Source organism: Variovorax sp. OV084, from assembly GCF_900111625.1.
Lineage (GTDB): Bacteria > Pseudomonadota > Gammaproteobacteria > Burkholderiales > Burkholderiaceae_C > Variovorax.
Genome location: NZ_FOII01000003.1, coordinates 166,398 through 276,588, shown reverse-complemented (window position 1 = coordinate 276,588; position 110,191 = coordinate 166,398). Strand labels below are relative to the sequence as shown.

The 110,191-nt window shown below is 66.5% G+C and carries 108 protein-coding genes (2 of these 108 only partly in view); 57 read left to right on the top strand and 51 right to left on the bottom strand.

Annotated elements, in window-relative coordinates; genetic code table 11:
- The 13 genes from BMW87_RS11390 to BMW87_RS11330 form a co-directional block, all read left to right on the top strand.
- Positions 1 to 346 carry the 3' portion of a M20 aminoacylase family protein gene (locus BMW87_RS11390; protein WP_093076344.1) on the top strand. 860 nt of this gene lie to the left of the window's left edge, so 346 of the gene's 1,206 nt are visible here — the last part of the coding sequence; its start codon lies off the left edge, out of view; its stop codon occupies positions 344 to 346.
- 17 nt (positions 347 to 363) lie between these two features.
- Positions 364 to 1,365, top strand: coding sequence for a tripartite tricarboxylate transporter substrate-binding protein (locus BMW87_RS11385; protein WP_093076647.1), 1,002 nt, complete (start codon positions 364 to 366; stop codon positions 1,363 to 1,365).
- A 124-nt stretch (positions 1,366 to 1,489) separates the two neighbouring features.
- Entirely contained in the window at positions 1,490 to 1,963 is a 474-nt protein-coding gene (locus BMW87_RS11380; RefSeq protein ID WP_093076343.1) for a helix-turn-helix domain-containing protein, read from the top strand.
- The gene (locus BMW87_RS11375; protein ID WP_371258808.1) at positions 1,957 to 3,285 is read left to right on the top strand and encodes a type II toxin-antitoxin system HipA family toxin; all 1,329 of its coding nucleotides are present in this window, start codon (positions 1,957 to 1,959) and stop codon (positions 3,283 to 3,285) included. Before BMW87_RS11380 ends, BMW87_RS11375 begins: the two co-directional genes overlap by 7 nt.
- 90 nt (positions 3,286 to 3,375) lie before the next feature.
- Entirely contained in the window at positions 3,376 to 4,101 is a 726-nt protein-coding gene (locus BMW87_RS11370) for a glycine zipper 2TM domain-containing protein (protein WP_093076342.1), read from the top strand.
- Positions 4,102 to 4,241: 140 nt separating this feature from the next.
- Positions 4,242 to 5,156 carry a dihydrodipicolinate synthase family protein gene (locus BMW87_RS11365; RefSeq protein ID WP_093076340.1) on the top strand — a complete coding sequence of 305 codons (915 nt, stop codon included), beginning with the start codon at positions 4,242 to 4,244 and terminating at the stop codon, positions 5,154 to 5,156.
- A 48-nt stretch (positions 5,157 to 5,204) separates the two neighbouring features.
- Entirely contained in the window at positions 5,205 to 6,338 is a 1,134-nt protein-coding gene (locus BMW87_RS11360; protein WP_093055138.1) for a branched-chain amino acid ABC transporter substrate-binding protein, read from the top strand.
- A gap of 18 nt (positions 6,339 to 6,356) precedes the next feature.
- Positions 6,357 to 7,292: a 4-hydroxyproline epimerase gene (locus BMW87_RS11355; RefSeq protein ID WP_093076339.1), complete on the top strand. Its 936-nt coding sequence runs from the start codon at positions 6,357 to 6,359 to the stop codon at positions 7,290 to 7,292.
- 11 nt (positions 7,293 to 7,303) lie between these two features.
- Complete coding sequence (locus tag BMW87_RS11350; RefSeq protein WP_093076337.1) at positions 7,304 to 8,407, top strand: NAD(P)/FAD-dependent oxidoreductase; 1,104 nt, start codon at positions 7,304 to 7,306, stop codon at positions 8,405 to 8,407.
- Entirely contained in the window at positions 8,404 to 8,652 is a 249-nt protein-coding gene (locus BMW87_RS11345) for a (2Fe-2S)-binding protein (protein WP_093076336.1), read from the top strand. Before BMW87_RS11350 ends, BMW87_RS11345 begins: the two co-directional genes overlap by 4 nt.
- Positions 8,649 to 9,950, top strand: a complete 1,302-nt coding sequence (locus tag BMW87_RS11340; protein WP_093076334.1) for an NAD(P)/FAD-dependent oxidoreductase — start codon at positions 8,649 to 8,651, stop codon at positions 9,948 to 9,950. The genes BMW87_RS11345 and BMW87_RS11340 overlap by 4 nt, the downstream gene beginning before the upstream one ends.
- A gap of 29 nt (positions 9,951 to 9,979) precedes the next feature.
- The gene (locus BMW87_RS11335; protein ID WP_093076333.1) at positions 9,980 to 10,666 is read left to right on the top strand and encodes a GntR family transcriptional regulator; all 687 of its coding nucleotides are present in this window, start codon (positions 9,980 to 9,982) and stop codon (positions 10,664 to 10,666) included.
- Between the two features lie 82 nt (positions 10,667 to 10,748).
- Positions 10,749 to 11,675 carry a fatty acid desaturase family protein gene (locus BMW87_RS11330; protein ID WP_093076644.1) on the top strand — a complete coding sequence of 309 codons (927 nt, stop codon included), beginning with the start codon at positions 10,749 to 10,751 and terminating at the stop codon, positions 11,673 to 11,675.
- Here BMW87_RS11330 and BMW87_RS11325 read toward each other — a convergent pair.
- Positions 11,672 to 12,559, bottom strand: a complete 888-nt coding sequence (locus BMW87_RS11325; RefSeq protein WP_093076331.1) for an EamA family transporter — start codon at positions 12,557 to 12,559, stop codon at positions 11,672 to 11,674. The genes BMW87_RS11330 and BMW87_RS11325 overlap by 4 nt on opposite strands.
- An 81-nt stretch (positions 12,560 to 12,640) precedes the next feature.
- Here BMW87_RS11325 and BMW87_RS11320 point away from each other — a divergent pair, with 81 nt between their 5' ends.
- The gene (locus tag BMW87_RS11320; RefSeq protein WP_093076330.1) at positions 12,641 to 13,528 is read left to right on the top strand and encodes a LysR family transcriptional regulator; all 888 of its coding nucleotides are present in this window, start codon (positions 12,641 to 12,643) and stop codon (positions 13,526 to 13,528) included.
- On the opposite strand, the gene BMW87_RS11315 is transcribed toward BMW87_RS11320, so the two are convergent.
- The 4 genes from BMW87_RS11315 to BMW87_RS35080 form a co-directional block, all read right to left on the bottom strand.
- Positions 13,465 to 14,679, bottom strand: a complete 1,215-nt coding sequence (locus BMW87_RS11315) for an acyltransferase family protein (protein ID WP_093076328.1) — start codon at positions 14,677 to 14,679, stop codon at positions 13,465 to 13,467. The genes BMW87_RS11320 and BMW87_RS11315 overlap by 64 nt on opposite strands.
- A gap of 33 nt (positions 14,680 to 14,712) precedes the next feature.
- Complete coding sequence (locus BMW87_RS11310) at positions 14,713 to 15,747, bottom strand: MerR family transcriptional regulator (protein ID WP_093076327.1); 1,035 nt, start codon at positions 15,745 to 15,747, stop codon at positions 14,713 to 14,715.
- Between the two features lie 19 nt (positions 15,748 to 15,766).
- Positions 15,767 to 16,087 carry a hypothetical protein gene (locus tag BMW87_RS11305; RefSeq protein WP_093055160.1) on the bottom strand — a complete coding sequence of 107 codons (321 nt, stop codon included), beginning with the start codon at positions 16,085 to 16,087 and terminating at the stop codon, positions 15,767 to 15,769.
- Positions 16,088 to 16,173: 86 nt separating this feature from the next.
- Entirely contained in the window at positions 16,174 to 16,344 is a 171-nt protein-coding gene (locus BMW87_RS35080; RefSeq protein ID WP_176928792.1) for a hypothetical protein, read from the bottom strand.
- A 58-nt stretch (positions 16,345 to 16,402) separates the two neighbouring features.
- Between BMW87_RS35080 and BMW87_RS11300 the strand changes: the two genes are divergently transcribed.
- Positions 16,403 to 17,872 carry an MATE family efflux transporter gene (locus BMW87_RS11300; RefSeq protein ID WP_093076325.1) on the top strand — a complete coding sequence of 490 codons (1,470 nt, stop codon included), beginning with the start codon at positions 16,403 to 16,405 and terminating at the stop codon, positions 17,870 to 17,872.
- Here BMW87_RS11300 and dbpA read toward each other — a convergent pair.
- From dbpA to BMW87_RS11280, 4 genes are all read right to left on the bottom strand, one after another.
- Positions 17,838 to 19,289 carry an ATP-dependent RNA helicase DbpA gene (gene dbpA / locus BMW87_RS11295; protein WP_093076324.1) on the bottom strand — a complete coding sequence of 484 codons (1,452 nt, stop codon included), beginning with the start codon at positions 19,287 to 19,289 and terminating at the stop codon, positions 17,838 to 17,840. The two genes, BMW87_RS11300 and dbpA, sit on opposite strands and share 35 nt — an antisense overlap.
- Before the next feature lie 87 nt (positions 19,290 to 19,376).
- Entirely contained in the window at positions 19,377 to 19,649 is a 273-nt protein-coding gene (gene infA, locus BMW87_RS11290; RefSeq protein WP_015867950.1) for a translation initiation factor IF-1, read from the bottom strand.
- A gap of 58 nt (positions 19,650 to 19,707) precedes the next feature.
- Positions 19,708 to 19,968: a hypothetical protein gene (locus BMW87_RS11285; RefSeq protein ID WP_093055166.1), complete on the bottom strand. Its 261-nt coding sequence runs from the start codon at positions 19,966 to 19,968 to the stop codon at positions 19,708 to 19,710.
- Between the two features lie 390 nt (positions 19,969 to 20,358).
- Entirely contained in the window at positions 20,359 to 21,618 is a 1,260-nt protein-coding gene (locus BMW87_RS11280; protein WP_093076322.1) for an MFS transporter, read from the bottom strand.
- A gap of 84 nt (positions 21,619 to 21,702) precedes the next feature.
- Here BMW87_RS11280 and BMW87_RS11275 point away from each other — a divergent pair, with 84 nt between their 5' ends.
- Positions 21,703 to 23,160 carry a MocR-like pyridoxine biosynthesis transcription factor PdxR gene (locus BMW87_RS11275; protein WP_093076321.1) on the top strand — a complete coding sequence of 486 codons (1,458 nt, stop codon included), beginning with the start codon at positions 21,703 to 21,705 and terminating at the stop codon, positions 23,158 to 23,160.
- A gap of 7 nt (positions 23,161 to 23,167) precedes the next feature.
- Here BMW87_RS11275 and BMW87_RS11270 read toward each other — a convergent pair whose 3' ends face one another.
- Positions 23,168 to 24,223 carry a sugar phosphate isomerase/epimerase family protein gene (locus tag BMW87_RS11270; protein ID WP_093076319.1) on the bottom strand — a complete coding sequence of 352 codons (1,056 nt, stop codon included), beginning with the start codon at positions 24,221 to 24,223 and terminating at the stop codon, positions 23,168 to 23,170.
- Positions 24,224 to 24,363: 140 nt separating this feature from the next.
- Between BMW87_RS11270 and BMW87_RS11265 the strand changes: the two genes are divergently transcribed.
- Positions 24,364 to 25,245 carry a gamma-glutamyl-gamma-aminobutyrate hydrolase family protein gene (locus BMW87_RS11265; RefSeq protein WP_093055178.1) on the top strand — a complete coding sequence of 294 codons (882 nt, stop codon included), beginning with the start codon at positions 24,364 to 24,366 and terminating at the stop codon, positions 25,243 to 25,245.
- A 14-nt stretch (positions 25,246 to 25,259) separates the two neighbouring features.
- Here the strand turns inward: BMW87_RS11265 and BMW87_RS11260 are convergent, their stop codons facing one another.
- Positions 25,260 to 25,448: a hypothetical protein gene (locus BMW87_RS11260; RefSeq protein WP_093076642.1), complete on the bottom strand. Its 189-nt coding sequence runs from the start codon at positions 25,446 to 25,448 to the stop codon at positions 25,260 to 25,262.
- 45 nt (positions 25,449 to 25,493) lie between these two features.
- Complete coding sequence (locus BMW87_RS11255; protein WP_093055500.1) at positions 25,494 to 26,435, bottom strand: LysR family transcriptional regulator; 942 nt, start codon at positions 26,433 to 26,435, stop codon at positions 25,494 to 25,496.
- Positions 26,436 to 26,563: 128 nt separating this feature from the next.
- Here BMW87_RS11255 and BMW87_RS11250 point away from each other — a divergent pair, with 128 nt between their 5' ends.
- Entirely contained in the window at positions 26,564 to 27,421 is an 858-nt protein-coding gene (locus BMW87_RS11250) for an oxidoreductase (RefSeq protein ID WP_093076318.1), read from the top strand.
- A 15-nt stretch (positions 27,422 to 27,436) separates the two neighbouring features.
- Here the strand turns inward: BMW87_RS11250 and BMW87_RS11245 are convergent, their stop codons facing one another.
- Both BMW87_RS11245 and BMW87_RS11240 read right to left on the bottom strand, forming a co-directional pair.
- Positions 27,437 to 28,309, bottom strand: coding sequence for an N-formylglutamate amidohydrolase (locus BMW87_RS11245; protein WP_093076317.1), 873 nt, complete (start codon positions 28,307 to 28,309; stop codon positions 27,437 to 27,439).
- 13 nt (positions 28,310 to 28,322) lie between these two features.
- Entirely contained in the window at positions 28,323 to 29,285 is a 963-nt protein-coding gene (locus tag BMW87_RS11240; RefSeq protein WP_093076315.1) for a tripartite tricarboxylate transporter substrate binding protein BugE, read from the bottom strand.
- Between the two features lie 124 nt (positions 29,286 to 29,409).
- Here BMW87_RS11240 and BMW87_RS11235 point away from each other — a divergent pair, with 124 nt between their 5' ends.
- Positions 29,410 to 30,330, top strand: coding sequence for a LysR substrate-binding domain-containing protein (locus tag BMW87_RS11235; RefSeq protein ID WP_093076314.1), 921 nt, complete (start codon positions 29,410 to 29,412; stop codon positions 30,328 to 30,330).
- A 40-nt stretch (positions 30,331 to 30,370) separates the two neighbouring features.
- Here BMW87_RS11235 and BMW87_RS11230 read toward each other — a convergent pair whose 3' ends face one another.
- Both BMW87_RS11230 and BMW87_RS11225 read right to left on the bottom strand, forming a co-directional pair.
- Complete coding sequence (locus tag BMW87_RS11230) at positions 30,371 to 31,357, bottom strand: Bug family tripartite tricarboxylate transporter substrate binding protein (RefSeq protein WP_093076312.1); 987 nt, start codon at positions 31,355 to 31,357, stop codon at positions 30,371 to 30,373.
- Between the two features lie 3 nt (positions 31,358 to 31,360).
- Positions 31,361 to 34,324, bottom strand: coding sequence for a DNA topoisomerase III (locus BMW87_RS11225; protein ID WP_093076311.1), 2,964 nt, complete (start codon positions 34,322 to 34,324; stop codon positions 31,361 to 31,363).
- Positions 34,325 to 34,409: 85 nt separating this feature from the next.
- Here BMW87_RS11225 and BMW87_RS11220 point away from each other — a divergent pair, with 85 nt between their 5' ends.
- Genes BMW87_RS11220 through BMW87_RS11210 form a run of 3 tightly spaced genes read left to right on the top strand, consistent with a single transcriptional unit; the run spans position 34,410 to position 36,069 of the window.
- On the top strand, positions 34,410 to 35,048 hold the full coding sequence (locus BMW87_RS11220; RefSeq protein ID WP_093055192.1) for an SET domain-containing protein: 639 nt from the start codon (positions 34,410 to 34,412) through the stop codon (positions 35,046 to 35,048).
- 2 nt (positions 35,049 to 35,050) lie between these two features.
- Positions 35,051 to 35,866, top strand: a complete 816-nt coding sequence (locus BMW87_RS11215) for a biotin--[acetyl-CoA-carboxylase] ligase (RefSeq protein ID WP_093076309.1) — start codon at positions 35,051 to 35,053, stop codon at positions 35,864 to 35,866.
- A 5-nt stretch (positions 35,867 to 35,871) separates the two neighbouring features.
- A complete protein-coding gene (locus BMW87_RS11210) occupies positions 35,872 to 36,069 on the top strand; it encodes a sporulation protein (RefSeq protein ID WP_093055196.1) in 198 nt (65 codons plus the stop codon).
- A gap of 13 nt (positions 36,070 to 36,082) precedes the next feature.
- On the opposite strand, the gene BMW87_RS11205 is transcribed toward BMW87_RS11210, so the two are convergent.
- The 3 genes from BMW87_RS11205 to BMW87_RS11195 form a co-directional block, all read right to left on the bottom strand.
- Entirely contained in the window at positions 36,083 to 37,525 is a 1,443-nt protein-coding gene (locus BMW87_RS11205; RefSeq protein ID WP_093076307.1) for a sensor histidine kinase, read from the bottom strand.
- A gap of 55 nt (positions 37,526 to 37,580) precedes the next feature.
- Positions 37,581 to 38,252 (bottom strand): response regulator transcription factor, encoded by a 672-nt coding sequence (locus BMW87_RS11200; protein WP_093055200.1) that lies wholly within the window; start codon positions 38,250 to 38,252, stop codon positions 37,581 to 37,583.
- 63 nt (positions 38,253 to 38,315) lie between these two features.
- On the bottom strand, positions 38,316 to 38,801 hold the full coding sequence (locus BMW87_RS11195; RefSeq protein WP_093055202.1) for a MarR family winged helix-turn-helix transcriptional regulator: 486 nt from the start codon (positions 38,799 to 38,801) through the stop codon (positions 38,316 to 38,318).
- Positions 38,802 to 38,947: 146 nt separating this feature from the next.
- Between BMW87_RS11195 and recA the strand changes: the two genes are divergently transcribed.
- The 3 genes from recA to BMW87_RS11180 are packed head-to-tail and all read left to right on the top strand — an operon-like array spanning position 38,948 to position 40,967.
- The gene (gene recA / locus BMW87_RS11190; RefSeq protein WP_093055204.1) at positions 38,948 to 40,054 is read left to right on the top strand and encodes a recombinase RecA; all 1,107 of its coding nucleotides are present in this window, start codon (positions 38,948 to 38,950) and stop codon (positions 40,052 to 40,054) included.
- A 42-nt stretch (positions 40,055 to 40,096) separates the two neighbouring features.
- A complete protein-coding gene (gene recX / locus BMW87_RS11185; RefSeq protein ID WP_093055206.1) occupies positions 40,097 to 40,555 on the top strand; it encodes a recombination regulator RecX in 459 nt (152 codons plus the stop codon).
- Positions 40,539 to 40,967, top strand: a complete 429-nt coding sequence (locus BMW87_RS11180; RefSeq protein WP_093076305.1) for a polyketide cyclase — start codon at positions 40,539 to 40,541, stop codon at positions 40,965 to 40,967. The genes recX and BMW87_RS11180 overlap by 17 nt, the downstream gene beginning before the upstream one ends.
- Before the next feature lie 13 nt (positions 40,968 to 40,980).
- On the opposite strand, the gene BMW87_RS11175 is transcribed toward BMW87_RS11180, so the two are convergent.
- From BMW87_RS11175 to BMW87_RS11140, 8 genes are read right to left on the bottom strand one after another with little or no spacing between them, the layout of a single operon-like run.
- Positions 40,981 to 42,090, bottom strand: a complete 1,110-nt coding sequence (locus BMW87_RS11175) for a mandelate racemase/muconate lactonizing enzyme family protein (RefSeq protein WP_093076303.1) — start codon at positions 42,088 to 42,090, stop codon at positions 40,981 to 40,983.
- A 5-nt stretch (positions 42,091 to 42,095) separates the two neighbouring features.
- Positions 42,096 to 42,908, bottom strand: a complete 813-nt coding sequence (locus BMW87_RS11170) for a transporter substrate-binding domain-containing protein (protein ID WP_093076302.1) — start codon at positions 42,906 to 42,908, stop codon at positions 42,096 to 42,098.
- A 32-nt stretch (positions 42,909 to 42,940) separates the two neighbouring features.
- Positions 42,941 to 43,669 carry an amino acid ABC transporter ATP-binding protein gene (locus BMW87_RS11165; RefSeq protein ID WP_093076300.1) on the bottom strand — a complete coding sequence of 243 codons (729 nt, stop codon included), beginning with the start codon at positions 43,667 to 43,669 and terminating at the stop codon, positions 42,941 to 42,943.
- A complete protein-coding gene (locus tag BMW87_RS11160) occupies positions 43,653 to 44,309 on the bottom strand; it encodes an amino acid ABC transporter permease (RefSeq protein ID WP_371127368.1) in 657 nt (218 codons plus the stop codon). The genes BMW87_RS11165 and BMW87_RS11160 overlap by 17 nt, the downstream gene beginning before the upstream one ends.
- A 22-nt stretch (positions 44,310 to 44,331) precedes the next feature.
- Positions 44,332 to 45,015, bottom strand: a complete 684-nt coding sequence (locus tag BMW87_RS11155) for an amino acid ABC transporter permease (protein WP_093076299.1) — start codon at positions 45,013 to 45,015, stop codon at positions 44,332 to 44,334.
- A gap of 49 nt (positions 45,016 to 45,064) precedes the next feature.
- Positions 45,065 to 46,306 carry a UxaA family hydrolase gene (locus BMW87_RS11150; protein WP_093076297.1) on the bottom strand — a complete coding sequence of 414 codons (1,242 nt, stop codon included), beginning with the start codon at positions 46,304 to 46,306 and terminating at the stop codon, positions 45,065 to 45,067.
- Between the two features lie 14 nt (positions 46,307 to 46,320).
- Complete coding sequence (locus BMW87_RS11145; RefSeq protein ID WP_093076296.1) at positions 46,321 to 46,647, bottom strand: UxaA family hydrolase; 327 nt, start codon at positions 46,645 to 46,647, stop codon at positions 46,321 to 46,323.
- Between the two features lie 7 nt (positions 46,648 to 46,654).
- Positions 46,655 to 47,314: an RraA family protein gene (locus tag BMW87_RS11140; RefSeq protein WP_093076294.1), complete on the bottom strand. Its 660-nt coding sequence runs from the start codon at positions 47,312 to 47,314 to the stop codon at positions 46,655 to 46,657.
- 229 nt (positions 47,315 to 47,543) lie between these two features.
- Between BMW87_RS11140 and BMW87_RS11135 the strand changes: the two genes are divergently transcribed.
- On the top strand, positions 47,544 to 48,314 hold the full coding sequence (locus BMW87_RS11135; RefSeq protein WP_093055224.1) for an SDR family oxidoreductase: 771 nt from the start codon (positions 47,544 to 47,546) through the stop codon (positions 48,312 to 48,314).
- A gap of 10 nt (positions 48,315 to 48,324) precedes the next feature.
- On the top strand, positions 48,325 to 49,167 hold the full coding sequence (locus tag BMW87_RS11130; RefSeq protein WP_093055225.1) for an IclR family transcriptional regulator: 843 nt from the start codon (positions 48,325 to 48,327) through the stop codon (positions 49,165 to 49,167).
- A gap of 15 nt (positions 49,168 to 49,182) precedes the next feature.
- On the opposite strand, the gene yiaA is transcribed toward BMW87_RS11130, so the two are convergent.
- Positions 49,183 to 49,620, bottom strand: coding sequence for an inner membrane protein YiaA (gene yiaA, locus BMW87_RS11125; RefSeq protein ID WP_093076293.1), 438 nt, complete (start codon positions 49,618 to 49,620; stop codon positions 49,183 to 49,185).
- Positions 49,621 to 49,749: 129 nt separating this feature from the next.
- Between yiaA and BMW87_RS11120 the strand changes: the two genes are divergently transcribed.
- Positions 49,750 to 50,478: a hypothetical protein gene (locus BMW87_RS11120; RefSeq protein WP_093076291.1), complete on the top strand. Its 729-nt coding sequence runs from the start codon at positions 49,750 to 49,752 to the stop codon at positions 50,476 to 50,478.
- A 17-nt stretch (positions 50,479 to 50,495) separates the two neighbouring features.
- Here BMW87_RS11120 and argC read toward each other — a convergent pair whose 3' ends face one another.
- Positions 50,496 to 51,419: an N-acetyl-gamma-glutamyl-phosphate reductase gene (argC, locus tag BMW87_RS11115; protein ID WP_093055231.1), complete on the bottom strand. Its 924-nt coding sequence runs from the start codon at positions 51,417 to 51,419 to the stop codon at positions 50,496 to 50,498.
- Positions 51,420 to 51,622: 203 nt separating this feature from the next.
- Between argC and sucC the strand changes: the two genes are divergently transcribed.
- The 9 genes from sucC to BMW87_RS11070 all read left to right on the top strand — a co-directional run bounded on the left by sucC (position 51,623) and on the right by BMW87_RS11070 (position 61,784).
- Positions 51,623 to 52,789 (top strand): ADP-forming succinate--CoA ligase subunit beta, encoded by a 1,167-nt coding sequence (gene sucC, locus BMW87_RS11110; protein ID WP_042577345.1) that lies wholly within the window; start codon positions 51,623 to 51,625, stop codon positions 52,787 to 52,789.
- Positions 52,790 to 52,799: 10 nt separating this feature from the next.
- Positions 52,800 to 53,693, top strand: coding sequence for a succinate--CoA ligase subunit alpha (gene sucD / locus BMW87_RS11105; protein WP_007828710.1), 894 nt, complete (start codon positions 52,800 to 52,802; stop codon positions 53,691 to 53,693).
- 104 nt (positions 53,694 to 53,797) lie between these two features.
- The gene (locus tag BMW87_RS11100) at positions 53,798 to 54,481 is read left to right on the top strand and encodes a TerC family protein (RefSeq protein ID WP_093055233.1); all 684 of its coding nucleotides are present in this window, start codon (positions 53,798 to 53,800) and stop codon (positions 54,479 to 54,481) included.
- Between the two features lie 28 nt (positions 54,482 to 54,509).
- Positions 54,510 to 55,319, top strand: coding sequence for a Stp1/IreP family PP2C-type Ser/Thr phosphatase (locus BMW87_RS11095; RefSeq protein WP_093055235.1), 810 nt, complete (start codon positions 54,510 to 54,512; stop codon positions 55,317 to 55,319).
- A gap of 66 nt (positions 55,320 to 55,385) precedes the next feature.
- Positions 55,386 to 56,039 (top strand): FHA domain-containing protein, encoded by a 654-nt coding sequence (locus tag BMW87_RS11090; protein ID WP_093076290.1) that lies wholly within the window; start codon positions 55,386 to 55,388, stop codon positions 56,037 to 56,039.
- 51 nt (positions 56,040 to 56,090) lie between these two features.
- Positions 56,091 to 58,346: a CHASE2 domain-containing protein gene (locus tag BMW87_RS11085; RefSeq protein ID WP_093076288.1), complete on the top strand. Its 2,256-nt coding sequence runs from the start codon at positions 56,091 to 56,093 to the stop codon at positions 58,344 to 58,346.
- Between the two features lie 29 nt (positions 58,347 to 58,375).
- Positions 58,376 to 59,179, top strand: coding sequence for a 3',5'-cyclic-nucleotide phosphodiesterase (locus BMW87_RS11080; RefSeq protein ID WP_093076287.1), 804 nt, complete (start codon positions 58,376 to 58,378; stop codon positions 59,177 to 59,179).
- Between the two features lie 208 nt (positions 59,180 to 59,387).
- Positions 59,388 to 59,918, top strand: coding sequence for a pilin (locus BMW87_RS11075; RefSeq protein ID WP_093076285.1), 531 nt, complete (start codon positions 59,388 to 59,390; stop codon positions 59,916 to 59,918).
- A gap of 144 nt (positions 59,919 to 60,062) precedes the next feature.
- Complete coding sequence (locus BMW87_RS11070) at positions 60,063 to 61,784, top strand: PglL family O-oligosaccharyltransferase (protein ID WP_093076283.1); 1,722 nt, start codon at positions 60,063 to 60,065, stop codon at positions 61,782 to 61,784.
- 151 nt (positions 61,785 to 61,935) lie between these two features.
- Here BMW87_RS11070 and BMW87_RS11065 read toward each other — a convergent pair whose 3' ends face one another.
- The 7 genes from BMW87_RS11065 to moaC all read right to left on the bottom strand — a co-directional run bounded on the left by BMW87_RS11065 (position 61,936) and on the right by moaC (position 70,085).
- On the bottom strand, positions 61,936 to 62,493 hold the full coding sequence (locus BMW87_RS11065) for a GspH/FimT family pseudopilin (RefSeq protein WP_093076641.1): 558 nt from the start codon (positions 62,491 to 62,493) through the stop codon (positions 61,936 to 61,938).
- A complete protein-coding gene (locus BMW87_RS11060; RefSeq protein ID WP_305727924.1) occupies positions 62,490 to 62,909 on the bottom strand; it encodes a type IV pilin protein in 420 nt (139 codons plus the stop codon). Before BMW87_RS11060 ends, BMW87_RS11065 begins: the two co-directional genes overlap by 4 nt.
- Before the next feature lie 23 nt (positions 62,910 to 62,932).
- Complete coding sequence (locus tag BMW87_RS11055) at positions 62,933 to 66,931, bottom strand: pilus assembly protein (RefSeq protein ID WP_093076280.1); 3,999 nt, start codon at positions 66,929 to 66,931, stop codon at positions 62,933 to 62,935.
- Positions 66,932 to 66,948: 17 nt separating this feature from the next.
- Positions 66,949 to 67,632, bottom strand: a complete 684-nt coding sequence (locus tag BMW87_RS11050) for a pilus assembly PilX family protein (RefSeq protein WP_143062574.1) — start codon at positions 67,630 to 67,632, stop codon at positions 66,949 to 66,951.
- Positions 67,629 to 68,681 carry a PilW family protein gene (locus BMW87_RS11045; RefSeq protein WP_093076277.1) on the bottom strand — a complete coding sequence of 351 codons (1,053 nt, stop codon included), beginning with the start codon at positions 68,679 to 68,681 and terminating at the stop codon, positions 67,629 to 67,631. Before BMW87_RS11045 ends, BMW87_RS11050 begins: the two co-directional genes overlap by 4 nt.
- Positions 68,682 to 68,689: 8 nt before the next feature.
- Positions 68,690 to 69,304 (bottom strand): type IV pilus modification protein PilV, encoded by a 615-nt coding sequence (pilV, locus tag BMW87_RS11040; protein ID WP_177192757.1) that lies wholly within the window; start codon positions 69,302 to 69,304, stop codon positions 68,690 to 68,692.
- A 298-nt stretch (positions 69,305 to 69,602) separates the two neighbouring features.
- Complete coding sequence (moaC, locus tag BMW87_RS11035; protein ID WP_093076274.1) at positions 69,603 to 70,085, bottom strand: cyclic pyranopterin monophosphate synthase MoaC; 483 nt, start codon at positions 70,083 to 70,085, stop codon at positions 69,603 to 69,605.
- 53 nt (positions 70,086 to 70,138) lie between these two features.
- Between moaC and BMW87_RS11030 the strand changes: the two genes are divergently transcribed.
- Positions 70,139 to 71,704 carry a M48 family metalloprotease gene (locus BMW87_RS11030; protein WP_093076273.1) on the top strand — a complete coding sequence of 522 codons (1,566 nt, stop codon included), beginning with the start codon at positions 70,139 to 70,141 and terminating at the stop codon, positions 71,702 to 71,704.
- A gap of 24 nt (positions 71,705 to 71,728) precedes the next feature.
- On the opposite strand, the gene BMW87_RS11025 is transcribed toward BMW87_RS11030, so the two are convergent.
- From BMW87_RS11025 to BMW87_RS11015, 3 genes are all read right to left on the bottom strand, one after another.
- Complete coding sequence (locus tag BMW87_RS11025; protein ID WP_093076271.1) at positions 71,729 to 72,082, bottom strand: phage holin family protein; 354 nt, start codon at positions 72,080 to 72,082, stop codon at positions 71,729 to 71,731.
- Between the two features lie 87 nt (positions 72,083 to 72,169).
- The gene (locus BMW87_RS11020) at positions 72,170 to 72,634 is read right to left on the bottom strand and encodes a hypothetical protein (RefSeq protein ID WP_093055263.1); all 465 of its coding nucleotides are present in this window, start codon (positions 72,632 to 72,634) and stop codon (positions 72,170 to 72,172) included.
- Between the two features lie 77 nt (positions 72,635 to 72,711).
- On the bottom strand, positions 72,712 to 73,461 hold the full coding sequence (locus BMW87_RS11015; RefSeq protein ID WP_093076270.1) for a TerC family protein: 750 nt from the start codon (positions 73,459 to 73,461) through the stop codon (positions 72,712 to 72,714).
- Between the two features lie 490 nt (positions 73,462 to 73,951).
- Here BMW87_RS11015 and BMW87_RS11010 point away from each other — a divergent pair, with 490 nt between their 5' ends.
- On the top strand, positions 73,952 to 74,416 hold the full coding sequence (locus tag BMW87_RS11010) for a DUF3717 domain-containing protein (RefSeq protein ID WP_093076268.1): 465 nt from the start codon (positions 73,952 to 73,954) through the stop codon (positions 74,414 to 74,416).
- 2 nt (positions 74,417 to 74,418) lie between these two features.
- Positions 74,419 to 74,724 carry a putative signal transducing protein gene (locus BMW87_RS11005; protein WP_093076267.1) on the top strand — a complete coding sequence of 102 codons (306 nt, stop codon included), beginning with the start codon at positions 74,419 to 74,421 and terminating at the stop codon, positions 74,722 to 74,724.
- 10 nt (positions 74,725 to 74,734) lie between these two features.
- On the opposite strand, the gene BMW87_RS11000 is transcribed toward BMW87_RS11005, so the two are convergent.
- A complete protein-coding gene (locus BMW87_RS11000; RefSeq protein ID WP_093076265.1) occupies positions 74,735 to 75,295 on the bottom strand; it encodes a YaeQ family protein in 561 nt (186 codons plus the stop codon).
- On the bottom strand, positions 75,295 to 76,674 hold the full coding sequence (gene purB / locus BMW87_RS10995) for an adenylosuccinate lyase (RefSeq protein WP_093076264.1): 1,380 nt from the start codon (positions 76,672 to 76,674) through the stop codon (positions 75,295 to 75,297). The genes BMW87_RS11000 and purB overlap by 1 nt, the downstream gene beginning before the upstream one ends.
- A 130-nt stretch (positions 76,675 to 76,804) precedes the next feature.
- Between purB and BMW87_RS10990 the strand changes: the two genes are divergently transcribed.
- Positions 76,805 to 77,416, top strand: coding sequence for a glutathione S-transferase N-terminal domain-containing protein (locus BMW87_RS10990; RefSeq protein ID WP_093076262.1), 612 nt, complete (start codon positions 76,805 to 76,807; stop codon positions 77,414 to 77,416).
- Between the two features lie 44 nt (positions 77,417 to 77,460).
- On the opposite strand, the gene BMW87_RS10985 is transcribed toward BMW87_RS10990, so the two are convergent.
- From BMW87_RS10985 to BMW87_RS10970, 4 genes are all read right to left on the bottom strand, one after another.
- A complete protein-coding gene (locus BMW87_RS10985) occupies positions 77,461 to 78,672 on the bottom strand; it encodes an SAM-dependent methyltransferase (protein WP_093076260.1) in 1,212 nt (403 codons plus the stop codon).
- Positions 78,669 to 79,469 carry a DUF1365 domain-containing protein gene (locus tag BMW87_RS10980; RefSeq protein WP_093076258.1) on the bottom strand — a complete coding sequence of 267 codons (801 nt, stop codon included), beginning with the start codon at positions 79,467 to 79,469 and terminating at the stop codon, positions 78,669 to 78,671. The genes BMW87_RS10985 and BMW87_RS10980 overlap by 4 nt, the downstream gene beginning before the upstream one ends.
- A complete protein-coding gene (locus tag BMW87_RS10975; protein WP_093076256.1) occupies positions 79,466 to 80,812 on the bottom strand; it encodes an NAD(P)/FAD-dependent oxidoreductase in 1,347 nt (448 codons plus the stop codon). The genes BMW87_RS10980 and BMW87_RS10975 overlap by 4 nt, the downstream gene beginning before the upstream one ends.
- Positions 80,813 to 81,105: 293 nt before the next feature.
- Complete coding sequence (locus BMW87_RS10970; RefSeq protein ID WP_093076255.1) at positions 81,106 to 81,720, bottom strand: glutathione peroxidase; 615 nt, start codon at positions 81,718 to 81,720, stop codon at positions 81,106 to 81,108.
- Positions 81,721 to 81,849: 129 nt separating this feature from the next.
- Here BMW87_RS10970 and BMW87_RS10965 point away from each other — a divergent pair, with 129 nt between their 5' ends.
- The 3 genes from BMW87_RS10965 to BMW87_RS10955 all read left to right on the top strand — a co-directional run bounded on the left by BMW87_RS10965 (position 81,850) and on the right by BMW87_RS10955 (position 84,217).
- Complete coding sequence (locus BMW87_RS10965; protein ID WP_093055286.1) at positions 81,850 to 82,707, top strand: ferritin family protein; 858 nt, start codon at positions 81,850 to 81,852, stop codon at positions 82,705 to 82,707.
- 80 nt (positions 82,708 to 82,787) lie between these two features.
- Entirely contained in the window at positions 82,788 to 83,669 is an 882-nt protein-coding gene (locus BMW87_RS10960; RefSeq protein ID WP_093076253.1) for an RNA polymerase sigma-70 factor, read from the top strand.
- An 86-nt stretch (positions 83,670 to 83,755) separates the two neighbouring features.
- On the top strand, positions 83,756 to 84,217 hold the full coding sequence (locus BMW87_RS10955; RefSeq protein ID WP_093055290.1) for a carboxymuconolactone decarboxylase family protein: 462 nt from the start codon (positions 83,756 to 83,758) through the stop codon (positions 84,215 to 84,217).
- Positions 84,218 to 84,223: 6 nt separating this feature from the next.
- Here the strand turns inward: BMW87_RS10955 and BMW87_RS10950 are convergent, their stop codons facing one another.
- On the bottom strand, positions 84,224 to 85,381 hold the full coding sequence (locus BMW87_RS10950; RefSeq protein ID WP_093076252.1) for a septal ring lytic transglycosylase RlpA family protein: 1,158 nt from the start codon (positions 85,379 to 85,381) through the stop codon (positions 84,224 to 84,226).
- Complete coding sequence (glnE, locus tag BMW87_RS10945; protein WP_093076250.1) at positions 85,374 to 88,169, bottom strand: bifunctional [glutamate--ammonia ligase]-adenylyl-L-tyrosine phosphorylase/[glutamate--ammonia-ligase] adenylyltransferase; 2,796 nt, start codon at positions 88,167 to 88,169, stop codon at positions 85,374 to 85,376. The genes BMW87_RS10950 and glnE overlap by 8 nt, the downstream gene beginning before the upstream one ends.
- A gap of 25 nt (positions 88,170 to 88,194) precedes the next feature.
- On the opposite strand from glnE, the gene BMW87_RS10940 reads away from it, so the two are divergent.
- From BMW87_RS10940 to BMW87_RS10925, 4 genes are read left to right on the top strand one after another with little or no spacing between them, the layout of a single operon-like run.
- Positions 88,195 to 92,370 carry a YhdP family protein gene (locus BMW87_RS10940; protein ID WP_093076249.1) on the top strand — a complete coding sequence of 1,392 codons (4,176 nt, stop codon included), beginning with the start codon at positions 88,195 to 88,197 and terminating at the stop codon, positions 92,368 to 92,370.
- Positions 92,367 to 93,182, top strand: a complete 816-nt coding sequence (locus tag BMW87_RS10935; RefSeq protein WP_093076247.1) for a carbon-nitrogen hydrolase family protein — start codon at positions 92,367 to 92,369, stop codon at positions 93,180 to 93,182. The genes BMW87_RS10940 and BMW87_RS10935 overlap by 4 nt, the downstream gene beginning before the upstream one ends.
- A gap of 2 nt (positions 93,183 to 93,184) precedes the next feature.
- A complete protein-coding gene (locus BMW87_RS10930) occupies positions 93,185 to 95,230 on the top strand; it encodes an ATP-binding protein (RefSeq protein ID WP_093055300.1) in 2,046 nt (681 codons plus the stop codon).
- 44 nt (positions 95,231 to 95,274) lie between these two features.
- On the top strand, positions 95,275 to 95,901 hold the full coding sequence (locus BMW87_RS10925; RefSeq protein ID WP_093076246.1) for a response regulator transcription factor: 627 nt from the start codon (positions 95,275 to 95,277) through the stop codon (positions 95,899 to 95,901).
- Positions 95,902 to 95,905: 4 nt separating this feature from the next.
- Here the strand turns inward: BMW87_RS10925 and BMW87_RS10920 are convergent, their stop codons facing one another.
- The 3 genes from BMW87_RS10920 to BMW87_RS35075 all read right to left on the bottom strand — a co-directional run bounded on the left by BMW87_RS10920 (position 95,906) and on the right by BMW87_RS35075 (position 97,571).
- Complete coding sequence (locus BMW87_RS10920; protein ID WP_093076244.1) at positions 95,906 to 96,469, bottom strand: OmpA family protein; 564 nt, start codon at positions 96,467 to 96,469, stop codon at positions 95,906 to 95,908.
- 84 nt (positions 96,470 to 96,553) lie between these two features.
- Positions 96,554 to 97,213 carry a YiaD family glycine zipper/OmpA-like lipoprotein gene (locus tag BMW87_RS10915; protein ID WP_093055306.1) on the bottom strand — a complete coding sequence of 220 codons (660 nt, stop codon included), beginning with the start codon at positions 97,211 to 97,213 and terminating at the stop codon, positions 96,554 to 96,556.
- A gap of 196 nt (positions 97,214 to 97,409) precedes the next feature.
- The gene (locus BMW87_RS35075) at positions 97,410 to 97,571 is read right to left on the bottom strand and encodes a hypothetical protein (protein ID WP_176928796.1); all 162 of its coding nucleotides are present in this window, start codon (positions 97,569 to 97,571) and stop codon (positions 97,410 to 97,412) included.
- Between BMW87_RS35075 and BMW87_RS10910 the strand changes: the two genes are divergently transcribed.
- Positions 97,570 to 98,718, top strand: a complete 1,149-nt coding sequence (locus tag BMW87_RS10910) for a murein transglycosylase A (RefSeq protein WP_093076243.1) — start codon at positions 97,570 to 97,572, stop codon at positions 98,716 to 98,718. The two genes, BMW87_RS35075 and BMW87_RS10910, sit on opposite strands and share 2 nt — an antisense overlap.
- A 149-nt stretch (positions 98,719 to 98,867) precedes the next feature.
- On the top strand, positions 98,868 to 101,108 hold the full coding sequence (locus tag BMW87_RS10905; protein WP_093076241.1) for a PhoX family protein: 2,241 nt from the start codon (positions 98,868 to 98,870) through the stop codon (positions 101,106 to 101,108).
- Positions 101,109 to 101,229: 121 nt separating this feature from the next.
- On the opposite strand, the gene BMW87_RS10900 is transcribed toward BMW87_RS10905, so the two are convergent.
- Positions 101,230 to 101,697 carry an Lrp/AsnC family transcriptional regulator gene (locus BMW87_RS10900; RefSeq protein ID WP_093076240.1) on the bottom strand — a complete coding sequence of 156 codons (468 nt, stop codon included), beginning with the start codon at positions 101,695 to 101,697 and terminating at the stop codon, positions 101,230 to 101,232.
- A gap of 105 nt (positions 101,698 to 101,802) precedes the next feature.
- On the opposite strand from BMW87_RS10900, the gene mdeB reads away from it, so the two are divergent.
- The 7 genes from mdeB to BMW87_RS10865 form a co-directional block, all read left to right on the top strand.
- The gene (mdeB, locus tag BMW87_RS10895; RefSeq protein WP_093076238.1) at positions 101,803 to 104,457 is read left to right on the top strand and encodes an alpha-ketoglutarate dehydrogenase; all 2,655 of its coding nucleotides are present in this window, start codon (positions 101,803 to 101,805) and stop codon (positions 104,455 to 104,457) included.
- Positions 104,458 to 104,516: 59 nt separating this feature from the next.
- Positions 104,517 to 105,293, top strand: coding sequence for a FadR/GntR family transcriptional regulator (locus BMW87_RS10890; RefSeq protein ID WP_093076237.1), 777 nt, complete (start codon positions 104,517 to 104,519; stop codon positions 105,291 to 105,293).
- 144 nt (positions 105,294 to 105,437) lie between these two features.
- Positions 105,438 to 106,766, top strand: coding sequence for an MFS transporter (locus BMW87_RS10885; RefSeq protein ID WP_093076235.1), 1,329 nt, complete (start codon positions 105,438 to 105,440; stop codon positions 106,764 to 106,766).
- A 22-nt stretch (positions 106,767 to 106,788) separates the two neighbouring features.
- Positions 106,789 to 107,712 carry an L-threonate dehydrogenase gene (gene ltnD, locus BMW87_RS10880; RefSeq protein ID WP_093076234.1) on the top strand — a complete coding sequence of 308 codons (924 nt, stop codon included), beginning with the start codon at positions 106,789 to 106,791 and terminating at the stop codon, positions 107,710 to 107,712.
- Between the two features lie 26 nt (positions 107,713 to 107,738).
- Positions 107,739 to 108,755 (top strand): D-erythronate dehydrogenase, encoded by a 1,017-nt coding sequence (gene denD / locus BMW87_RS10875; RefSeq protein ID WP_093076232.1) that lies wholly within the window; start codon positions 107,739 to 107,741, stop codon positions 108,753 to 108,755.
- 3 nt (positions 108,756 to 108,758) lie between these two features.
- Positions 108,759 to 110,030 carry a 3-oxo-tetronate kinase gene (gene otnK / locus BMW87_RS10870; RefSeq protein ID WP_093076231.1) on the top strand — a complete coding sequence of 424 codons (1,272 nt, stop codon included), beginning with the start codon at positions 108,759 to 108,761 and terminating at the stop codon, positions 110,028 to 110,030.
- Positions 110,027 to 110,191, top strand: the 5' portion of a protein-coding gene (locus BMW87_RS10865; RefSeq protein WP_093076229.1) for a class II aldolase/adducin family protein. The gene runs 501 nt beyond the window's last position; the window shows 165 of its 666 coding nt (coding positions 1-165); it begins with the start codon at positions 110,027 to 110,029; its stop codon lies off the right edge, out of view. The genes otnK and BMW87_RS10865 overlap by 4 nt, the downstream gene beginning before the upstream one ends.

The window sequence follows — 110,191 nt, the reverse complement described above, 5'->3', positions numbered from 1 at the left end:
CTGCACGGCCGAGGTGTATTTCAACCGCTCGTCGCCGCCGACCGTGAACCACCCAGCCGAGGCGCGTTTTGCCGCCGGCGTGATGCGCGAGGTGGTGGGCGACGACATGGTGACCGACAACTTCCCCGCCGTGATGGGCGCTGAAGACTTCGCGCACATGCTGCTCGCACGGCCCGGCTGCTATGCCTTCCTGGGCAATGGCGATGGCGACCACCGGCTGGACGGCCACGGGCCCGGCCCTTGCATCATCCACAACACCTCGTTCGACTTCAACGACGAGATCATCCCGATCGGTGCCAGCTACTTCGTGAAGCTGGTGCAGCGCTGGCTGCCGTCGGGCGTTTGAATTTTTCACTGTCGACGATGACGAAGAAAGAAGTGGCCACCCAGATGACCTCCACCCCGCTCACCCGACGTTCATTGACCGCGCTTGCAGCCGCGGCGGTGCTCTGTGCCGTTGCACCGGCGCATGCGCAGCAGCGCGTGATCCACATCGTCGTGCCCTTCGCCACCGGCGCGGTGCAGGACACGGTGGCGCGCGCCTTCAACAACGAACTGGGCGCGGCGCTGAATGCCAGCGCCATCGTCGAGAACCGCGCGGGCGCGGGTGGCACCGTGGGCGCGGCCCTGGTGGCGCGCGCGCCGGCCGACGGCAACACGCTGATCCTGGCGGCCGCGAGCCACAACATCGCGGGCTTTCTCTACAACAAGCTGAGCTACGACCCGCTGAAGGATTTCGTCGGCGTGGCCAACGTCGGCAATGCGGGCTATGTGCTGGCGGTGGCCAGCGGCATGAATGTGTCGAGCACGGCCGACTTCATCAAGGAGGTCAAGGCCAACCCCGGCAAGTACAACTACGCCTCGGCCGGCAACGGCAGCGCCACGCATCTCGCGATGGCGTCGTTTCTCGCGAAGGCGGGGCTGCAGATGACGCACATCCCGACCAAGTCGACCGGCGAGGCCGTCAACGAGGTGCTCGCGGGCCGCGTGCAGGCGGTGATCTCGTCGAGCATCGGCGTGATCGGGTTCCAGGACGACGCGCGAATGAAGCTGCTGGCTTCCACAGGCCAGTCGCGCAGCCCCTTCCTGCCGAAGCTGCCGACCGTGGCTGAAAGCGGGCTGCCGGGTTACGCCTTCGATTCGTGGATCGGTCTGCTTGCGCCGGCCGCGACGCCCAAGGCGGAGGTCGAGCGCCTGAACGCCGCGGCCAACAAGGTGCTGGCCGACCCGGCGATCCAGGAACGCTTCAAGCGCTTGGGTGTGGAGCCGCGCAGCCAGGGTGCGGAGGAGTTCCAGAAGCTGCTGCGTTCGGATTGGGATGCGATGGGGGTTGTGGTGAAGGCTTCCGGGGCGAAGATCGACTGAGGCGGTGATCGAATAACGGCCAGGCCTTGTTTCGGAGAAAAACAAGACAGGGCTTGTAACTTATAAAAATATCCCAAAGCTGATATTTTGACAAAATAAGCTACAGCCGATATTCTGGTCGGCGATGGACTATCCCCTTCGTTTCGTCGACCAGCTGCGGCCGCATCTCAAGGCACTGCGGAAGAAGCGCGGCCTGACGCAGGCGCAGGCAGGTGCGTTGGTCGGTGTCAGCCAGGCCCGGATCGCGGAGATCGAAGCGAATCCCGGGGCGGTCAGCTTCGAGCAACTGATGAAGTTGATGGCGGCGTTGGGGGCATCCTTTTCCCTGCAGGACGGGACGTCCCCAAGTCCCATCGCGGACGCCGCGCAGCAGCATCCCGGGAAGCGCGACTCGCTGCCGGACGATGCCGTGAACCTTCCGGAGGGATGGATCGCCAAGAGGATGAGCGATCAATCGGTGCTGGTCCGCCTGCCTTCCGGGCAATCGAGCGCTCCAGGCACATCGCTTCGTGCGCTTCAGGCGCTGAATCCCGGCAAGGACATCAAGCCGACGTCTCGCCGGAGCTTCGTCGTCCGGCCGAAGAAGGAGTCCTGGTGACGCAAGCGCTCGGCGCGTGGATGAACGGGGAGCCCGTTGGCATCTGGTCCGTCGACCACGGCGTCCACACCTTCCGGTACGACCCACGATGGCTCGAATCGCCCCGGCGGCGCTCGCTGTCGTTGTCGATTCCGCTCACCGGCACGCTCGAAGTCCGCGGCGAGGTGGTCCGCAACTACTTCGACAATCTGCTGCCCGACAACGACAGGGTTCGCGCGCGTCTGCGCAATCGCTTCAAGCTCAAGGACGCCAAGACTTTCGACCTGCTCGAAGCCATCGGCCGCGACTGTGTCGGGGCCGTGCAATTGCTGCCCGAAGGCGCCGCGCCGGAACGCTGGAATGCCGTGAACTGCGAGCCCCTGGACGAAGAGCAGATCGCCGCGCTGCTGCAAGCCGTTCCGTCCGAAGACACCCCGGAAGGCATGCGCGACGAAGACCTGTTTCGCATTTCCCTTGCCGGTGCGCAGGAGAAGACCGCCCTGACTTTCTGGAACGGCGAATGGTGCCGGCCGCATGGCGCCACGCCCACCACGCACATCATCAAGCTGCCGCTGGGATTGATCGGCGGCTCCAAGCGCGTGGACGCCTCGGACTCGGTGCAAAACGAATGGCTGTGCGCACAGATCGTCGAGGCACTCGGCCTGCAAGTGGCACCGACTTCCATGGCCACTTTCGGCGGGCAGACGGTCCTGGTCGTGGAGCGGTTCGACCGCGAGTGGATGGACGGTGGCGCCTGGATCGCGCGCCTGCCGCAGGAAGACTTTTGCCAGGCCATGGGCCTGCCGTCCGACAGGAAGTACGAGCAGCACGGCGGCCCCGGCATGAGCAAGTGCCTGCAGCTTCTGCAAGGCAGCGGGAGCGTGGATGACGGCGCCCGGTTCCTGCTCGCGCAATTGGCCTTCTTTCTGCTCGCCGCCACCGACGGCCATGCCAAGAACTTCTCGATTCACCTCCTGCGCGGCGACGCCTACGAGATGACGCCGCTCTACGACATCATTTCGATGTGGCCGTACTTCGGCAACGGGCCCAATCAGTTCCAGCCGCGCAAAGCGGGCCTCGCCATGGCCATCCGATCCAAGAATGCGCACTATGTCTTTCACACCATCCAGGCTCGCCACTGGCATGGGCTGGCCATGAAGAACGGTGGCATCGACGTCTGGAACGCCATGCTGGACATGGTGGCGTCGGTGGAGGACGCACTGAGCGAGGTCGAGGCCCTGTTGCCGTCGGATTTCCCTGCATGGACCTGGGAGTCCATCTCACGGGGCATGCGAAGCGAGGCCGAGCGGTTCCTCTCAGGTGTGGCCGACATCGCTGTGTAGGACGCCGGTCAATTGACAACGCGCCGCCCGCGTTCATGCTTCCTGATGGGTTTCGGGGCATTCCGCTTCGGACCGTAAAAGGGGCTTTTCATGGATCCGACGTCGCCATTCAACCCGCCTCCGGGCCAGCCGGCGGGCAAGTCGCCCAAGGCGCTGTGGGCCGTGATCGGCGCATTGAGCGTGGCCGTGGTGGCGCTTGGCGGCGTGTTGCTTCACCGGCAGGAGCCGGTCGCGAGTGCGAGTGTTCCGCCGCCAGTCGTTGCCGCAGCATCACCCGCCGCACCGGACGATTTCAAGCCTGAAGCCATGCCACCGGCGCCCGCAGTGCCGCCCACGGCGGCAGGCCCGGCGCCGCAAGCAATGGCGGCTGCGCCGATGCCCGCTCCCATGCCAGCCCCGGCTGTCGAGCCCGGACCGGCGCCAGGCGTGATGAATGCACCACAGGTCGCTGCCGCGCCTCCCGCCCCGCCACCTTGCGCGGTCTGCGGCCATGTCGAATCGGTTCGCCCGGTTCAGAAGCGCATCCAGAACACCTCGGGCGTGGGGGCCGTGGCCGGCGGCGTGGTGGGTGGCCTCGTGGGCAACCAGTTCGGCCATGGCAATGGGCGCGTCGCAACCACCGTGCTGGGTGCGGTGGGCGGCGGCTTCGCGGGCAACGAGATCGAGAAGCACGTGCGCACGGTCACGGTCTACGAGGTGGGCGTGCGCATGGACAACGGCACGCTGCGCACCGTCGAGACGAAGACCGCGCCGCCCATCGGCAAGCCGGTGACGCTCAAGCGGGGCCTGCTGCGCCCCGCGGACGGCCGCAAGTAGCGCGACCTACCCGCTCCCGGATATCACAGAAAAACCGGGCGCGGAAGAGCGCATGCCCGAAAGATATCTTGACCATATATCCTTAATATATTTAAAGTGCGACGCTTCCACACCACCGCACATCCACAAGGAGCGATCAAGTGAGCAATCCCCGCTGGCAAGGCATCTTCCCCGCCGTCACCACCAAGTTCCACGCCGACGAGAGCATCGATGCCGAGGGCACGGCCCGGCACATCGACTTCCAGATCCGCAACGGCATCCACGGCCTCGTCACCTGCGGCTCGCTTGGCGAAGCCAGCACGCTGACGCTGGAAGAAAAGCTGCAGGTCGCGAAGATCGCGCTCGAAGCTGCCGACGGCCGCATTCCCGTGCTGGCCAATGTGTCCGAGACCAGCACGCGCGAAGCGCTGCGCTACGTGGACGGCGCCAACAAGCTCGGCGTGGCCGGCTTCATGGTGATGCCCTCGGTGATCTACGTGGCCGACGCGCGCGAGGCGATGCTCAACGTGCGCACCATCGCCAATGCAGCGCAGAAGCCCATCATGGTCTACAACAACCCGGTGGCCTACCGCGTCGACCTCAAGCCCGAGCACATGGTCGAGCTGGCCGACTGCGAATGGATCGCGGCCATCAAGGAAAGCACCGACGACATCCGCCGCATCACCGACCTGCGCAACACCGTGGGCGACCGCTACCAGCTGTTCCTGGGCGTGGACGACCTCGCCTATGAGGGCCTGGCGCTCGGCTGCGACGGCCTGCTGGCCGGCGTGGGTTGTGCCTTCCCGCGCGAGACCGTGGCGCTGTACGACCTGATGAAGGCCGGCAAGTTTGCCGAAGCGCTCAAGCTCTACCAGTGGATGACGCCGATGCTGCATCTCGACGTGTCGACCAAGCTGGTGCAGAACCTCAAGCTCATCGACGTGCTGGTGGGCGTGGGCAGCGAGCACATGCGCCGTCCGCGCCTGCCGCTCATCGGCGAGGAGCGCGCCTTCATCGAAGCGATCGTCAAGAAGGCGCTCGCGACGCGGCCCACTCAGTACCAGTCGGTCATGTAATCGCACACAACGAACGTCCTTTTCAACGTCCCCAACCTAGGAAGAAGCATGAAGACAAAAGCAGGCATGGTTCCGTTTCTAAGCCTCGTGGCCCTCGCCCTTGCAGGCCAGGCGTACGCGCAGGAGCAGGTGGTCAAGATCGGTCACAGCGGTCCGCTGTCGGGCCCCAATGCCTTCGCGGGCAAGGACAATGAAAACGGCGTGCGCCTTGCCGTCGAGGAGCTCAACGCGAAGAAGCTCGTCGTCGGCGGCAAGACGCTGAAGTTCGAGATGGTGTCGGAAGACGACCAGTGCGACGCCAAGACCGGCGTGAGCGTCGCGCAGAAGTTCGTGGATGACGGCGTCAAGTACGTCATGGGCCCGTACTGCTCCGGCGTGGCCATCCCGGCTTCGCGCATCTACAGCGAAGGCGGCACCATGGTCTCGACCGTGGGCACCAACCCGAAGGTGACGCAGGGCGGCTACAAGAACCTCTACCGCATCATCGCGAGCGACAACCAGATCGGCTCCAGCATGGCCGTGTATGCGGCCAAGGTGCTGAAGGTGACGAAGGTCGGCGTGATCGACGACCGCACCGCCTTCGGCCAGGGCCTGGCCGAGGAGTTCACCAAGGAAGCGAAGAAGCAGGGCCTGACCGTGGTCGGCCAGGAGTTCACCACCGACAAGGCCGTGGACTTCACCGCCATCCTGACCAACATGAAGGCCAAGGCGCCAGAGGCCATCTTCTTCGGCGGCTATGCACCGCAGGCCGCGCCCATGGCGCGCCAGATGAAGCAGCTGGCCGTGCCCGGCAAGCTGCTGGGCGGCGACACCGTGTGCAGCCCCGCCACCGGCAAGCTCGGCGGCGATGCGGTCAACGACCTGGTGTTCTGCGCGCAAGGCGGCTCCATCCTCGAGAAGGCGCAGAGCGGCCCGGCGTTCAAGGAAAAATTCAAGAAGCGCTTCAACGCCGACCCTGATGCCTACGCAGCTTCGTACTACGACCAGGTGCTGTTCATCGGCGAGTCGATGAAGAAGGCCAACTCCATCGACCCAGACAAGGTGGGCGCGGAGCTCTACAAGGCAACGTACAAGGGCGTGGCCGCAACCTATGCCTACGACGACAAGGGCAACATGAAGCAGGCGCCCATCACCGTGTTCACGTTCAAGAACGCGGCCCCGGTACCCATCGCCAGCTACTGAACGAACGGACGACGCCACATGCAACGCATCCAGGTCATCGACTCGCACACGGGCGGCGAGCCCACGCGCCTTGTGATCGGCGGCTTCCCTGATCTGGGCGGCGGCAGCATGGCCGAGCGCCGTGCGCTGCTGGCCGACCAGCACGACAAATGGCGCGCGGCCGCCGTGCTGGAGCCGCGCGGCAGCGACGTGGTGGTGGGCGCGCTGCTGTGCGAGCCGGTGTCGCCGGATGCGGCTGCCGGCGTGGTCTTCTTCAACAACGCCGGCTACCTCGGCATGTGCGGCCACGGCACCATCGGGCTGGTCGCAAGCCTCGCGCACATGGGGCGCATCGGCGTGGGCGAGCACCGCATCGAAACGCCCGTGGGCACCGTCACGACCACGCTGCACGAAGACGGCTCGGTGAGCGTGCGCAACGTGCCCGCGTACCGGCATCTGCACCAGGTGGCGGTCGAGCTGCCGGGCCATGGCACCGTGCGCGGGGATGTGGCTTGGGGCGGCAACTGGTTCTTCCTGGTGAGCGAACACGGCCAGCGCGTGGCGAGCGACAACCTCGCGGCGCTGACCGACTACACCGCGGCATTGCGCAAGGCGCTCTCGGCCCAGGGCATCACGGGCGCGGACGGCGCGGAGATCGACCACATCGAACTCTTCGCTGCAGATGATGAAGGCGCCGACAGCCGCAACTTCGTGCTGTGCCCCGGCAACGCCTACGACCGCTCACCCTGCGGCACCGGCACCAGCGCCAAGATCGCCTGCCTCGCGGCCGACGGCAAGCTTGCGCCCGGCGAGGTGTGGAAGCAGGCCAGCGTGATCGGCAGCGTCTTCGAGGCCAGCTACGCGATGGACGGCGACAAGGTCATTCCAACGCTGCGTGGCCGCGCGCACATCAGCGCCGAGGCCACGCTGCTGATAGACGACGAAGACCCGTTCGGCTGGGGCATCCGGCTCTGACGCCGCGCGGCATGGACGCGGATGTCATCGTCATCGGCGCCGGCATCGTCGGTGCGGCTTGCGCGCAAGCGCTTGCACACGCGGGCCGCCGCGTGCTGGTGCTCGATGCGCGCATCGGCGGCGCCACCGGCGCGGGCATGGGCCACCTCGTGGTGATGGACGACAACGCGGCCGAACTCGAATTGAGCCGCCATTCGGTCGCGCGATGGCGCGAGCTTGCGCCGCGCATCAGCGAAGACTGCGCGTACAGCGCCTGCGGCACGCTGTGGATTGCCGCCAACGACGAAGAGATGGCCGAGGCCGAACGCAAGCAGCAGCGGCTGCGCGCGCACGGCATCGACAGCCGGCTGCTCGATGCGCGCGAACTGGCGAGCGCCGAGCCCGCCTTGCGCAAGGGCCTGTCGGGCGCGCTCGAAGTGTCGGGCGACGGCATCCTCTATGCGCCGAATGCGGCGCGCTGGCTGCTTGCGCAGGCCGCTGATTCGGTCCGTGTGGAGCACGCGAAGGTCGATGCCGTCGAAGACAACGGCGCACTGCGTCTCGCGGACGGCAGCCGCCGCACCGCGCCGCAGATCGTGCTCGCCAACGGCATCCAGGCGACGACGCTGTGCCCCGAACTTCCGATACGCCCGAAGAAGGGCCACCTGCTCATTACCGACCGCTATCCGGGCACGGTGCATCACCAGCTGGTCGAGCTCGGCTACGTGACCAGCGCACACCACAGCGACGGCGACTCGGTCGCCTTCAACGTGCAGCCGCGTCCCACGGGGCAGCTGCTGGTCGGCTCGTCGCGCCAGTTCGACACGACCGATCCGACGGTCGAGGCGCCGATGCTGGCGCGCATGCTCCAGCGCACGCTGGACTACCTGCCGGGGCTCGCGAATCTCAACGCCGTGCGTTCGTGGACCGGTATGCGCGCGGCGTCGCCCGATGGGTTGCCTTTGCTGGGCAAGCACCCTTGGCGCGAGAAGCTCTGGCTTGCTGTTGGGCACGAAGGCCTGGGCGTGACCACGGCGCCGGGCAGCGCGCATCTGCTTGCTGCGCTGATGACCGGCGCGACTCCTGATTTCGATGCGGCGCCATACGCACCGCGCGGACTGCGGGAGATCGCATGAGCGCCCACACCCTGTTGAACATCGACGGCCACCTGGTCCGCGTGAAGGCGGGCAGCTCGGTCGCCGCCGCGTTGCGTGTGGCTGGTGGCATGGGCGTGGCGCGCACGTCGGTCACGGGCCAGCAGCGCGCGCCGTTCTGCGGCATGGGCGTGTGCCAGGAGTGCCGCGTGCTGGTCGATGGCCGGCGCAGGCTCGCATGCCAGACGGTCTGCGCCGAGGGCATGCGCGTGGAGACCGCGGAATGAACATGGAACATTGCGATGTGCTGGTCGTCGGTGCGGGCCCGGCCGGCATGGCTGCTGCAGTGGCTGCTGCGCCGAGCGGTGCATCGATCGTCGTCATCGACGACAACCCCGCGCCCGGCGGACAGATCTGGCGCGATGGCCCCGGCGCAGCCTTGCCACCAGCGGCGCGCAAGTGGCGCGATGCGCTCGAGCGTCACGCCAACATCCGCGTGCGCAGCGGCACCCGCGTCGCTGCCGCACCTTCGCCCAACGAGCTGTTGCTCGAAGACGTAGAGCGCGCCACGCGCATGCAATGGCGCAAGCTCATCCTCTGCACCGGCGCGCGCGAGCTGCTGCTGCCCTTCCCCGGCTGGACGCTGCCCGGAGTGACCGGTGCGGGCGGCCTGCAGGCGCTCATCAAGGCCGGCATGCCCGTCGAGGGCGAGCGCATCGTCATCGCGGGCAGCGGCCCCTTGCTGCTTGCCGCCGCCGCGACGGCACGTGCTGCGGGCGCGAAGGTGCTGCGCATCGCCGAACAGGCTTCGTTCGCCTCGGTCGCGCGCTTCGGTGCCAGCCTCGCGCGCTGGCCGGGCAAGGCCGCGCAGGCAGTGACGCTCGCCGACCCGAAGTACCGCACCTCGTCGCGCATCGTCTCGGCGCAGGGTGCGACGCAGGTCGAGTCGGTTCGCCTTCGACAAGGCAGCGGCAGAGAAGTCGAGATCGCCTGCGAGCGCATCGCCTGCGGCTTCGGCCTTACGCCCAACACGCAGCTGGGGCAACTGCTCGGCTGTGCCCTCACGCCCACGGGCCCAGGTGCGCAGGCGCTGGTGGTCGATGCCTTGCAGGCCACCAGCGTCGCCGGCGTCTATGCAGCGGGCGAGTGCACCGGCTTTGGTGGCAGCGAACGCGCGCTGGCACAGGGCACCATCGCCGGCCATGCCGCCGTCGGCAACGAGCGCGCTGCAAAGACGCACGAGGGCGAACGCGCCCGCTGGAACGCCTTCGCCGCCCAGCTGCACCGCAGCTTCGCGCTGGCCGCCGACATCAAGGCCATGCCGCAACCCGACACGCTCGTGTGCCGCTGCGAAGACGTGCCCTTCTCCGCGCTGGCAGCCTGCAGCGGCTGGACAGACGCCAAGCTGCACCGCCGCTGCGGCATGGGCGCCTGCCAGGGCCGCGTCTGTGGCGATGCCGCGCAATTTCTCTTCGGATGGGCGCCACCCGTGCCGCGCCCGCCGCTGTCGCCGGTCCGCATAGCGACACTCGCGGGTCTCGTGGGTCTCGTGGGTCTCGCGAACGACGGCGACGCCCGACAATGACGCCGCCGCATCCGCGGAAAAAGAAAACCATGGCCGCCCCGAAGAAGACTGCTCCAAAGAAGACAAGCTTGCGCCCACCGCCCAAGCGCCGCGCCGCCGACATGGCCTACGACGCCATCGAGACGCTGCTGTCGACCATGCTGCTGAAGCCCGGCAGCCAGATCGTCGAGGCCGAACTCGCCGAGCGCACGGGGCTGGGCCGCACGCCGGTGCGCGAGGCGCTGATGCGCATGGTGTCCATCGGCCTCATCGTGCAGCAGCCGCGCCGCGGACTGCTGGTGTCGGCCATCGACCTGGCCGACCATCTCGACGTGATCCAGACCCGCCGCGTGCTCGAACTGCTGATTGCCGCCTGCTCCGCGCGCCGGGCCACCGCGCAGCAGCGCAAGGAAATCGTTCATTGCGCCGAGATGATGGTCGAGGCCGCAGGCCGCGGCGACCTGAACGACTACATGCAGGCCGACCGCGCGCTGGATCTCGTCAACCACCAGGCGAGCCACAACGATTCCGCAGTGAAGGCGGTGGTGCCGCTGATCGTGCAGTGCAGGCGCTTCTGGTACGCGTACCAGCATGAAGGCGAGATCGTCGAGGGCGCGAATGCGCACCTCGAACTGGCGCAGGGCATCGCGACAGGCGATGAGGCCGCGGCCATCGCGGGCGCCAACCGGTTGATGGACTATCTCGAAGTTTTCGCCCGCAAGATCATCGACAAGTAGCGGCGAGTAGGCCGAAGGGCCTCGCCCGGCACCCGGGGAATTCCGTGTGTTCTACAGCGGCTTGCAGCGCCATACTGGCCTCATGGCCGCCGCTCCCCGTGCCCAACCCGAAGACTTCTTCACCACCGACGAGTGGCAGTCGCTCACCGCGCGTTCGTCGTGGAAGGGCCTGTGGCTGGTGCTGCATTGCTGGGGCGTGATCGGCGCCGCCATGCTGGCGGGCATCGTGTGGCCGTGGACCATTCCGCTGGTGGTGCCCATCGTCGGCGCGCGGCAGCTGGGGCTCTTCATCCTCATGCACGACGCGGCGCATGCTGGGCTGCACCGCAACCGCAAGATCAACGACTGGGTGGGCTACTGGCTGTGCTCGTCGACGCTGCGCGACTACCGGCCGTACCACCTGCAGCACCATCGCTTCGTGCAGCAGACCGAAGACCCCGACCTCGTGCTGTCGGCGCCTTTTCCGATCACTCGGGCCTCGATGTGGCGCAAGGTGGTGCGGGACCTGAGCGGGCAGACTTTCTACAAGCAGCGCTTCGGGCACATCGCCGAGGGCATTCGCAAGCGTGCGCCGGGCGAGTCGGCCTTGAAGGTGCTGGGCCGGGAGCTTGCGAAAGACCGCCGCTTTCTCGTCGCCAACGGCCTAGGCTTCCTGGCCTTTGCCGTGGCCGGCTACTGGTGGGCATGGCTGCTGATGTGGCTGCTGCCGATGGCGACATGGCTGCCGCTCGTGAGCCGCGTGCGCAACATCGCCGAACACGCGCTCGTCGCGCAGAACGAGGCCGATCCGCTGCGGCAGGCCCGCACCACGCACGCCGGCTGGCTCGAACGCATCCTGGTGGCGCCCTACTGGGTCAACTACCACTGCGAACATCACATGTTCACCAACCTGCCCTGCTGGGCCCTGCCGAACGCGCATCGCCTGCTGCAGCGGCAGGGCGCGATCGTGCGCATGGAAGTGCAGCCCGGCTACCTGAGCCTGCTGAAGCGCGCCACGGCGCTTGCCTAACGGGTGGCCGCGGCAGGCCGCACCAGCGGCTGCGCGCCGCGCTGCGCATGCTGGCTGAGCCAGATGCTCGCGATCACGATGCCGATGCCTGCCACCTGCCACGCCGAAAGGCTCTGCCCCAGCAGCGCCCAGCCGAGGATCACGGCCGTCACCGGGCTGAGAAAGGCCAGCGGCGCGATCGCTGATGGCTCAAGCTTGGCCACACCACGGAACCACACGATGTAGGTCAGCGCGGCGCCCACGAGGCCGAGCCAGCCGAAGCCGATCCAGTTCTGCACCGTGAGCGCGGGCAGCGGCGGCTCCAGCAGCAGCGCCACCGGCAACAGCAGCAGGCCGCCCGCGGTGAGCTGCCAGGCGGTGAAGGTCAGCGCCGACACCGGCGGCTGCCAGCGACGGCTCAGCACTGTGCCGAAGGCCATCGACACGGCCGCGGCGACGGCTGCGGCAATGCCGATGGCATCGAGCGCTGCATTCGGCGTGAGCACCAGCAGCGCGACCCCGCCGATGCCGACCACCGCCGCCGCCACCGACAACGCACGCACCGGCGAGCCCAGGAAGACGCTCGCGAGAAACACCACGAGCAGCGGCTGCACCGAGGTGATCGTCGCCGCCACACCGCCCGGCAGTCGATACGCCGCGAGGAACAGCATGGCCCAGAGGATCGAGAAATTCAGCGCCCCGAGCACGAAGATGCGGCCCCACCAGGCGCGTTCGGGCAGCTTGCGCACGATCAGCAGCAACAGCAGGCCCGCGGGCAACGCGCGCAGCAAGGCAACCGTGAGCGGGTAGTTCGCCGGCAGCAGCTCGGTGGTGACGATGTAGGTGCTGCCCCAGATGGCGGGCGCGGTCGCGGTGAGGAGGATGTCGGTGGTGCGGCTGGTCATGCCTCGAATCTAGTGAGTTGACCCTTGGTTGTGAATGCTCGAATAATGAATTGATTCTTTACTGTCGGTCGTCAATCCAGCATGGACCATCTCACGGCTCTCAAGGTCTTCCGCACCGCCGCCGCCGCGGGCAGCTTCGCCGGCGCCGCGCGGCAGATGGGGCTCTCGGCCGCGGCCATCAGCAAGAACATCGCGGAGCTGGAGGCGCATTTGAAGGTGCGGCTCATCAACCGCACCACGCGGCAGATGAGCCTGACCGAAGCGGGCGCGGCCTACTTCGAGCGCCTGTCGCGCATCCTCGACGAACTCACCGAGGCCGATGCCGCGCTCGCGCCCATGGGCAGCAGCCCCGGCGGCGTGCTGCGCGTGAGCGCGCCGCTGACCTTTGCGCTCACCTCGCTGTCGCCAGCCATTCCCGAGTTCATGAAGCGCTACCCGAACCTGCGGCTCGAACTCAACCTGCAGGACAGCCGCTCGGACATCATCGGCGAGGGCTACGACCTCGCCATCCGCGGCAGCGACCGGCTGGAAGATTCGAGTCTCGTCGCGCGCAAGCTGATGACCATGACCCACGTGCTGTGCGGCGCGCCCGGCTACTTCGCCTCCGCCGGCCGGCCTGCGCAGCCCGAAGACCTGAAGGCCCACGAGTGCGTGCAGTTCACGCTTTCGGGCCACGCGAACAAGTGGACCTTCAGCCGCGCCGGCCGCAGCGTGGCGGTGCCCATCGACGGGCGCTACAAGGTCAGCTCCAGCATCGCCGTGCGCGACGCGCTGCTTGCGGGCTTCGGCCTGAGCCTGATCCCGCGCATCTATGTCGAGAGCGAGCTGGCTTCAGGCCGGCTGCAGGCTGTGCTCGAAGACTGGGAGGCCGACCGGACGCCGATCTACGCCGTCTATCCCTCGCGTCACTTGGCGGCCAAGACCCGCGCCTTCGTCGACTTCCTGGTCGAGCGCTTTTCCGCGCGCTGACCGTTCAGCAGCGAGCCGAGGCGGGTGTGGCGCACCAGCAGCTGGTAGCTGGCGAGCGCTACCAGCGACGTGGCCGCGATGTTCAGGCCCATCTTCGCGACCGCGCCGAAGGGCGCGTTGAACAGCAGGATGCCGAAGCCGATGGTGCCGAGCATGTGCACCAGGTACACCCAGTACGAGCTTTGCGACAGGTAGGCCAGCACGGCGTTCTGGCGCGGCAGGTAGCGCACGAAGCCGCCGATCAGGGCCAGGCTCCAGAGCCATGCGGTCGCGTTGTAGACGAAGGCGATCCAGAACTCGGGATGCGGCAGCGACTGGAGACGGTTGCCGCGGAATGCACCCAGCAACACCACCGTTGCCACCAGGAATGCGAGGCCGGCCACCGCGTGGCCCTTGCAGCGCGACGCGAACAGCGCCAGCAGCCGCTCCTGCTGGCCGTGCACGTACCAGCCGACCACGAAGAAGAGTCCGCTCTGCACCCATTCGGCCAGCGGCGGCAGGAACGAGCCGCTTTCCGTGACCATGCCGGACGGATAGAAAGTGCCGACGAGCGCCAGGGGCAACGCCAGCACAGCGAAGCCCCAGCGCCGTTCGGCCAGCGTCACGAAGCTTCGGGCCAGCGCCGCGCGCAGCCGTATCGGCACGAAGCGCTGCAGCCGCACGCCGGCCCAGGCCATCACGCTGAACCAGAACAGCTGGTACAGGAACCACAGGTGCATGGTGTTGAAAGGCGAGCCGCCAGGCTGCCGCGCGGGCGTCAGCGCGGAGTCGATGCCCGGCATGCCGCGCGCCGTCAGGTGGATGTAGACCATCGCCAGCACGGTGGTCGCCACGAACAGCGGCGGCCAGAAAATCGCGAAGGGCAGCGCCAGCCGCAGCGCGCGGTTTCGCAGCATGCCGCCGGCGCCGCGCCGTGCAACCAGCAGCGCGACGAAGAAGCCGGCCAGCACGAAGAACACCGGCATGCGGAAGCTGTGGATGAAAAGCAGCAGCAGGTCGGCGACCGGCGATGTCTTCGGGTCGCGCCATGGCAGCGGCGAATTGATCGTGAGGTGGTTGATCGCCACGTGCAGCACGATGCCGAGCCACATCATCAGGGCGCGGAGGTTGTCGAGCGCGTGGAGCCGTTGGGGCGTGGTTGGGTTGTTCATGCGGCCACTGTCGGGCCTCACGCAACGTCAGGGTCAAGCGCTGCCGGCGGATGGCGGCGGATTTTTCTGCTGCAGCACGGCCATGGCGCGCATCAGGTACTCGCGCACTTCGGGCGTGGTCACGGCGGCGGCCTGCAGCACCGGCTCCGCGTTCATCGCCCGCATCAGGCGTGCCGCCAGGCCGGGGTCGTGGTTGGTGAAGGTGGCGAACAGGCGCGCCCATTCGCGCGCGATGGCCTGCACCGACTCGTCTTCAGGAGGGACGGCGCGCGCCCGTAGCGCGGCGAGTTCGCCCGCCAGGCGCCGCCATTCGTCCTCGGGCGGGCGACTCAGGTGCGCGAGATCGTCGGTGCTCAGGTGGCGCAGCAGCGCGGCCATGCGCATGCCGATGGCTTCGCCGATGTACTCCACCAGTTCGGCGGGAGGCCCGTCGTCGCTGCGAGCCACGGGCTCGCGCCGGTACATCTCGCCCCAGCGCGTGATGAGGTCGAAGCTGCCGTCCATCCACTGGCCCATCAGCGTCATCCAGCGGGCGGCCAGCGGCTGCACCTCGGGGGCGCTGGCCGGCACGCCGCGCGACATCAGCGCGGCCACCTCGGCCACCAGCGGCGGCCACCGGTCGGCCACGTCCTTCCAGTTGGCCATGAACGACCTGATCTCGGCGGGGCTGAAGTAGCGCCCGTAGGTGGTCATCTTCTCGAGCGTGTCCAGCCAGTCCTTCATGTCGGGCTGGGCGCCTTCGTCCAGGCGCTGCTGCAGCAGGCCGAGCCGTTCGCGCAAGGCAGTGGCCTGTGCGATCTGCTGGTCGAGCGATTCGATCTGCCGCGTGATGATGGTGGGCAGCGAGCTGCTCTCCGCGCCCAGCAAGGCGCCGATCTCCGCCAGCGGCAGGCCCAGCAGCCGCAGTGCCTGGATCGCGTGCAGGCGGGCGATGTCGGCCGCGTTGTAGAGCCGGTAGCCGGCCTCGGAGCGTGCCGAGGGCGCGAGCAGGCCGATGGCGTCGTAGTGGTGCAGCGTGCGCACCGTGAGGCCCGTGTGCCGGGCGAGTTCTCCGACCTTGAGCAGCATGGGTCGCTCCGGCAGGCGCTCAGTCCGCTTCGGGCGCCGGCTCGGGCCCTTGCCAGCCCAGCAGCTCGGCCAGCCGCTGCACGATCCAGCCCGCCTCGGCCGCCGATACGCCCGATTCAGGCGTGGCCAGCCCGGCGTGGATGCGCCGCAGGATCTCGCTTTCGACCGGCACCTCGGTGTGGTGCTGGATCTGCGCATGGCCAACGAGGTGGCTGGCGAGGTCTTCGCAGATCTCGTAGCGCTCGCGCACCACGCCGATCGGCTCGCTCAGGCGCTGGCGCGCGTCGGTGTACACCGCGAAGAACGAGGGCGGGATGAGGATCTGGTTGTCGTCGGACATTGCGATTTATAGCTGCCCCAATGACAAAACGCGCCCTGGGGCGCGTCTGTCGTGGCTCAGGTGGGAGCCAGGCGGGGGCTGATGGATCAGCCGCCCTTCTTGGCGCGCTTGCCAGGGTTCTTCTTGCTGCGCGTTGCGGTGCCGCGTTCCAGGCTGACCTTCTGGCCGCCACCGGAGCGAGGCGCCGTGTAGCCGGGCAGGGGCGTCGGCTTCGGGGTGGCAACGCGGTCGGCTTCGGTACGAATTTTCTTGGGCATGAAAAGCTCGGGTAAAAGTAATGTTCGAGCCGCAATTAGGCCACATCGAGAATTTCACATGCCAATAGCCGAAACAACCGGCGGTGTCGAGCGCGCGCGCTTCGTTTCGGGGTCGCTGCTGCGGCATGTCTGCGTGATGGCGGGCACGGGGGCCATCGGACTGATCGCGGTGTTCGCGGTCGACCTGATCAACCTGTTCTACATCTCGCTGCTCGGGGAGAAAGCGACGGCCGCGGCGGTCGGCTTCGCGGGCGTGGTGGGGTTCTTTCATGCGTCGCTGTGCATCGGGTTGACCATCGGCATCGCGGCGGTGGTGTCACGCACGGTGGGGGCGGGACGCACCGAAGACGCGCGGCGCATCGGCACCTCGAGCCTCGTGCTGATGACGGCGGTGTCGGTAGTGGTGGGCACGGGCACGGCCTTCTTCCTGCACCCAGCGCTGCAGGCGCTCGGCGCCGAGGGCGAGACGGCGCGGCTCGCGCAGCGATACCTCTCGGTGACGGTGCACACGCTGCCCCTGCTGGGCATCGGCATGGCGACTTCCGCGCTGCTGCGTTCGATCGGCGACGCACGCCGCGCGATGACGGTGACGCTCGCGGCCGCCTTCGTGACGGCGGTGCTCGACCCGATATTGATCTTCGGCTTCGGGCTGGGGCTCGACGGCGCGGCCATCAGCGCGGTGGTCTCGCGCATGGTGCTGGCGGCCATCGGGCTGCATGGCGTGATGGTGAAGCACCGCATGCTCGGGCGCTTCGATGCGCAGCGGCTGGCCGGCGACGCGCGCGCGCTCGGCACGGTGGCCGGGCCGGCGGTGCTGACCAATCTTGCGACTCCAGTGGGCGCAGCCTTCGTGACGCATGCGGTCGCGCAGTTCGGGCCGTCGGCGGTGGCGGGCGCGGCCACCATCGACCGGCTGACGCCGGTGGCCTTCGGGCTGGTCTACGCGCTCAGCGGCGCGGTCGGGCCGATCCTTGCGCAGAACCTGGGCGCGGGGCAGTACCGCCGCGTGCAGGAGGGGCTGCGCGACAGCCTGCTGTTCATGGTGGCGTCGGTGGCCGTGGCGTGGCTGGTGCTGGCACTGGGACAGGGCGTGCTGATTCGCGCGTTCTCGGCCGACGGGCTGGCGGCGGAGCTGATCTCGCTGTTCTGCAGCTGGCTGGCCGCGAGCTTCTTCTTCGCGGGCGGGCTGTTCGTGGCGAATGCGTCGTTCAACAACCTCGGGCATCCGCTGTTGTCTACGGTGTTCAACTGGGGGCGCGCCACGCTGGGCACGATTCCATTTGCCTGGTGGGGCTCGCACTACGGCGCGGCCGGCGTGCTGGTCGGGCAGGCCGTGGGCTCGTCGATCTTCGGCTTGCTGGCGGTGGTGGTGGCGTTCCGGCTGGCCGCGAAGCTGGCGCGGCAGGAGGCGCCCGATGCGGCTCCGGCACCGGTGCTCGATGCACCGGTGGCGCCTACGTCGGCGCTCGCCACGCCGCAGCCTGCTGCGGCTGCTACAGGTCCTGCAGCGTCAGCAGCCGCACCTTGACCGACTTGCCCTTCACGCGGCCGCTGGACAGCTTGCGCGCCGCCTCTTCGGCGATGGCGCGGTCCACCGCCACGTAGGTCGAGAACTCGTTGACGTTGATCTTGCCGACCTGGTCCTTCGCGTAGCCGCAATCGCCCGTGAGTGCGCCCAGCACGTCGCCGGCGCGGATCTTTTCCTTGCGCCCGCCGACGATCTGCAGCGTGGCCATCGGCGGCTGCAGCGGTGCGCCCTTGCCCGGCGTGAGCTCGGCCAGTTCGTGCCATTCGGACTCGCGGCCTTGCAGCTGCTCGATCTTTCCGACGCTGCCCATCTCGTTCATGCTGGCGAGGTTCAGCGCCAGGCCTTCGGCATCACCCGACTGGCCCACGCGGCCGGTGCGGCCGATGCGGTGAATGTGGATCTCCGAATCGGGCGTCACGTCGACGTTGATTACCGCTTCGAGCTGCGCAATGTCGAGCCCGCGCGCCGCCACGTCGGTTGCCACCAGCACCGAGCAGCTGCGGTTGGAGAACTGCACCAGCACCTGGTCGCGCTCGCGCTGCTCCAGTTCGCCGAACAGCGCCAGCGCGCTGAAGCCCTGGGCCTGCAGCACCTCGACGAGGTCGCGGCACTGCTGCTTGGTGTTGCAGAAGGCCAGCGTGCTCACGGGGCGGAAATGATCGAGCAGCAGGCTCACGGTGTGCAGCCGCTCGCTGTCCTTCACCTGGTACCAGCGCTGGCGGATCTTGCTGCCTTCATGCTGGGCCTGCACCGTGATCTGCTCGGGGTTCTTCATGAACTGCTGCGCGAGCTTGGCGATGCCTTCGGGATACGTGGCCGAGAACAGCAGCGTCTGGCGTTCCTTCGGGCACTGGCGCGCCACCTTCACGATGTCGTCGAAGAAGCCCATGTCCAGCATGCGGTCGGCTTCGTCGAGCACCAGCGTGTTGAGCGCCGAGAGGTCGAGATTGCCGCGCTCCAGGTGGTCCATCAGGCGGCCTGGAGTGCCGACCACGATGTGGGCGCCGTGCTCCAGGCTGGCGATCTGCCCGCGCAGTGCGACGCCGCCGCAGAGCGTGACGACCTTGATGTTTTCCTCTGCGCGCGCGAGGCGGCGGATTTCGGTCGTGACCTGGTCGGCCAGCTCGCGCGTCGGGCACAGCACCATCGACTGCACCGCGAAACGGCGGGGGTTCAGGTTGGAGAGCAGCGCCAGGGCGAAGGCGGCGGTCTTGCCGCTGCCGGTCTTGGCCTGGGCGATCAGGTCCTTGCCGAGCAGCGCCGGCGGCAGGCTGGCCGCCTGGATCGGCGTCATCTGCGTGTAGCCGAGCTGCGTGAGGTTGGCCAGCATCTGTGGCGAGAGCGCCAGCGCGGCGAAGCCGTTGTCGGCAGGGGCCTGGGCTTGCGGGCCGCCGGCTGTGGGATTGGGTGTGGTCATCGTTCAGCAGCCGGACAGACGCACGAATGACAAAGGCCTTGCCGGCGCCCGTCGCGGGGCGCCGCAAGGCCTTTCGTCAGTCGCGGATCAGCGGCGGGGTGCGTTGTTGTTGCCGGAGTTGGTCGGCGGCGGGCCGCGACGTTCCAGGTGACGGAAGGTGATACGGCCCTTGGTCAGGTCGTAGGGCGAGAGTTCGAGCGACACCTTGTCACCCGCCAGGATGCGGATGTGGTGCTTGCGCATCTTGCCGCCGCTGTAGGCGATCAGCTGATGGCCGTTGTCCAGCGTGACGCGGTAGCGCGAGTCGGGCAGGACTTCGGTCACTGCGCCGTTCATTTCGATCAGTTCTTCCTTGGGCATGTGTGGTTACCTCTGAATCGTTCGATGTGTGTTGGAGATGGAATTGGGCGTAATTGTTTCAGCCCGCGCACGGAAGCGCGAGAGGGGCATTGCGGGGAGCGCGTTCGCGCACCCAGCCGAGGCCTTGGTCGATGGCGTAGCCGACGGCGGCTGCGTGGCTGGCAAAGCGCGGCGTGAAGCGCATCACGCGGTCGTGCATGCCGCTGCCGTGGCCGGAGCGGATCGAGACGGAAGCGGCGTAGTTGCCGTCGTCCTGGTGTCGAATGAGCGGGGAAACAAGGTACTTGCCCACCGCGATACTGTGTTGAATGATGTCCATGAAGCCTTGGCACGCCACGCGGATACAAAGCGCGAAGTGCCTGAAAAATAATTGAAAACGGGCGTGGGCCGGCCGGAATGGCGCGGCGGACGCGCTATTCGCTTCAACAGGAACGAAGGCAGTGGTGGCAATCATGGGCGCCCGGTCTGGCGCTCCAACACACTGTGAAAGCCGGCTTGGGAGTGAGAGGCCTGAATAATCCAAGGACAGTGCAGGTCAGCCGGCGGTATTGACGAAATTCTTCGTCGTGGTATCGAAACGAACCCGACATTATAGCTTGCGAGGCATGACAATTGCCGGTCTTAAAAACAACGATCCCATGAAAAAGGCCCCGAAGGGCCGTGACTGGAGAGTTGTTTGCTATCAAAAGTATAGTTATTCAGCGGCCGATCAAGCCGTAGCAGCCGCTGCCAGCGCCGAACCGGCCGTCCGCGCCTTGTGCGCCGCGCGTAACAGCAGCATCAATCCCGCGAACTGGAAGGCCGCCCCCACCCAGCCCACTGCGCTGACGCCGACCAGCTCGATCGCCGCGCCGCCGGACACCGAGCCCGCCGCAATGCCGAGGTAGATCGCCGAAGCGTTGAGCGACAGCGTCATCGGTGCGCGCTCCGGTGCCAGCCGGATCAGCCGCACCGCCTGCGCCGGCCCGAAGCCCCAGCCCGCGAAGGCCCACAGCGCCGACAGCCCCACGATCAGCGGCAGCGCCAAGCCGCGCGGCAGCATCTGCGCCGAGAAAGACAGCCCGCCAAGGATCACCACCAGCATCAGCGCGAAGCCCTGCGCCGTGCGGTCGGCGCCGAGGCGGTCGGTGGCCCAGCCGCCGGCCGCGGTGCCGATGGCCGCCGCCACGCCGATGGCGAAGAACATCGTGCCCACGCCCTCGGTGCCGAAGCCCAGCGTGGCCGAGAGGAACGGCGCGATGTAGGTATAGAAGCTGAAGCCGCCAGTGGTCCACAGCATGGTAGTCAGCAGCGCAGGCAGCACGCCTGGCACGCGGGCCACGGCAAAGGCCGGTGTGCCCTTCGTGGCGGCGGCTGCGACGACCGGCGCCAGCCCCAGTTGGCGCGGCAACCCAAGTGCGAGGCCCCAGGTGGCGAGCGCCGCCACCGCCGCGATCAGCAGGTAGGCCGTGCGCCAGCCGCCCCAGCCCGCGATCCACGCACCCAGCGGCACGCCGAGCGCGACTGCCACCGTACCTCCGCCGGTCACGATGGCCAGCGCCCGGCCGCGCAGCGCGGGCGACACCATCGCGGCCGCCACTGCGCTCGCGGTCGGCAGGAACACGCCGGCCACCAGCCCCAGCGCGACCCGCGCCAGCGCCAGCTGCGCAAAGCCGTGCGCCATCGACGCCGCCAGCGTCAGCGCCGAGAAGGCCGCGAGGCTGGCAATCAGCAGCGGCCGGCGCCCGAAGCGCGCCAGCAGCGCCGCCATCACCGGCGAGCCGATGGCGTAGCTCAGCGCGAACAGCAGCACCAGTTGCCCGGCCCGCGCGGCGCTGATCTGCAGGTCGGCCGCCAGCACCGGCAGCAGCCCCACGACCATGAAGCTTTCGGTGCCGAGGGCGAAGGCGCCCAGTGCGAGCCAGCCCAGGCTCAGCGGCAGGCGTTCGGTTGCCGGTTGCTGTTGCGATGTCGAGAGATCCGTGTTCATGAAGGACTCCGTGGCAAGTGTGTTCAAGGCCTCCAGAATAGGTTTGCAATTGGCTCTTCAAAAGAACCACAATCGGCGAAGTTAATGGAGCCAATTTTCGAACTCGCCATCCGCCTGCCGGGCGCCGGCTCGCGTGATCTGCTGCGCGAGGTGCACCGCCAGCTGCGCAGCGCCATCCTCGACGGCCGGCTGCAGCCCGGCGCGCGCCTGCCCGCCACGCGCGCGCTGGCGCTGCGGCTGGGCGTGTCGCGCAACACCATGCTCGCGGCCTACGACCTGCTGCTGAGCGAGGGCTACCTGCTGGCGCGCCCCGGCGCCGGCACCTACGTGGCGGACACGCTGCCGGCATCCCGGCGCGGCCGCAGCACGAAGGCCTCGACGGCCCGGCGTGACCCCCGGCTGGTGCCGCTGAACGTTCCTGGCGCCGACCTCGCCCCCACGCTGCAGCCGCAGCCCGCGCGCGACGACTTCCGCGTCGGCCTGCCCGACGTGAGCGTCTTTCCCTTCGACATCTGGCGCCGCCTGAGCGACCGCGCGCTGCGCCGCGTCGCGCGGCAGACGGCCGACTACGCCGACCCGCAAGGCCAGGGCGCGCTGCGCGAGGCCATCGCGAAGCACGTGTCCTTCACCCGCGCGGTCGGCTGCACCGCCGACGACATCGTGGTCACGGCCGGCGCACAACAGGCCTTCGGGCTGCTCGCGCGCATCCTCGTCGTGCCGGGGCGCACGGTGGTTGCGGTCGAGCAGCTGTTCTATCCCTCGCTGCGCGAAGCCATGCTGGCCGCGGGCGCGAGAGTGATGACGGTGCCGACCGATGGCGAGGGCCTGTGCGTGGACCGCATCCCGCCCGAGGCGCGCGTGGTCTGCGTGACGCCCTCGCACCAGTTCCCCACCGGCGTCGCGATGTCGCCGCAGCGCCGCGCCGCCCTGCTGGCCTTCGCGCGGGCGCGCAACGCTGTCGTCGTCGAGGACGACTACGACAGCGAATTCCGCTTCGCCGGCCGCCCGCTCGATGCACTGCAGACGCTGGACCGCGCCGAGTCGGTCTTCTACATCGGCACCTTTTCCAAGAGCCTGTTTCCCGCCTTGCGCCTGGGCTTCGTGGTGACGCCGCCGTGGGCGCGCGCGGCGCTGGTGCGGGCGCGCGAGCTGGCCGACTGGCACGGCCCGGTGCTCGGGCAGGAGGCGCTCGCCGCCTTCATCGCCGAAGGGCACCTGGCGCGCCACATCCGCAAGATGCGCAAGATCTACGGCGCGCGGCGCACCGTGTTGCTCGATGCGCTGGCACGCCACTGCGCGGGCAGGCTCGAAGTGATTCCTTCAGATGCGGGCCTGCACCTGTCGGCCTGGCTGCACGGCGACACGCGCGACCACACTGTGGTCGAACGCGCGGCCGCAGCCGGCATCACGCTGCCGCCGCTGTCGCGCTACGCGCTCGATCCGAACGCGCCTGGCACGCCCAACGGCCTTGCCTTCGGCTACGGCCTCATAGCCGCGCCGCAGATCGACGGCGCCATCCGGCGGCTGGTGGCGTTGCTCTGAGGATCGGTCAGCCGATCCCGAGCATCCGCTTGTTGGCCGCCACGTCGACCCCGCCCGCGGCGAAGTCGTCGAAGGCCCGGTCGGCCACGCGGATGATGTGGTCGGCGATGAACTTCGCGCCTTCGCGCGCGCCGTCTTCGGGGTGCTTGATGCAGCACTCCCACTCCAGCACCGCCCAGCCCGGGAAGTCGTACTGCGCCATCTTCGAGAAGATGGCCTTGAAGTTCACCTGCCCGTCGCCCAGTGAACGGAAGCGCCCTGCCCGGTTGATCCAGCTCTGGAAGCCGCCGTACACGCCCTGCTTGCCGGTCGGGTTGAACTCGGCGTCCTTCACGTGGAAGATCTTGATGCGCTCGTGGTAGTGGTCGATGTAGGCCAGGTAGTCGAGCTGCTGCAGCATGAAGTGGCTCGGGTCGTACAGCAGGCAGGCGCGCGGGTGGTTGTTCACGCGCTCCAAAAACATCTCGTAGCTCACGCCGTCGTGCAGGTCTTCGCCGGGGTGGATCTCGTAGCCCACGTCCACGCCCACGGCGTCAAAGGCGTCGAGGATCGGCCGCCAGCGGCGCGCAAGTTCGTCGAAGGCTTCCTCGACGAGGCCCGGCGGACGCGGCGGCCACGAATAGAGGTACGGCCAGGCCAGCGCGCCCGAGAAGGTCGCGTGCGCCGTGAGCCCGAGGTTGGCCGAGGCCTTTGCCGCAAAGTGCAGTTGCTCGACGGCCCACTGCTGGCGCCGCACCGGATCGCCGCGCACCTCGGGCGCCGCGAAACCGTCGAAGCCCGCGTCGTAGGCCGGGTGCACCGCCACCAGCTGGCCCTGCAGGTGCGTCGAGAGTTCGGTGATCTCCAGGCCGTGCTTTGCCAGCGTGCCCTTCACCTCGTCGCAATAAGTTTTGCTTTCGGCGGCGCGCTGAAGGTCGAACAGGCGGGCATCCCAGCTCGGGATCTGCACGCCCTTGTAGCCCAGCCCGGCGGCCCAGCCGGCGATGCCGTCGAGCGTGTTGAACGGCGCGGTGTCTCCCGCGAACTGGGCCAGAAAGATGGCGGGGCCCTTGATCGTTTTCATCGGCTTGTCTTCCTTATTCGTTGGGGCAGCGTTGAAAGCATACTTGGCGTGTCGTCCGACCCCGTGCGAGAGGCCAACGAGCCAAAATGGACTTTCCTTTTCGCATCAATCGCCCGGTTCCCACCGACGACAGTCCCGCGATGACACAACCTGTTTCCGCTCGGCTCAAGATCGGCCTGTCCGCCTGCTTCTCGCACGCCGACCCGGCCCGCTCGCTCTTCACCAACAAGACGCTGCAGTACGTCGAGCAATCGATCGCGCACTGGCTCATGTCCGCCGGCGCCATGGTCGTGATGGTGCCCTGCCCCACCGGCGAAACCGCGCGCGGCGACACCAAGCTGTCGCACTACGCCGAATGGCTCGACGGCGTGGTCATGCACGGCGGCGCCGACGTCTGGCCCGGCAGCTACGGCGAGGTGCCGCTGAAGGACGCGTGGATCGGCGACCAGATCCGCGATCTCTACGACCTCGCGCTGGTCGAAGCCTTCGAGCAGGCCGGCAAGCCCATCTTCGGCGTGTGCCGCGGGCTGCAGCTCATCAACGTCGCCTTTGGCGGCACGCTCTACCAGGACATCGAGGCCCAGCACGAGGGCGGCCTGCGCCACCGCGACCCGGTGACCTACGACCAGAACTTCCACGAGATCGAACTGGTTCAAGGTACGCGGCTGTCGAAGCTCTACCCGCAGGTGGAGAAGGCGCGCGTCAACAGCATCCACCACCAGGGCATCAAGGGCCTTGCGCCCGGTTTCGAGATCGAGGCCTGGAGCCTGCCCGACCGCGTGCCCGAGGCCATCCGCCGCCGCCCCGACAAGGGCCGCAGCTACATCGCCGCGACCCAGTGGCACCCCGAATTCCACAAGTACGGCAGCACCGAGACGGTCGACGACACGCCGATCCTGCATGACTTCCTGTGGGCCTGCGCCACCGCGAAGGTCGCGCCGAAGGTGCCGCCGCGCTCCAGCTCCGGCAAGATCCGCGACCGCGCTGCGCGCGTGCTGCGCCAGGCGCTGCTGCGACGCTAGGCGGCGCGCACTGATCAGCGCGACGACTTGTTCGTCGTGCCGCTGACGCTGGCGTCGATGGTGCCGAACACCGTGACGCCGCTGCCGCCGGTCGCGCCCGATGTATTGGCGCCGTTGCTGGCCGGGGCCGAACCCGTGCCTGCGCAGCCCGACACCAGCACGCCCATTGCGATCGCGAATACAGCAGCAATGATTGGCTTCACTGGAAACTCCAAGAGATGGTTTGGTTGACGGTTGTTGCCGGCTCACTATAGGCCGCCGGCCCGCTCGCCCTGTAACAACACACCCGGCGCCGACAAGGTTGTTTCGCGCAGCCAGTCGATCAGCGCGCGCAGCTTGGGCGGCACGCGCCTGCGGTCGGGGTAGTACAGCGTCAGGTCGGGCAGCGGCGTGGTCCAGTCGGCCAGCAGCTGCACCAGCCGGCCGTCGGCGACGTGGCGCTCGGTGTAGCTGCTGATCAGGTTGGCGATGCCGATGCCGTCGACCGCCGCGTCGAGCATCACGGCCACGTCGTTCATCACGAGGCGGCCGCTCACCGCGAGCGTCATGGCCTCCCCGTCTTTCTCGAACTCCCACCGCTCCAGCAGGCCCGAGCTCTCGAAGCGAAAGCCGATGCAGTCGTGCGCCAGCAGTTCGCGCGGGTGCACCGGCGTGCCGCGTTCGGCCAGGTAGCGCGGCGCGGCGACGATGCTGTTGGCCAGCGGCCCTCCGACCTTCACCGCCACCATGTCGCGCTCGACCATGCCGCCGAAGCGGATGCCGGCGTCGAAGCCCCGACCCACGATGTCGACCAGCGCGCTGTCGATCGACACCTCCACGTCGATCTGCGGATAGGCGCGCAGGAAGCCCCCGAGCGCCGGCTGCAGCACGAACAGGTAGGCCGCGCGAGGCACCGTGAGCCGCAGCAGGCCCGCGGGCCGCTCGGCGCTGTCGCTCAGCTCGTCGGAGGCCGAGGCCAGCTCCTGCACCGCCGGGCGGATGCGTTCCAGAAAGCGGGCGCCGGCTTCGGTGAGATTCACGCTGCGCGTGGTGCGGTTGAACAGCGGCACGCCCACGCGCTTTTCGAGCAGCCGCACCGCCTGGCTCACGGCCGAGGGCGAGACGCCCAGCCGCACCGCCGCGGCCGAGAAGCCGCGTGTTTCGGCCACGGCCACGAAGGTGACGAGTCCGTCTAGCTGGTCCTGGCGCATGGATGGAATCCGGTTGATCTTGAAGAAAACCTTCAAGGTGCTTCGTCGATTGGACGGATTATCAAAGCGATGCGGCGCGCGCACAGTCAGGCCATCGGTTCTTCCATCCACCCTTCTAGGACATCGCCATGACGGTTTCTTCTTCTCCCAGGACCTGGTTCATCACCGGCGTCAGCAGCGGCTTCGGTCGCGCGTTGGCGCAGGAGGCGCTGGCCGCCGGCCACCGCGTGGTCGGCACGCTGCGCAACGAGGCCGCGCGCGCCGAATTCGACGCGCTGCAGCCCGGCCGCTCCTTCGGCCGCCTGCTCGACGTGACGCACGACGCCGAAGTGGCCCGCGTGGTGGCCGAGGTCGAAGCCTCGGTCGGCCCGATCGACGTGCTGGTCAACAACGCCGGCTACGGCCACGAAGGCACGGTCGAGGAATCGTCGCTCGACGAGCTGCGCCAGCAGTTCGAGGTGAACGTGTTCGGCGCCGTGGCCGTCGCCAAGGCGGTGCTGCCCTTCATGCGGGCGCGCCGGCGCGGCCACATCCTCAACATCACGTCGATGGGCGGCATCGTGACCTTTCCGGGGCTGGGCTACTACCACGGCAGCAAGTTCGCGCTCGAGGGCATCTCGGAGACGCTGGGCAAGGAGGTGGCGAGCTTCGGCATCCACGTGACTGCCGTGGAGCCCGGCGGCTTCCGCACCGACTGGGCGGGCCGCTCGATGGTGCGCGCACCGCAGACCATTGCCGACTACGCGCCGGTGATGGGCCCGGTGCGCGAGCGGCGGCTGGCGCGCAGCGGCAAGCAGGACGGCGATCCGGTGAAGGCGGCGCGCGCCATGATCCAGATCACCGAGGCCGCGAACCCGCCGGCCCACCTGCTGCTTGGCCCCGATGCGGTGAAAGTGGTGCGCGAGAAGCTCGGCGCGTTGCAGGAGGAGATCAAGGCGTGGGAGGCGCTGTCGGTGTCGACCGACTTCACGCCCGCCGGCGCCTGATCGAGCTGCAAAGGATCAGCGCGGGTCCGTGGCCAGCAGCATTTCGACCATCGAGCGCAGATGGCCCTGCAGCCGCGCCGCGCCGGCCTCGTCGAGCGCCAGCGTGGCCTCGTCCATGTACAGCTTGCGGTTGATCTCGACCTGGATGCTGTGCCGGTGTTCGGCAGGCTTGCCGTGCCGGCGCACCAGTTCCACGCCCTTGTACGGGTGGTTGTAGTCCACGCTGTAGCCGAAGGCGCGCAGGTGCTCGCAGATCTTCTGCGACAGCGCCGGATCGGCCGTGCTGCCGTCGCGGTCGCCGATCACGAAGTCGGCATGCGCCAGGCCCGGAAAGTCCGTCGCGTGGCTGGCCGCGATGGCCGGCATCGAGTGGCAGTTGATGTGGATGCTGTAGCCGTGACGCGCATGCGCCTCGGCTACAGCCTGCGCCACCGCCGCGTGGTACGGCCGCCAGCAGGTGTCGATGCGCTGGCGCACCTCGTCCACCGGGAGCTGGCGGTCGTAGATAGGCAGGCCTTCGTCGGTGAGCTTCCAGATCAGGCCCTTGCCCAGGCGCACCTTCGACAGCACGCGCGGGTCGGTGGAAACCGGATCGGTCCAGGAGCCGTCGAGCATCGTGGTGTCGATCTCGGTCGTGTCGCGGTTGGCGTCGAGATAGCTGCGCGGAAAGTGCGCCTCGATCCAGGCCGCGCCCATGGCGGGCGCGAAGGCGTAGAGCTTCTCGACGTGCGTGTCCTCGGCGCGGCGCAGGGTGGCCAGGTCGCGCACCGTGCGGAAGTCTTCTGGGTAGACGGTGCCGCTGTGCGGGGAGTCGAGCACCAGCGGGGTATGCCCGGCGACGCTCGTCACCTGGGCGCGGGTTTGGATCAGTTTCAGAACAGGATGCATAGGCAGGTGTCGGTCAGTCCAATCGGATGCGGGCGAATTCGGCCACCTTCTTCATCTTCTCGATCTCACCCGCGATCTGCTTCGTGAACTCGGCAGGCGTGGTGCCCGAGGCATACAGCCCCTGCAACGCAAGGCGCTCGCGCACCGCGTGGTCCTTCAGCGCAGTGGCCACGGCCTGCTGCATGCGCAGCGCGATCTCGGCCGGCGTGCCGGCGGGTGCGACCATGCCGAACCACGAAGGATCGTTGTTGACCGGATAGCCCAGCTCGCCATACGTCGGCACCTCGGGCAGCACGTCGAGCCGGCCGCTCCAGGACACGGCCAGCGCCTTCAGCTTGCCCGACTTCACGTGCGGCAGCGACGAGGCCACCTGGTCGAAGTACACCGGCACCTGGCCCGCGAGCACATCGTTGATGGCCGGGCCCGCACCGCGGTAGGGGATGTGCACCATCGAGGTTCCGGTGCTGCTCTTGAACAGCTCGCCCCACATGTGGCCGATGGTGCCGTTGCCCGGCGTTGCGTACGACACCTTGCCGGGGTTGGCCTTCAGGTACTTCACCAGCTCCGCGAAGCTGCCGACCGGCAGCACGGACGGGTTGATGACGATCACGCCCGGCGCCTTCACCAGCTCGGTCACGGCGACGAAACCCCTGATCGGGTCGTAGGGCAGCTTCTGGTACACGGCCGGGTTCACGCCGTGGGTGGACAGCGTGGCCACGCCGAAGGTCAGGCCGTCGGGCGTGGCGCGTGCCAGCTCGGCCATGCCGATGGAGCCGCCCGCGCCGGCGCGGTTGTCGATCACCACGGGCTGCTGGAGGATCTTGCCGAGGGGCTCGCCGAGCACGCGCGCCGTGATGTCGGTGGCGCCGCCGGGCGGGAACGGCACGACGAGGCGAATCGGCTTGCCCTGGGCGAAGGATATTCCTGGCACGACGGAAGCAGCGGCCAGGGTGGAAATGAAGTGACGACGTAGCATGGGTTTCTTCCAATGAAACAGAGAGTGATGGAGCGATTCGCTGCATTACCTGAAGCAAAGGATAGACCAGCTAACATTCCGGTCTGGAATGTTTTAATGGGCATCCCGCCATGTCACTCCGCCCATGTCACTGCGCCGTCTCAACCCGCCCCTGAACCTGCTGCGCGCCTTCTCGACCGTCGTTCGCTTCGGCGGCGTCTCGCGCGCGGCCGAGGCGCTGCACCTCACGCAGGGCGCGGTCAGCAAGCAGGTGCAGGAGCTCGAACGCTGGATCGGCGCGCCGCTGTTCGAGCGCAGCCGCAAGCGCCTGGCGCTCACGCCGGCCGGCGAGCGCTACGAGAAGGCGGTGCGCGCCACGCTCGCGCAACTGGAGGCGGCCACGCTGGAGCTCATCACCAGCGGCGACGGCGGCGGCGCGCTGCACCTGTCCGCCCTGCCCACCTTCGGCGCCAAGTGGCTGATTCCGCGGCTGCCCGACTTTCAGCGCGCGCATCCGCAGATCACGCTGCATTTCGTGCCCTTCGTGCATGGCTATGACTTCGAGCGGCCCGAGCTCGACTGCGCCATTCTTTTCGGCGACGGCCACTGGCCCGGCGCCCGCTCGCACTACCTCGCCGGGCAGGACGTGGCGCTGATCGCCCCGCGCGCCGCGCAGGCCGAGGTGGCCATCCGCACGGCGCAGGACGTGGCGCGCTGCACGCTGCTTCGCCACGTGAGCGTGCCGCAGTCGTGGCTGCAGTGGAGCGAGGCGCATGGCGTGCGGGGGCTCGACCCGCTGGCGGGGCCGCAGTTCGACCAGTTCCAGACCATGATCCGCGCAGTGATGGTCGGCATGGGCGTGGCGCTGGTGCCGCGCTGCCTGGTGCAGGACGAAATCGCTTCCGGGCTTGTGGACGAGCCCTTGCCCGGCGGTGGCTACCGCGGCAACGAGGGTTACTGGTTCTGCTACCCGGAAGGGCGCGGCCAGTTGGCCACGCTCGATCATTTCCGCAGCTGGCTGCTCGCGGAGGTGGATCGCGGCAAAGAGGCGCAGGCGCCTGCTTGATGCCTGCTTAATGCCTGCTTAATGCCTGCTTAATGCCTGCTTATTCGGGCTTCGCGCCCGAGGCCTTCACCGCCGCGCCCCACACCCCGATCTCGCTCGCCACGAAGCGGTCGAACTCGGCCGGCGTCGTGGGTGCGGGCTCGGAGCCGCGCTCGCGGATGAAGCGCGCCATCTGCTCGCTCTTCAGGATGTCCGTCACTTCACGATTGAGCCGCTCGACGATGTCGGCCGGCGTGCCGCGTGGCGCCATCAGGCCGAGCCAGCCCACGGCCTCGAAGTTCTTGGTGCCTGCCACGCCGCTTTCGCGCACGGTGGGCACATCGGGCAGCTGCGACGAGCGCGTGGCCGAGGTGACGGCCAGCGCCACCGCCCTGCCCGACTTGATGTGCGGCAGCGCGGCCGTCACCGAGTCGACCATCAGCGGAATCTGGTTGCCCAGGAAGTCCGACTGCGCCGGCCCGCTGCCCCGGTACGGAATGTGCGTGATGAACACATGCGCCGCAGACTTGTACATCTCGCCCGACAGATGCTGCGTGCCGCCGATGCCGGCGCTCGCGTAGCTCAGCCGGCCGGGCTCTGCCTTGGCGCGCGCCGTGAGTTCGGCCAGCGTGCGGATGCCGCTCTCTGGCGTTGCAAGAAACACCAGCGGCACCTTGGCGATCAGCGAGATGCCCGTCAGGTCCTTGCGCGGGTCGAAGCCCGGCTTGGCATAGAGCGTCTGGTTCACAGCCATCGCGCTGCCGGCCACCACCAGCGTGTAGCCGTCCGGCTGCGAGCGCACCACGAACTCGGTGCCGATGTTGCTGCCGGCACCGGCCTTGTTGTCGATGATCACCGGCTGGCCCAGCCGCTTGCCGAGCTGCTCGGCAAGCGCGCGGGCGAAGATGTCGGTGGCCTGCCCCGGCGGAAAGGGCACGACCAGCTTGACCGGCTTGTCAGGCCACGCGGCGGCGTGGGCCAGGCCCGCGCTGCCCAGCAGCGCGACGGCCATCGCAACAACGCTTGCGCTGAAGTGTCTGCGCCGCATGGCTCAGGGCGCCGAGAGGTGCTTGCCCACGATGCCCGCGAGTTCGAACATCGTCACCTGGTCCTTGCCGAACACCGGCTTGAGCTTGGCGTCGGCATTGATCGCGCGCTTGTTGGCCGCGTCCTGCAGGCCGTTGGCCTTGATGTAGTCCCACAGCTTCTTGATGACCTCGGTGCGCGCCACCGGTTCGGCGCCGATCACCGCGGCCAGCGAATCGCTGGGCTTCAGGCCCGCGCCGGGCTTGCGCGGTGCCGCGGCCTTCTTCGCTGCCGGTGCCTTCTTGGCGGCGGGCGTCTTCTTCGCAGCAACCTTCTTGCCCGCAGCCGTCTTGCCCGCGGGCGCGGCCTTGCCGAAGGTCTTGCGCGGCGGGAACTTGCTGCCGCCTTCGCGCGGCGCGAACTCGAAGGTCACCTTGCCCTCTTCGGCGTTCCACGTCAGGAAGGCCTTGAAGGCGCGGCGCGTGCGCATGCTCACGAACTTGTCGAGCAGGTCGGTCTTGCCGGTGGCGAGCAGCTTTTCCATCTGCGCGCGTTCCACCGGCTGCTGCAGGATGATCTTGCCGGTCTTGAAGGTGCAGCTCGGCGTGGGCTGTGCATTGGTCGGCACCGACTTCTCGCAGACGTAGTTGCTGCCATGCTCGAACACCGGTGCGCCGCACACCGGGCACGGGCCCACGGTGTCCTGCTCGCTGAAGTCGACGATCTCGCCGCTGTCCTCGTTCTTGTCGTCGCCGAAGTCGAACTCCAGCTTCCAGTTCTTTGCTTCCTCGTCGAACTTGATGACGATCTCGGAGGTGAAGGGCCAGCCGGCCTTGGAGCGGAAGCCTTCCAGCGGGCCGATGTGCTTGTCGCGCAGCAGCGCCTCGGCCTCGGCCACCTCGAAGGTGCGCCCGGCCGGAGACTTGCCGAACGAGAAGCCGCAGGCGTCCTCGCCGGTGCCGCTCTTGCCGGTGCAGGCGTAGCGGCGGTAGTTTTCGCGCACGATGCCGCCGCAGTTGGGGCACGGTGTCTGCAGGGTCGCGTAGTCGCCCGGCACGGTGTCGCGGTCGTATTCCTTGGCCTTCTTGACGATGTGCTCGGTCATCGCCGCAATCTCGCGCATGAAGGCGTCGCGGCTGAGCGCGCCCTTCTCCATCTGCGCGAGCTTGTATTCCCACTCGCCGGTCAGCTCGGCCTTGGAGAGTTCTTCCACGCCCAGGCCGCGCAGCAGCGTCATGAGCTGGAAGGCCTTGGCCGTCGGGATCAGCTCGCGGCCTTCGCGCAGCATGTACTTCTCGGTGATCAGGCCTTCGATGGTGGCCGCGCGCGTGGCTGGCGTGCCGAGGCCCTTCTCCTGCATGGCCTCGCGCAGCTCGTCGTCGTCGATGGTCTTGCCCGCGCCTTCCATGGCGCCGAGCAGCGTCGCTTCCGAGTAGCGTGCCGGCGGGCGCGTCTTCAGGCCCTTGGTGTCGACCGACTCGGCCTTCACGATCTCGCCCGGCTTCACCGGCACGAGGCGCTTGCCGTCCTTGTCGTCTTCCTTCTCGTCGTCCTGGGCTTCCTTGCCGTAGATGGCGAGCCAGCCCGGCTTCACCAGCACCTTGCCGTCGGTGCGGAAGGGATACTTCTTGCCGCCCTGCTCGACCGTGCTGATGCGCGTGGTCACCTGGTGCTCGGCGCTCGGGAAGAACACCGACATGAAGCGGCGCACCACGAAGTCATAGAGCTTCTGCTCGGCATCGCTCAGGCCGCTCGGTGCCTGCAGCGTCGGGATGATGGCGAAGTGATCCGACACCTTGGCGTTGTCGAAGATGCGCTTGTTGGGCTTGACGTAGTTGCCATCGACCGCCTGCTGCGCGAACGGCGCCAGGTGCTTCATGCCGCTCGTGGCGAGCATGCCCATGGTCTGCTTGACCACCGGCAGATAGTCTTCCGGCAGCGCGCGCGAATCGGTACGCGGGTAGGTCAGTGCCTTGTGGCGTTCGTAGAGGCTCTGTGCCAGCGCCAGCGTGGTCTTGGCGCTGAAGCCGAAGCGGCCGTTGGCCTCGCGCTGCAGCGAGGTCAGGTCGAACAGCGCGGGCGAGGCCTGCGTGGTGGGCTTGCTCTCTTCCGTCACCGTGGCGGGCTTGCCGCGCGAGGCGTCGGCGATGGCGCGGGCTTCCTGCTCGTTCCACACGCGGTCGGCGCGCTGTTCGGAGTCGGGCTCGCCGTTGGCCAGGAGCGGCGCGTTGGCCTTCTTCCAGTCGGGGTTGAACCACTTGCCCGGGTACTCGCCGGCCTCGGCCGCGAAGCTGCCGTGAATTTCCCAGTAGTCGCGCGAGACGAACTTGCGGATCTGCTCCTCGCGCTCCACAACGACGGAGAGAGTCGGCGTCTGCACGCGGCCCACGGTCGTGAGGAAGAAGCCGCCGTCGCGCGAATTGAACGCGGTCATGGCGCGCGTGCCGTTGATGCCCACCAGCCAGTCGGCCTCGGAGCGCGAGCGCGCAGCGTCGGCCAGGCCCTGCATCTGCTTTTCGGTGCGCAGCGCGTCGAAGCCGTCGCGAATGGCCTGCGGCGTCATCGACTGCAGCCACAGGCGCTTGACCGGCTTGTGAAGGCCCGCCTTGCCGCCGGCGTATTGCTCGATCAGGCGGAAGATCAGCTCGCCCTCGCGCCCCGCGTCGCAGGCATTGATGAGCTGCGTCACGTCCTTGCGCTTGGCCTGCTTGACCACGGCGTTCAGGCGCGTCTTCGTCTTGTCGACCGGCTTGAGGTCGAAGTGAGGCGGGATCACCGGCAGGTTGGCAAAGCTCCATTTGCCTCGCTTGACGTCGAACTCCTCGGGCGCCTGGATTTCGACCAGGTGACCGACAGCGCTGGTCACGACATAGGTGTCGTTCTCGAAATGCTCGTCATGTTTGTCGAATTTCCCTGCAACCGGCGTGAGGGCACGGACGATGTCCTGTGCCACCGACGGCTTTTCTGCGATTACCAAAGTCTTTGTCATCTAAGGGCTCTCTATACTCTGCGGCTTCCCGCGTGCGCACGCGCACACGCGCATGTGTGCATATTCAAACTAACAGACTTCGGCGATGCCTTCCAAATCCCCACTTTCCGCCGGTCGCCGAATCCAGACGCGGCGCTCGAATGTCCATGGCAACGGCGTGTTCGCCGTGCAGGACCTGGCCGAGGGCGAAACGCTGATCGAATACAAGGGCGAAGTCATCAACTGGAAGGAGGCGCTGCGCCGCCATCCGCATGACCCGGCCCAGCCGAATCACACCTTCTACTTTCACATCGACGACGGGCGTGTGATCGACGGCAACGTCAAGGGCAACGCCGCCCGCTGGATCAACCACTCGTGCGAGCCGAACTGCGAAGCCGACGAGGTCGATGGGCGCGTTTATATCAAGGCGCTGCGCAACATCTCCGCCGGCGAAGAGCTCAACTACGACTACGGCCTGATCATCGATGAGCCGTACACGCCGAAGCTTCTGTCCGAATTTCCTTGCTGGTGCGGCTCGGAGCAGTGCCGCGGCACGCTGCTGACGCCCAAGGACGATGAGGACGAAAAGAAGAAAAAGAAGAAAAAGAAGAAGGCTGAAAAGAAAAAGGCCGAGAAGAAAGAAGCCAGGAAGGCGGAAAAGAAGGCCGACAAAAAAGCCGAGAAGAAATCCGAAAAGAAGGCGGAGAAAAAATCCGCCAAGAAGGAAAAGTCCGCCGAGGACTGACCATGAGCAGCAGCACCTCGGCCGCCTGGTTCGAAGACCGGATCGCCGCGTCGGTCGCTCCGCTGCTGCCCGGCTTCGCGGTCGAGGCCGTGGCCGAAATCGATTCCACCAACACCGAGCTGATGCGGCGCGCGCGCGCCGGCCGCATCGAGCCCGTGCTGCTCGTGGCCGAGCGCCAGACCGCGGGGCGCGGCCGTCTCGGGCGGCCCTGGCAGAGCGCGCCACAACAGGAAGAGTCGGCCTCGCTGACCTTCTCGCTCGGCCTGCCTCTGGCGCCTGCCGACTGGTCGGGCCTGTCGCTCGCCGTTGGTGTCAGCGTGGCCGAAAGCCTCGATCCCTCGGGCGCACACAAGGTCGGCCTCAAGTGGCCCAACGACGTGTGGGTGAACGACTGCAAGCTGGTCGGCATCCTCATCGAAACCGCGCTGCCGTCCGCCGGCCGCGCCGATGCGCCGCGCTATCTCGTGATCGGCATCGGGATCAACATCGGCGCGCGTGAAGGCGACGGCATGCGTACGCCACCGGCTTGGCTGCGCCAGTGGCACCCTGAGGCCACTGCGCCCGAAGTGCTGCGCGAACTGGCCGAGCCGCTGGTGCGCAGCGTGCTCGAATTCGAGGCCAGGGGCTTTGCGTCCTTCGCCGAGCGCTTTGCCGCACGCGACGTGCTGCGGGGCCGCGAAGTGGTGCTCAGCGACGGCACCGCCGGCCTGTGCGAAGGCGTGGCCTGGGGCGGCGAGCTGCAGGTGCGCACCGACGCCGGCCTGCAGCTGATTTCCAGCGACGAAGTGAGCGTGCGCCCTCGCGGCATGACCCTCTGACACGTATGAAGCTGCGCCTGCTCCTCATCGTCCTGTTGCTGGCCAACGCCGGCTATTTCTTGTGGGCGCGCGGCGATCTTGCCGGCTTCGGCCTGGCTCCGGCCGCGCTCAACGAGCGAGAGCCGCAGCGCATGTCGCGCCAGATCCACCCCGAGTGGCTGCAGATCCGCAAGGAAGCGAAGCCGGGCGCGCCTGCGCCCTGACTCCCCTGATCAATCAAGGTGCCGCTTCACCCTCGAAGCGCACTGTGAACAGCGCTCCCGGCGGCAGCTTGCCTGGATGCGCATCTTCCAGCTTCACCTGCGCGCGGTGCTGGTTCGCAATCTCCAGCACGATCGGCAGCCCCAGCCCCGAACCGTCGGCCTCGTTGCCGAGCACGCGGTAGAAGGGCTCGAACACCAGCTCGCGGTCGACCTCGGCGATGCCGGGGCCGTTGTCCTCCACCTGCAGCAGCAGCACGTGGCCGAAGGGGTCGGCCAGCACGCGCACGGTGATCAGGCCGGGGCGCTCCGGCGTCGAGGGCGTGTAGTTGATCGCGTTGTCGACCAGGTTGCGCACCAGCTCTTTCAGCAGCGTCGCGTTGCCGTCGAACATCACGCCCGGTGCGCCGGCTTCCGCGCCGTCGTAGCCGAGGTCGATGCGCTTCTCGATCGCGCGCGGCACCGCCTCGCGCACCACCTCGATGGTGAGCTTCGCCAGATCGCAGGGCTGGTGGTGCGCATTGGCGCTGTTGCCTTCGGCGCGCGCCAGCGACAGCAGCTGGTTCACCGTGTGCGTGGCGCGCTTGCTCGCGCGGCCGATCTGCTTGAGCGATTGCTTGAGCTCGTCGGCATTGGCGCCTTCGCGCTGCGCCAGGTCGGCCTGCATGCGCAGGCCCGCGAGCGGCGTCTTCAGCTGGTGCGCCGCGTCGGCCAGAAAGCGCTTCTGCGTGCCTATCGAATCGTTGAGCTTGTCGAGCAGTTCATTCACCGACGACACCAGCGGCACCACTTCCAGCGGCACCGACGATTCGTCGAGCGGGCTCAGGTCGCCCGGGCGCCGCTCGCGGATACGCGCCTCCACCACCGACAGCGGCTTGATGCCGCGCACCAGCGCCAGCCAGATCAGCAGCACTGCCAGCGGCAGGATGGCGAACTGCGGCAGCAGCACGCCCTTGATGATCTCGGCCGCGAGCACCGACTGCTTCTCGCGCGTCTCGGCCAGCTGCAGCAGCGTGGGCGGCACGTCGTCGGTGCCGCTGGCGATCCACATCGAGGCCACGCGCACTTCCTTGCCATGCAGGGCGCTGTTGTGCAGGAACACCTGGCCGGCCGGCAGCGGCTCGTCGAGGCCGGGCATCGGAATGTCGCGCTCGCCGCTCAGCAGCGTGTCGTGGCCGTCGAGCAGCTGGTAGTACACATGGCCGGCGTCGTCGGCCCGCAAGATCTCGCGCGCCGATTGCGACAGCACGAACTGCGTATGCCCTTCCTTCACCGTCACCAGCTCGGCCAGAGCCTTCACGTTGTGTTCGAGCGCGCGGTCGAAGGGCGCGTTGGCAATGCCCTGCGCCACCAGCCATGTGACGCCGATGCTCACCGGCACCAGCAGCAGCAGCGGCGTGAGCATCCAGTCGAGGATCTCGCCGAAAAGCGAGCGCTGCGCGCGCTGAAAGAGCTTCATCGCGCCGAGTCCTCCGGCGTGCCGCCGCTCGCGCGTGGCGGCTGCCGCGTCGTCGTCACTGGATCTTTTCGAGGCAGTAGCCCAGCCCGCGCACCGTCGCGATGCGCACCGGCCCCTTCTCGATCTTCTTGCGCAAGCGGTGGATGTAGACCTCGATGGCGTTGAGGCTCACCTCCTCGCCCCATTCGCACAGGCGGTCGACCAGCTGGTCCTTGCTCACCAGCCGGCCGGCGCGTTGCAGCAGCACTTCGAGCAGCCCTAGTTCGCGCGCCGACAGCTCGATCATCTTGCCGTCGATGGTGGCGACGCGGCCGGCCTGGTCGTACACCAGCGGGCCGTGGCGGATCGCGTTGCTGGTGGTGCCCATGCCGCGCCGCGTGAGAGCGCGCACGCGCGCTTCGAGCTCCTGCAGGCTGAAGGGCTTGGCCATGTAGTCGTCGGCGCCGTGGTCCAGGCCCTTGACGCGTTCCTCGACGCTGTCGGCCGCGGTGAGCACCAGCACCGGCAGCTGCGAGCCGCGCGCGCGCAGGCGCTTGAGGATCTCGATGCCGTGCAGGCTGGGCAGCCCAAGGTCGAGGATCAGCAGGTCGAACTCGTCGTGTGTCATGAGCGCGGTGTCGGCCTGCGAGCCGTTCGCCACGTGGTCGACCGCCGCGCCCGAGGTGCGCAGGCTGCGCAGCAGGGCATCGGCCAGCACCTGGTCGTCTTCGGCAATCAGAATCCGCATGCGTCACCTCCGGCCTGTTCGAGCGCCAAACCGGCGCCGTTCACATTTGTCTCTGGGGCGAGTCTAGCCCGCTGTGTAGGCTTCCAGTCCGATGGTTACCACGGTGGCGATCTCGTCGCCGACGCTGCTTCGGAACTCGCTCTCGGCCTGCGTCACCGCGCTGCGGAAGGCGTCGAGCCAGGCCAGCCCGTCGGCGGTGAAGAGCACGCGCCGCGCCCGCGCATCGAGCGGATCGGGCCCGCGCGTGACCAGCCCCCAGGCTTCGCACTGGTCGACCAGCGCCCCCATTGCCTGCTTGGTCATGCCCGCGCGCTCGGCCAGTTCCGTGAGGCGCGAGCCCTCGCGCGCCAGGTGCCGCGTGATGTGGATGTGCGCCGCGCTCACCTGCGCGCGCGCCGCGAGGTTCGACAGCGCCAGCGGCACGTCGACGTCGTGCGCCATCAACTCCAGCACGCGCTCGTCGAAGCGACGCATGGCGTGGCCGAGCAGGCGGCCCAGGTGGGTCTGGCGCCAGGCATCGGGGTCGGTCGGGAAAGCGGCTTCTGCCATGGCGGCAAATGGTAAAGCAAACTGACCAAAAAATGGGTTTACGCCAACCCATCAGCCCCTACACTACTGTTCAAGCATCCAGCCTGTAGTTAAAAGCAGATCGGATGAAACCCAACACAAACCGTTGATTTTCAAGGAGTTTCCACATGGACGCAGTCGTCAAGGGCGCAAGCATCTCGGTCGCCAACAGTGAAAAAGCCAAGGCGCTGCAAGCCGCGCTGGCCCAGATCGAAAAGCAGTTCGGCAAGGGCACGATCATGCGGCTCGGCGAAGGCGAGGCGCTCGAAGACATCCAGGTGGTTTCCACCGGCTCGCTGGGCCTGGACATCGCGCTGGGCGTCGGCGGCCTGCCGCGCGGCCGCGTGATCGAAATCTACGGCCCGGAATCGTCGGGCAAGACCACGCTCACGCTGCAAGTCATTGCCGCCATGCAGAAGCAGGCCGGCACCTGCGCCTTCGTCGACGCCGAGCACGCCCTCGACGTGCAATACGCCCAGAAGCTCGGCGTGAACCTGTCCGACCTGCTGATCAGCCAGCCCGACACCGGCGAGCAGGCCCTTGAAATCGTCGACTCGCTGGTGCGCTCCGGCGCCGTCGACCTGATCGTCATCGACTCGGTCGCCGCGCTCACGCCCAAGGCTGAAATCGAAGGCGAAATGGGCGACTCGCTGCCCGGCCTGCAGGCCCGCCTGATGAGCCAGGCGCTGCGCAAGCTCACGGCCACGATCAAGAAGACCAACTGCATGGTCATCTTCATCAACCAGATCCGCATGAAGATCGGCGTGATGTTCGGCTCGCCCGAAACCACTACCGGCGGCAACGCGCTGAAGTTCTACGCCTCGGTGCGCCTGGACATCCGCCGCATCGGCACCATCAAGAAGGGCGACGAGGCCATCGGCAACGAAACCAAGGTGAAGGTGGTGAAGAACAAGGTCTCGCCCCCGTTCAAGACGGCGGAGTTCGACATCCTGTTCGGCGAAGGCATCAGCCGCGAAGGCGAGATCATCGACATGGGCGTGACCGCCAAGATCGTCGACAAGTCGGGCGCCTGGTACGCCTACAACGGCGAGAAGATCGGCCAGGGCCGCGACAACGCCCGCGAGTTCCTGCGCGAGAACCCCGAGCTGTCGCGCGAGATCGAGAACAAGGTGCGCGAGTCGCTGGGCATCCCGCTGCTGGCCGCCGATGCCGGCGCTACGCCCGAGAAGCCGCAGAAGGCTGCCAAGGCCGAGAAGGCCGACAAGGGCGAATAAGCCAGAGCGCGGCTCCCCGGGGGCCGCGCGAGCGACCCCCGAATGGCATTCAACGCCCCGTCCCTCAAAGGCCGCGCACTGCGCCTGCTGAGCCAGCGCGAACATTCGCGCGCGGAGCTGGAGCGCAAGCTGGCAAAGCATGAAGAAGAGCCCGGCACGCTGGCAAAGGCGCTCGACGAGCTGGCAGCGAAAGACTTCATCAGCGAGCCGCGCGTGGTGGCCTCTGTACTCAACCAGCGCGCTGCCCGCTCGGGCGCGCTGCGGGTAAAGCAGGAGCTGCAGGCCAAGGGCATCGCGCCCGAGGCCATCGCCGAAGCGATAGCTGGGCTGCAGGAAACAGAAGTCGAACGCGCCACGGCCCTGTGGCGCCACCGCTTCGACGCGCCGCCCGCTGACGCGAAGGAGCGGGCCAAGCAGATGCGATTCCTGATGGCGCGCGGTTTTTCGGGCGCCGTCGTGTCCAAGGTACTCAGGAGCGATTTCGATGAAACCGACGAATGAAGACCACGCCGCGCAGTCCCGCGTCATCACTCAGCGCGTGCAGTGCGAATGGCGCCGCGCCTATGTGCTGGCGGCAGATCCGAAGCGCTTGCCCGACTGGGCCAGCGGCCTCGCCAAGAGCGCGCTGGTGCCGCATGGCGACCACTGGATCGTGCGCACACCCGAGAGCGGCGAGGCCCGCATGCGCTTCGCGCCGCGCAACGATCTCGGCGTGCTCGACCACTGGGTCGCGCCCGAAGGCGTGCCCGAGGTCTACCTGCCGTTTCGCGTGATCGGCGTTGCGCCGGACGCCTGCGAGCTGCAGTTCACGCTGCTGCGCCAGCCGCACATGGACGATTCGGCCTTCGAGCGCGATGCGCAGTGGATCGCCCGCGACCTGCAGGCGCTGCGCAACCTGCTCGAAGCAGACTGACTGACTGACCGACTCAGCCGCGCACCACGATCGGCGCGAACTTGCGCCGCGCCTTCAGCTGGTCGGCATTCCACTCGATGCCCAGCCCCGGCGTCTCCGGCGCCACCGCATGGCCGCCTTCGATGCGCAGCCGGCTCGTCGTGAGGTCGTCGAGCTGCGGGATGTATTCCACCCAGCGCGCATTCGGCACCGCCGCGCACAGGCTCACGTGCAGCTCCATCAGGAAGTGCGGGCACATCGCGATGTTGTGCGCCTCCGCGAGGTGCGCAATCTTCAGCCACGGCGTGATGCCGCCCACGCGCGCCACGTCGGCCTGCACGATGGAGCAGGCGCCCTGCTGGATGTATTCCGCGAACTGCGAGGGGTGGTACATCGATTCGCCCACCGCGATCGGCACGCTGGTGCTCGCCAGCAGCTGCGCGTGCCCGCGCACGTGCTCGGCCGGCATCGGCTCCTCGAACCATGCCAGGTCGAGCGGCGCGTACTGGCGCGCGCGGCGAATGGCCTCTGCCGCGGTGAAGCTCTGGTTGGCATCGACCATCAGCTCGAAGTCCGCCCCCACGGCCTCGCGCACAGCCGAAAGGCGCGCGATGTCCTGCGCCACATGCGGCTTGCCGACCTTGATCTTCGCGCCGAGAAAGCCGTCGGCCTTCGCAGCGAGTGTCTGCTCGACGAGTTGTGCGGGCTCGATGTGCAGCCAGCCGCCCTCGGTCGTGTAGACCGGCACGCGCGCCTGCGCACCACCGGCCAGCCGCCACAGCGGCAGGCCCGCCGCGCGCGCGTTGCGGTCCCACAGCGCGGTGTCGATGGCCGCCAGCGCCAGGCTGGTGATGGCGCCCACGGCGGTCGCGTGCGTGTGGAAGAACAGGTCGCGCCAGATGGCTTCGTACTGCTGCGGGTCGCGCCCGATCAGGCGCGGCACCAGGTGGTCGTTCAGCAGCGCCACGATGGACGAGCCGCCCGTGCCGATGGTGTACGTGTAGCCCGTGCCCGCCGAGCCGTCGTCGCAGCGCACGGTGACCATCACGGTCTCCTGCGTCACGAAGGACTGGATGGCGTCGGTGCGCTTGACCTTGGGCGCGATGTCGATCTGCGCGATTTCTACCTGGTCGATCTTCGCCATCGTGCTCAGGCTCCGTTGCGCATCACGTCCGCGGGCAGGTCGGCGCCGTGGAATTTCTTGTAGATGGTGTTGAGCTCGCCGCTCTTGAGCTGTGCCTTCACGAACTCGTCGAGCTTGGCCTTCAGGCGCGGCTCGTTCTTGCGCATGCCGATGGCCAGCATGTTGACCTTCATCGTGAACTTCGGCTCCATCTGCTTGGCAGGGTTCTTCTCGTTGATGGTCTTCAAGAGCGGCGGCGCGGTCGCGAAGATGTCGGCCTGTCCGCTCACCACGGCGGTGATGGAGGTGGCGTCGTCGTCGAAGCGCACGATCTGCGCGCCGGCCGGCAGGATCTTCGTCACTTCCTGGTCGTTGGTGGTGCCGCGCGTGGCAATCACTTTCTTGCCCGCCAGGTCGGCCGGGCCGGTGATGGTCATGCTCTTGGGCGCGCCCACCACGGCCAGGATGGCGGCATAGGGCACAGAGAAGTCGACGACCTTCTCGCGCTCCGGCGTGACCGACATGCTGGAGATCACGATGTCGGCCTTGTCGGTCTGCAGGAAGGGAATGCGGTTGGCGCCGGTGGTGGGCACGATCTCCAGCTCGAGGCCCAGGCTCCTGGCCAGCAGGCGCGCGGTCTCGACGTCGGAGCCGGTGGCGTTGAGCTTCTCGTCCTTCAGGCCATAGGGCGGCACTGCGAGGTCGATGGCCACGCGGATCTTCTTGGCGGCGGTGATTGTGTCGAGCTGGTCGGCATGCGCCGCACCTGCAAAGCCGAGGGCCAGCACGAACGCGGACAGCAGCGCGCCGCGGCGCTTGAACGAGAGGGAAGAAGTCATCGAAGGTCTCCTGGAGTTGTCTGAAAAGAAAATCAAAGCCCGGTGCCGATGAACTGGCGCAGCTCGGGCGTCTGCGGGTCGCTGAGGATGCCGGCGTCGCCTTCCTCCCACACCAGCCCCTGGTGCATGTAGATGACCTTGTCGGCCACGCCGCGCGCGAACGCCATCTCGTGCGTGACGAGGATCATGGTCATGCCCTCGGCAGCGAGCTTTTCCATCACCTTGAGCACTTCGCCGGTGAGCTGCGGGTCGAGCGCGGAGGTCACTTCGTCGAACAGCATCAGCTGCGGCTTCATCGCGAGCGAGCGCGCGATGGCCACGCGCTGCTGCTGGCCGCCCGAGAGCTGTTCGGGGTAGGCGTCGGCCTTCTCGGCCAGGCCCACGCGTTCGAGCACTTCCATGGCGATGGCGCCGGCTTCCGATGCGCTCATCTTCTTCACCGATTGCGGCGCAAGCGTGATGTTCTGCTTCACCGTGAGGTGCGGGAACAGGTTGTAGCTCTGGAACACGATGCCCACGTCCTTGCGCAGGTCGCGCAGGTTCAGTGCCGGGTCGTGCACCGCGTGGCCGCAGCACTGGATGGTGCCGCTGTCGATGGTCTCCAGCCGGTCGATGCAACGCAGCGCGGTGCTCTTGCCCGAGCCGCTCTGGCCGATGATGGCGACCACCTGCCCGCGCGTCACCGAGAACGACACGCCCTTCAGCACATGCAGCTTGCCGAAGTGCTTGTGGACGTCGTTGAGTTCAACCACGGGCTGCATTGAGCTTCCTTTCAAGGGCGCGACTCCATCGCGACAGCGGATAACAAAGAATGAAATACAGGACCACCGCGCACCCGAAATACAGGAAGGGCTGGAACGTCGAGTTGTTCAGCACCTTGGCGTTGTAGGAAAGCTCGGCATAGCCGACCACCAGCGACGCGATCGACGTGTTCTTGATGATCTGCACCAGGAAGCCCACTGTGGGCGGCGTCGCGATGCGCAGCGCCTGCGGCAGGATCACGCGGCGCATGCGCTCCCAGCGGGTGAGCGCCAGGCACTCGGCGGCTTCCCACTGGCTGCGCGGCACGGACTGGATGCAGCCGCGCCAGATCTCGCCCAGGAAGGCGCTCGCATAGATGGTGATGGCCAGCGCTGCCGCGACGATCGCCGGCACCGAGCCGATGCCCGCGATGTTGGGGCCGAAGAAGCACACACCCATGAGCACCAGCAGCGGCGTGCCCTGGATGACCTGGATGTAGCCCGCCGCAATGCGCCGCACCGCCTTCACCGGCGACACGCGCGCCAGCGCCACCGCCAGCCCGATGAGCCCGCCGCCCACAAACGCAAGCGCCGAGAGCTGTACCGTGCCCCACGCGCCCATCAACAAAAAGCCGAAGTGATCGATTGGCATGAAGGTCATGTCGAAACCTCTTTTGCCCGCTTCACAGCGGCGTGCCCAGCTTGCGCCGGCGCGGGAAGATCAGCATGCCCAGCAGCCAGAAGCCCAGGCGCATGGCGTACGACAGCGCCAGGTACACCACCCACAGCACGATGAAGATCTCGAAGTTGCGGAAGGTGTCCGACTGGATGCGGTTGGCCACGCCGAAGAGCTCTTCCGCGCCGATCGACGACATGATGCTGGAGGCCAGCATCAGCAGCACGAACTGGCTGGCGAGCGCCGGGTACACGCGCTCCACCGCGGGCCGCAGGATCACGTGCCAGAACACCTGCAGCTTCGACAGGCCCAGGCATTGCGCCGCCTCGAGCTGGCCCTTGTGGATCGACTCGATGCCCGCGCGGATGATCTCGCAGCTGTACGCGCCGATGTTCACCACCAGCGCCAGCACCGCGCCCACCATGATCGGCATCGTCACGCCGGCGCTGGAGAGGCCGAAGATGAGGAAGTAGCTCTGGATCAGCAGCGGCGTGTTGCGGATGGCCTCCACGTAGCCGCCCGTCAGGCGTCGCACCCAGCCGTGGCGGCTGTTGCGCCCCAGTGCGCAGACTGTGCCCAGCGCAAAGCCCAGCACCGTCGCGATGAAGGACAGCTGCACGGTGGTCCACGCGCCTTCGAGCAGCAGCGGCCACTGATCGAGCACGGGCATGAAGTCGAACTGGTAGTTCAATGCGTTGGGCTCCGGAAGTCCAATGGAAGAAAGCAGGGGAGGGTGCCGCTCACGCGGCGCGAGCAATGCTGGCGAGCGGCAGGCACGAAGGGCCGAGCGGTTCGAAGGCCTTGTAGGTCAGGATGAATTCGCGATGCCCCAGCGCCTCGGACTTGGTGGCCGCGCCGTCGGCAACGCTGCGCACCGCGTCGAAGATCTCCTGGCCCACCTCCTGCAGCGTGCCGCGCCCTTCGAGGATGCGGCCGGCATCGACGTCCATGTCCTCGCCGAGCTGGCGGTAGGTGTCGGGGTTGGCGCAGACCTTGATGACGGGCGACACGGCAGAGCCCACCACAGAGCCGCGGCCCGTGGTGAACAGGATGAGGTGCGCGCCGCAGGCGATGAGTTCGACGATCTCTGCGTTGTCGCTGATGTTCGGAAAGCCGAAGCGCGGCTCGCCGTCGGGCACCACGTCGAGCAGGTAGAGGCCGCCCTGCGGCGGCACGTCGCCCGGCTTCACGATGCCGTTGATGGGCGAGGCGCCGCTCTTCGCATATGCGCCCAGCGATTTTTCCTCGATGGTCGAGAGGCCGCCGTCGGCATTGCCCGGCGCGAAGCTGCCGTGGCCCATGGTGCTGTAGTAGCGCGCGGCCTTGTTCACGCATTCGACGATGGCCTCGCCGAGCTCCGGCGTGGCGGCGCGGCGCTGCATGTGGAATTCGCAGCCGATCAGCTCGCCGGTTTCCTCGAAGATGCAGCGCGCGTCCTGTTCGATCAGCAGGTCGAAGGCGCGGCCCACGGCCGGGTTGGCGGTGATGCCGCTGGTGCCGTCGGAGCCGCCGCAGATGGTGCCCACGATGAGCTCGCTCAGGTCCATGGGCACGCGCTGCTGCTGCGCGAGTTCGGCCAGCGCCCACTGCACCCACTGCGTGCCCTCGCGGATGGTGGTGCGCGTGCCGCCCTTCTGCTGGATGGTGAGCGTGTGCACCGGCCGGCCCGATGCGGCAACGGCCTCTTCGAGCCTGCGCTTGTTCATGCTCTCGCAGCCCAGCGAGATCAGCAGCGCCGCGCCCACGTTGGGGTGCGTGGCAATGGCTTGCATCATGCGTTCGGCGTACTCGTTCGGGTAGCAGCCGGGGAAGCCGACGAGATGCACTTCCGATTCACCGTCCTGCTGGCGGAAGTTGAGCGTGATCTCGCGCGCCACGTGATGCGCGCATTCGACCAGGTAGGCCACGACCACGACGTTGCGGATGCCCTTGCGGCCGTCGGCGCGCGGGAATCCGTTGATCTGGAAATTGGGAGCGTTCATGCGGGGAGGGCGTCTCAGGCGTGGCCGACGAAGGTCTTGCCCTCGTCCAGCGTGTAGGTGGGCGTGTAGTCGCTGTCGAGGTTGTGCGTGTGGATGTGCTCGCCGGCCTCTACGGCCAGGTGCAGGCTGCCGATGACGGCGCCGTACTTCAGCACCTTCTCGCCGGCCGCGATGGCATGGCGCGCGAGCTTGTGGCCCAGGCCGATTTCTTTCGGCAGGGTCACTGCGCCGTCTTCGAGCTGCACGGACGTGCCGGCGGCAAGGCGGGTGCAGGCGATCAGGCAGTTGTCGCCGGGCGAGAGCAGTACCAGCCGGGCGTCGATGGATTGCGGGTTCGACATCCGGCGCTCAGAACTTGCGGTACTTCAGGTAGGCCTCTTGCGGGTCGGTGCCCGCGAGGATGGCGGTGCGCACGAGGTTCTCGCGGCCCATCATGTGTTCGGCCTCGGTAACGATGGCTTCGGCCTGCGCGAGCGGCAGGCAGATCACGCCATCGGTGTCGGCCAGCAGCAGGTCGCCGGGGTTCACCGTGACATCGCCGATGCGCACCGGCACGTCCATCGCGTCTGGCAACCAGTAGCCGACGATGTCGCGCGGCGTGAAGTAGCGGTGCCATACCTGGAAGCCCTGTTGCAGGATGAATTCGGCGTCGCGCACGCCGCCATCGGCGATCACGCCCAGCACGCCCTTGCGGCCCAGCGTCTCGGCCGAGAGCTCGCCCATGTGCGACACCGTCGAGTTGTTCGGCTGGATCACGGCGATGTGGCCGGGCTTGGCACGCGAGAGAAAGCCGGTCCACGCCATCAGCGTCTCGTGCGGATCGGCCGTGGGGTCGACGCGGCCGTTCACCGTGAAGGCCGGCCCGCACATCTTCTGGCCGGCGATCAGCGGGCGCAGCGTGGGCGGCAGCGTGAAGTCGCGCAGGCCCGCGGCGCGCATCACGTCGTGGAGGATGCCCGTGTAGCAGGCTTGCAGTCGGGTGAGCAGCGAGGAGGGTGCTTGGGCCATGGGTGAATCTCGTTTTCTTAGGTAAAACTACTTTTCACAGATGAGGTTAGCAGCAGGCCTTCGAATGGAAGCTGGGGTTTGCGCCAATTCAAGGGTATTCACCAATGATCGAGAGCCCGATCCCGGGTTTTTGAGGGGATGCAAGGGCTCGCGGGTCGCGTATATTTGATTTCATCAGTAAAATTTATATTTCACATATGCGTCGGCACTCACTCAAAGGACATCGCCAATGACTTCTCGCGTTCAGGGAAAGAACATCCTCGTCACCGCTGCCGGCAAGGGCATCGGCCGCGCCAGCGCACTGGCGCTGGCGCGCGAAGGCGCCGCCGTATGGGCCACCGACGTGGACGAAGCCGCGCTGGCCGAACTCGCAGCGCTGGCCCGCGAAGAAGGCCTGTCGGGTCTGAAGACCGCCACGCTCAACGTGCGCGACAGCGCCGCGCTACAGGCCTTCGCGCAGACCGCGGGGCGGCTCGACGTGCTCTTCAACTGCGCCGGCTTCGTGCACAGCGGCAACATCCTGGCGTGCGAGGAAGCCGACTGGGACTTCAGCATGGACCTCAATGTGAAGTCGATGTATCGCACCATCCGCACCTTCCTGCCGGCGATGCTGGAGCGCGGCGGCTCGATCATCAACATGGCCTCGGCCGCGTCGAGCGTGAAGGGCGTGCCGAACCGCTTCGTCTATGGCGCCTCGAAGGCCGCGGTCATCGGGCTGACCAAGGCGGTGGCCGCCGACTTCATCCAGCAGGGCGTGCGCTGCAATGCCATCTGCCCGGGCACGGTCGAATCGCCCTCGCTGCGCGACCGCATCGCGGCCCAGGCCGAGCAGGCCGGCGCCGACGAAGCCGCGGTGCGCGCCGCCTTCGTGGCGCGCCAGCCGCTCGGGCGCGTCGGCAAGCCGGAAGAAATTGCTGCGCTGGTGGTGTACCTGGCTTCCGACGAATCGGCCTTCACCACCGGCGCGATCCATATGATCGACGGTGGATGGTCGAACTGAGCAGGGAACAATGAAGCAAGCACCAGCGCCGGAAGAACTACAGAGCCAGGAAGAGGCCGCGCCCGAAGGGGAGGGCGCGCTGCGCTATGCCGCGCCGGCGCTCGAGAAGGGGCTGGACATCCTGGAGGCGCTGGCCGACAGCGCCACCGGCTACACGCTGAACGAACTGGCGCAGAAGGTCGGGCGAAAGGTCAGCGAGATCTTCCGCATGGCGGTGACGCTGCAGCGGCGCGGCTATGTGCAGGTCGACGAGAACGACCGCTACACGCTCACGCTGCGCATGTTCGAACTGGCGCACCGCCAGCAACCGCTGAAAAGCCTGGTGAGTGCGGCGCTGCCGCTGCTGCGCGAGCTGGCCAACCGGGCGCGCCAGTCGTGCCACCTCACCATGTACCAGGGCGGGCGCGTGGTGGTCATCGCGCAGGTCGAGAGCCCCGAGCGCTGGTCGTTCGGGCTCAAGGTGGGGGTGGTGATGGGGCTGACGGATACGTCGTCAGGCCACGTGCTGCTGGCCTTCCGCGACGAGATCGACCGCGCCCGCATGCTGCGCGCCCACATCGGCGTGGAGGGCGAGCTCGACATGGACCCGGGCGAGCTCTTCGCCATCCTGCAGGAGGTGCGCGAGCGCGGCTACTCGGCCATGCCGAGCAAGCAGACGCGCGGCATCACCAACATCGCGTTCCCGGTGATGGGCGCAGCCGACCACGTGATCGCGTCGATCAACGTGCCCTACATCGAGCGGATTGACCAGAAGTCGGCGCCGGACGTGGTGCAGGTGCGCGGCATCGTCGGCAACATCTCCGCGCGCCTGTCGGCGCTGATGGGGGCCAGCGGCTACAACGACAACGAGTAGCGCCGGCTCGCTCGCTCAGTTGGCTTCGGGCGAGTCGTCGAGCGACGGCATCTCGCTCTTGTGCGCGGCGATGTCGCGCACGTTCTTCTGCACGGCCACAGCGCCGAACAGGCTCAACAGGAAGGCCATGGCGTAGAAGCCCTTTTCGCTCGCGGCCAGCGTGGCGTTGAAGAGGCCGACGGCCAGCAGCGCCACCGACAGCAGCAGCGAGATCCAGCACAGGCCGTAGTAAATGCCGGTGACGGCGGTGCCTTCGAGGCGGTCGCGCACGGTCTTCTGCAGCGAGACGGCGGCGAACAGGCCGTACATCAGGATGGTGAAGTAGTAGCCCTTCTCGTTGAGCTGCATGGAGGCGTTCCACAGCCCGATCAGGTAGACGATGGCGCCGATGAGTAGCGCGGCCCAGGATGCGGCGACGAATGCCGCAGTCGGTTTCTGGAATTTGACGGCCATGAAGTCCTCCTCGTGTGGTTGGTGCGCGATTATGGTGTGGGGCGCCGATGGCATGATCCGCGGCAGGCCGCCGGATTGCACGGCAAGCAGTCGAGCAGAGCGGCCGTCAATCAACGGAGGAGTTTTTCCATGTCATCCGACCCCGTCGGCCAGCCGTCTCTCGTTCGCACCGGCGCCAAGGCCGGCTTGTCTTTCGCCGGTTCCGTCATTAAGGGCGGCCTGCTTGGCGTCATCCTGGGCGGCGGCGTTTTCTTCTTCTATCTGAGCCAGTTGCAGGGGCCGGGCAATACGGCCGCGCGCGCCGGTGGAGCCGGCGCCATCGTCGCGCTCATCACCTCACCGCCGCTGCTGGTGGCGGTCCTGCTGCTGCTGTTCGTGGTCGTCTACGTGATGCTGGGCGTGCAGCAAGGGCGCGCGCGTGCGATGCAGCATCTGGTCGCGGCGCGTGGCGAGGCCGTGTCGCAGCGGCTCGGCGGCGCGATTGCCGGGCGCATCGAAGCGATGCCGCGAGCCCACGGCACTTTGCAACGCGTGGCCGACTGGCTGTCGGTCGATGCCTTGAGCAAGCAGCTCGCGCCGGTGCTGGGTGAAGGCAAGGCGGTGCGTTCGGTGGTGGGCTTCGTGCTCAACCGGCTGCCGCTGAGCGAGATGCTGGCCGAATGGCAGCAAAGTCGCGCGGAGCATGGCGAGCCGGTGGCAGGCGAGGGCGCTGTGCAAGACCCGGCGCTGCGCGCGCTACTCACGCGCCGCATCCACGAGACGCTGCAGGACATGGCGACGCCTTCGCGCAAGCCGCTGTACGTCGCGCTGGGCGTGCACGCGGCCCTGCTGGGCGTCGGGCTCTGGCTGGTGAACTGACTGAAGAGGCGTGGCGCTCAGAGCGCCAGCATCAGCTTCAGGTTCTGCACCGCGGCGCCGCTGGCGCCCTTGCCGAGGTTGTCGAGGCGGGCAATCACCACGGCGTGGCGATGGTCCTCGTTGGGGAACACGCGGATCTCGAGCTCGTTGGTGTCGTTGAGCGCCAGCGCTTCGAGCTTGCCGTCCTCGGTGGGCGGCAGCACCTTCACGAATTTCTCGGGTGTGTTGCTGCGCGCGTAGTGCGCGGCCAGCGCATCTTGCAGGTCGCCGGCCTTCGGCTTGCCGGGCAGCAGGTCGAGATGCAGCGGCAGCTGCACCAGCATGCCCTGCTTGAAATTGCCCACCGACGGAATGAAGACCGGCCGGCGGGTGAGGCCGGTGTAGGTCATGATTTCGGGAATGTGCTTGTGCTTCAGGCCCAGCGCGTAGATCTCGTACGGCGGCGCTTCGCCTTTTTCGTAGGCCTCGATCATGGTCCGGCCGCCGCCCGAATAGCCGCTCACGGAGGGCAGCGAAACGGGGAAGTCGACCGGCAGGATGCCCGCGTCGACCAGCGGGCGCACCATGGCGATGGCGCCGGTGGCGTAGCAGCCGGGGTTGCCGACGCGCTCGGCCTTGGCCACGGCCTGCCAGTGGCCTTCGGTGAGTTCGGGGAAGCCGAACACCCAGCCGGGAGCGATGCGGTGCGCCGTGGAGGCGTCGATGATCTTGGGCTTCTTGCCGGGCAACTGGTCGATCAGCGCGACCGATTCGCGCGCCGCGTCGTCGTGCAGGCACAGCACCACCAGGTCGACGCCGGCCATCAGTTCGCGCTTGGCGTTCACGTCTTTTCGCAGCTCGGGCGCGATGCTCACGAGTTCGATCTGCGGCATTGCCTGGAGCCGTTCGCGAATCTGCAGGCCGGTGGTGCCGGCTTCGCCGTCGATGAAAACCTTGGCCATGATGGAGGGTGCCCCGGGTAACTAGAAGAAAGTACGTATTGCCCGCAACCCCACGTACAGTATTGGTGCGGCGCACCATGATACAGTCCGCGGTTGTTCGCCGCCCCCGGCCGTCAGGCCGCCGTCGCCCGCGAGCAACAGAGCAGAAACACTCTCACCCAGATCTCCCGTTCTCAACCTCCTCCTTCCGAGAGACATCCCTCATGAAGATTCACGAGTACCAAGGCAAGGAAATCCTTGCCAAGTTCGGCGTGCCGGTGCCGCGCGGCATCCCGGCCTATACGGTTCAGGAGGCGGTGGAAGCCGCCCAGAAACTTGGAGGCCCGGTCTGGGTCGTCAAGGCCCAGATCCACGCGGGTGGCCGCGGCAAGGGCGGTGGCGTCAAGGTCGCCAAGTCCATCGAAGATGTCAAGAAGCTCGCCGGCGAAATCCTCGGCATGCAGCTCAAGACGCACCAGACCGGCCCCGAAGGCCAGAAGGTCCGCCGCCTCTACATCGAAGACGGCGCCGACATCAACAAGGAATACTACGTCTCGGCCGTGACCGACCGCGCCACCCAGAAGGTGGCCTTCATCGCTTCGAGCGAAGGCGGCATGGACATCGAGGAAGTGGCTCACTCCTCGCCCGAGAAGATCATCACGGTGTTCGCAGACCCCGAAAAGGGCCTGACCGACGAACAGGCCAAGCAGATCGCCGACGGCATCGGCATGCCGGCCGATTCGACCGCCCAGACGGTCGACATCCTCAAGAAGCTCTACACCTGCTACATGGAGACGGACGCCTCGCTGGTCGAGATCAACCCGCTCAACCGTGACAGCAAGGGCAACGTCATGGCGCTGGACGCCAAGTTCAACTTCGACAGCAACGCGCTGTTCCGCCACCCCGAAATCGTGGCCCTGCGCGACCTCGACGAAGAAGACGCAGCCGAAGTCGAAGCCTCCAAGTTCGACCTCGCCTACATCTCGCTGGACGGCAACATCGGCTGCCTGGTGAACGGTGCCGGCCTGGCCATGGCCACCATGGACACCATCAAGCTGTTCGGCGGCGAGCCGGCCAACTTCCTGGACGTGGGCGGCGGTGCCACCCCCGAGAAGGTCACGGAAGCCTTCAAGATCATGCTGAAGAACAAGAACGTCGAGGCCATCCTCGTCAACATCTTCGGCGGCATCATGAAGTGCGACACCATCGCCACCGGCGTGATCGCAGCCTGCAAGGCCGTGAACCTGCAAGTGCCGCTGGTCGTTCGCATGAAGGGCACCAACGAAGTCGAAGGCAAGAAGCTGCTGGCCGATTCGGGCCTGCCGATCATCAGCGCCGACACCATGGCGGAAGCGGCCCAGAAGGTCGTGGCAGCAGTCAAGAAGGCCTAAGGAACAAGTCATGTCGATCTACATCAACAAAGACACCAAAGTCATCACGCAAGGCATCACCGGCAAGACCGGCCAGTTCCACACCGAGAAGTGCCAGGAATACGCGAACGGCAAGAACGCCTTCGTGGCGGGCGTGAACCCGAAGAAGGCCGGCGAGTCGATCTTCAACATCCCGATCTTCGGTTCGGTGAAGGAAGCTGCCTCGCAAACCGGCGCCACGGTGTCGGTGATCTACGTGCCGCCGGCAGGCGCCGCGGCCGCCATCTGGGAAGCCGTCGAAGCCGACCTGGACCTGGCGATCTGCATCACCGAAGGCATCCCGGTTCGCGACATGCTCGAAGTGCGCAACAAGATGAAGGCCAAGGAAGCCGCCGGCGGCAAGAAGACCCTGCTGCTGGGCCCGAACTGCCCCGGCCTGATCACGCCCGACGAAATCAAGATCGGCATCATGCCCGGCCACATCCACCGCAAGGGCCGCATCGGCGTGGTCTCGCGCTCGGGCACGCTGACGTATGAAGCCGTGGCTCAACTGACCGAAATCGGCCTGGGCCAATCGTCGGCAGTCGGCATTGGCGGCGACCCGATCAACGGCCTGAAGCACATCGACGTGATGAAAGCCTTCAACGACGACCCGGACACCGACGCCGTCATCATGATCGGCGAAATCGGCGGCCCGGACGAGGCTGACGCAGCCCGCTGGTGCAAGGAACACATGAAGAAGCCGGTCGTCGGCTTCATCGCCGGTGTCACCGCCCCTCCCGGCAAGCGCATGGGCCACGCTGGCGCGCTGATCTCGGGCGGCGCCGACACGGCTGATGCCAAGCTTGCCATCATGGAAGAATGCGGCTTCACCGTGACGCGCAACTTCTCGGAACTGGCCAAGCTGCTCAAGGCGCAGCTCTAAAACGGAAAACGGCAGCAACATGCCGTAGGACCACGCAGAAACAAAGAAGCGCCCGCACTGGATTGCGGGCGCTTTTTTCAATAAAACACAGTGGGATCAGAGACATGGAAATTCTTCAAAGCACAGACTTCTGGTTAGGTCTGCTCAAGATCGTCTGGATCAACATCATCCTGTCGGGAGACAACGCGGTGGTGATTGCCATGGCGGCGCGTTCGTTGCCGCCCGCGCAGCAGAAAAAGGCCGTGCTCTTCGGCTCCGGCGCGGCCGTGGTGCTGCGTATCGTGCTCACGGTGGTGGCGGCCAAGCTGCTCGCCCTGCCTTATCTGCAGATCATCGGCGGCCTGCTGCTGCTGTGGATCGGCCTGCAGCTGCTGAGCGAGGACGACGAGGGCGAGGGCGAATCCAAGGAATACGGCAGCATGATGGCGGCCGTGCGCACCATCCTGCTGGCTGACCTGGTGATGAGCCTGGACAACGTGATTGCCGTCGCGGCCGCCGCGCAGGGCAGCATGGTCCTGCTGGTTCTCGGCTTGGCGATCAGCATTCCCTTGGTGATTTTCGGCAGCACGCTCATGATCAAGCTCATGGAACGTTTCCCGATCATCGTCATGCTGGGCGCCGCGCTGATCGGCTGGGTCGGCGGCGAAACCATCGTGCAAGACGCGGTGCTGCGCGACACGCTGGCGGCCAACCCCTGGTTGCACTACGCGGCTGCCGCTGCTGGTGCGTTGCTCGTCGTGGCCGGTGGCCGCTTGCTGCAACGGCGCGCACGCGCCGCTGCGCACTGAGTTTTCGAGAAGTCGGCACTGACAAACCATGGCGAGTGTCGGCGTTTCCCTGTTCTCCACGCGCCCTCCGCTGACCTGGGAATTCGCCGCCCTGACTGACGTCGGGCGGACGCGGGCCCATAACGAGGACGCCGTGCACGTGGACTCCGCCCTGGGATTGGCCTTGCTGGCCGACGGCATGGGCGGCTACAAGGGCGGCGAAGTGGCGAGCGCGATGGCTGTCTCGCTGATGCACGCCAGCTTCGGCCGGTGGTTCGCCCAGGCCGGGATGCAGGCGCCGACGCGCGTGATCCGGCGGGCGCTGCAGGCGGCCACGGACGAGGCCAACAGCTCGATCCTGCACGCCGGCATGACCAACCACGAACTGCAGGGCATGGGAACGACGCTGGTGCTCGCGGCGTTCCGGCCGCAGCGCGTGCTGGTCGGCCACATCGGCGATTCGCGGTGCTACCGGGTGCGCAACAACAAGCTGGAGCTGCTCACCCGCGACCACTCGCTGCGCCAGCAGCAGCTCGACGCTGGCGCCATCACCGCCGAGGAAGCCCTGAATTCGCCCACCCGCAACCTCGTGACGCGCGCCGTGGGCGTGGAGGCCCAAGTCTTGCTGGAAATGCACGAACACAGCGCAAGACCGGGCGATCTCTATATGCTTTGCTCCGACGGGCTCAGCGAGATGGTTTCGGATGAGCAGCTTTTCACGCTTCTAGGACACGATGTCGGGCTTCAGAAAAAAGCATCACTTTTGGTTTCAATTGCCAATGACAATGGTGGACGGGACAACATATCGGTTGTCCTTGCCAGCGCGAGCGTTGCAGAAGCGCCTCGCACGGCCAAGTAGCAGGCCCTGGCGGCAATCCGCCAATGTGCTTGCCGTCATTCAAGCTCTGGATTCGGGGAGTCGGCAATGCCGAAGATGATCATCTCGGTCGATGGCGTTGTCATCGGGCAAGTGGCGCTTGCCAAGGAACGCACGACGCTGGGACGCCGTGCCTACAACGACATCGTGATCGACAATCTGGCGGTCAGCGGCGAGCATGCCGTGCTGCACATGAGCGGTGGCGAAGTCGAAATTGAAGATCTCAACAGCACCAACGGCACCTACGTCAATGCGCTCGCCATCCAGAGGCAGGCGCTCAAGGACAACGATGTCATCGAGGTCGGGGGTTGCCGCATCCATTTCCGCGCGCGCAGCAATCTGCCCATCGGCACCGGCGCGGTTCGCTCCCCGTCGGCCGAGTACCCCTCGGGGTCCATGCCTTTGTCGTCGGCGCCAACGGAATCCGGTGCCCTGGTCGAGCTCGGCATTCCGGTGCTGCGCGTGCTCTCCGGTGCCAACGAGGGGCAGGACGTGGCCCTGCAGAAGGTCGTCACCACCATCGGCAAGCCCGGTGTTGCGGTGGCCGTGGTTACGCGCCGCCGACAGGGCTACGTGGCTGCGGGCGTCGAAGGCAACGTCACGCTCAACGGCCTGCAGCTCGGCGCCGAGGCGGTTGCGCTGCAGGAGCGCGACGTGCTCGAGCTGGGTGGCGCCACGCGCATGCAGTTCGTGCGCATCTGAGCCGCCTTCTCCTTCGGCCTACCGCGGTAACGTCCGCACGGGCGCTGTGCCGTGAGGGGACTGCGGCGGCACTGGCCGCGCATCGCCATCACCTTGCTGCCCGTGCTGCTGGCGCTGGCGCACGCCACCGGCGCCTGGCCGCTGACCGCGATCGAGCGCCTTGACCGGCTGATCTACGACATCCGCCTGCGCGCCACCATGCCGGGCACGCCCGATGCGCGGGTCGTGATCGTCGACGTCGACGACGCCAGCCTGGCGCGCCAGGGCCAATGGCCCTGGGCACGCGACAAGATCGCCCGCCTCACCACGGAGCTGATGACCCGCCAGCAGGCGGCCGTGCTCGGCTTCGACGTCATGTTTCTCGAGCCAGACCGCAGCTCGGGCCTCGACAGGCTGCGAGAGATGGCGAGCGGGCCGTTGAGCAACGTGCCGGGTCTGGCCGCCGAGGTCGAGCGACTGGCGCCTGGCCTCGACCATGACGCCACCTTCGCCGCGGCGCTGAGCGGCCGGCGCGTGGCACTGGGCTACTACTTCACGCGGACCGAGGCGCCGAGTGCCAAGGGACAGCTGCCTGCTGCCCCCTTGCTGCCAGCCGGGGCCTTCCCCTCGGGCGGGATCTACGCAACGACCTGGAACGGCTTCGGCGCCAGCCTGCCGGCACTGGCGCAGGCCGCGCCAATGGCGGGTTTCCTGAATACGCTGGTCGGTGCCAACGGCGACGGCGTCATTCGCAGCGTGCCGCTCATCGCCCGCTACGAAGGCGACAAGGCGCAGCCGGGTTACTACGAGTCGCTGGGGCTCGCCGTCTACCGCCTCGCGAACGGATCGCCGCCCGTGCAGCCGGCCTTTGCGCCCGGAGGAGGCGCCGCGCCGCAGCTCGAATCGCTGAGAGTGGGCCGCCTGCGAATTCCGGTCGACGGCACGGGCAGCATGCAAGTGCCGTTTCGCGGCCCAGGCGGCGCGGACGGCGGATCGTTCCGCTATGTGCCCGCCGCCGACGTGCTCGAAGGCCGGCTGGGGCCGGGCGAGCTGAAGGACAAGATCGTGCTCCTGGGCGCCACGGCCCCGGGGCTGCAGGATCTGCGTGCCACACCCGTCGAGGCTGCGTTTCCGGGGGTGGAGGTGCATGCCAACGTCGTCTCCGCCCTGCTCGACCATCGGCTGCTCAGCGTGCCCGACTACGCGGTGGGCTATGAGGTGCTGCTTGTCGCCGTGACGGGGCTTGTGCTGGCCTTCGGGCTGTCTTTGCTGTCGGCATCGCGCGCCCTGCTGCTGGCCGCGGGGACGATCGCCGCGCTGATCGGTCTCAACACCTGGTTGTACGTGAGCCACAGCCTCGTGCTGCCCCTGGCGTCGGCGCTGGCGATGACGGCGCTGGCCTTCGTATTCAACATGAGCTGGGGCTACTTCGTCGAATCGCGCGCGCGGCGCGGCTTGGTGCGGCTCTTCGGCACCTACGTGCCGCCACAGCTCGTCAACGAAATGATGGAGCACCCCGGCCGTTACAGCATGCGCGCCGAGAGCAAGCCCATGACCGTGATGTTCTGCGACATGCGCGACTTCACCCGCCTGTCGGAGCAGATGGCACCGGCCGAGCTGCAGGCCTTTCTCAACACCGTCTTCAGCCGGCTGACCAACGTGATCAGCGCGCACCGCGGCACCATCGACAAATACATGGGCGACTGCGTCATGGCCTTCTGGGGCGCCCCCATCGACACGCCCGACCACGCCACGCTCGCCGTGCGGGCCGCGCTCGACATGGCCGATGCCGTGCACGACATCAACCGCATTCACCGCGCCAGCGGCCGGCCCGAGATCAGCGTGGGCATCGGCATCAACAGCGGCCTGATGAGCGTGGGCGACATGGGCTCCACCGCGCGCCGCAGCTATACCGTGGTCGGCGACGCGGTCAACCTCGCATCCCGCCTCGAGGGCCTGAGCGCACACTACGGCGTGCAAGTCGTGGCCAGCGGCGCGACATGCGAGCTGGCGCCCGACTACGTCTGGCAGGAGCTCGACAGCGTGCGCGTCAAGGGAAAGGCGCAAGCCGTTGCCGTTTTTACGCCCCTGGCCGTGCGCACGCCCGAGGCGGTGGCGCAGACCCGGCAACTGCTCGGCCGCTGGAGCGAAGTGCTCGCGGCCTACCGACGGCAGGACTGGGCAATGGGCCGAAACTTGCTGGCCCCCCTGCTCGCCGCGGATGCCAAAAAAGTCCTTTACCAGCTCTACGCCCAGCGTTTAGCCTCGATGGCGTTGCGACCGCAAGACCCTGATTGGGATGGCGCGACCCGGTTCGAAACCAAATGACGACAGACACACACAAGGGGTCTTTCACAATGCAGGTTCGTGTGCTGGGTTGTTCGGGCGCCATCGCCAAAGACTGCCGCACCACCTCTTTCCTGGTCGACACGGACCTGCTCGTCGATGCGGGCACGGGCGTCGGAGACCTCACGCTCGAAGAAATGGTCCGCATCGACGATGTCGTGCTCACCCACAGCCACCTCGACCACATCGCCGCACTTCCCTTGATGCTCGACGCCGTGGGCAGCCGCCGCAAGCGGCCGCTGCGCGTGCATGCGCTGAGGGCCACCATCGACGCGCTGCGGGCGCATGTGTTCAACAACGTCATCTGGCCGGATTTCGAGAGCATTCCCAGCATCGAGGCGCCGTTCGTGAGCTTTCACGTCATTGCCGTCGGGCAAATGCTGCCGCTGGGCAGCCGCGAGCCCAAGCTGGTCGAGGTGCTGCCCGCGGTTCATACCGTGCCGGCCTGCGGCTTTGCCGTGAGACGGGCCGAAGGCGGTGCCCATTGGGTGTTCAGCGGAGATACGGAGCGCAACGCGCCCTTCTGGGAACGGGTGAATGCGCTCGACGTGGCGATGCTGGTGATCGAAACGGCCTTCAGCAGCCGCGAGCAGGCGCTGGCCGAGCGCAGCCTGCACCTGTCGCCCGCGGTGCTGGCCGACGAGCTGGCGCATATCGGGCCGGGGAAGCAGTACCCGATCTACATCACCCACACCAAGCCCACCGAAACCGACGAAATCATGAGTCAGATCGAGGCGCTGATGGACGAGCAGGTAGCGGGGTTGGCGCAGCGGGATATACGCTGGCTGAAGGCGGATGAGATCCTGACTTGCTGATGGCGAGTGATGCGTTGGCATGACAAATTTGTCACCAAGCGTGGCGTCTTTAAGCAACTTGTGTCACACGTCGTAACGACAATGTGATCAAAGTTGACGTGTTCGGTCAGCAGGAGGCTCTGGGGGCGGGTGGCACAGATGCTGCGGAAGGTACCTCGCTCCGGGCAGGTTCCCGGGCGTAACAACCAACCAACCTGGAGTTAGTTAAATGAACCGTCGTACTCTCGCCCGCCGCGCACAGGCCGGCTTTACCCTTATCGAATTGATGATCGTTGTGGCGATCATTGGTATTTTGGCTGCTATTGCGATTCCGCAATATCAAACTTACATTGCTAAGTCACAAGTTACTCGCGTGATGGGCGAGGCTGGAGCCCTTAAGACGGCTGTCGAAACGTGCATGCTGGAAGGCCGTACGGGTTCAGTTTCTTCCAACATCCCCACGGGCACTGCCCAAGCTGCTGACGAATGCAATCTGCAAGCTACTGCATCGTCGATTCAAGATGGCGCGAAACAAGGCAGCGGCGTGGCTGCAGCGACCGGCACTGGCTATCCGCAAGCGACTCTTTCGACCACCGCACCTGTGACCATTATTGCAACGTTCGGCAACGGTGCTGCTGCTGCTCTCAAGACGGCTGGCACCAACACGTTGACCTGGACGAGGAGCATCGAAGGCACTTGGAAGTGCACCGCCACTGTTGATGCAAAGTATCGTGCAGCTGCTTGCGCCGACGCTACCTAAAAACTGTCGACTCGCATGAATAAAGGCTCCGCTTTGGCGGAGCCTTTTTGCTTTCAATATTGATAGTTGTAGCTGGTGGACTTGCTCTCGCTACGGCTATCAGACGAGAGTAAGACTAGAGGCGGCACAGGCAAAATGACTTGAATGAAGTTTTTTGCAAAGGCCACTGGCCCTGCCAGGCGGGACTTCCAGGCAGCCGCCTGCAGTGCATTGATCGCGCTGCCGTTCCTCTTTCCGATATCTGCAGGCCCATCGGTCAACGCATGGCAACAGTTCGCGTCCTGGCTCTGTATCGCGCTACTTTCCGTCTTGCTGGTCAGACCAGGAGGAGCTGCACCACAACAACTGCTCATGAGCTGGCTTGCGGTGGCCGCTCTCGTGATTGCTCTTTTCCATAGTCACCAGCTTGGTGTCGGCTCTTGGCTATCGGCTGTCATTGCAATCACCGCGACCGGAATGGTTGCTTGCTTTGGTGCCAGGCTTTCGAGCAGCAGTGCTCGCATGCATGACGCTTTAGCCCTCGGTTTGCTATGCGCAGGACTGATCAGCGCAGTGCTTGGGTTGCTTCAGTACTACGGGCTGGCAGCGATCCTTGTGCCGTGGACCAATGCACCTGACCTGGGTCAAGCATTCGGCAATCTACGTCAGCGCAATCAGTTCGCAAGCCTGATCAGCATGGCCCTTGTTGCCGCGCTGTGGTTCTACCCTAGAGAGGGCAAGGGCGCAGCATATGGACGCTCCATGTGGTTGGGCGCCGTAGTCTTGTTGGTGGCAGCGGCCGCAGCGTCAACTTCACGAACTGGCTTGCTTCAGTTTCTATTGATCATAAGCGTCACGGCATTCATGGCAAAGCGTGAACGGCGGAGGAAAGATCGAGCCGCCGTTCGCCTTCCCACCCCGTTCTTGCTTTTATCCCTGGTCCCGCTGTACTTTGCGATTGCTTGGGCATTGCCACAACTCGCAGGAGGCGGCGTCGACAGCATGGTGCAGCGCTTGAGTGAGGGCGCGCCGGTAGGGCACAGCCGATGGATTCTCTGGCAAAACGTTATGAGCTTGATCGCAGAACGTCCCTGGAGCGGTTGGGGTTGGGGAGAACTGAGTTTTGCCCACTACAGCCACAGCGCACTCTATGTCGGGCCGCGTTTCGTCGAGATCCTCGACAACGCGCACAACTTGCCATTGCATCTTGCGGTGGAGCTTGGCATTCCCGCCGCAGTCTTGATCTGCGGCGGTTTTCTTTGGCTGGTGATCAGTGCTCGACCTTGGAGTGAGCGTGACCCGCTCCGCCTTATGGCGTGGGGACTGCTCTGCATCATCGTATTGCACAGCCTGCTGGAGTATCCGCTGTGGTACGGCCCTTTCCAACTGGTCTTCGGGCTCTGCGTCGGCATCCTGTGGGCACCTTCGCTGCAGCAGGTCGGTTCTGGCAGGGAATGGTGGCTTTCTCGATCCATCACATGGCCCGTGATCGCGGCCGCAGCGTTGCTTGCCGTAGTCGGCTACGCGAGCTGGGATTACGTCCGCATCAGCCAGATCTATATGCCTCGCGACGAACGACTGCCCGGTTACGAAGACGACACCTTGGCGAAGGCGCGAAGCTCATGGCTGTTCGCAAACCAGGCGGGCTTTGCTGAACTCACTCTGACGCCCGTCACGTCAGCGAATGCTGCGGGGATCTATGCACTCGCCAAGCACGTCTTGCATTTTTCTCCCGAACCACGAGTGATCGTCAAGCTGATCGAAAGTGCAGAACTGCTGGGCCTTCATGAAGAAGCTCGTACCGAGGCGGAGCGATTCCGCATCGCGTTTCCGCTCGAGTACGAACTGTGGGCGGTGGGCAAGCCGCTCGATTCGTCGCTGCCCTGATCCCCCAATTGCATGGGCGTCACCGCATCACGAGTTCACGCCACGACATGTGCCAAGTCCTTGAATATGAGGCTTGGCCTCAAGGGCCATCAACGAACTGAACAGCGATCTCAGTGGCTGCCTATCTCGCACTCAACGAGGTCAAGAGGCATCAGCCGGTTGAGTTGCAATCACCGGAGCCGCAGTCTCCGGTCTTGTCCGGATCACAACTTCGAGGGCGTCCCGACGCGGAAATGATGACGGACATTCTGCGTTTGGTGTCGGCTTTGAACGTCAGGCAGCCATTGCCACCAAACTTTCCTGTAGTTGCGTCGCGAGCAAAGCCGTTGGGATCGTAAGTGACGGCGTTCGAGAAACCGTCCCCCAAGGATGTATCGCGCACGACACTGGGGTCCAGTTTTTCGTAGGTCCGCAGCGTTGTAGTTGTTGATCCAGAAGTCGTACTGATGGCCCAACCCTTGTTCCAATCGCTCGTAACGGGCGTGACCTTGACCGTCTGGGATTGCTTGATGGCCTCCATCCGCGCGATATTCAGGGTTGAAACCAAATCGCTGGCGGTTGCTGCCAAACGTTGATTGATCAGAATGTCTCTTAGGCTCGGGATGGCAACTGCGGCAAGTACTCCTACGATGACTATCACCGTCATCAATTCGACTATGGTGAAGCCTGATTGAGGGCCGCGACGTAAGCTGAGGCTCGGCGTTCTCATTTCCAGCACCTGGTGGAGTCGGTCCCTGTGCAAGTCTTGTTTCCCGCGCTATCAAGTTTGATATTGCCGACTTGAGGATCACTGAAATTGCTGTTGAGCGTGGCTGTCAACGCGACGCAACTCTTGATGTCACTCATGCCTGTGCAATTTCCGGTCGACATCGTGTACTTGCTCCCTGTCACCGTCTCTCCAGAATAGGATTTAAATACGGAGTGGTACTGATTCATCTGCGTGAAATACCGCTCTTGTTGCTGCATTTCGGCCAAAAGGGCTGCCCGTCCCTCAGCGCGCCAAGCATTGCGCACGTAGCTCATGTAAGACGGATATGCAATTGCGGCGAGCAAACCGACAATAGCCACCACGATCAATATTTCGATCAAAGTGAAACCCCTGTCACGTCGGATTTGAGGGCACATAGGCAATATTGGGTGAATTCGCATCATGGAGTTCCTGTCGGATTTGCCGCCGCCTTGGCGTCCTTATAGTTGGGGACTTGGCGCCAAGTCAGGCGAGCCGCTATCGACGAGACAACCCCGTTGTTGCCTGTCGGCTTTGTGACGTCCATGCCAGGGGTGCCATTGCCATTGCCCGTGCCCAGATTGATGACGGAGAGCCTTTTCTTCTCGGTTCGGCGACCTCGCGAATCAGTCTCTGAGTAAGCGCCCGGACCTTCTTCGATCACGATAGGAGACGACAACAGTCCCACTGTCGAAAGGCCACAAGACTCCCCCGTCGTCAGGCCCGTCGAGGCATTGACCGCACAGCTTCTGCCGCCCCCGCCGGCACCACAGACATTAGCATTGGGAATAAGGGTGTTGAAGAACAGGTAGCCTGCAGCCATCTCCATTTCCGTGACTTGGCGCTCGCCTTGATCCACAGAATTCGGCAAGTCAAAGTACCAGCCGCGTCGCGGTGAAGAGGTTCCCAGCGCACTGCTGTATTCGCCGTATACGAATCCGCTGCCGGCAATCGTGTACTTGCCACCAGTCGCGGCGGTCGCGGTGCGAGGCTGCAGGCTCGTGCGGCCATTGGTGATTGCAACGCCGTTGTCGTAGACCCCGTACATCGATTGAGTGGTGTAGCTCGATGTCGCCGAGTCCGAGTTCTCGATGAATTTCCCTGTACCAAACAGAATCACTGCGTTGCCACCCGGCCCGATTCCAATCTCTGGCGGGATGGTGATTGGCTGTCGGTTGGAGCTTGCATCGGTGGCAACGAAGAGCGGTCTCCCACTGAATGCCAAGGCATTGGTTGCACTCCAGGGGGCATTCACCGTGAAGTCGAATTTCCACAGATTGCCCTGGGTGTCGCCCCCATAAAGATAGAGCACGGTGCCGTCGTTGCTCGAATAGTCGGTTGGAACGCTCAGGGCATTGATCAAACCGTCTTGAGGCAACGGAAGCACGATCTTGTAGTAGTTTGAGTTCAGCTGCCATGCTTCGCCGGATGCCTTGTCGAGTGCAAGCAGAAACAGCGCTGAGTTGCCAGTTGAATTGCCGTTGTTCAGGCCCGACGGCACCACGGCAAACCAGCGATAGGTGGCCGCGGTGGCTGCAGTCGTTCCCGTCGCTTTCGTGGTCCTGAACTTGAGAATCTTTGGCGCTTGTGTGACATACCCCATGTCCGGGTCGTCCGCGCCGCTGAATTCCCAAAGCACATTGCTGGCAGCAAAGGTCGCCGGATTGGTCACGTCCAGTGCGAATACGCCACGAGCGCCACCACCGACTCCCGAGACCAACGCGGTTTTCCAGTTTGACCCGATCTGGACCTCGGCGGCCGCCGGAGGTGCGTCGACATAGGGGCGATGAACGTAGGAGGGAGAGGTGTAGCGGTTCAGGTATGGAAACACAAGCCGCGGTACGTATGCGAACAGTTCTGCCCCCGTCGTGGCATTCAGTGCATGCAGCATGCCGTCATTGGCGCCGACGTAAACCGTCTTTTGGCGGTTCTTGTTGTTGGCCAGGAACGTCGCGTAGCCGGTGCCCTGGATGGCACCGCTTGGAGCCCCCACGTAGAGCGGTGCGGAGTTGATGATGTCGCCAAGCACTGAATCGCGCACGCGCATCACGCCTGTCGCCTCGTTGCTACGGTCGCCACGCAGGTAGTTGAGTCGAGCTTCGCCGAGCGAATCAGTCGCGGCCGGTGTGACGTCGGGCGTCGTGTTCAGATACCCCTTGAGCGTCGCGTCCGCGGCGAAGGAGTTCCACTGGAACGTGGCCCCGCTGCCACTCGTCAACATGGTGAAGATGTTCCGGTTGACTGCGGTGGGCGAGGGCGGAACGACGGGTGACGTTGTGGAATTTCCGGTCAGCAGGGTTCCCGCATTCCAGCTTGCAGTCGGTGCCATGTTGGTTGCGCCGGTCGTCGAATCCAGCGTCAACGCATAGGAAAGAAGTGACCCGGACCATTTTTCCGGATTGAATTGAGGGACATAGACCGTGGTGCCCGACGTGGTCACACGCGCACCGCTGACCGCGCCCCCCGCAACCGTGCCGCTACCCGCGGTCGCTTTCTGGAAGACCTTGCGGATCGCCGCGATCATCTGCGTCGGCTGGCTGGCAAGGAAGTAGTTTGCGGGTTTGGGATTGCCATCGTTGTCCGTTCCTTCGGCCCACTCGGTGTTGTCGCTCCCCGCTGTCGACTTGAAAGGGTTGCCATCGTTGTTGCTATCCACGAAGCCACCGTACTTGGCGGCGAGATAGAACGCACTCCCGCGCTTGTTGGATGCACCATTGTTTGATCCCCCCCTGATCGTGCCATCGCCGCCTTCATCCACGTCGATGGTGAAGGTCCGAACCCTCACATCGGGATAGTCGGACCGGATCTTCTGGGTGTTTGCCCAGTAGGCCATGCCTGCCATGCCAAATGAGCCGTTGTTCGAGCCAGTGTTCAACGTTGCGACATTGGTCGACGTCAGCTGGGTTCCACTCGCGTATCCGTAGGTCAAAGGACCGGTGTTTCCCGCGGTCGTCAGCCCGGTTTTCCCGGAGGGATGGGAGTAGCCCACGGCCTGCTTGTTCTCGAAAGCACCAATGAGATTTGTCCAGAGGGACGTGTTCGGCTCAAAGGCGGCATCGTCGTACCCCCGATCGAAGTCGCCGTCCGAGCCGCCTTTGACCATGCCGGGCAACGATTTGTCGCGGTGCGTGTTCAGATCGCCGATGGTCAGGACATAGTTTCTTTGGCAACTGGCGACCACGGGATCCCAGTTGCTTTGAGTGCCACTGCCCCAGGAGCTTGTGTTGTTGTAGACGGGATAGCCATCCTTCATGGCGTCGGTCATGCCATCGGTGGCTTGGGGCGATGGCGCCTTGCCTTGGAGATAGCGAATCGACTCATAGTAGAGCTCGCTGACGGGGTCGAAGCCCTTGTATGTCCCCTGCGTGGGGCCCGTGCGGCCAAAGCGGTTCAGATAGTTGACAACCCCACTGAGTCCCGTTGTGCCAGGATTAAGGGGATTCTCAACAAAGACGCCGGTATCCGAATTCCATTCGGTATTGGCGTTGTCTACTTTGTTGAATGCTGCGTTGAACTTCTTGGGGCCGGTGTACCGCATGGGCGCCCGCAGCACTCCGCCATAGCGCCCCACCGTGTTGTCCATCAGGTAGCCGAATGCCGAAAATCGCATCTGTTCGGCATAGGTCTGGATCGAGCCGACTGGCTTGTAGTTGTTGTTCGGATACTTGAGGCAAAGGTCGGGGCGAATCGGGCCTTCGGTCGCCGTGCAAACCTCCACTCGAGCGAAGTAGGGTGCGGATTGAGAATTCGGACCGTATCGCTGGTCGTTACCCGGGTTGCTGCACGAGCCACTGGATGAACTGCCGATGAATAGCTTGTCGAGGCAACTGTTGAAATAGATCGTGCTGTTGTTGGTGACAACTCCGGTGCCGACAAGCGGGGTGAACTTATTGAGATTGCCAGCAATGGATTTGCCAGGAAAGTAGGAGCCGCTCCGGTAAAAGTCAGTCTGAAGAACGGCACGTTGCAACACGGTTTGGGTAGTGGTGTCCGTCACTCGGTCACCACCGGTCATTGCGTAGCGCAGCATGTCGATTGCCGAAGATGCAGCCCAGTTCAGCAGGTTCCCACTCCACTGGTTGCTGCATTCGATCGAGCCCGCGGTTGTCTTGGTAGCCGTTGCGGCCCTCTTGAAATAGTTGTCGGCTGAGCTGTACGTATAGCAGCCCATCGGATCCCAGTAGCCAATGTAGGTCTGAGTCGAGCTGAAGCTTCCACGGTACGCCGTTCCCGTGGTGGGAAATTCCACCGAGAGGGCGAGCACCATGTTCGGGTTGACGCGCGAACTCGAGGAGAAGAGCGGCCCCTGTGCAATATCCGCTGCGGGAGGGATTGCGTGCGCAGCAACGCCAAACATCAGGCTGGCGCCGAAGACCGGAATCCAGCGCAGCAACCGTGCGAGCAGTTTTTGATGAAACATATTGATCTCTCTGAGGCTCAGGGACAGCCTGGGCTGGCTACGAACTTGCGAACAGTGCTCTGCAGCACGATTTGTGTCTCGTCGCGAACGCCGTAGCCGATGGCGGTCACGCGATAAAGGAATTTTTTCTTTCCACTGCTGGCACTGGCCAGTTGGTCAGCCTCATACCCGCCGTTGTCAGGTATGGCTTCTATGACATAGCGAGGTAGGCGCGCTGTCGAGGCGCTGCCCCCGCCGATTGGTGCCTTCATGTAGGTCTGGCCAGTGAAGGAACCAAGCGCAACGGATTTTGCCGAACCATCAGTGACGCTGAAGTCGACTTGAAGCCATGCGGGTGCGGTGCCGCTCGCACTGGCAGTGCATAAGCCCTGGCTTCCGCCTGGCCCCCCGCAGCTTGGCACGAAGGCGGATATGTCATCCTTGTCGCTGAATGAGCACAGCCGCTGATTGCCGTTGGTGTTGGGGCCAGTGATATCGATCTCGGCATCCATCAGGGCTGCTTCCGCTGCCTGGAATGCCACTTCGGAGTCTCGGTCGTTTCTTGCGCTTCGCTCGTTCACTAAAGACAGTGACGCTGCTCCAACACCCAGCACCGTGATGATGATGAGCATCATCAAAACCATCATGAGCGACATGCCGCGTTGCGGACGATGGCTTGAAGCGCGCGCCTTCAAGCGCGATGGCAATTGCTGAATACTCACGTTGGCGCTTTCAGAATATTGCGGACGGTCACTGTGAACGTCACTACCCTGCGAATCCGACCGTCATCTGGCGGTGCAAAGCTGACAGCTGAGAATTCGGGGCCCAGTGGGTACAAGCGATATGCCGATGCGCTGCCAATTTGTTTTTGCGTCGTATTGTCTTTGGAGCTTCGCAAAACCATGCCCACTCGCACTGCGACTACCTTGCGCCATTTGTCGTTGTTCGTGCATGACGACGGCATGCAAGAGTCGGTTCCTGCAGTCAGTGTCTGGGACGCAACCTGCTTCGCGTCCAGCCACTTGTTCGGCGTGCCGTCGTTGTTGACGTCGTAGCCATACATGACCTTGAAAACTTCGACGCCCCGGACAATTGATTCCGTTTTGAAAGTCCCAGTGTCGGTGCGGTACTTGCAGTTGAGTTCCGGTTCATTCGCAGGTCCCGTTGCGACATAGAAAAGATTCCACGTCCGGTCGGCCATGGTGGGGGTAGCCCCCGGGGGTGTTTGTGGCAAACCGATGCAATTGATGATGGTGCCGTCGGCCTCGTCTGCCTTGCCACTTTCCCAATTGGCGCGACCAAAGAATCTCACTAGAAGCGAATCGCTGGCGCCCGCTGCAGTATTGCTGTCATTGGTGCCGTAGCCAGTGGATGTGTCGACAGAACTGCCGGCGACATTTGCTGCACCGACGAGATCGAGGTTCTGTGTGTCCGACGGATTGCCCGTCGGCATCGAAAAGGTGCTGGCGATGCTGACAGTGCCATCGGCCTTGACCGCGTCAGGCGTCAAATCGGTATAGCCTGCCTGGCGAATAACGGTCTTGATGAGATAGCCAGCGAAGCGGGTGGAATCCTGCAATCCCTGGGTTTCGGAGTCAGCGTTAAACAACTGCTTGCTTGCAATAAAGGCAGCACTCGCAGTCAATACGATCAACAAGCCCAAGACTAGGGCGATCATCAACTCGACCAAGGTTACGCCGCGCTGGACAACCCTGGCGCTGAACCTGCCCATCCGATCAGATGAATATTGTTCAAGGAAGAAATTTCGCATGGGATTTCTTAGAAGCCAACAGGGGTGTACGAGCCGTAGCTCTGTCCTGGGACTAGCTGAACAACAACTCTTGGTGGTCGTGTCGCTGCATCGTTGTCATTCAATGCACTGTTGGTTTGCCTAGGCGTCCAGCTCAATTTGACGACCAAGTTGCGGCCGGCTGGATCGCAGGCCCACTTGTAGGCAGAGCTACTTGTATCCCAGGGATCCGAGTCGAGGCACACCTTCACCCTTGACCCCGGAAGCGCCGCGTCGACGCGCTGCACCCAGTTGTTTACGTCCCACGACGCGAGTTGCACGTTGGTGCAGTCAGCGCTGATGCATGTCGTGCCTGCCGTGCTTGCTCCTGGGGTCGTATCCCCGCTCTTCCAGTCCAGGAGGTAAGCGTTGTCAGCGGCTGCCGTTTTTATCGCAATGACCTTGTTGGCGCGGGTTTTCTCCGAAAGCTCGCGTGCAAGGTTGACCGCCGACGAGAAATTGCCGGACTCGCTGGTAGTGCGCATGGCGGACAAGAGCATGCCGCTCGCACCTAATAGACCCACGGTCAACACGATGATCGACACGAGGACTTCAAGGAGCGAAAAACCTGCAATCGTGGCGCGCGATGGACGGGCGGTTTGCACGGTGATGACCTTTGTTAATTGGTGACGCTAAGGTTGCAAATTGTCACCAAATGGCCGCGCTATGCCGCACCCGCTTGTCCGCCGGTGAATACCTTTCGTCCGCTGAACAAACGGTCTAAAGAGCGGTTTCCGAGGAAGGAGGCCCGGGACTGGGCCATGCGGGAGACCGTTCAACGATCTCTTGGCCTCCGAGATTAGGTGGGCAAAGTTTCGATGCGTGGCAAGTGCATACTTGGCGATACAGGTGGCTTGGAGATTTCCGCCAGCATCAGATACTCGGGTACAAAGCGTTGCAGCTTTACTCCGCCACCCAACTCCCCGACTTCCCCCCATGCTTCTCCAGCACATGCACATCGGTAATCCGCATCCCCCGGTCCACCGCCTTGCACATGTCATAGATCGTCAATAGCGCCACCTGCACCGCCGTCAACGCCTCCATCTCGACCCCCGTCGGCCCGACAGTCTCGACGGTCGCCGTGCAGACCACTTGCGGCACGCTCCCCGCGTCGGCAAGCGCAAACGCCACAGCCACCCGCGTCAACGCCAGCGGATGACACAGCGGAATCAGATCACTCGTCTTCTTCGCCGCCTGAATCCCCGCGATCCGTGCGATGCCCAGCACGTCGCCCTTCTTCGCCGTCCCCGATTCGATCAGCGCCAGCGTCGCCGCCTGCATCTCGATGCGGCCGGTGGCGACGGCCACGCGGTGGGTTGCGGGCTTGCCGGCCACGTCGACCATGTGGGCCTGGCCCTGGGCGTCAAAATGGGTGAGAGTGCTCATGGTGAACGTTCGTTTTGAAGACGCATCATACGAGCCCGAGCCACAGACGAGGAATGCCGCGCTTGACTCCCCATCGCCCCACGAAAAGCCTGCCGATGCCTGCCTTGCGGTCGTTGTGCGCTACTTTTTTAATAGCTTCCCAGGTGCTGTTGCCGGTGCCCGCGCTGGCGCAGATGCAGCAGATCCTGCCCGGGATGGGCGACGGCGGCGAGATGACCGCCAGCGCCGAGCGCCACCTCGGCGACCAGATCGCCCGCGAGCTGTACCGCGACACGGACTACATCGACGACCCGGTGATCGCTGCCTACGTACAAGACATCTGGCAGCGCCTGCTGACGGCCGCCCGCGCGCGCGGCGAGCTCACGCCCGAACTCGACGAGCGTTTCGCCTGGACCGTTTTGCTGGGCCGCGACCGCAACATCAATGCCTTCGCGCTACCCGGCGGCTACCTGGGGCTCAACCTCGGCCTGGTGGCTGTGGTGGGCAGCCGCGACGAGCTGGCCACGGTGCTCGGGCACGAGCTCTCGCACGTCACGCAGCGCCACATCTCGCGCATCATGAGCAAGCAGGGCAAGCAGATGCCGTTGATGATCGCGGGCCTGATCCTCGGGATGATCGCGGCCGGCAAGAGCCGCAACGGTGACGCAGGCCAGGCCGTGATCATGGGCAGCCAGGCGCTGTTCATGCAGAACCAGCTGAGCTTCTCGCGCGACATGGAGCGCGAGGCCGACCGCATCGGTTTCGGCGTGATGACGCAGGCGGGCTTCGCGCCGCAGGGCGCGGCCGCGATGTTCGAGAAGCTGCAGTACGCCTCGCGCCTCAACGACAACGGCTCGTACCCCTACCTGCGCAGCCACCCGCTGACGACCGAGCGCATCTCCGACATGCAGGGCCGCTTCCAGTTCCGCATGGACGCGGCGCCGCCGGTTCCGCTGGCCATGGACCACGCGATGATCGCCTCGCGCGCCCGCGTGCTGACGCGCCCGGGCGTCGACGTGCTGCGGCTCTGGATCGAATCGGCCTCCAGCGGCGAGTTCGCGAAAAGCTCGCCGGCACAGCAGGCCGGCACGCTCTACGCGGCGGCGTTGTCGGCCAAGGAAATGCGCGACTACAAGAGCGCGCGCACGCTGGTCGAACGACTGGTCGCACGTACGGCGGAAGACCCGGCCGCAGCGAAGCAGGCGCGTTGGCTCAGCGCGGAGATTGAACTCGCCGCAGGCGCGGCCCCCAAGGCAGCTGCGCTGCTCGACGCCAAGTCGAAGGAGCGGCCCGAGATGATGCTCGCCGCCGAAGCCGCCACGGCGATGCGCCAGCCCGCGCCGATGATTCCCGTGCTGCGCGACTGGGTCGCCGCGAACCCACGCGACGCCACGGCGTGGCGCACACTCGCCAATCTCTACGGCGCCCAGAACGACACGCTGCGCGCGGTGCGAGCCGACGCCGAGGCGAACGTGGCGATCCTCGACTACCCGGCCGCGCGCGACCGCTTCAAGGCTGCACAGGAACTCATCCGCCAGTCCAGGGTGGTCGACCACTACGAGGCGTCGATCATCGACACCCGTGCGCGGACAGTGGAGGCGTTGGTGAAAGAGCAGGCCGCGGAGCCGCCGCTGAAGTGACGCAGCGCGGCAGCCGCTGCAGATTCAGCGCTTGGACAGCAGCCCGCCCAGCGCGGACTCGATCAGCAGCCCCAGCAGCGAATACAGCAGCGAGCCGATCAGCGCGGCCAGGAAGCCGCTGACGTGAAAGCCGCCCAGCAGCCCTGACGCGGCCCAGAACAGCAGCGCGTTGATGATGAACAGGAACAGCCCGAGCGTGACGATGGTGACTGGCAGCGTCAGCACCACCAGCACCGGCCGCACGACCATGTTGAGCAGGCCGATCACCGCGGCTGCGATCAGCGCGGAGCCGAAGCTGTTGACCTGGACACCGCTGTAGAGATAGGCAACCGCCAGCAGCGCCACGGCGCTGAGCAGCCATTTGATGATGATGCGCATAGGGCGCTCAGGATACCCCAGGGCCCACAAAACAACGAGCCCCGGTGCGTTGCCGCACCGGGGCTCGTCAGAGAGACTCGTCCTGCCTTACTCGGCCAGTTCGTTCGCCAGCACCAGCAGCGCGCCCATGCCCATCACTGCGCCGGGAAAGGCCCAGCCCGATTGATGGGCCGGTGTCTGGTCGGGCGTCACCGGCTCCAGGTCGACGCCGATCTTCGGGCGGCGCGCATCGACCACGTGAACGGCCGAATGCTCGCGCTTGAGCTGTGCCGTCAGTTCGGTCAGCGGGCCCTTGGCCAGCACCGGGGTCACCTGGCCGCCATTGCGCTCCAGCAGCGGCAGCATCTGCGCCTGCACCTTGCTGAACCACTTGGCACGCCAGTTCTCGCGCGCGCTGTGGCTCACCCACTTGCTGATGCGATGCGTCATGCGCGGCGCACAGGCCACGAGCACCCAATGGCGCGCCACGACGGTGCTCGCGTCCGGAGCAAGTTCGGCGAACTGCTCGCAGGCGTAGGTGACGTCGTCGACATAAAGAATGATCTTTTCCATGGCGTGCTCCTTCAGGTAGTTAGAGTGACAGAGACTGGTTTGGACAGGAAGTTCGTGGTTGAGCAGTGACCACCGGCTCAGCCGGTCGTCACCGCCTGTTGTTCAGGCTTGTTGCGGGCGTGGCGCGCAGCCACCCACTTGCCGATTGCCAGCACCAGCAGCGCACCGGCGATACCGGCTGCGTACTTGACCACGTCGGTCTGCGGCACCTTCGGCACCCAGGTCCAGGCGGCGGCGTTTGCCAGTGCGGGGTCGGACACGGCCATCGTGCCGGCGATCCAGCCGAGCAGCATGCCGCCCAGCGTGATGATCATCGGGAAGCGGTCCATCAGCTTGATGACCAGCTGGCTGCCCCAGACGATGATCGGGATGCTCACGAGCAGGCCGAAGATCACGAGCGGCATCTGGTGGCCGTCGCCCGCGCCTTGCGCGGCACCGGCGATGGCGATCACGTTGTCGACGCTCATCACGAGGTCGGCCACGATCACGGTCTTGACCGCGCCCCACAGCTTGTCGCTGCCGGTGATGTTGCCGTGCGCGTCGTCGTGTTCAGGGGCCAGCAGCTTGACGCCGATCCACAGCAGCAGGATTGCGCCCACCAGCTTCAGGAACGGAATGGCCAGCAGCGTCAGCGCAAAGAAGATCAGGATGACGCGCAGGATGATGGCGCCCGCTGTGCCCCAAAGAATGCCCTTGGTGCGTTGGGCCGGCGGCAGCTTGCGGCAGGCCAGCGCGATCACGACGGCGTTGTCGCCGCCCAGCAGGATGTCGATCATGATGATCTGACCGACCGCGACCCAGAACTCCGGGGTCATGAACATTTCCATAGATTCCTCTTTTGTCTTTGCGCCCCAGCCTCTCCCTTCAGGGGCGACGACGGAAGGCGCATGCCGATGCGTTTCGATTCATCCCGTGCGGGAAGATCGAAAGCGAGGAATGAAGTCCGGGGGTGACACCGGGAGCTTGCGAACGCTTCGACCAAACCTGCACAGGTTCAAATCGAAGGTCTCGCTCGACAGCGCCCGCGCGAGTGCGCGTACGTTGTCCGGCAGGCCGGAAGTGTTTTGCTTCGTATTGACGACCTGACGATTCGCGCTGCCGTGGACAGCGGTCGGGAGCTACTCCCCTTCGTGGGGCGGATTAGAGCATCGAAGCTCGCGGCGGTGCAATCGAAAGTTTCCACGGGTTTAAAGAGAACACCTTCGAACTGCCGATGAACAGGGGGCGTGGTGCTCTGTTTTTCATAGCAATCTTGTCCCTTCAGCGTTTCGGGACATTGCCGGACTATGATCGCCGTCCGCTGCTTTTTCACGTTCCATGGCCGCCATACACATCACCGACATCGAGGCCGCCATCAACCACTGGCGCGAGAAGACGCCGTCGCCCGACGGGGTCACGCTCGGCCCCGAATTGCGCGCGCTGGCCGAGGTCTACGCGCTCATGGTTTTCCATCACGAGGACGAGGTCGACGAGGTCGGCTTTCCGCCCAAGGCCTGGGCCGCGTGGATGGCCTGGTACGAGAGCACGCCCGATACGCCGTGCATCGCGATCTGCTCCACCAGCCAGGGCGACGACGAATGCAAGGGCTGCGGCCGTACCTTCGACGAGGTGCAGTTCTGGCCCGGCATGACACCCGTCGAGAAGCGCGCCACATGGCGCCGCATCACGATGGAAGACTCGGCCTGGCGCTTCAACCGCTATGCGGAACGGGCGCGCGAGGCGGAACCGCCGCCGTCCGCCGCCGAGCCCGACCCCGACGACGAGAAAAACTGGACCCCCTGACCATGCGCCGCCTCGCGCAAGCCCCCAACCTCGCGATCGCGACCGTGTGGGTGCACGCGCTGCGCGAAGAGGGCGTGGCCGCCACCGTGCAACGCGAATTCCTCGGCGCGGTGATGGGCCAGTTGCCGCCCGACCAGTGCCTGCCAGAGATCTGGATCGACGACGAGAGCCAGTTCGATCTGGCCAGGAGGCTGCTGCACGAACTGCAGCATCGCCCGCAGCGCAGCTGGCTGTGCGTGTGCGGCGAGCAGGTCGAAGGCGGCTTCGAGCAGTGCTGGCAGTGCGGCGAGATGATGCCGGCCGCCTAGCCGCGCGGCATTACTTCCAGCGCAGCAGTTCCACGTCGATGCTGTTGACGCCGTCGCCCAGCGTCAGCGTGTTTTCCTGAATGGTCGCCTGCAGCTGCATGCTGCGCTGCGCCAGCGCGGCCAGCGCCTGCGAGGCATTCGTCGGCACGCGATAGACCTTCAGGTTCTGCGGCCGCGTGAGTTTGTTCTCGATCCCGCGCCACCAGATCTCGGCCGCGTGGTTGAAGCAGTAGACGATCACCTCGTCCGCCTTGCCGCAGGCCTTGATGATGGGCTTGTCTTCCGGCTGGCCGACCTCGATCCAGATCTTGACCTCGCCCGTGAAGTCGCGCAGCCACACGTCGGGTTCGTCGACGTTCGACAAGCCGGCGCCAAAGGCCAGCGTGCCGTCGCCCTGGCAGACGTCCTGCAGCTGATGCGCATTGAGCGCGAGCGCGACAAGCCGGATCATCATCCGCTCGTCGGTTTCACTTGGGTGGCGCGCCAGGGTCAGCGCATGGTCGGCGTAGTAGCCGTGGTCGATGTCGGCCACCGCGAGGGTGGCCTTGAAGATGGTGGACTTGAGGGCCATCAGATGCGCTTGGCCAGCTCGGCAGCCTTGCCGACGTAGCTGGCCGGCGTCATCGCCAGCAGACGGGCCTTTTCCTCTTCCGGAATTTCCAGCGAACGGATCAGCCCGTGCAGCGCCTCGGCCGTCACGGTCTTGCCGCGCGTCACTTCTTTCAGCTGCTCGTAGGCACCCTGCACGCCGAAGCGGCGCATCACGGTCTGGATCGGCTCGGCCAGCACTTCCCACGAGGCGTCGAGGTCTTCGGCCAGCGCTTCCTCGTTGAGCTCCAGCTTGCCCAGGCCGGTGGCCAGGCTGGCGTAGGCCAGCGTGGCATAGCCGAAGGCCACGCCGATGTTGCGCAGCACCGTGCTGTCGGTCAGGTCGCGCTGCCAGCGGCTGATGGGCAGCTTCTCGCTCAGGTGGCGCAGCACCGCGTTGGCCAGGCCCAGGTTGCCTTCGGCGTTCTCGAAGTCGATCGGGTTGACCTTGTGCGGCATCGTCGAGGAGCCGATCTCGCCCTTCTTCAGGCGCTGCTTGAAATAGCCCAGGCTCACGTAGCCCCAGATGTCGCGCGAGAAGTCGATCAGGATCGTGTTGGCACGCGCCACCGCGTCGAACAATTCGGCCATGTAGTCGTGCGGCTCGATCTGGATGCTGTACGGCTGGAAGCTCAGGCCCAGTCCCAGCGGCGCGGGCGTCTCGATGACCTTGCGGCTGAAGGCTTCCCAGTCGAAATCGGGCCAGGCGGCCAGGTGGGCGTTGTAGTTGCCGACCGCGCCGTTCATCTTGCCCAGCAGCTGCACCGAGGCAATCTGCGCGCGCGCCTTCGACAGGCGCACCGCCACGTTGGCGATTTCCTTGCCGACCGTGGTCGGGCTGGCGGTCTGGCCGTGCGTGCGCGACAGCATCGACACGTTGGCGAACTGGTGCGCCATCTCGCGCAGCTTGGTGATCAGGCCGTCGATGGCCGGCAGCACCACCTTGTCGCGCGCGGCCTGGATCTGCAGGGCGTGGCTGGTGTTGTTGATGTCTTCGCTGGTGCAGGCGAAGTGCACGAACTCGGCGGCCGCGAGCAGCTCGGGCCGGGCCTCGAACTTGGACTTGATCCAGTATTCGACCGCCTTCACGTCGTGGTTGGTGGTTTTCTCGATTTCCTTGATGGCCAGCGCGTCGGCCTCGGAAAAGTGCGACACCAGGCCCAGCAGGTACTTGCGGGCGCCGCCCGTCAGGGGCTTGAATTCGGCGAAGCCGCAGTCGGACAGCGCAATGAACCACGCCACCTCGACTTGCACGCGCCGGTGCATATAGCCCTGTTCGCTCATCAGCGGACGCAACGCCGCGAGTTTGGCCGCGTAACGGCCATCAAGGGGGGAAAGGGCGGAAACGGTGGAAAAGCTCATGCCCGAATTTTAGGCGGCCGGCGGTCCGTGGGGCGGTACCGACACATTGGGGTCGATTTGGGACTCTGGTTTTCCCGTTCACCTAAAATGACTATTAACAAACGTCATTAAAGCTAGGGAGAGAGCCTTCATGAAACTGATCGGATCCGCCGCCAGCCCTTATGTGCGCAAGGTGCGCGTGGTGCTGGCCGAAAAGCGGCTCGATTACCAGTTCGTGATCGAAGACGTCTGGGCTGCCGACACCACGATCTCCAACTCCAACCCGCTCGGCAAGGTCCCCTGCCTGATCATGGAAGGCGGCGAGGCGATGTTCGACTCCCGCGTGATCGTCGAATACCTGGACACCCTGTCGCCGGTCGGCAAGCTGATTCCGCAGCAGGGCCGCGAGCGCGCCGAGGTCAAGACCTGGGAAGCGCTGGCCGATGGTGTCATGGACGCCGGCGTGCTCTGGCGCCTGGAAGCCACCTGGGCCGGGCGCAACGACGGCGAGCGCAGCGCGGCCTGGATCGAGCGCCAGCGCGCCAAGGTCGAGGACGGCATCGCCGCCATGGCCAAGGGTCTGGGCGACAAGCCCTTTTGCAGCGGCATTCACCTGAGCCTGTCGGACATCGCGGTGGGCTGCACGCTGGGCTGGCTGGACCTGCGCTTCCCCGAAATCGACTGGCGCGGCGACCACGGCAACCTCGCGAAGCTGTTCGACAAGCTGATGCTGCGGCCCAGCTTCATCGACACCAAGCCCTGAGAAACGAGCCCTGAAGAAAGGCGCCGCGCGGCGCCTTTTTCTTTTCAGCGCTTGCGCAGCGTGTACTGCACCACGTCGATGTTCGCCTGCGAGAACGCGGCCTCGCAGTAGGCCAGGTAGAACTCCCAGATGCGCATGAAGCGCTCGTCGAAACCCAGCTGCAGGATGCGGCCGCGCTGCCCGAGGAAGCTCTCGCGCCAGCGGCGCAGCGTCTCGGCGTAATCGGCGCCGAAGGCGAATTCGTCCACCACCTCCAGCCCCGCGGCCTCGGCCTCGCGGCGAAACTCGCGCGGGCACGGCAGGCAGCCGCCCGGGAAGATGTACTGCTGGATGAAGTCGGTCGAGTCGATGTAGCGGTCGAACAGCAGATCGTCGATCACGATGCTCTGCACGCACGCGCGGCCGCCCGGCTTGAGCAGCCGGCTTACGCTCTGGAAGTAGGTCGGCCAGTACGCGCGGCCCACGGCTTCCACCATTTCGATGGAGCACACCGCGTCGAAGGGCGCGTCGGCGATGTCGCGGTAGTCCTGCAGGCGCAGGTCGGTGGCCAGCCCGGCGGTGCGCTCGCGGGCGTAGGCGAGCTGCTCGGTCGACAGCGTCGCGCCCGTCACCGAAGCGCCGAAGTCCGTCGCCGCCATCTCGGCCAGCGCGCCCCAGCCGCAGCCGATTTCGAGCACGCGGTCGCCGGGCTGCACGGCCGCCAGTTCGAGCGCGCGGCGCACCTTGGCGCGCTGCGCCTCGGGCATCGGCTTGGACAGGTCGCCATCGAACCAGGCCGACGAATAGTTCATCGTCTCGTCGAGCCAGAGTTTGTAGAACGCGTTGCCCAGGTCGTAGTGCGCGTGGATGTTGCGCGAGCTGCCGGCCTTGCTGTTGCGGTTCATGAGGTGCCGCACGCGATACAGCAGGCGGCCGGGCCAGCTGCCGTACACCACGTCTTCGATGGCGCGGCGGTTGGCGATGAACACCTTGATCAGCTCGGTCAGGTTGGGTGTGGTCCAGTCGCCGGCGATGTAGCTCTCGGCAAAGCCGATGTCGCCCGACTTGAGCGCTGCCTTGCAGGCATTCCAGTTGCGCAGCGTGAGCGAGGCCGTGGGGCCACTGCCCGGCGTGGCGCCGAAGTGCCGCACCGAGTCGTCGGGCAGGCGCACGGTGAGCGAGCCGTAGGCCAGCCGCTGCAGCAGGCCCAGCACGGTGCGCGCGGCGGCGGGTGCGCCCTGGGGCAGCGAGAAGCGGGAGGCCGTGGTTGAGTTCATGGATTCGCCTGCTGCTGGTTGTCGCGTGAAACGAAGTGCGTGGGCGGCGCCGGCTTGGCGACCAGAGGCACGTGCTTGAGCCACAGCTTCACGGCCTGCCAGTGGATGCGCGCGATCAGCCCGAAGGTCATGGCCGGATAGCGCCACAGCGCGCGGCGCACACTGGCCGCGGTCATGGGGCCGAGGTCGCCGCTCACGCTGGTCTGCAGCAGCGGGCCGTCGGCATCGTCGTGGTCGATGCGCACCACCGTATGTGCGCGCCCGGCATCGACGAAGAAGCGAAAGCGGTAGCTGCCGTCGACGCGGCAGAACGGCGAGACGTGGAAGGCCTTGGTCGCCTGGAGTTCCGCGCCGTATGTCGGGCGGTCCAGCAGGTAGCAATGGCGCTCGCCGAAGGTGTTGTTGACTTCGACCACGATCGCCCGCAGCACGCCTTCGGGCGTGTGGCAGTACCAGAAGCTCACCGGCTTGAAGGTGTAGCCGAACACGCGCGGGTAGCAGTGCAGCCAGGCTTCGCCACCGGCGTCGAGGATCTGGTGGGCGGCCAGCAGATCGTCGAGCCAGGCCAGCGCGCCGCCTTGTGCGGGCGGGCGGGCGTCGCCGTGGTCGACGTCGTGGAAAGAGATGGCGGCCGCGCGGTTGAGCGCCACGGCCTTGCTGCCGTGCGCGCGCAGGGTGCGCATCGGCAGCATCAGGAAGTAGGTCGGATAGACGAAGGCGTTGCGCGCCGGGCGCAGGCGCGTGTGGCGGACTTCGCCGAAGCCCATCAGCGGCACTGCTGTCTGCGCCGGTGTCATGCCGCAAGCCTCGCCGTCGTGTTTTCGCCGGCGAACAACCGTGCCCGCAAGCCCTCGGCCACGGCCAGGCCGGCCTTCAGGCCGTCTTCATGGAAGCCGTAGCCCATCCATGCGCCCGCGAACCAAGTGTTGCGCTGGCCTTGCAGGGCGGGCACCTCGGCCTGCGCGCGGATCGCGGCGAGGTCAAGCACCGGGTGGTCGTAGTCGTATTCGGCCATGACCTGACTACGCTGGACTTCGCGCACCGGATTCAACGAAATGACGACCGGTTGTTCCCAAGGCAGCGGCTGCAGCTTGTTCAGCAGGTAGTGCAGGCAGATGCGGCCCGATTCGCGCTCGCCGGCTCGTTCGTAGTCGGCGCGCTCGTAGTTCCAGGCGGCCCAGGCCGCGCGGCACTGCGGCAGCACCGTTGCGTCGGTGTGCAGCACGGCATGGTTCGACTGGTAGCGGATCGCGTCCAGCACCGCGGCCTCGGCGGGGCTCGCGTCGCCGAGCATGGCGAGCGACTGGTCGGAGTGCGTGGCCAGCACGACGTGGTCGAAGCGCTCGACGCCTGCGTCGGTGGCCACCAGCACCCCGGCGTCGCTGCGGGTGATGCCGCGCACGGACGTGTTCAGGCGCTTGTCGGGCAGGCCCGCCACGATCTTCTCGACGTAGTGGCGCGAGCCGCCGCGCACGGTGCGCCACTGCGGCCGGTTGGCGATCTGGATCAGGCCGTGGTTGTGGCAAAAGCGGATCATGGTCGCGACCGGAAACGCCAGCATCCGCGTGGTCGAGCAGCTCCAGATGCAGCCCATCATCGGCAGGAAATACCACTCGCGAAACGCCGCGCCGAAGCGGTGGGCGTCGAGAAATTCGCCCAGTGGCTGGGCCATTTCTCCCTCGGTGCCGGCCTCGGCGATGCGCGTGGTCAGGCGGTTGAAGCGCAGCAGGTCGCCGAGCATTCCCAGGAAGCGGCGGTCGAACAGGTTGCGCCGCTGCGCGAACACGGTGCCGAGGCTGTTGCCGCTCCACTCCAGCCGGCCGCCGCTGTTGTCGCGCGCGGCCTGGACCGAGAACGACATGTCGGAAGCAGCCGTCTCGACGCCGAGTTCGGCGAAAAGACGGATCAGGTTCGGGTAGGTGCGGTCGTTGTAGACCAGGAAACCGGTGTCGACGCCATGGGCGACCCGGGTGGTGTCGGCGGAGGAGCGTGGAAGCTCGATCGTTGCCGTATGGGCGTGGCCACCGAAGTAGCCACTGGCTTCAAAGAGGGTGACGGCGGCCGCGTCGCGCAGCGAATGCGCTGCGGCCAAACCAGAGATGCCGGCGCCGATGACGGCGACGCGAGGGGGCCGCGTCATCGCGAAACCCCAGCCCGGCTGGAAGACAAAAATGCTGCGAGGCGCCCCGACGCGAAGGAGGGAGGGAGGGAGGAGGAGAAGAATCGCCTCGGGATTTCGACCAGACGGCAGGCGCCCGGAAGACCTCGCAACATGAAAACTGCTGGGCAATCACTGCCCACGCAAGTTAGGAGCGCGACATCCGCGGCACGGTTCCCGCGCGTTTGGTAAACGTTTGTGACGCCGAGTTCACGATGATTTAGACGCATCGGTAAATAATATTACCGATTCGTTTTCTTGTGAACTGCTCAGTCTCAATTTGACCCGAGCTGCTTCTCGATGACGTTCACAAAGCCGTTTTCATCGGGCGCCGTCATGCTCGACCACGCCTGCACGACCTTGCCGTCGCGCCCGATCAGATACTTGTAGAAGTTCCACTTCGGCGTGGTGCCGGAGGCCTGCGCGAGCTGCTTGAACAGCGGATTCGCCTCGGTGCCGCGCACCGACGACTTGGCGAACATCGGGAATTTCACGCCGAAGGTGCTTTCGCAGAAGTCGGCAATTTCCTTGTTGGAGCCCGATTCCTGGGAGAAATCGTTGGACGGGAAACCCAGCACCACGAGCCCGCGCGAGCGGTATTTCATGTCCAGCGACTCCAGCCCCTTGTATTGCGGAGTGAATCCGCAGAAGCTGGCCGTATTGACCACCAGAACCACCTTGCCGGAGTACTGGCACAAAGACTGGGGTTTTTCATCCTGCAGCCGCGGGAAGGTGTGTTGCAGGATCGCCGGGCATCCTGCGGCCTCTGCCGCAGCGGGCGCGGCGGACGCCGTCTGGGCGTGGGCGGGAAGGGTCGAAAAGAGGCTTGCCACGAGGGAAATCGCGGGGGCGCAGCGCCAGAGCGTCGACAATCGGAAGAGGGTTCGCATGGCGGGCTCCTGGGTCAAAAAGGGGGGTGTGCATCCGTGCCGCAACGGCGCACGTATTCGCATCATCGCGCGTCTGTCATGGTCGCGCCAAACTGGCCGACTAAAATCGGCGGCCATAGAAAGACATTGATGCTCTATCCGGAACTCTTCAGACAACTCGAATCCGTCCGCTGGGACATGGACAAGGACATTCCCTGGCAGTCGTTCGACGCTTCCTTGCTGTCGGAAGAGCAGGCGCAAACCATCAAGATGAATGCCATCACCGAGTGGGCGGCGTTGCCGGCCACCGAGATGTTCCTGCGCGACAACCGCCACGATAGCGACTTTTCCGCTTTCATGTCGATCTGGTTCTTCGAAGAGCAGAAGCACTCGCTGGTGCTCATGGAGTACCTGAAGCGCTTCAGCCCCAAGCACGCCCCCACCGAAGAAGAGTTGCACGAAGTGCGCTTCGACTTCGACCCGGCCCCGCCGCTCGAGACCCTCATGCTGCATTTCTGCGGCGAAATCCGCCTCAACCACTGGTACCGCCGCGCCGCCCAGTGGCACACCGAGCCGGTCATCAAGCACATCTACACCACGCTGAGCCAGGACGAAGCCCGCCACGGCGGCGCCTACCTGCGCTACATGAAGCGCGCGATGGAAAAGTTCGGCGACGAGGCCCGTGCCGCGTTCACCAAGGTCGGCGTCCTGATGGCCAGCGCGCGGCGCACGGCGCAGGCCCTGCACCCGACCAACCTGCACGTCAGCAAGGCGCACTTCCCGCGCGACACCATCCAGAGCCGCATGCCCGATCCGGACTGGCTCGAGCATTGGCTCGACAAGCAGATCAAGTTCGATGCCGTCTGGGAAACCAAGGTTGGCGAGCGCATCCTGCACAACCTGAGCCTGCTGATGAACCGCAGCTTCAAGACGGTCCAGGAACTGAACCGCTACCGTAAAGAATTGGCGGCCACCCTGGGGCCCAAGCCCGAATACCAGGGCGCATAAAGAAAAACGCCCCGCACGCCGGGGCGTTCTTTTTTGAAGGACCCGTGTCACAAACCGGGGACGCCAGCCGTCTAGCTCCCATGGACGACGCCACCCTCACCTTCGATCGCCACCGCCCTCGCCTGCAGGGCATCGCCTACCGCATGCTCGGCTCCATGGCCGAGGCCGAAGAAGTCGTGCAGGACGCCTGGCTGCGCTGGCACGAAGCCGCCAAAGACACCTTCGACAGCGCCGAAGCCTGGCTCGTGACCGTGGTCACGCGCCTGTCGATCGACCGGCTGCGCGCCGCCAAGGTCCAGCGCGAGCACTACATCGGCGCCTGGATGCCCGAGCCCATGCTCACCGAGGCGCCCGACACGCCCGAGCAACTGCTGGAGCGCGCCGACAACATCTCCGTTGCCTTCCTCGCCGTGCTGGAGCGCCTCGCCCCCGAGGCCCGCGCCGCCTTCCTGCTGCGCGAGGTGTTCGACGCCGACTACGACGAAGTCGCCCGCACCCTCGGCAAGAGCGAGGCCGCCTGCCGCCAGCTCGTGCACCGCGCCAAGGCTCAGGTGCAGGAAGGGCGTCCGCGCTTCACCGTGCCGCGCGAAACCCACGAGCGCCTGTTGCGCGCCTTTGCCGACGCCGCCGCGCGTGGCAGCCTGCAGGACCTGAAGGCGCTGATGGCCGAGGACGTCGAACTCATCGGCGACGGCGGCGGCAAGGTGCAGACCTTCAGCAAGATCCTGCGCGGCAGCCAGCGCCTGGCGCAGCTGTACTACTCGCTGTGGCGCCGCATGGGGCCGGCGGTGCGCATGGAAATGGTCGACATCAACGGCGAGCCGGGCATGCTGCGTTTTCTCGACGGCGAACTCGAATCGGCCCAGACCTTCGAAATCGAGAACGACCGCATCGTGCGCATCCGCGCGCAGCGCAACCCCGACAAGCTGGCGCGCATCGCGCAGCTTTTTTCTTCGAAATAGTTCGCGCGGCGTGTCACAGGGCGCATGGCTCGCCCGTCTTCAGTGGGTAGCAAGCAGATTTCATCGCAACCCACCTGGAGAAACCCATGAACACCACCGCACGCCTGAACTGGTTCAAGCTCGTCCCGAAGTCCTTCGAGGCCATCCTCGCCGTCAACACCACCATCGAGTCGAGCACGCTCGGCAAGACACTGGTCGACTTCGTCTTCGCCCGCGTCTCGCAGATCAACGGTTGCGCCTACTGCCTCGACATGCACGTGCGCGACCTGCGCAAGCAGGGCGAGGAGTGGCAGCGCATCAACAGCCTGCCCACCTGGCGCGAGGTGAGCTTCTTCAACGAGCGCGAACGCGCTGCTCTGGCCTGGGCCGAATCGCTCACGCGCCTGGCCGACGACCATGACGAACGCGAAGCAGAATTCGCCGCGCTGAAGGCCAATTTCAGCGACGTGGAAATTGCAGAACTCACCGTGGCAATCGCGCAGATCAACACCTGGAACCGCCTCAACGTCGGCATGCGCGTGCCGGTCGCGGTCAAGCCGCTGGCCTGAACGGGCTTACCTGCGCTCCACCACCATCGGCGAGATGCGCAGGCTCTCGCGCAACTGAGCGACCGCCTCGCCGGCCGCATTGCGCGAGGCGAAAGGCCCGGCCTGCAGCCGGTGCGTGCCGGCTTCGCTGAACACATGCAGCTGCGGCGCCAGCGAAGGCAGGCCGCGTGCGGCCTGGTTCATCAGGCTCTGTGCACCGTCGCGTTCGCGAAAGGCGCCTAGCTGCACCCAGAAGCCCGGCAACGCCAGGGGCTGTGCAGCACCGACAGGCGGCGGTGACGCAGGCGCCGCCTGCAGCGGGGCCAGGTCGCTCACCACGATGGCCTGCCGGGTCGGCGGAATGGACGGCGGCGACTGTGCCGATTCCGGCTCGGCCCCTGGCGGCAGCGCCGCGGCCATCGGCGTCTGCGGCGCGACGGGCATCGTCGATGCCGGTGGCGGCATGTCGTCATTCACTGTCGCGACCGGCGCCGCCCATTCGGCCGGCACGCGCACCTGCTGCGCGCTCGCCACACGCACCGGCGCCGCGCGCACGGGAGCGGGCGCTTCAGCCGCTGCATACGCCGTCCCCGAGTCCCGTCGCCATGCGCCCGTGCGGATGTCCTCGTTCGTGATCCGCTCGATCTCCACCGGCGCGACGCCGCGCAGCAGGTCGAGCTTGAGCGCGGCCGTGTAGCTCAGGTCGATGACGCGGCCGTCCACGAACGGGCCGCGGTCGTTCACGCGCACGATCACCTCGCGCCCGTTGGCCGGGTTGCGCACGCGCACATAGCTCGGCAGCGGCAGCGTCTTGTGCGCGGCCGTCATGGCGTACATGTCGTAGGGCTCGCCGCTGGAGGTCGACGCCGCGTGGAACTTGCGACCGTACCAAGAGGCCAGTCCCGACTCGCGGAACGGCCGATCGTCGGTGAGCGGCGCATAGCCGCGACCCAGCACTGTGTACGGCTTGCTGGTGCCGCCGCTGGTGCGGATGGGCTCGATGCGGGGTTCGGCATCGGGCACGTTGGCGAGGTCCGGCGGAATGTTGGTGCCCGGCCCGTCGCGGCCGCTGGCTACGCCGCTCCCGCTGCGCGGACCGCTCGCACAACCGGCCAGAAGGACGGCGACAGCCACCGCGCACGCTGCCAGCGCGGTGGCGGCGGAGGAGCGAGCGCCGTCAGCCAAATACCGCCTTCCACAGCGCCAGCATGGCCTCGCGCTCAGGGGCCAGTGCGGGCGGGGTGACCTGCGTCGGTTCTTCGTTCAGGCGTGCGCGATGCTGCACGCGGCGCAGCTCGCGATACGCCCGCGCCGCGCTGCGGCCCACGCCTTCGGGCAGCAGCCCCGCCAGTTCGGCGCGCAGCAGCAACGCGATGTTGCCCACGTTCGGAATCAGCTCGGGATGCTCGCCCGACGACGACAGCACCAGAAACTGCACCGCGAACTCGGCATCGACCATGCCGCCAGGGCTGTGCTTCACGTCGAAGCGGTCGGCCTTCACCGGCCGCGCGCCGCGCAGCTTCTCGCGCATCGCGATGATCTCGGCCTTCAGCGCCTCGCGGTCGCGCGGCGACACGAGCACGGCCTCGCGCACCTGGTCGAAGCGCGCGCCCAGTTCGGCGCCGTGGTCTTCGCTGCCGAGCACGAAGCGAGCGCGCGTCATGGCCTGGTGCTCCCAGGTCCACGCGGTGTTGCTGCCGCGGCCGAGCTGGTATTTCTCGTAGGCCTCGAAGCTGGTGGTGAGCAGGCCCGAGTTGCCGTTTGGACGCAGGGCAGTGTCGATCTCGAACAGGTCGCCCTCGCGCGTCTTCACCGTGAGCCAGTTGATGAGCTTGCGCACGTAGGCTGCATAAACTTCGCCGGCGCGCTCGTCGTCATCGTCGTAGACGAACACGATGTCGAGGTCGCTGCCGTAGCCCAACTCTTTTCCTCCCAACTTGCCGTAGCCGATGATCGCGAACTGCGGCACCTCGCGGTGCCGGTTGCGCACGTGCGGCCAGCACCAGCGGGCGGTCACGCGCAGCGTGGTGTCGGCCAGTGCGCTCAGGTCGTCGGCCACCTGCTCGACGGTGATGCGACCGTCCACGTCGCGAGCCAACGTGCGGAACACCTCGGCGTGGTGCGCGTGGCGCAGCAGGTTCAGCAGGCGCTCCTCGTCGGCTTCCCCGGTGCGGGTAAGCGACGCGTGGCGCGCCTCGAGCTCGCGCTCGAACTCGGCGGCGACGAAGCGGCCCGACAGCATTTCGTCGCTCGCCAGTTCGTCGATCACGCCCGGGTGCTGCATCAGGTAGCGTGCCGGCCACTTGGCCGCGCCCAGCAGGCGCAGCAAGCGTTCCTGCACGGCCGGTCGTTCGACCAGCAGCGCGAGATAGCTCTCGCGGCGCATCAGCGGTTCGATCCAGTCGGCCCAGCGCATCGCGGCATCGACGTGGCGCGGCGTTTGTCCGGCGCCATCGCCATCGGGCTCCTTGAGCCACTGGCCGGTGCGCTGCACCAGCTGGCGCAGCCGCCCACGCGTTTCTTCGCGCAGGGCCAGCACGCGGGGCTGCTCGCACCAGTCGCGGATGCGCTCGGCAAACACCGGGGGCAGGTCGTCGAGCAGGTCGGCCAGATCGGCGGGCGCGGCGGTCTTCTTGCCGCTGCACTTGCCGTTGCAGGGCTTCTCGCCGCCGAGCAGCTTGTCGAACTCCTGCGCGACGAACTCGCGGTGCGTGTCGAGCTGCGCCAGGAAAGGGCAGCACTCGGGATAGCCCAGGGTCTGGGCGATCCAGCGCAGATCGTCGTCGGACACCGGCAGCACATGGGTCTGCTGGTCGTCGAGGTATTGAATACGGTGCTCCACGCGGCGCAAAAACTCATAGGCCGCGGCCAGCGCATCGGCCGTTTCCTGCGGCATGAGGTTGGCGCGCGCCAGGCGCTGCAGCGCATCGAGCGTGGGCCGCGTGCGCAGCTCGGGAAACTGGCCGCCGCGCACCACCTGCAGCAGCTGCACGGTGAACTCGATCTCGCGGATGCCGCCGCGCGACAGCTTCACGTCGTTCGCGCGCTCGGGCCGCCCGGCGCTGCGGCGCGCCGACTGCTCGCGGATCTGCCGGTGCAGCACGCGCAGCGAATCGAACACGCTGTAGTCGAGATAGCGACGGAACACAAAAGGGAGCACCGCGCCGCGCAATCCCTGGGCCTGGCCCGCGAGCACGATGTCGCGCGGTGCCACCACCCGGCTCTTCATCCAGGCGAAGCGCTCCCATTCGCGGCCCTGCACCTGGAAATACTCTTCGAGCGCATCGAGCGAGACCACGCTCGGGCCCGAGTTGCCGTTGGGCCGCAGAGCCAGGTCGACGCGGAACACGAAGCCGTGCTCGGTGGTGTCGCCCACCAGCGCATAGATGCGCTTCACGGCGCGCGCAAAGTACTCCTGGTTGGCCAGCCGGCCGCGCCCGTCGGCGTCGCCCTTGGTCTCGCCGTCCACGTCGTAGAGGTAGATCAGGTCGATGTCACTCGACACGTTGAGCTCGCGCGCGCCGAGCTTGCCCATGCCGACGATCCACAGCTGAGCGCGCTGGCCTTCGGGGCCGAGAGGGGCGCCGTGCACTGCGTCGAGTTCGTGGCATGCGTCCTGGCACGCAATATCGAGTGCCAGTTCGGCCAGCTCGGTGACGGCGGTGGTCACCACGGCCAGCGGCGCCTGCTCGTCGCAATCAAGCGTTACAAGCCGCTCCATCACAAGCTGCCGCACAATTCGCAGTGCATCGCCAACGCTGTCCCCACGTTGGCGCAATGCCTCGTAAGCCACCGTCATCGACTCGCGCCGCGGCGCACCAGGGGGAAGCAATGAAAGCTCGGCCGCATACCTGCGACGCAGGCGCTGCACGAAGCGTGAGTAAGAAGAGAGCGCGCTGCGCGTTGAAGTGGCTGGCAACTGGTTCACACTGATGCTGGTTTCCGTGGAACCCCTCTGAATGCTGGCGGTCATAATTCCCGACACAGCGCGATCCTCAATGAACGACACGGCGTCTACCCCTTCACGTCTGCTCAAAATCACCGCTGTGACGGCGCGCTGGCTGCTGGGTCTGTTGATCGCTGCATGGCTTCTGCTGGCGCTGTCAGTCGTTGTCCTACACGCGTGGATTGTGCCGCGAATCGGCGATTTTCGCGGCGCACTGGAGGCACAGGCTAGCAAGGCCATCGGCGTGCCGGTACGCATCGGATCGATCACCGCCCGCTCCGAAGGGCTTTTCCCGGCCTTCGAACTGCGCGACGTGGTGCTCCAGGATGCCGACCAGCGAGAGGCGCTGCGCCTCGTGCGCGTGGTGGCCAGCGTGTCGCCGCGCTCGCTTTGGCGGCTCAACTTCGAGCAGCTTTACGTGGAGGGCCCGGAGCTCGACGTGCGCCGCGACACTCAGGGAAAACTCCATGTGGCTGGATTGCACATGGCGACCGATACGACCGGAGAGACCCGCGGTGCCGACTGGTTTTTCGCCCAGCGCGAGCTGGTCATCGAAGGCGGCACCGTGCGCTGGACCGACGAGCAGCGCCAGGCCGAACCCCTGCTGCTGACCGACGTGCGTTTCGTCGCGCGCAACAGCGCCCGGCGCCATGGCCTGCGGCTCGACGCCACGCCGCCGGCCGGCTGGGGCCAGCGCTTCACCCTTCGCGGCCAGTTCCGCCAGCCGCTGCTGTCGATGCGCAGCGGCCACTGGCAGACCTGGGACGGCCAGCTCTATGCCGACTTGCCCTACATCGACGTCACGCGGCTCGGCCAGTACGTCTCGCTCGACGCCCGCATTCGCCAGGGCAACGGCGCGCTGCGCCTGTGGGCCGACGTCGACGACGGCCAGGTCGTCGGCGGTGCGGTCGACCTGGGGCTCGACAAGGTCGACGTCTCGCTCGACAAGGGCCTGCCGCCGCTGGTGCTGAACGCCGTCACCGGTCGTCTCGCGGGGCGGCTCTCCGAGGAAACGCTCGAGTTCTCGACCACCGCGCTGCAGTTCGACACCAGCGACGGCCTGCGCTGGCCCGGCGGCAACCTGTGGCTGCAGCACACGCCGAACAGGGGCCGCACGCCCGAGCACGGCGCGCTGCGCGCCGACCGCCTCGACCTGGCCGCGCTCGCCCTCATCGCCGACCGACTGCCGCTGGGCGACGCCACGCACCGCGTGCTCGACGCCTATGCGCCGCGCGGCCTCGTCGAGCACGTCGACCTGAACTGGCAGGGCTCGCTGGGCGCGCCCAGCCGCTACCAGGCCAAGGGCCGCGTCAGCGGCCTGCGCATCGCCTCGCAGCCCGGCGCGGCGGATGAGGCGGCGGGCCCGCCCGCGGCGGCGGCCTCGGCACCGTCGGCGACCACCGCTGCGGCCACCCCGCCCAGGGTCCATGCCGGCACCCCCGGCCTGAGCGGCGCCACGATCGACTTCGACGCCACCCACACCGGCGGCACCGCCACGCTCGCCATTGCAAAGGGCACGCTCGAATTCCCGGGCGTGTTCGAGGAGCCGGTCATTCCCATCGACCGGCTCTCGACGCAACTGCAATGGAAGCTCGACAACGGCAACGCGCAGCTGCAGATGTCGAAGCTGAGCTTCGCCAACGCCGACGCCGAAGGCGACGCCCAGGCCAGCTGGCGCACCAGCGACCCGGCCACATCGAGCAGCAAGGCCCGCTTTCCCGGCGTGCTCGACCTGCAGGGCAAGCTGACCCGCGCCGACGGCACGCGCGTGTTCCGCTACCTGCCGCTCGACATTCCCCAGCACACGCGCGACTACGTGCGCGAAGCCGTCACCAAGGGCGTTGCCAGCAGCGTCGACTTCCGCGTGCGCGGCGACCTGCACGACATGCCGTTCAAGGACCCGAAGCAGGGCGACTTCCGCATCGCGGCCAAGGTGGCGGACGTCAACTACGCCTACGCGCCGCCGTCCGTCGCAGCGCCGTCGCGCAACGGCGTGCCCGCCCCGGTGTGGCCCCCGCTCACCGGCCTTTCGGGTGAGCTGGTGTTCGAGCGCGACGGCATGCTGGTGCGCAACGCGCGCGGTCGCCTGGTCGGCGCCACCGGCGTGGAGGTGACCAAGGGCGAAGCGCAGATCCCCGAGCTGTCGCACCACGCGCAAGTGCTGCGCGTCGATGTACAGGCCAAGGGCCCGCTCGGCGAGGTTCTGCGAGCGGGCGCGCCGCTGGCCGGAGAAACCGGCGAGATCATGCGCACCGCGCGCGCCACCGGCTCGGCCGACTACAAGCTGCACCTCGAACTGCCCCTTGCGGCCATGGAGAACGCCAAGGTGCAGGCCTCGGTCGTGCTGGCCGACAACGAACTGCAGGTCGTGCCCGAGGCGCCTTCGTTCACGCAGGCCAAGGGCACGGTCAGCTTCACCGAAACCGGCTTCTCGCTGGCCGGCGTGCAGGCCAGGCTGCTGGGCGGGGACATCCGTGTCGAGGGCAAGGGCCGCTTCAGCGGCCCCAACCGCGAAGTCGCCCTGAAGGCACAGGGCACGGCCACCGCCGAGGGCCTGCGCGGCGCGCGCGAGATCGACTGGCTCGCCCGCCTCGCGAAGAACTCGACCGGCAGCACGCCCTACGCGGCCACCTTCTCGGTGCGCGACGGCACGCCCGAGTTCTCGCTCACCAGCAGCCTGCAGGGCCTGGCGCTGCAACTGCCGCTGCCGCTCGTGAAGACCGCCGAAGAGCAGATGCCGCTGCGCATCGAGAAGAAGGTGCTCGCGCGCGAAACCCGCCAGGGCACGAGCGTTGCCACGCAGGACCAGCTCTCGCTCGACCTCGGCCGCGTCGGCGCCGTCCAGTACGTGCGCGATCTCGTCGGCAACGAGGCGCGCGTGCAGCGCGGCAGCATCGGCGTCGGCCTCGCGCAGGGCGAGACGGCCAGCCTGCCCGACAAGGGCGTGTTTGCGAACGTCAACGTCGCCAAGCTCGACATGGCCGCATGGCAGGCGCTGATCGGCGACGCCGCCAGCACCGGCACCGAGGCCGCGGAGCGGGCCGATGATCCGTCGCAGGCCTACCTGCCAACACGCATCGCGGTGCGCGCGCAGCAGCTCGGCATTGCGGGCCGCACGCTGCACAACGTGGTGCTCGGCGGCACGCGTGAAGGCACCGTCTGGCGCGCCAACATCGACGCCACCGAACTCAGCGGCTACGCCGAATACCGCCACACGCAGGCCGGGCGCCTCTACGCGCGGCTTGCGCGGCTGAAGATCGCGCCGGCCGAGGCCACGCAGGTCGAGGCCCTGCTCGACGAGCAGCCCGGCACCCTGCCGGCCCTGGACATCGTGATCGACGACTTCGAGTTGCTCGGCAAGCGCCTCGGCCGCGCCGAGATCGACGCCGTCAACCGCGGCGGTGCAGGCCGCGAATGGGCGCTCAACAAGCTGGTCTTCACCATGCCCGAGGCCAGCTTCGCGGCCAAGGGCAGTTGGGCAGCCGTGCCCGGCGCCGCGGCCGGCCAGCGCCGCACCGCCATGACCTTCAAGCTCGACATCGCCGATGCTGGCGAACTGCTCACGCGCTTCGGCATGCCGGGCGTGCTTGCGCGCGGCCGCGGGCGGCTCGAAGGCGACGTCAACTGGCGCGGCTCGCCGTTCTCGCTCGACTACCCGAGCCTGGGCGGGCAACTGCAGGTCGACGTGGAGCAAGGCCAGTTCCTCAAGGCCGACCCGGGCCTGGCCAAGCTGCTCGGCGTGCTGAGCCTGCAGGCGCTGCCGAGGCGGCTCACGCTCGACTTCCGCGACGTCTTCAGCCAGGGTTTCGCCTTCGACTTCATCCGCGGCGACGCGAAGATCAACAAGGGCATCGCCAGCACCAACAACCTGCAGATGAAGGGCGTCAACGCCGCCGCGCTGATGGACGGCTCGGCCGACATCGTGCGCGAGACGCAGAACCTGCGCGTGGTGGTGGTGCCCGAGATCAATGCCGGCACGGCCGCGCTCGTGGCCACCGCCATCAACCCCGCCATCGGCCTGGGCACATTCCTGGCCCAATGGGTGCTGAGCAAGCCGCTCGCGGCGGCCGCCACGCAGGAGTTCCACGTCGAGGGCACCTGGGCCGACCCCAAAATAGCGAAGGTGCCGCGCACCCTGCAGCTGTTGCCACAGAGCATTCCGAACATCCCCGGCCTGCCGGGCTCGTCGACGGCAGACGAAGGCAAGAAAACGGAGATCACGCAATGAAAGTCGCAGCCATCCAGATGGTGTCGGCCATCGCCCGCGAAGCCAATCTGGCGCGCGCCCACGACCTGCTCGCGCAGGCTGCTGCGGCCGGTGCCGAACTGGCGGTGCTGCCCGAGTACTTCTGCATGATGGGCGCGCGAGACACCGACAAGCTCGGCCTGCGCGAGACCGCCGGCGCGGGTGCGGTGCAGGGCTTCCTGGCCGACGCGGCGCGCGAGTTCGGCCTGTGGATCGTCGGCGGCACGCTGCCCATCGAGAGCACCGACGCCGAGCACGTGTTCAACAGCTCGCTGGCCTTCTCGCCCGAAGGCCTGTGCGTGGCGCGCTACGACAAGATCCATCTCTTTTTCTTCGACAACGGCACCGAGCGTTACGACGAGCGCCGCGTCATCGCGCCCGGCAAGGAGCCCGTGGTGTTCGACCTGCCCTCGCGAGACGGCCACAGCTGGCGCGTGGGCATGAGCGTGTGCTACGACCTGCGCTTTCCCGAGCTGTACCGCGCGCTCGCCAAACAGGGCGCCGACCTGCTGCTGGTGCCCAGCGCCTTCACGCGCACCACCGGCGCGGCGCACTGGGAGGTGCTGCTGCGCGCCCGCGCCATCGAGAACCTGGCCTGGGTGGTCGCGCCCGCGCAGGGCGGCACGCACGAGAACGGTCGCCACACCTGGGGCCAGTCGCTGGTGATCGACCCCTGGGGCACGGTGGTGGCGCAGCAGGCCAGCGAAGAGGGCGTGGTGCTGTTCGACATCGATGCCGCACAGGTCGAGCGCACGCGAACCCAGCTGCCCGTGCTCTCGCACTGCGTTCTCTAGCAATGTCCGATGCGCTGCTGACCGTCGCACCGCAGCGGTGGGCGCTGCTGGCGTACGCGCGGCTGCGCTCGCTGTGGCAGCGCTGGTTCTTGTGGCTGCTGCTGGCGGTGCTGGTGTCGGTGCTGCTGGTCACGGTGGTGTGGCTCGCGGGGCGGCATGAGGTCGAGCAGGTGCAGGCGGCGCTCGACCGCGACACCGCCGATGCGGTCTCCGACCTGCGCAGCGGCTTCCAGCGCAATGCGCAGAGCCTGCGCGCCACGCAGGCTCCGGGCGTCGACCGCGCGCAATGGTCCGAGGTGGCGGCCGCGCTGCTGCGCGAGCATCGCGAATGGCTGCGGCTCGAATGGCGCGACGCTGCGCTGCGCCCGCAGCAGGCCGTCAACACGCCTTATCGCATGCGCATCCTCGACGAGGAGAGCCGCGGGGCCGAGCAGTCCGACGTGACGCTGGCCTGCGCCGCCGCGCGCAAGCTCGGCGCGCCGGCCTATTCGCCGAGCCACTACGTGCCGATTGCCGGCGGCGGCGGCATCGAGGTGATGGAGCTGTGCGTGCCCATCGATGCCGGGGGCTATCTCGTGGCCAGCTACTCGCTGCGCGACGCGCTGATCGAACTGGTCGGCCCCACGCTCACGCGCGGCCAGGAAGTGGCCTTCACCGAGGCCGACGGCACGCGGCTGGTAGCGCTCGGCACCTCGCGGCGCACCGGCACGCGCGTGTTCACCTCGCAGCAGCTCATCGACCTGCCGGGCACTGCGTTGATGCTGCGTGTCGACGGCTGGCGCGCCGCGCCCGACCTGTTCCCGAACATGCTCACGGCGCTGGTCACGGCGATCTCCATCGCGCTGGTGTCGGTGCTGGTGCTGCTCGCGCGCGACACGCGCCGCCGCCTGCGCGCCGAGCGCGACCTGGCCGATGCGCTCGCCTTCCGCAAGGCGATGGAAGACTCGGTCATCACCGGCCTGCGTGCGCGCGACCTGCAGGGCCGCATCACCTACGTGAACCCGGCCTTCTGCGAGATGGTCGGCTTCAGCCCCGAGGAGCTCATGGCCGACAACGCCGATGCGCCCTACTGGCCCACCGAGCTGGCGCACGAATACCAGCAGCGGCAGGCGCGGCGCCTTGCGGGCGGCATGCCGCCGCGCGAAGGCTTCGAGTCGGTCTTCATGCGCAAGGACGGCACGCGCTTTCCGGTGCTGATCTTCGAGGCGCCGCTGATCAACGCGCACAAGGTGCAGACCGGCTGGATGAGCGCGTTCATCGATGTGAGCGAGCAGCGCCGCATCGAGGAGCTTTCGCGTGCCAGCCAGGAGCGGCTGCAGGCGAGCGCGCGGCTTGCAACGGTGGGCGAGATGGCCTCGCTGCTGAGCCACGAGCTCACGCAGCCGCTGGCCGCCATCGCCAGCTACGCGAGTGGTTCGCTCAACCTGCTCGGGCCGCATGCCAAAGGCGACCAGGGCGAGGTGGCGATGGCGGTGAGGCGCATTGCCGAGCAGGCCGACCGCGCGGGCCAGGTCATTCGCAGCGTGCACGACTTCGTGCGCCGGCGCGACCGCACGCGCGAGGCCGTGGCGCCGCAGGCGCTGATCGACGCGGTGCTGCCGCTGGTGCGGCTGCAGGCGCGCAAGCTCGGCGTGATCATCGAGGTGGTGCTGGAAGACCGCCTGCCCGCGGCCATGTGCGACCGCACGCTGGTCGAGCAGGTGCTGCTGAACCTCGCGCGCAATGCGATGCAGGCCATGGACGGCCCCGACAATGTCGGCAGCCGCGTGCTGCGGCTGCGCGTGGCGCGCGCCAACGCGGTGGGCGCCGCGGTGCAGGAAGACGGGCGGCGCTGGCTCGAGTTCTCGGTGGCCGACCTGGGCAGCGGCATCAGCGAGGAAGTTGCCGAGCGGCTCTTCACGCCCTTTTTCACCACGCGCGCCGATGGCATGGGGCTTGGCCTCAGCCTGTGCCGCACGGTGGTGGAGCAACATGGCGGGGCGCTGGTGTTCGAGCCGAACAAGCCGCGCGGCACCGTGTTCAGATTCACGCTGCCGGCCGCGGGCTGACGGCGTTTCAATCAATCAAACAATCTTCTGCTGGATCTCACCGCATGCAACCGCTGATCGATGGCTTGATCTTTATCGTGGACGACGACGCCAGCGTGCGCGAGGCGCTGGCCTGGCTGCTGCGTTCGCGGCGCCTGGCCAGCGAGCACTTCGCAAGTGCCGAGGCCTTCGAGCAGTTTCTCGACCAGGGCCCGCTGCCCGAGCAGCCGCTGTGCCTGCTGCTCGACGTGCGCATGCCCGGCACCAGCGGACTGGTGCTGTTCGACCGGCTGGCCGAGCGCGGCCTGCTGCCCTCGATGCCGGTGATCTTCCTGACGGGCCACGCCGACGTGCCGACGGCCGTCGACGCGGTCAAGCGCGGTGCCTTCGATTTCTGCGAGAAGCCGTTCTCGGACAACGCGCTGGTCGACCGGATCGAGCATGCGTTGAATGCGTCGCTTCAGGCGCTGGAAGTGCAGCGCGTGCGGCGCGGGCTGGCCGAGCGCATCGGCGAGCTGACCGACCGCGAGCGCGACGTGATGCGGCTGGTGGTCGAGGGCCTGCCCAACAAGCTCATCGCCGACCAGCTTGCGATCAGCGTGCGCACGGTGGAAGTGCACCGCGCGCGCGTGTTCGACAAGATGGAAGTGAAGTCGGCCGTCGAATTGGCCAACCGACTTCGGGATCTCTAGAAGATCAGGCCTTTTCCGCGACGAAGATTTCGACGCGGCGGTTCTGGGCGCGGCCTGCTGCCGTGCCGTTGTCGGCCAGAGGCTCGCGCGAGCCGCGGCCGTCGGTGGTGATGGCCGTGGTCGACACGCCTCGGCCCACCAGGTGATTGCGCACGCTGTCAGCGCGGCTCACCGAGAGGCGTTCGTTGCCTTCTTCGCTGCCCGTGTTGTCGGTGTGGCCGACCACGCGCACGCTGGCGGCGGTGGCGTTCTTCAGGCCGTCGGCGACCTTGTCGAGCACCTGCGCCAGGTTGCGCTTGACGTTGGCACGGCCGGTGTCGAACGACAGCTCGTTCGGGATCACCACGTGCAGCTGGTTGTCGGCGGTCTGTTCGATCACCGCGCCCGTGCCCTTGGTCGAGGCTTCCAGGTCGGTCTTCAGTGCGGCCAGGCGGGCCGTCCAGCTGTTGGCTGGCGCAGCCGGTGCAGCAGCCGGAGCGGCGGCTGCCGGCGGCGGCGACTGCGAAGCGCAGCCCGCAATAAAAAGCAAAGCGGCCGCAGCCGCACTAGCAACAACAAACTTCCTCATGAATTTCCCTCTCTATGGACCAATGGAACGGTAGTGGTGGGAACCGGCCTTTCAGCGCGGCCGGTTTCCCGGGGTGGTGAACGCTCAGCCCTGCGGCGCGCGCTCGCCCACGTAGATTTCGACTCGGCGGTTCTGCGCACGGCCGGCATCGCTGTTGTTGTCGGCAATCGGTTCGTGCGAGCCGCGGCCCTCGATGCGGAAGGCCGCTGCGTTCACGCCGCGCGCCACGAGGTAGTCGCGGGTGCTGGTGGCACGCTCGACCGACAACGGGTTGTTGATGGCGTCGGAGCCGGTGCTGTCGGTGTGGCCGATGATGCGCACCTCGGCGTTCGGGTTGTTGCGCAGGCCGTTCGCGAACTGGTCGAGCACCGGCGCGAAGTTCGACTTGATGTTGGCGCGGCCCACGTCGAAGGACACGTCGCTCGGGATCTGCAGCTTCAGCTCGTTGTTCGGCGTCTGCGTCACGGCGATGCCGGTGCCCTGCGTGGCGGCTTCCATCTGGCGCTTCTGGTTTTCCATGCGCTGCGACCACAGGTAGCCGCCGAGCGCGCCGGCTGCCGCGCCGAGCACCGCACCCGTACCGATGGCGCCGCGGTTGCCGCCCGTGGCCGAGCCGATGGCGGCGCCGCCGAGCGCGCCGATACCGGCGCCGATGCCGGTGTTGCGCTGCGTGTCGGTCATGCCGCCGGCGCAGCCGGACAGGATGAGCGCTGTGGCAGTGGTGGCGAGTACAAACTTTTTCATGGCGATCCCTTTCTAGGTTGAATCAGGCGGGCCACAGCTTAGCTTCCGGGCGTACGCGATGGTACGGGCTCAAAGCCCCACAGAAAATAAGAAAAGTTTCGCCATAGCGCATGAATGCTACGATGATTGCTACTAAAGTAATAGCGATGGGGTAGTTGTCCGACATGGCGGCGCGGCGCGGGACTGCACAAGCAATTCACGTTTCCGGCGGCGGGTTTCGATCGGTGGCGTCGCGGCCTGCTTCAGGCTCGTCGTCGTCATGCAATTCACCCTTGTTGCGGCCGGAAAACATGGTCCACCAGATGATCAAGATGAACACGAGTCCCGCGGCGAGGGCTTCAAGCAGAATCAAACCCATGAGAAATGGACTCCAGTGGCTGGTCGGGCTTGTGATCGTAGCAACGCTCGCCGCCTGTTCCACCGGCCCGCGCGCGCCCGAGGCCCCCACCCGCCCCCCCGCCACCCAGCCGCGAGACCTCGGTCCGCTCACCGGCTCGCTTGCGCACCCCAAGAGCCGCTGGGTGCCGGTCGGGTGGGGCGAGCTGCCCGGGTTCGGCGAAGACCCGCTGCACGAGGCCTGGATCGCGCTGCTGGCGAATTGCTCGCGCCCCAACGCCGCCTTCGCGCCGCTGTGCCGCGACGTGCGCCAGCTGACCATTGCCACCCCCGAAGAGCAGCGCCAGTGGATGACCGACCGGCTGCAGCCCTATCGCATCGAGGCGCTCAACGGCCAGACCGAAGGCAAGCTCACCAGCTACTACGAGCCGGTGTACGAAGCCTCGCGCGTGCCCACCGCCGCCTTCAACGTGCCGATCTACCAGGCCCCCGACGGCCTGGTGCCGCGCCGCCCCTGGTACACGCGCCAGGAGATCGAGACCCTGCCCGAAGCCCAGGCTGCGCTGCGCGGCCGCGAGATCGCATGGATGGCCGACCCCATCGACGCGCTGATGCTGCACATCCAGGGCTCCGGGCGCCTGCGCATCACCGAGGCCAACGGCTACCAGCACACCGTGCGCGTGGCCTTCTCGGCCACCAACGAGCAGCCCTACCGCAGCGTGCAGCAATGGCTGATGAGCCAGGGCGTGAGCAAGGTCGGCAAGTGGCCCGACGACACAAAAGCCTGGGCCGCGCAGAACCCGCAGCGCGTAACGCAGCTGATGTGGAGCAACCCGCGCTACGTGTTCTTCCGCGAAGAGACGATGAGCGAGGTCGACGCCGCCTTCGGCCCGCGCGGCGCCCAGGGCGTGCCGCTCACGGCCGGCCGCTCCATCGCGGTCGACCGCGAGAGCATCCCGTACGGCACCCCGGTGTGGCTTGCGTCCAACGGGCCGGCGGCGCAGCTGCAGAAACTGGTGGTGGCGCAGGACACCGGCAGCGCCATCCTCGGCGCCGTGCGCGCCGACTACTTCGCGGGCACCGGCGCCGATGCGGGCAGGCTTGCGGCGAGCATGAACCAGCCGCTGCGCCTGTGGGCGCTGTGGCCGCGGCAACTGCCCGCGCCCTGAGCCGCGCGGGCCTGAAGGGTTGATGAAGAGGTGCTGAAAACAGCCTGATTCAACCTGACTGGAACCTGAGCAATTCACGGAGTCGTCATACGAAGTGCCTAACTTCGCGGGCTGGTTTCTCCCCCAACCCACGAAGAAAGACATTGCGCATGACCGCAAATACCCGCACCGACGATCCCTCGGTCGACCTCGACGACATCGGCACCAACCCCACGTCGAACCCCTCGTTCACCGACCTGATCGCCTCGCGCCTGAGCCGCCGCCATCTGTTCGGCCTGGGCGTCGGCACTGCCGGTACCGCGCTGCTCCAGGCATGCGGCGGTGGTGGCGGCGGTGGCACCAGCTTCCCGGTCCTGCCCCCGGCCCCCGCACCCGCCCCCCCTGCGCCAGCTCCCGCTCCTTCCCCCGCTCCGATGAAGCTCGGCTTCAATGCCGTCGCAAAGAGCCTCGCCGACGTCGTGACCGTGCCTGCCGGCTACACCGCCAGCGTGCTGTACCGCCTGGGCGACCCGATCGCCTCGGGTGTCGCTGCCTACAAGAACGACGGCACCGACGACGCCACCACCTACGACCGCCGCGCCGGCGACCACCACGACGGCATGACCTTCTTCGGCATGAATGCCTCGAACAAGTGGGATGCCGCCAACGCCTCGCGCGGCATGCTCGTGATGAACCACGAGGCCATCACGCCGCTGTTCCTGCACCCCGCCGGCCAGACCATCACCGGCACCGGCAATGCCGCCGTGCGTACCGTCGCCGACGAAGTGCTGCGCGAGTTCTACCTGCACGGCGTGAGCGCGATCGAGGTCAACAAGAGCGGCAGCACCTGGAGCTACAAGCAGGACTCGAGCTTCAACCGCCGCGTCCACACGCTGACCGAGATGACCTTCTCGGGCCCGGCCGCCAAGACCGACTACCTGAAGACCAAGTACTCGACCGACGGCAGCAAGACCCGCGGCACGCTCAACAACTGCGCCAACGGCACCACGCCGTGGGGCACGTACCTGACCTGCGAAGAGAACTGGGCCGGCTACTTCCGCCGCATCAAGGCCAACGACGACCCCCAGCGCACCGCGAAGGAAATCGCAAGCTTCACCCGCTATGGCGTGGCCAGCGCTGGCCGCGAGCTCTGGGCTACCGTCACGCCCGACACCGCCGACAACCTGTATGGCCGCTGGAATACCGAAGTCATCGGCGCCACTGCCGTCGACGACTACCGCAACGGCTCCAACACATACGGCTGGGTGGTCGAGATCGATCCGTTCACCCCCGCCAGCACGCCGAAGAAGCGCACCGCGCTCGGCCGCTTCGGCCATGAAGGCGCCTGCCTCGGCCCGGTCGTGGTCGGCAAGCCGCTGGTCTGGTACATGGGCGACGACTCGCAGAACGAGTACCTCTACAAGTTCGTGTCCACCAAGAACTGGGACGCGGCCGACGTCGGCGGCGGCATTGCGGCCGGCGACAAGTACATGGACGACGGCAAGCTCTACGTCGCCAAATTCAAGGCCGACGGCACGGGCGACTGGCTCGAACTGAAGCTCGGTGTCAACAACATCACCTCGGGCTACGCCGGCTATGCATTCGCCGATGCGGCCGATGTCGTGATCAACGTACGCCACGCAGCCGATGCGGCTGGCGCCACGAAGATGGACCGCCCGGAATGGACGGCCGTCAACCCGAAGAACGGCGAGGTGTACCTCACCCTCACCAACAACTCGGCACGTCCGGTCACTGGCACCGACGCGGCCAACCCGCGTTCGTACAACGACCCGAAGAACGGCGTCGATCAGAAGGGCAACCCGAACGGCCACATCATCCGTTTCGCGGATGCCGGTGGCGACCCCGCTGCAGTCACCTTCAAGTGGGACGTGTACCTGTTCGGCGCGCGCTCGACCGCGTCGGCCGACGTGAACCTGTCCGCCCTTGGAGCTGACAACGACTTCTCCAGCCCTGACGGCATGTGGTTCAGCCAGGCCGCGCCCGGCCTGCTGTGGATCGAGACCGACGACGGCAAGTACACCGACGTGACCAACTGCATGCTGCTCGGCGCCCTGCCGGGCAAGGTCGGCGATGGTGCCGCGAAGACCATCACCAACGTCGATGGCGGCACCACCGCCACGCAGGCCACCTTCGTCGGCAAGGCCCCGGGCACCGACGGCCTGCGCCGCTTCCTCGTTGGCCCGGTTGATTGCGAAATCACCGGCATCGCCGAATCGGGCGACGGCCGTGCGCTGTTCGTGAACATCCAGCACCCGGGCGAGAACACGGCCAAGGCCAACATCAGCGATCCGACGAAGTTCCTCAGCCACTGGCCGCAAGGCGGCACCGCCCGTCCTCGCTCGGCGACCGTGGTCATCACGAAGGACGACGGCGGCCTGATCGGCCTCTGAGCGTTGAATCCCTAGGCCCCTCCGGGGAACACCGTGGAACCGGCTCTGCCGGGCCACCGGTGTTGCCCCCGGCGAGGGGGTGGGCGAAGCGACACGAAGTGCGCGAAGCCTGGGGGAGCACCTACTCCCTCGGCAACGGCAGCGCCGTTTTGTATCGCACTTGCTTGAGCGCAAAGCTCGAGCGGATCTTCTCGATTCCCGGAATCGGCGTGAGCTGTTCCAGGATGAATTTTTCCAGCGCAGCCATGTCCGCCACCGCGATACGGATCAGGTAGTCGCTGTCGCCCGTCATCAGGTAGCACTCCATCACTTCGTCGTGTTCGGCGATGCGTTGCTCGAAGTCGGCGAGCGACTGCTTGCTCTGCGTCGTGAGGCTGATCGAGATGAACACGTTGAGCCCCAGGCCCAATGCCTTCGCGCTGACGAGTGCCACATAGCGGTCGATCACGCCGTTCGCTTCAAGCACCTTCACGCGCGCCAGGCAGGGCGACGGCGACAAGTGCACGCGCCGCGCCAGCTCCACGTTCGACAGCGCACCGTCGCGCTGCAGCTCATCCAGAATGCGCAGGTCGATGGCGTCGAGTTGCATGAAATGCTTTGAATTCAAGAAATTGCGGAATTTTATGCTGCGAGGCTGGCGTGGGATTGCCCGCGCCAGTAGCTAATTTTCCGCAAGGCGGCCTAAAGTGCCGGTATGAACGCCCCGATTTCCGCCGACCAGATGCGCGCCTTGCTGCTCGACCCGCAGCTTTCGCACGACCCCGATCCCGCCGAGACCGCCGAATGGCGCGACGCCTTCGTGGCGCTGGCGCAAACACAGGGGCCGCAGCGCGCCAGGCAGATGCTGGTCGAGCTGGCCCGCCTCGCGCGGCAGCAGCGCATCGGCTGGCAGCCCGAACTCGCGACGCCGTACGTCAACACCATCGCCGCGGAAGACCAGCCGCCGTTCCCGGGCGACCTTGCCATCGAGGAAAAGCTCGCCTCGCTCATGCGCTGGAACGCACTCGCGATGGTGGCCAAGGCCAACCAGGCGTATGGCGAACTCGGCGGCCACATCGCCAGCTATGCCAGCGCGGCAGACCTGTTCGAGACCGGCTTCAACCACTTCTTTCATGCGCGCAGCGAGCAGCACCGCGGCGACCTCGTGTTCTTCCAGCCGCACAGCGCCCCAGGTGTCTATGCGCGGGCCTACCTCGAAGGCCGCCTGAGCGAAGAAGACCTGAAGCACTACCGCCAGGAGCTCACCGCTCCCGCCTTCGTCGACGGCAGCGGTGCGCGCGGCCTGTGCAGCTATCCGCATCCGTACCTGATGCCGGACTTCTGGCAGTTCCCCACCGGCTCGATGGGCATCGGCCCCATCAGCTCGATCTACCACGCGCGCTTCATGCGCTACCTCACGCACCGCAACCTGCTGAACTGCGAAGGCCGCAAGGTGTGGGGCGTGTTCGGCGACGGCGAGATGGACGAGCCCGAATCGATGAGCGCGCTGACGCTCGCGGCGCGCGAGAAGCTCGACAACCTCGTGTGGGTCGTCAACTGCAACCTGCAGCGGCTGGACGGCCCAGTGCGCGGCAACGGCCGCATCATCGACGAGCTCGAAAAGCTGTTTGCCGGCGCGGGCTGGAACGTCGTCAAGCTCGTGTGGGGCAGCGACTGGGATGGCCTCTTCGCGCAGGACACGAGCGGCGCGCTGGCCCGCGTGTTCGCCAACACCGTCGACGGCCAGATGCAGACCTTCGCCGCAAAAGACGGCCGCTTCAACCGCGACAACTTCTTCGGCCAGAACCCCGAACTCGCGCGCCTGGCCGAAGGCATGACCGACGAGCAGATCGATCGCCTCAAGCGCGGCGGCCACGACCTCGTGAAGATCCATGCGGCTTACGCGGCTGCGGCCAAGCACAAGGGCCAGCCCACCGTGATCCTCGCCCACACCAAGAAGGGCTACGGCATGGGCAGCGCCGCGCAGGGCAAGATGACCACGCACTCGCACAAGAAGATGGGCGACGTGGACCTCATCGAATTCCGTGACCGCTTCAACCTGCCGCTGACCGATGCGCAGGCCACCGCGATGGACTTCTATCGCCCCGCCGAAGACAGCGCCGAGATGCGCTACCTGCGCCAGCACCGCGAATCGCTCGGCGGCGCCATGCCGCGCCGCGAGACCGCCTGCGACGTGGTGGCCAAGCCCGACATCGCGAGCTACGCGCAGTTCGCCACGGCCGCCGCCGGCAAGGAAATGAGCACCACCATGGCCTTCGTGCGCATGCTGGGCAATCTCATGAAGGACAAGGCCCTGGGCCCGCGCATCGTGCCCATCGTGGCCGACGAGGCGCGCACCTTCGGCATGGCCAACCTGTTCAAGCAGGTGGGCATCTATTCGAGCGTGGGCCAGCGCTACGCGCCGGAAGACATCGGCTCGGTGCTGAGCTATCGCGAAGCCACCGACGGGCAGATCCTGGAAGAGGGCATCAGCGAAGCCGGCGCCATCGCGAGCTGGACGGCGGCCGCCACCAGCTACAGCGTGCATGGCCTGGCGATGCTGCCCTTCTACATCTACTACTCGATGTTCGGCTTCCAGCGCGTCGGCGACGCCATCTGGGCTGCCGCGGACCAGCGTGCGCGCGGCTTCCTGCTCGGCGCCACGTCCGGGCGCACCACGCTCGGCGGCGAAGGACTGCAGCATCAGGACGGCAGCAGCCACCTCGTGGCCGCGACCATTCCCAACTGCAAGGCCTACGACCCGGCCTACGCGGGCGAGATGGCGGTGATCGTCGATGCGGGCATCCGCGAGATGATGGTCGAGCAGAAGGACGTGTTCTATTACGTCACGCTCATGAACGAGAACTACGCGCAGCCCGATGTGCCCGAGGGCGCGGAAGGCGACATCCTGCGCGGGTGCTATCGCTTCGGCACGTATGCGCCGGCATCGGGCAAGGCGAAGAAGAAGGTCACGCTGATGGGCTCCGGCGCGATCCTCACAGAGGTTGTGAAGGCCGCGCAGCTGCTGGCCGAAGAAGGTATCGAGGCCGAGGTGTTCAGCGTCACGAGCTGGAGCGAACTTGCGCGCGACGGGCTGGCTTGCGAGCAGCGCGCGTTGTCGGGTGAAGAAGCCGGCACCGCGTTCATCGCGCAGCAGCTCGGCAAGGGCAGCAAGGCGCCCATCATTGCCGCCACCGACTACGTGCGCGCCGTGCCTGAGAGCGTGCGTGCCTTCCTGCCGGAAGGCCGCCGCTACATCACGCTGGGCACCGATGGTTTCGGCCGCAGCGACACGCGTGCGGCGCTGCGCGGGTTCTTCGGTGTCGATGCGGCCAGCATCGCGCGGGCTGCTCGCCACGCGCTGAACTGAGGCCGCGGCGGTCGCGCAGGGCCTGCGTTAGAGTCGCAGGCCCCACCCCATTCGCGCCCATGACCGCCCGCTTCCAATCCCTCGCCCCCAGCGTCCGCCTGGCCGACCAGGTCGCCGATGCATTGGCCGCCGAGGTGCGCAGCGGGCGCCTTTCCGAAGGCGACCGCCTGCCGACCGAAACCGCGCTGGCCGAGCAGTTCGGCGTGAGCCGCACCGTGGTGCGTGAAGCGGTGTCGCGGCTCAAGTCGCTGGGCCTGCTCGACTCGCGCCAGGGCAGCGGCGTGTATGTGCGTGCCGCCGGCGTCGAGCCGCTGCGCTTCGAGATGCCGCACGTGGCCTCGCGTGAAGCCGTCATCCAGATGGTCGAGCTGCGCCGCGCGCTCGAAGCCGAAGTGGCCGCGCTGGCCGCCGAGCGCCGCACGCCAGACGATGTGCAGCGCATCCGCGACGCCATCGATGCGCTGCACGCCGCCGTGGAAGCGGGTGGCAACGGAGCCGACGAAGACGTGCGCTTCCACCGCGCCATTGCCGAGGCTGCGCGCAACCCCTTCCTCATCGGCACGCTGCAGTACCTGCGGCAGTTTTTGCACGGCGCCACCCGCGTCACGCGCGCCAACGAGGCGCGCCGCGCCGACTTCGCGCGCGAGGTGGCGCAAGAGCATGCGCGCATCGTCGAAGCCATCGAGGCCGGCGATCCGCTGCGGGCGCGCGAGGCGGCCAAGAGCCACATGGACAACGCGATCCGCCGCATCGAGCAGGCCGATCCCGCGTTCTGGCAGCAGGAAGGCGCGCAACTCGCGCGGCCCTTGGTCGAAGGCTGGCCAATAGGCAGCTAAAGCGAGCTTGTAGGCAGCCGAGCCGACACAGAAAGACACCAGAAAGTCGCCGCGAACGGCGCGATCTCCGGGTTTACCCGGGTCAGCTCACAAATCTCAAATTTGTATGATGACCTGACAAATCAACCGAGACAAAGCTTTCTCATGACTTCCTCGACCCTCCAGGCCGGCGCCATGCCGCCGTCCGCCGCAGCCGATGCCGCGCTCGAAAAGCGCACTTACGCCAAGGTGTTCTGGCGCCTCGTGCCCTTTCTCATGCTGTGCTACGTGGTCGCGTACCTCGACCGCGTCAACGTGGGCTTCGCCAAGCTGCAGATGGGGCAAGACCTGGGCTTCAGCGAAACCGTGTTCGGCCTGGGCGCGGGCATCTTCTTCCTCGGCTACTTCCTGTTCGAGGTGCCGAGCAACCTGCTGCTCAACCGCGTGGGCGCGCGCATCTGGATCGCGCGGATCATGATCACCTGGGGCCTGCTCTCGGCCTGCTTCATGTTCGTGAAGACGCCGACCAGCTTCTACATCCTGCGCTTCCTGCTCGGCGTGGCCGAGGCGGGCTTCTACCCGGGCGTGATCCTGTACCTCACGCACTGGTACCCGGCGCACCGGCGCGCGCGGATCATCGCGGTGTTCATGTCGGCCATTCCGGTGGCGGGCATCTTCGGCAACCCGCTGTCGGGCTGGATCATGGACAGCTTCCACGGCGTCTCGTCGATGAGCGGCTGGCAGTGGATGTTCCTGATCGAGGCGGTTCCCGCCGTGCTCGTGGGCGTGATGGTGCTGGTCTACCTCGACAACGGCATCGCCCAGGCGCGCTGGCTGAGTGCTGAAGAAAAGGCGCTGCTGCAGCGCGAGGTGGCGCGCGACGCCGCCCATGGCGCCAAGGGCCCGCACTCGGTGGCTGGCGTGTTCCGCGATGCGCGCATATGGTGGATGGCGTTCATCTACTTCGCCTTCGTCATGGGCCAATACGCACTCACTTTCTGGCTGCCCACGCTGGTCAAGGCCACGGGCGTGCAGGGCAACCTGAACATCGGGCTGCTCAGCGCGATCCCCTTCGTCTGCGCCATCGTCGCGATGAACCTCTTCGGCCGCAGCGCCGACCGCCGGCAGGAGCGCCGCTGGCACCTGATCGTGCCCGCGCTGATGGGCGCGATCGGCTTCACGGTCGCGGCTTCATACACGCAGAACACGGTCGTGTCGCTGGCGTTCCTCTCGCTCGCCGCAGCCGGCGTGCTGACCTGCGCGCCGCTCTTCTGGTCGCTGCCCACCGCTTTCCTCACCGGCACGGCGGCGGCCGCCGGCATCGCGGCCATCAACTCGGTGGGCAACCTCGCGGGCTTCGTGAGCCCGTACCTCATCGGCTACCTGAAAGACCTGACCGGCAGCACGCAGATCGGCATGTACGTGCTGGCCGGTGCGCTGGTGCTCGGCGCCATCGGCGTGTGGCTCACGCCCAAGCAACTCGTCAATCGCTGACCTCGAAAGAAAGAATCCCTGCATGACTTCCAGCACCAACACTCCCGTCGTCGGCCTCGTAGGCCTCGGCGCCATGGGCGCCGGCATGGCGCAATCGCTGCGCCGCGCGGGCCATGCGCCGCACGTGTTCGACGTGCGCCGCGAGGTCGCCGAAGCCTTCGCGCGCGATGGCGGCACGGCCTGCGACACGCTGGCCGCGCTCGGCGCGCAGTGCGACATCGTCGTCAGCGTCGTCGTGAACGCGGCGCAGACCGAGTCGGTGCTGTTCGGCGACGGCACCACGCCCGGCTGCGCCGCATCGATGAAGCCCGGCAGCCTGTTCGTGATGTGCTCCACCGTCGATCCAAATTGGTCGGTGGCGCTCGAAGCGCGCCTTGCCGCGCAGGGCATCCTGTACCTCGACGCACCCATCTCCGGCGGCGCCGCGAAGGCTGCGAGCGGCCAGATGACGATGATGACCGCCGGCACGCCTGCCGCCTACGAGAAGGCTGGCGCGATGCTCGACGCGATGGCGGCCAAGGTCTACCGCCTGGGCGACAGCGCAGGCGCGGGCAGCAAGGTGAAAGTCATCAACCAGCTGCTGGCCGGCGTGCACATCGCCGCGGCGGCCGAGGCCATGGCGCTGGGCCTGCGCGAAGGCGTGGACCCGGCGGCGCTGTACGAAGTCATCACGCACAGCGCGGGCAACAGCTGGATGTTCGAGAACCGCATGGCCCACGTGCTCGCGGGCGACTACACGCCACTGTCGGCCGTCGACATCTTCGTGAAAGACCTGGGCCTGGTGCTCGACGTGGCGCGCGCGACCAAGTTTCCGCTGCCGCTGTCGTCCACCGCGCACCAGATGTTCATGCAGGCATCGACCGCGGGCTATGCGCGCGAAGACGACAGCGCGGTGATCAAGATCTTCCCGGGCATCGAAGTGCCGGCGCCGAAAAAACAGGCCTGAACAAGACAAGAAGGACACACTCGCTCATGAACATCCTCATCACCGGCGGCTGCGGCTTCCTCGGCGCCCGCCTCGCCCGCACGCTGCTCGCGGGCGGCAACCTCGCACTGGCAGGCGGCGCCGCGCAGCCCGTGTCGCGCATCACCCTGGCCGACCGCGTGCCGCCGCCCGCCGACCTGGCCGGCGATGCCCGCGTGCAATTCGTGCAGGGCGATCTGTACGAGCAGGCCGGCAACGGCGCGCTGCCGCTGGCCGACACCGACGCGGTGTTCCACCTCGCCGCCGCTGTGAGCGGCGAATGCGAGGCCGACTTCGACCTAGGCATGCGCAGCAACCTCGACACCACGCGCGGCCTGCTCGAGGCCTGCCGCCGCGCGGGCCACTCGCCGGTGTTCGTGTTCTCCAGCTCGGTCGCCGTGTTCGGCGATTCGCCCGAGCAGCGCCTGCCCGCCGTGATCGAAGACACCACGCTGCCGACACCGCAGAACAGCTACGGCATCCAGAAATTCATCGGCGAGCAATTGGTGGCCGACTTCACGCGCAAGGGCTTCGTGCAGGGCCGCAATGTGCGGCTCATGACGGTGTCGGTGCGCCCAGGCAAACCCAACGGCGCGGCCTCCAGCTTCCTGAGCGGCATGCTGCGCGAGCCGTTGGCCGGCGAGCGTGCACGTTGCCCCGTGTCGCCCGACACGCCGGTCGCGCTGGCATCGCCCGGCAACACCGTCGCGGGCATCGTGCGCGCGGCCACCGCCAGCGCCGCGGAATGGGGTGCACGCACTGCGATCAACCTGCCGGCATTGACGACCACCGTGCGCGAGATGGCGCAGGCGCTCGAACGCATTGCCGGCAAGGATGCCACCGGCCTGATCGACTGGGAGCCCGACGCCGCCATCGCGAAGATCGTCACCAGCTGGCCCAGCCGCATCCACGCAGCGCGCGCCGAGGCGCTGGGCCTGAAGGCCGACGCCAGCTTTGACGCGATCCTGCGCGACTACGTGCGCGAGAACGCACAGGCCGTGAAGCTGCCTGTCGTGAAGGACTGACCCATGGCAAAGCTAGTGCTCGGCTGCATCGCCGACGATTTCACCGGCGCCACCGACCTCGCCAACAACCTCGTGCGCGCGGGCATGCGCGTGGTGCAGGCCATCGGCGTGCCCGAAGGCCCGCTCGATGCCGATGTGGATGCCGTCGTCGTCGCACTCAAGTCGCGCACCATCGCGCCGGCCGAGGCCATCGCGCAGTCGCTCGATGCGCTGCGCTGGCTGCAGGCGCAGGGCGCAAAGCAGATCTACTTCAAGTACTGCTCCACTTTCGACAGCACGGCGCAAGGCAACATCGGCCCCGTGACCGAGGCGCTGATGGATGCGCTGCAATGCGACTTCACCATCGCCACGCCCGCCTTTCCAGACAACAAGCGCACCGTGTTCAAGGGCTACCTGTTCGCGGGCGACGTGCTGCTCAACGAGAGCGGCATGCAGAACCACCCGCTCACGCCGATGACCGACCCGAACCTCGTGCGCGTGCTGCAGGCGCAGTGCAAGCGCAAGGTGGGCCTCATCGACTACACGGTGGTGGCGCGCGGCGCGACTGCCATCGACGAGCGCATCGCTCAGCTGAAGGCCGAGGGCGTGACGATCGCCATCGTCGACGCCGTGTCGAACGACGACCTTCTGCGCATGGGCCCGGCGCTCGCGAAGATGCCGTTGCTCACCGCGGGCTCGGGCGTGGCCATCGGCCTGCCGGCCAACTTCGGACTCGCGCCTTCTTCGCAGGCCAGTGCATTGCCAAAGGCCGGCGGCAAGACGGCGGTGGTCTCGGGCAGCTGCTCGCTAGCCACCAACCGGCAGGTGCTCGATTTCATCCAGCGCGGCGGCGCGGCAATGGCCGTCGACCCATTGCGCATCGCCGCGGGCGTGGACGTTGCCGCCGAGGCTCTGGCTTGGGCCGCGCCCTTGATCGACAAGGGCCCCGTGCTCGTCTACTCGACCGCCGAAGCTGGCGCCGTGAAGTCGGTGCAAGGCAGGCTCGGTGTCGAAGAGGCCGGCGCGATGGTCGAACGCACCATTGCAGCCATCGCGCGCGGTTTGGTCGAACGCGGCGTACACCAGCTGGTGGTGGCCGGTGGTGAAACCTCGGGTGCATGCGTGCAGGCGCTGGGCATCGCGCAGATGCAGATCGGCCCGCAGATCGACCCCGGCGTGCCGTGGTGCCATGCGCGTTCCGATGCTGCGCCAGAGGCAGGCGTGCATATCGCGCTGAAGTCCGGCAACTTCGGAAGCGACGATTTCTTCACCAAGGCCTTTACAGTGCTCGCATGACCGAGAACGAAGCCCGCGAAGAAATCTGCCGCGTCGGCCGCAGCCTGTTCGAGCGCGGCTACGTGCATGCCACAGCCGGCAACATCAGCGTGCGGCTGGACGACGGCTTCCTGATCACGCCGACCGATGCCTGCCTCGGTTTTCTCGACCCGGCGCGATTG

What these genes read in the sequence shown, in the direction of transcription:
- BMW87_RS11330 (WP_093076644.1), top strand. Translation starts at nt 10,749, where the DNA reads ATGGCCGCCGCTCCCCGTGCCCAACCCGAAGACTTCTTCACCACCGAC.
- dbpA (WP_093076324.1), bottom strand. Translation starts at nt 19,289, where the DNA reads ATGACCACACCCAATCCCACAGCCGGCGGCCCGCAAGCCCAGGCCCCT.
- BMW87_RS10925 (WP_093076246.1), top strand. Translation starts at nt 95,275, where the DNA reads ATGCAACCGCTGATCGATGGCTTGATCTTTATCGTGGACGACGACGCC.
- BMW87_RS11090 (WP_093076290.1), top strand. Translation starts at nt 55,386, where the DNA reads ATGCCGAAGATGATCATCTCGGTCGATGGCGTTGTCATCGGGCAAGTG.
- BMW87_RS11305 (WP_093055160.1), bottom strand. Translation starts at nt 16,087, where the DNA reads ATGTCCGACGACAACCAGATCCTCATCCCGCCCTCGTTCTTCGCGGTG.
- BMW87_RS11065 (WP_093076641.1), bottom strand. Translation starts at nt 62,493, where the DNA reads ATGAGAACGCCGAGCCTCAGCTTACGTCGCGGCCCTCAATCAGGCTTC.
- BMW87_RS11370 (WP_093076342.1), top strand. Translation starts at nt 3,376, where the DNA reads ATGGATCCGACGTCGCCATTCAACCCGCCTCCGGGCCAGCCGGCGGGC.
- BMW87_RS11130 (WP_093055225.1), top strand. Translation starts at nt 48,325, where the DNA reads ATGAAGCAAGCACCAGCGCCGGAAGAACTACAGAGCCAGGAAGAGGCC.
- BMW87_RS11170 (WP_093076302.1), bottom strand. Translation starts at nt 42,908, where the DNA reads ATGACTTCTTCCCTCTCGTTCAAGCGCCGCGGCGCGCTGCTGTCCGCG.
- BMW87_RS11285 (WP_093055166.1), bottom strand. Translation starts at nt 19,968, where the DNA reads ATGGACATCATTCAACACAGTATCGCGGTGGGCAAGTACCTTGTTTCC.
- BMW87_RS11220 (WP_093055192.1), top strand. Translation starts at nt 34,410, where the DNA reads ATGCCTTCCAAATCCCCACTTTCCGCCGGTCGCCGAATCCAGACGCGG.
- BMW87_RS11080 (WP_093076287.1), top strand. Translation starts at nt 58,376, where the DNA reads ATGCAGGTTCGTGTGCTGGGTTGTTCGGGCGCCATCGCCAAAGACTGC.
- BMW87_RS11075 (WP_093076285.1), top strand. Translation starts at nt 59,388, where the DNA reads ATGAACCGTCGTACTCTCGCCCGCCGCGCACAGGCCGGCTTTACCCTT.
- BMW87_RS11310 (WP_093076327.1), bottom strand. Translation starts at nt 15,747, where the DNA reads ATGCTGCTCAAGGTCGGAGAACTCGCCCGGCACACGGGCCTCACGGTG.
- BMW87_RS10900 (WP_093076240.1), bottom strand. Translation starts at nt 101,697, where the DNA reads ATGCAACTCGACGCCATCGACCTGCGCATTCTGGATGAGCTGCAGCGC.
- BMW87_RS11195 (WP_093055202.1), bottom strand. Translation starts at nt 38,801, where the DNA reads ATGGCAGAAGCCGCTTTCCCGACCGACCCCGATGCCTGGCGCCAGACC.
- BMW87_RS10975 (WP_093076256.1), bottom strand. Translation starts at nt 80,812, where the DNA reads ATGACGCGGCCCCCTCGCGTCGCCGTCATCGGCGCCGGCATCTCTGGT.
- otnK (WP_093076231.1), top strand. Translation starts at nt 108,759, where the DNA reads ATGGCAAAGCTAGTGCTCGGCTGCATCGCCGACGATTTCACCGGCGCC.
- BMW87_RS11270 (WP_093076319.1), bottom strand. Translation starts at nt 24,223, where the DNA reads ATGAAAACGATCAAGGGCCCCGCCATCTTTCTGGCCCAGTTCGCGGGA.
- BMW87_RS11100 (WP_093055233.1), top strand. Translation starts at nt 53,798, where the DNA reads ATGGAAATTCTTCAAAGCACAGACTTCTGGTTAGGTCTGCTCAAGATC.
- BMW87_RS11280 (WP_093076322.1), bottom strand. Translation starts at nt 21,618, where the DNA reads ATGAACACGGATCTCTCGACATCGCAACAGCAACCGGCAACCGAACGC.
- BMW87_RS10965 (WP_093055286.1), top strand. Translation starts at nt 81,850, where the DNA reads ATGCTCTATCCGGAACTCTTCAGACAACTCGAATCCGTCCGCTGGGAC.
- BMW87_RS11215 (WP_093076309.1), top strand. Translation starts at nt 35,051, where the DNA reads ATGAGCAGCAGCACCTCGGCCGCCTGGTTCGAAGACCGGATCGCCGCG.
- ltnD (WP_093076234.1), top strand. Translation starts at nt 106,789, where the DNA reads ATGACTTCCAGCACCAACACTCCCGTCGTCGGCCTCGTAGGCCTCGGC.
- BMW87_RS11350 (WP_093076337.1), top strand. Translation starts at nt 7,304, where the DNA reads ATGGACGCGGATGTCATCGTCATCGGCGCCGGCATCGTCGGTGCGGCT.
- BMW87_RS11385 (WP_093076647.1), top strand. Translation starts at nt 364, where the DNA reads ATGACGAAGAAAGAAGTGGCCACCCAGATGACCTCCACCCCGCTCACC.
- BMW87_RS10915 (WP_093055306.1), bottom strand. Translation starts at nt 97,213, where the DNA reads ATGAAAAAGTTTGTACTCGCCACCACTGCCACAGCGCTCATCCTGTCC.
- BMW87_RS11340 (WP_093076334.1), top strand. Translation starts at nt 8,649, where the DNA reads ATGAACATGGAACATTGCGATGTGCTGGTCGTCGGTGCGGGCCCGGCC.
- BMW87_RS11360 (WP_093055138.1), top strand. Translation starts at nt 5,205, where the DNA reads ATGAAGACAAAAGCAGGCATGGTTCCGTTTCTAAGCCTCGTGGCCCTC.
- BMW87_RS11245 (WP_093076317.1), bottom strand. Translation starts at nt 28,309, where the DNA reads ATGCATCCTGTTCTGAAACTGATCCAAACCCGCGCCCAGGTGACGAGC.
- denD (WP_093076232.1), top strand. Translation starts at nt 107,739, where the DNA reads ATGAACATCCTCATCACCGGCGGCTGCGGCTTCCTCGGCGCCCGCCTC.
- mdeB (WP_093076238.1), top strand. Translation starts at nt 101,803, where the DNA reads ATGAACGCCCCGATTTCCGCCGACCAGATGCGCGCCTTGCTGCTCGAC.
- yiaA (WP_093076293.1), bottom strand. Translation starts at nt 49,620, where the DNA reads ATGGCCGTCAAATTCCAGAAACCGACTGCGGCATTCGTCGCCGCATCC.
- BMW87_RS10905 (WP_093076241.1), top strand. Translation starts at nt 98,868, where the DNA reads ATGACCGCAAATACCCGCACCGACGATCCCTCGGTCGACCTCGACGAC.
- BMW87_RS11030 (WP_093076273.1), top strand. Translation starts at nt 70,139, where the DNA reads ATGCCGCGCTTGACTCCCCATCGCCCCACGAAAAGCCTGCCGATGCCT.
- glnE (WP_093076250.1), bottom strand. Translation starts at nt 88,169, where the DNA reads ATGACCGCCAGCATTCAGAGGGGTTCCACGGAAACCAGCATCAGTGTG.
- BMW87_RS10930 (WP_093055300.1), top strand. Translation starts at nt 93,185, where the DNA reads ATGTCCGATGCGCTGCTGACCGTCGCACCGCAGCGGTGGGCGCTGCTG.
- BMW87_RS11235 (WP_093076314.1), top strand. Translation starts at nt 29,410, where the DNA reads ATGTCACTGCGCCGTCTCAACCCGCCCCTGAACCTGCTGCGCGCCTTC.
- BMW87_RS10940 (WP_093076249.1), top strand. Translation starts at nt 88,195, where the DNA reads ATGAACGACACGGCGTCTACCCCTTCACGTCTGCTCAAAATCACCGCT.
- BMW87_RS11315 (WP_093076328.1), bottom strand. Translation starts at nt 14,679, where the DNA reads ATGAACAACCCAACCACGCCCCAACGGCTCCACGCGCTCGACAACCTC.
- recA (WP_093055204.1), top strand. Translation starts at nt 38,948, where the DNA reads ATGGACGCAGTCGTCAAGGGCGCAAGCATCTCGGTCGCCAACAGTGAA.
- BMW87_RS11250 (WP_093076318.1), top strand. Translation starts at nt 26,564, where the DNA reads ATGACGGTTTCTTCTTCTCCCAGGACCTGGTTCATCACCGGCGTCAGC.
- BMW87_RS11325 (WP_093076331.1), bottom strand. Translation starts at nt 12,559, where the DNA reads ATGACCAGCCGCACCACCGACATCCTCCTCACCGCGACCGCGCCCGCC.
- BMW87_RS11275 (WP_093076321.1), top strand. Translation starts at nt 21,703, where the DNA reads ATGGAGCCAATTTTCGAACTCGCCATCCGCCTGCCGGGCGCCGGCTCG.
- BMW87_RS11020 (WP_093055263.1), bottom strand. Translation starts at nt 72,634, where the DNA reads ATGGAAAAGATCATTCTTTATGTCGACGACGTCACCTACGCCTGCGAG.
- BMW87_RS11355 (WP_093076339.1), top strand. Translation starts at nt 6,357, where the DNA reads ATGCAACGCATCCAGGTCATCGACTCGCACACGGGCGGCGAGCCCACG.
- BMW87_RS10885 (WP_093076235.1), top strand. Translation starts at nt 105,438, where the DNA reads ATGACTTCCTCGACCCTCCAGGCCGGCGCCATGCCGCCGTCCGCCGCA.
- BMW87_RS10970 (WP_093076255.1), bottom strand. Translation starts at nt 81,720, where the DNA reads ATGCGAACCCTCTTCCGATTGTCGACGCTCTGGCGCTGCGCCCCCGCG.
- BMW87_RS11140 (WP_093076294.1), bottom strand. Translation starts at nt 47,314, where the DNA reads ATGGCCCAAGCACCCTCCTCGCTGCTCACCCGACTGCAAGCCTGCTAC.
- BMW87_RS10990 (WP_093076262.1), top strand. Translation starts at nt 76,805, where the DNA reads ATGAAACTGATCGGATCCGCCGCCAGCCCTTATGTGCGCAAGGTGCGC.
- BMW87_RS11175 (WP_093076303.1), bottom strand. Translation starts at nt 42,090, where the DNA reads ATGGCGAAGATCGACCAGGTAGAAATCGCGCAGATCGACATCGCGCCC.
- BMW87_RS35075 (WP_176928796.1), bottom strand. Translation starts at nt 97,571, where the DNA reads ATGGGTTTGATTCTGCTTGAAGCCCTCGCCGCGGGACTCGTGTTCATC.
- BMW87_RS11135 (WP_093055224.1), top strand. Translation starts at nt 47,544, where the DNA reads ATGACTTCTCGCGTTCAGGGAAAGAACATCCTCGTCACCGCTGCCGGC.
- purB (WP_093076264.1), bottom strand. Translation starts at nt 76,674, where the DNA reads ATGAGCTTTTCCACCGTTTCCGCCCTTTCCCCCCTTGATGGCCGTTAC.
- BMW87_RS11200 (WP_093055200.1), bottom strand. Translation starts at nt 38,252, where the DNA reads ATGCGGATTCTGATTGCCGAAGACGACCAGGTGCTGGCCGATGCCCTG.
- BMW87_RS11055 (WP_093076280.1), bottom strand. Translation starts at nt 66,931, where the DNA reads ATGTTTCATCAAAAACTGCTCGCACGGTTGCTGCGCTGGATTCCGGTC.
- BMW87_RS11180 (WP_093076305.1), top strand. Translation starts at nt 40,539, where the DNA reads ATGAAACCGACGAATGAAGACCACGCCGCGCAGTCCCGCGTCATCACT.
- BMW87_RS35080 (WP_176928792.1), bottom strand. Translation starts at nt 16,344, where the DNA reads ATGCCCAAGAAAATTCGTACCGAAGCCGACCGCGTTGCCACCCCGAAG.
- BMW87_RS11045 (WP_093076277.1), bottom strand. Translation starts at nt 68,681, where the DNA reads ATGCGAAATTTCTTCCTTGAACAATATTCATCTGATCGGATGGGCAGG.
- BMW87_RS11025 (WP_093076271.1), bottom strand. Translation starts at nt 72,082, where the DNA reads ATGCGCATCATCATCAAATGGCTGCTCAGCGCCGTGGCGCTGCTGGCG.
- BMW87_RS10935 (WP_093076247.1), top strand. Translation starts at nt 92,367, where the DNA reads ATGAAAGTCGCAGCCATCCAGATGGTGTCGGCCATCGCCCGCGAAGCC.
- BMW87_RS11015 (WP_093076270.1), bottom strand. Translation starts at nt 73,461, where the DNA reads ATGGAAATGTTCATGACCCCGGAGTTCTGGGTCGCGGTCGGTCAGATC.
- BMW87_RS11000 (WP_093076265.1), bottom strand. Translation starts at nt 75,295, where the DNA reads ATGGCCCTCAAGTCCACCATCTTCAAGGCCACCCTCGCGGTGGCCGAC.
- BMW87_RS11095 (WP_093055235.1), top strand. Translation starts at nt 54,510, where the DNA reads ATGGCGAGTGTCGGCGTTTCCCTGTTCTCCACGCGCCCTCCGCTGACC.
- BMW87_RS11300 (WP_093076325.1), top strand. Translation starts at nt 16,403, where the DNA reads ATGCCAATAGCCGAAACAACCGGCGGTGTCGAGCGCGCGCGCTTCGTT.
- BMW87_RS10980 (WP_093076258.1), bottom strand. Translation starts at nt 79,469, where the DNA reads ATGACACCGGCGCAGACAGCAGTGCCGCTGATGGGCTTCGGCGAAGTC.
- BMW87_RS11160 (WP_371127368.1), bottom strand. Translation starts at nt 44,309, where the DNA reads ATGACCTTCATGCCAATCGATCACTTCGGCTTTTTGTTGATGGGCGCG.
- BMW87_RS11210 (WP_093055196.1), top strand. Translation starts at nt 35,872, where the DNA reads ATGAAGCTGCGCCTGCTCCTCATCGTCCTGTTGCTGGCCAACGCCGGC.
- sucD (WP_007828710.1), top strand. Translation starts at nt 52,800, where the DNA reads ATGTCGATCTACATCAACAAAGACACCAAAGTCATCACGCAAGGCATC.
- infA (WP_015867950.1), bottom strand. Translation starts at nt 19,649, where the DNA reads ATGCCCAAGGAAGAACTGATCGAAATGAACGGCGCAGTGACCGAAGTC.
- BMW87_RS11165 (WP_093076300.1), bottom strand. Translation starts at nt 43,669, where the DNA reads ATGCAGCCCGTGGTTGAACTCAACGACGTCCACAAGCACTTCGGCAAG.
- BMW87_RS11345 (WP_093076336.1), top strand. Translation starts at nt 8,404, where the DNA reads ATGAGCGCCCACACCCTGTTGAACATCGACGGCCACCTGGTCCGCGTG.
- BMW87_RS11205 (WP_093076307.1), bottom strand. Translation starts at nt 37,525, where the DNA reads ATGAAGCTCTTTCAGCGCGCGCAGCGCTCGCTTTTCGGCGAGATCCTC.
- BMW87_RS11265 (WP_093055178.1), top strand. Translation starts at nt 24,364, where the DNA reads ATGACACAACCTGTTTCCGCTCGGCTCAAGATCGGCCTGTCCGCCTGC.
- BMW87_RS11255 (WP_093055500.1), bottom strand. Translation starts at nt 26,435, where the DNA reads ATGCGCCAGGACCAGCTAGACGGACTCGTCACCTTCGTGGCCGTGGCC.
- BMW87_RS11070 (WP_093076283.1), top strand. Translation starts at nt 60,063, where the DNA reads ATGAAGTTTTTTGCAAAGGCCACTGGCCCTGCCAGGCGGGACTTCCAG.
- argC (WP_093055231.1), bottom strand. Translation starts at nt 51,419, where the DNA reads ATGGCCAAGGTTTTCATCGACGGCGAAGCCGGCACCACCGGCCTGCAG.
- BMW87_RS10955 (WP_093055290.1), top strand. Translation starts at nt 83,756, where the DNA reads ATGAACACCACCGCACGCCTGAACTGGTTCAAGCTCGTCCCGAAGTCC.
- recX (WP_093055206.1), top strand. Translation starts at nt 40,097, where the DNA reads ATGGCATTCAACGCCCCGTCCCTCAAAGGCCGCGCACTGCGCCTGCTG.
- BMW87_RS10890 (WP_093076237.1), top strand. Translation starts at nt 104,517, where the DNA reads ATGACCGCCCGCTTCCAATCCCTCGCCCCCAGCGTCCGCCTGGCCGAC.
- BMW87_RS11005 (WP_093076267.1), top strand. Translation starts at nt 74,419, where the DNA reads ATGCGCCGCCTCGCGCAAGCCCCCAACCTCGCGATCGCGACCGTGTGG.
- BMW87_RS11225 (WP_093076311.1), bottom strand. Translation starts at nt 34,324, where the DNA reads ATGACAAAGACTTTGGTAATCGCAGAAAAGCCGTCGGTGGCACAGGAC.
- BMW87_RS11145 (WP_093076296.1), bottom strand. Translation starts at nt 46,647, where the DNA reads ATGTCGAACCCGCAATCCATCGACGCCCGGCTGGTACTGCTCTCGCCC.
- BMW87_RS10910 (WP_093076243.1), top strand. Translation starts at nt 97,570, where the DNA reads ATGAGAAATGGACTCCAGTGGCTGGTCGGGCTTGTGATCGTAGCAACG.
- BMW87_RS11320 (WP_093076330.1), top strand. Translation starts at nt 12,641, where the DNA reads ATGGACCATCTCACGGCTCTCAAGGTCTTCCGCACCGCCGCCGCCGCG.
- BMW87_RS11380 (WP_093076343.1), top strand. Translation starts at nt 1,490, where the DNA reads ATGGACTATCCCCTTCGTTTCGTCGACCAGCTGCGGCCGCATCTCAAG.
- BMW87_RS11240 (WP_093076315.1), bottom strand. Translation starts at nt 29,285, where the DNA reads ATGCTACGTCGTCACTTCATTTCCACCCTGGCCGCTGCTTCCGTCGTG.
- BMW87_RS11335 (WP_093076333.1), top strand. Translation starts at nt 9,980, where the DNA reads ATGGCCGCCCCGAAGAAGACTGCTCCAAAGAAGACAAGCTTGCGCCCA.
- BMW87_RS11150 (WP_093076297.1), bottom strand. Translation starts at nt 46,306, where the DNA reads ATGAACGCTCCCAATTTCCAGATCAACGGATTCCCGCGCGCCGACGGC.
- BMW87_RS10960 (WP_093076253.1), top strand. Translation starts at nt 82,788, where the DNA reads ATGGACGACGCCACCCTCACCTTCGATCGCCACCGCCCTCGCCTGCAG.
- BMW87_RS11120 (WP_093076291.1), top strand. Translation starts at nt 49,750, where the DNA reads ATGTCATCCGACCCCGTCGGCCAGCCGTCTCTCGTTCGCACCGGCGCC.
- BMW87_RS11010 (WP_093076268.1), top strand. Translation starts at nt 73,952, where the DNA reads ATGGCCGCCATACACATCACCGACATCGAGGCCGCCATCAACCACTGG.
- sucC (WP_042577345.1), top strand. Translation starts at nt 51,623, where the DNA reads ATGAAGATTCACGAGTACCAAGGCAAGGAAATCCTTGCCAAGTTCGGC.
- BMW87_RS10985 (WP_093076260.1), bottom strand. Translation starts at nt 78,672, where the DNA reads ATGAACTCAACCACGGCCTCCCGCTTCTCGCTGCCCCAGGGCGCACCC.
- BMW87_RS11060 (WP_305727924.1), bottom strand. Translation starts at nt 62,909, where the DNA reads ATGTGCCCTCAAATCCGACGTGACAGGGGTTTCACTTTGATCGAAATA.
- BMW87_RS11230 (WP_093076312.1), bottom strand. Translation starts at nt 31,357, where the DNA reads ATGCGGCGCAGACACTTCAGCGCAAGCGTTGTTGCGATGGCCGTCGCG.
- BMW87_RS10920 (WP_093076244.1), bottom strand. Translation starts at nt 96,469, where the DNA reads ATGAGGAAGTTTGTTGTTGCTAGTGCGGCTGCGGCCGCTTTGCTTTTT.
- moaC (WP_093076274.1), bottom strand. Translation starts at nt 70,085, where the DNA reads ATGAGCACTCTCACCCATTTTGACGCCCAGGGCCAGGCCCACATGGTC.